Origin of the sequence: Inhella proteolytica (assembly GCF_016093275.1) — a bacterium.
Lineage (GTDB): Bacteria > Pseudomonadota > Gammaproteobacteria > Burkholderiales > Burkholderiaceae_C > Inhella > Inhella proteolytica.
The window spans coordinates 111845-224648 of the sequence record NZ_JAEDAK010000004.1 but is presented as its reverse complement, the minus strand read 5'-3'; the positions used below and the strand labels follow the sequence as shown (position 1 = coordinate 224648).

General features: G+C 70.8%; 98 protein-coding genes (2 of these 98 cut by a window edge). 28 read left to right on the top strand and 70 right to left on the bottom strand.

Translation table 11 applies throughout. The features are described from left to right. The 4 genes in view from I7X39_RS07895 to I7X39_RS07880 are tightly spaced (at most 17 nt apart) and all read right to left on the bottom strand, a layout consistent with a single transcriptional unit that may run on beyond the window. Positions 1-120, bottom strand: partial view of a nucleotidyltransferase family protein gene (locus tag I7X39_RS07895; RefSeq protein ID WP_310739895.1) — the 5' end (the start) only. The gene continues 471 nt to the left of window position 1, outside the view; the window shows 120 of its 591 coding nt (coding positions 1-120); the start codon lies at positions 118-120; its stop codon lies off the left edge, out of view. Continuing rightward, positions 117-716, bottom strand: a complete 600-nt coding sequence (locus tag I7X39_RS07890) for an HD domain-containing protein (protein ID WP_310739894.1) — start codon at positions 714-716, stop codon at positions 117-119. Before I7X39_RS07890 ends, I7X39_RS07895 begins: the two co-directional genes overlap by 4 nt. Before the next feature lie 7 nt (positions 717-723). After that, positions 724-1161, bottom strand: coding sequence for an NUDIX domain-containing protein (locus I7X39_RS07885; protein ID WP_198110430.1), 438 nt, complete (start codon positions 1159-1161; stop codon positions 724-726). 17 nt (positions 1162-1178) lie between these two features. After that, entirely contained in the window at positions 1179-1661 is a 483-nt protein-coding gene (locus tag I7X39_RS07880) for an Lrp/AsnC ligand binding domain-containing protein (RefSeq protein ID WP_198110429.1), read from the bottom strand. Between the two features lie 90 nt (positions 1662-1751). On the opposite strand from I7X39_RS07880, the gene I7X39_RS07875 reads away from it, so the two are divergent. Further along, entirely contained in the window at positions 1752-5261 is a 3510-nt protein-coding gene (locus tag I7X39_RS07875; RefSeq protein WP_445666931.1) for an L-glutamate gamma-semialdehyde dehydrogenase, read from the top strand. Here the strand turns inward: I7X39_RS07875 and I7X39_RS07870 are convergent, their stop codons facing one another. Further along, positions 5262-6188, bottom strand: coding sequence for an MBL fold metallo-hydrolase (locus I7X39_RS07870; protein WP_198110428.1), 927 nt, complete (start codon positions 6186-6188; stop codon positions 5262-5264). It abuts the gene before it with no gap. Between the two features lie 105 nt (positions 6189-6293). Here I7X39_RS07870 and gshA point away from each other — a divergent pair, with 105 nt between their 5' ends. The 3 genes from gshA (at position 6294) to I7X39_RS07855 (ending at position 11323) form a co-directional block, all read left to right on the top strand. After that, a complete protein-coding gene (gene gshA / locus I7X39_RS07865) occupies positions 6294-7802 on the top strand; it encodes a glutamate--cysteine ligase (RefSeq protein ID WP_198110427.1) in 1509 nt (502 codons plus the stop codon). Between the two features lie 103 nt (positions 7803-7905). Beyond that, positions 7906-9930 (top strand): DUF1800 domain-containing protein, encoded by a 2025-nt coding sequence (locus tag I7X39_RS07860; RefSeq protein WP_232351809.1) that lies wholly within the window; start codon positions 7906-7908, stop codon positions 9928-9930. Positions 9931-9940: 10 nt separating this feature from the next. Beyond that, on the top strand, positions 9941-11323 hold the full coding sequence (locus I7X39_RS07855) for a DUF1501 domain-containing protein (RefSeq protein ID WP_198110426.1): 1383 nt from the start codon (positions 9941-9943) through the stop codon (positions 11321-11323). On the opposite strand, the gene I7X39_RS07850 is transcribed toward I7X39_RS07855, so the two are convergent. After that, on the bottom strand, positions 11311-11952 hold the full coding sequence (locus tag I7X39_RS07850) for a DUF4254 domain-containing protein (protein WP_198110425.1): 642 nt from the start codon (positions 11950-11952) through the stop codon (positions 11311-11313). The genes I7X39_RS07855 and I7X39_RS07850 overlap by 13 nt on opposite strands. Before the next feature lie 74 nt (positions 11953-12026). Here I7X39_RS07850 and I7X39_RS07845 point away from each other — a divergent pair, with 74 nt between their 5' ends. Then, positions 12027-12983 (top strand): glycosyltransferase family 9 protein, encoded by a 957-nt coding sequence (locus tag I7X39_RS07845; protein ID WP_198110424.1) that lies wholly within the window; start codon positions 12027-12029, stop codon positions 12981-12983. Here I7X39_RS07845 and I7X39_RS07840 read toward each other — a convergent pair whose 3' ends face one another. The 4 genes from I7X39_RS07840 to bufA2 all read right to left on the bottom strand — a co-directional run bounded on the left by I7X39_RS07840 (position 12984) and on the right by bufA2 (position 15484). Continuing rightward, positions 12984-13364, bottom strand: a complete 381-nt coding sequence (locus I7X39_RS07840; protein ID WP_198110423.1) for a hypothetical protein — start codon at positions 13362-13364, stop codon at positions 12984-12986. It lies immediately after the preceding gene. A gap of 96 nt (positions 13365-13460) precedes the next feature. Then, positions 13461-14213 carry an HvfC/BufC N-terminal domain-containing protein gene (locus I7X39_RS07835; RefSeq protein ID WP_198110422.1) on the bottom strand — a complete coding sequence of 251 codons (753 nt, stop codon included), beginning with the start codon at positions 14211-14213 and terminating at the stop codon, positions 13461-13463. After that, positions 14210-15046, bottom strand: a complete 837-nt coding sequence (gene bufB / locus I7X39_RS07830; RefSeq protein WP_198110421.1) for an MNIO family bufferin maturase — start codon at positions 15044-15046, stop codon at positions 14210-14212. The genes I7X39_RS07835 and bufB overlap by 4 nt, the downstream gene beginning before the upstream one ends. 177 nt (positions 15047-15223) lie before the next feature. Then, entirely contained in the window at positions 15224-15484 is a 261-nt protein-coding gene (gene bufA2, locus I7X39_RS07825; RefSeq protein ID WP_198110420.1) for a BufA2 family periplasmic bufferin-type metallophore, read from the bottom strand. Between the two features lie 229 nt (positions 15485-15713). Here bufA2 and I7X39_RS07820 point away from each other — a divergent pair, with 229 nt between their 5' ends. Then, positions 15714-16742 (top strand): zinc-dependent alcohol dehydrogenase family protein, encoded by a 1029-nt coding sequence (locus tag I7X39_RS07820; protein WP_198110419.1) that lies wholly within the window; start codon positions 15714-15716, stop codon positions 16740-16742. Here I7X39_RS07820 and I7X39_RS07815 read toward each other — a convergent pair. The 3 genes from I7X39_RS07815 to I7X39_RS07805 form a co-directional block, all read right to left on the bottom strand. Beyond that, a complete protein-coding gene (locus I7X39_RS07815; RefSeq protein WP_198110418.1) occupies positions 16739-17620 on the bottom strand; it encodes a LysR family transcriptional regulator in 882 nt (293 codons plus the stop codon). The two genes, I7X39_RS07820 and I7X39_RS07815, sit on opposite strands and share 4 nt — an antisense overlap. A gap of 40 nt (positions 17621-17660) precedes the next feature. Continuing rightward, entirely contained in the window at positions 17661-18845 is a 1185-nt protein-coding gene (locus tag I7X39_RS07810; RefSeq protein ID WP_198110417.1) for an amino acid aminotransferase, read from the bottom strand. A 130-nt stretch (positions 18846-18975) separates the two neighbouring features. Further along, positions 18976-20034, bottom strand: a complete 1059-nt coding sequence (locus I7X39_RS07805) for a DUF2332 domain-containing protein (RefSeq protein WP_198110416.1) — start codon at positions 20032-20034, stop codon at positions 18976-18978. Positions 20035-20075: 41 nt separating this feature from the next. On the opposite strand from I7X39_RS07805, the gene I7X39_RS07800 reads away from it, so the two are divergent. Beyond that, positions 20076-20726: a Crp/Fnr family transcriptional regulator gene (locus I7X39_RS07800; RefSeq protein ID WP_198110415.1), complete on the top strand. Its 651-nt coding sequence runs from the start codon at positions 20076-20078 to the stop codon at positions 20724-20726. On the opposite strand, the gene I7X39_RS07795 is transcribed toward I7X39_RS07800, so the two are convergent. The 3 genes from I7X39_RS07795 to I7X39_RS07785 form a co-directional block, all read right to left on the bottom strand. Beyond that, positions 20720-21634 carry a 2-hydroxyacid dehydrogenase gene (locus tag I7X39_RS07795; RefSeq protein WP_198110414.1) on the bottom strand — a complete coding sequence of 305 codons (915 nt, stop codon included), beginning with the start codon at positions 21632-21634 and terminating at the stop codon, positions 20720-20722. The two genes, I7X39_RS07800 and I7X39_RS07795, sit on opposite strands and share 7 nt — an antisense overlap. Next, positions 21634-22119: a glutathione peroxidase gene (locus I7X39_RS07790; protein WP_198110413.1), complete on the bottom strand. Its 486-nt coding sequence runs from the start codon at positions 22117-22119 to the stop codon at positions 21634-21636. Before I7X39_RS07790 ends, I7X39_RS07795 begins: the two co-directional genes overlap by 1 nt. Positions 22120-22413: 294 nt before the next feature. Further along, positions 22414-23154 carry a substrate-binding periplasmic protein gene (locus tag I7X39_RS07785; RefSeq protein WP_198110412.1) on the bottom strand — a complete coding sequence of 247 codons (741 nt, stop codon included), beginning with the start codon at positions 23152-23154 and terminating at the stop codon, positions 22414-22416. Between the two features lie 130 nt (positions 23155-23284). Here I7X39_RS07785 and I7X39_RS07780 point away from each other — a divergent pair, with 130 nt between their 5' ends. After that, positions 23285-24223, top strand: a complete 939-nt coding sequence (locus tag I7X39_RS07780; RefSeq protein ID WP_198110411.1) for a hypothetical protein — start codon at positions 23285-23287, stop codon at positions 24221-24223. A 123-nt stretch (positions 24224-24346) separates the two neighbouring features. Here I7X39_RS07780 and I7X39_RS07775 read toward each other — a convergent pair whose 3' ends face one another. Then, positions 24347-24997 (bottom strand): hypothetical protein, encoded by a 651-nt coding sequence (locus tag I7X39_RS07775; RefSeq protein ID WP_198110410.1) that lies wholly within the window; start codon positions 24995-24997, stop codon positions 24347-24349. 107 nt (positions 24998-25104) lie between these two features. Between I7X39_RS07775 and I7X39_RS07770 the strand changes: the two genes are divergently transcribed. Then, the gene (locus tag I7X39_RS07770) at positions 25105-25845 is read left to right on the top strand and encodes an NUDIX hydrolase (protein ID WP_232351808.1); all 741 of its coding nucleotides are present in this window, start codon (positions 25105-25107) and stop codon (positions 25843-25845) included. A gap of 8 nt (positions 25846-25853) precedes the next feature. Here I7X39_RS07770 and lplT read toward each other — a convergent pair whose 3' ends face one another. After that, entirely contained in the window at positions 25854-27119 is a 1266-nt protein-coding gene (gene lplT / locus I7X39_RS07765; RefSeq protein ID WP_198110409.1) for a lysophospholipid transporter LplT, read from the bottom strand. A gap of 111 nt (positions 27120-27230) precedes the next feature. Between lplT and alr the strand changes: the two genes are divergently transcribed. From alr to arfB, 3 genes are read left to right on the top strand one after another with little or no spacing between them, the layout of a single operon-like run. After that, complete coding sequence (gene alr, locus I7X39_RS07760) at positions 27231-28361, top strand: alanine racemase (RefSeq protein WP_198110408.1); 1131 nt, start codon at positions 27231-27233, stop codon at positions 28359-28361. After that, positions 28358-28774 carry a hypothetical protein gene (locus I7X39_RS07755; protein WP_198110407.1) on the top strand — a complete coding sequence of 139 codons (417 nt, stop codon included), beginning with the start codon at positions 28358-28360 and terminating at the stop codon, positions 28772-28774. Before alr ends, I7X39_RS07755 begins: the two co-directional genes overlap by 4 nt. Then, positions 28774-29184 carry an alternative ribosome rescue aminoacyl-tRNA hydrolase ArfB gene (gene arfB, locus I7X39_RS07750; RefSeq protein WP_198110406.1) on the top strand — a complete coding sequence of 137 codons (411 nt, stop codon included), beginning with the start codon at positions 28774-28776 and terminating at the stop codon, positions 29182-29184. Before I7X39_RS07755 ends, arfB begins: the two co-directional genes overlap by 1 nt. A 67-nt stretch (positions 29185-29251) precedes the next feature. On the opposite strand, the gene I7X39_RS07745 is transcribed toward arfB, so the two are convergent. From I7X39_RS07745 to I7X39_RS07700, 10 genes are all read right to left on the bottom strand, one after another. Then, on the bottom strand, positions 29252-30805 hold the full coding sequence (locus tag I7X39_RS07745; protein WP_198110405.1) for a methyl-accepting chemotaxis protein: 1554 nt from the start codon (positions 30803-30805) through the stop codon (positions 29252-29254). Positions 30806-30989: 184 nt separating this feature from the next. Continuing rightward, positions 30990-34010 (bottom strand): EAL domain-containing protein, encoded by a 3021-nt coding sequence (locus tag I7X39_RS07740; RefSeq protein ID WP_198110404.1) that lies wholly within the window; start codon positions 34008-34010, stop codon positions 30990-30992. A 405-nt stretch (positions 34011-34415) separates the two neighbouring features. Continuing rightward, positions 34416-35558 carry a sterol desaturase family protein gene (locus tag I7X39_RS07735; RefSeq protein WP_198110403.1) on the bottom strand — a complete coding sequence of 381 codons (1143 nt, stop codon included), beginning with the start codon at positions 35556-35558 and terminating at the stop codon, positions 34416-34418. 91 nt (positions 35559-35649) lie between these two features. After that, complete coding sequence (locus tag I7X39_RS07730) at positions 35650-37266, bottom strand: methyl-accepting chemotaxis protein (protein WP_198110402.1); 1617 nt, start codon at positions 37264-37266, stop codon at positions 35650-35652. 41 nt (positions 37267-37307) lie between these two features. Then, entirely contained in the window at positions 37308-40391 is a 3084-nt protein-coding gene (locus I7X39_RS07725) for an EAL domain-containing protein (protein WP_198110401.1), read from the bottom strand. Between the two features lie 60 nt (positions 40392-40451). Continuing rightward, the gene (locus tag I7X39_RS23500) at positions 40452-42389 is read right to left on the bottom strand and encodes a methyl-accepting chemotaxis protein (RefSeq protein WP_310739893.1); all 1938 of its coding nucleotides are present in this window, start codon (positions 42387-42389) and stop codon (positions 40452-40454) included. 158 nt (positions 42390-42547) lie between these two features. Continuing rightward, on the bottom strand, positions 42548-44815 hold the full coding sequence (locus I7X39_RS07715) for a PhoX family protein (protein WP_198110400.1): 2268 nt from the start codon (positions 44813-44815) through the stop codon (positions 42548-42550). A gap of 117 nt (positions 44816-44932) precedes the next feature. Next, entirely contained in the window at positions 44933-46012 is a 1080-nt protein-coding gene (locus I7X39_RS07710; RefSeq protein WP_198110399.1) for a cyanophycinase, read from the bottom strand. Positions 46013-46047: 35 nt separating this feature from the next. Then, positions 46048-46926: a DMT family transporter gene (locus I7X39_RS07705; protein WP_198110398.1), complete on the bottom strand. Its 879-nt coding sequence runs from the start codon at positions 46924-46926 to the stop codon at positions 46048-46050. Between the two features lie 10 nt (positions 46927-46936). Next, positions 46937-47572 carry a LysE family transporter gene (locus tag I7X39_RS07700; protein ID WP_198110397.1) on the bottom strand — a complete coding sequence of 212 codons (636 nt, stop codon included), beginning with the start codon at positions 47570-47572 and terminating at the stop codon, positions 46937-46939. 129 nt (positions 47573-47701) lie between these two features. Between I7X39_RS07700 and I7X39_RS07695 the strand changes: the two genes are divergently transcribed. Together I7X39_RS07695 and radA are read left to right on the top strand one after the other, a co-directional pair. Beyond that, positions 47702-48331, top strand: a complete 630-nt coding sequence (locus tag I7X39_RS07695; RefSeq protein WP_198110396.1) for a cation efflux transmembrane domain-containing protein — start codon at positions 47702-47704, stop codon at positions 48329-48331. Positions 48332-48341: 10 nt separating this feature from the next. Next, positions 48342-49700: a DNA repair protein RadA gene (gene radA, locus I7X39_RS07690; RefSeq protein WP_198110395.1), complete on the top strand. Its 1359-nt coding sequence runs from the start codon at positions 48342-48344 to the stop codon at positions 49698-49700. Positions 49701-50006: 306 nt separating this feature from the next. Here radA and tgt read toward each other — a convergent pair whose 3' ends face one another. Next, on the bottom strand, positions 50007-51134 hold the full coding sequence (tgt, locus tag I7X39_RS07685; RefSeq protein ID WP_198110394.1) for a tRNA guanosine(34) transglycosylase Tgt: 1128 nt from the start codon (positions 51132-51134) through the stop codon (positions 50007-50009). Between the two features lie 41 nt (positions 51135-51175). On the opposite strand from tgt, the gene I7X39_RS07680 reads away from it, so the two are divergent. Next, positions 51176-51952: a substrate-binding periplasmic protein gene (locus tag I7X39_RS07680; RefSeq protein WP_198110393.1), complete on the top strand. Its 777-nt coding sequence runs from the start codon at positions 51176-51178 to the stop codon at positions 51950-51952. 13 nt (positions 51953-51965) lie between these two features. On the opposite strand, the gene I7X39_RS07675 is transcribed toward I7X39_RS07680, so the two are convergent. From I7X39_RS07675 to I7X39_RS07665, 3 genes are read right to left on the bottom strand one after another with little or no spacing between them, the layout of a single operon-like run. Continuing rightward, a complete protein-coding gene (locus I7X39_RS07675; protein WP_198110392.1) occupies positions 51966-52328 on the bottom strand; it encodes a hypothetical protein in 363 nt (120 codons plus the stop codon). Then, complete coding sequence (locus I7X39_RS07670) at positions 52325-52876, bottom strand: RNA polymerase sigma factor (protein ID WP_198110391.1); 552 nt, start codon at positions 52874-52876, stop codon at positions 52325-52327. The genes I7X39_RS07675 and I7X39_RS07670 overlap by 4 nt, the downstream gene beginning before the upstream one ends. Positions 52877-52896: 20 nt before the next feature. Continuing rightward, a complete protein-coding gene (locus I7X39_RS07665; protein ID WP_198110390.1) occupies positions 52897-53304 on the bottom strand; it encodes a DUF6249 domain-containing protein in 408 nt (135 codons plus the stop codon). Positions 53305-53389: 85 nt separating this feature from the next. Between I7X39_RS07665 and I7X39_RS07660 the strand changes: the two genes are divergently transcribed. Next, positions 53390-53980, top strand: coding sequence for an IMPACT family protein (locus I7X39_RS07660; protein WP_198110389.1), 591 nt, complete (start codon positions 53390-53392; stop codon positions 53978-53980). Between the two features lie 4 nt (positions 53981-53984). On the opposite strand, the gene I7X39_RS07655 is transcribed toward I7X39_RS07660, so the two are convergent. Continuing rightward, a complete protein-coding gene (locus tag I7X39_RS07655) occupies positions 53985-54398 on the bottom strand; it encodes a hypothetical protein (RefSeq protein ID WP_198110388.1) in 414 nt (137 codons plus the stop codon). Between the two features lie 139 nt (positions 54399-54537). On the opposite strand from I7X39_RS07655, the gene argG reads away from it, so the two are divergent. Next, positions 54538-55881: an argininosuccinate synthase gene (argG, locus tag I7X39_RS07650; RefSeq protein ID WP_198110387.1), complete on the top strand. Its 1344-nt coding sequence runs from the start codon at positions 54538-54540 to the stop codon at positions 55879-55881. Here the strand turns inward: argG and I7X39_RS07645 are convergent, their stop codons facing one another. The 5 genes from I7X39_RS07645 to panB form a co-directional block, all read right to left on the bottom strand. Next, positions 55882-56325 carry a hypothetical protein gene (locus I7X39_RS07645; protein WP_198110386.1) on the bottom strand — a complete coding sequence of 148 codons (444 nt, stop codon included), beginning with the start codon at positions 56323-56325 and terminating at the stop codon, positions 55882-55884. A 35-nt stretch (positions 56326-56360) separates the two neighbouring features. Beyond that, a complete protein-coding gene (queA, locus tag I7X39_RS07640; RefSeq protein WP_310739892.1) occupies positions 56361-57389 on the bottom strand; it encodes a tRNA preQ1(34) S-adenosylmethionine ribosyltransferase-isomerase QueA in 1029 nt (342 codons plus the stop codon). Between the two features lie 23 nt (positions 57390-57412). After that, positions 57413-58096 (bottom strand): peptidylprolyl isomerase, encoded by a 684-nt coding sequence (locus I7X39_RS07635; protein WP_198110384.1) that lies wholly within the window; start codon positions 58094-58096, stop codon positions 57413-57415. A 69-nt stretch (positions 58097-58165) separates the two neighbouring features. Next, positions 58166-58999, bottom strand: coding sequence for a pantoate--beta-alanine ligase (panC, locus tag I7X39_RS07630; protein ID WP_198110383.1), 834 nt, complete (start codon positions 58997-58999; stop codon positions 58166-58168). Next, on the bottom strand, positions 58999-59805 hold the full coding sequence (gene panB / locus I7X39_RS07625) for a 3-methyl-2-oxobutanoate hydroxymethyltransferase (RefSeq protein ID WP_375140756.1): 807 nt from the start codon (positions 59803-59805) through the stop codon (positions 58999-59001). The genes panC and panB overlap by 1 nt, the downstream gene beginning before the upstream one ends. 74 nt (positions 59806-59879) lie before the next feature. On the opposite strand from panB, the gene I7X39_RS07620 reads away from it, so the two are divergent. Continuing rightward, positions 59880-60803, top strand: a complete 924-nt coding sequence (locus I7X39_RS07620; protein WP_198110381.1) for a LysR substrate-binding domain-containing protein — start codon at positions 59880-59882, stop codon at positions 60801-60803. A gap of 180 nt (positions 60804-60983) precedes the next feature. Here the strand turns inward: I7X39_RS07620 and I7X39_RS07615 are convergent, their stop codons facing one another. The 7 genes from I7X39_RS07615 to I7X39_RS07585 all read right to left on the bottom strand — a co-directional run bounded on the left by I7X39_RS07615 (position 60984) and on the right by I7X39_RS07585 (position 71606). Beyond that, positions 60984-61790: a diguanylate cyclase gene (locus tag I7X39_RS07615; protein ID WP_198110380.1), complete on the bottom strand. Its 807-nt coding sequence runs from the start codon at positions 61788-61790 to the stop codon at positions 60984-60986. A gap of 5 nt (positions 61791-61795) precedes the next feature. Next, positions 61796-62176: a biofilm regulation phosphoprotein SiaC gene (gene siaC / locus I7X39_RS07610; protein ID WP_198110379.1), complete on the bottom strand. Its 381-nt coding sequence runs from the start codon at positions 62174-62176 to the stop codon at positions 61796-61798. Positions 62177-62183: 7 nt separating this feature from the next. Next, positions 62184-62735: a biofilm regulation protein kinase SiaB gene (gene siaB, locus I7X39_RS07605; RefSeq protein ID WP_198110378.1), complete on the bottom strand. Its 552-nt coding sequence runs from the start codon at positions 62733-62735 to the stop codon at positions 62184-62186. Between the two features lie 2 nt (positions 62736-62737). Then, entirely contained in the window at positions 62738-64804 is a 2067-nt protein-coding gene (gene siaA / locus I7X39_RS07600) for a biofilm regulation protein phosphatase SiaA (RefSeq protein ID WP_310739891.1), read from the bottom strand. 139 nt (positions 64805-64943) lie between these two features. Further along, positions 64944-67700, bottom strand: coding sequence for a TonB-dependent receptor (locus I7X39_RS07595; RefSeq protein ID WP_198110377.1), 2757 nt, complete (start codon positions 67698-67700; stop codon positions 64944-64946). Between the two features lie 224 nt (positions 67701-67924). Then, entirely contained in the window at positions 67925-70981 is a 3057-nt protein-coding gene (locus tag I7X39_RS07590; protein WP_198110376.1) for an ATP-binding protein, read from the bottom strand. Positions 70982-71063: 82 nt separating this feature from the next. Further along, positions 71064-71606, bottom strand: coding sequence for an SRPBCC family protein (locus I7X39_RS07585; RefSeq protein WP_198110375.1), 543 nt, complete (start codon positions 71604-71606; stop codon positions 71064-71066). A 220-nt stretch (positions 71607-71826) separates the two neighbouring features. On the opposite strand from I7X39_RS07585, the gene I7X39_RS07580 reads away from it, so the two are divergent. Continuing rightward, a complete protein-coding gene (locus I7X39_RS07580) occupies positions 71827-72792 on the top strand; it encodes an NADPH:quinone oxidoreductase family protein (RefSeq protein ID WP_198110374.1) in 966 nt (321 codons plus the stop codon). Positions 72793-72803: 11 nt separating this feature from the next. On the opposite strand, the gene I7X39_RS07575 is transcribed toward I7X39_RS07580, so the two are convergent. The 7 genes from I7X39_RS07575 to I7X39_RS07545 form a co-directional block, all read right to left on the bottom strand. After that, the gene (locus tag I7X39_RS07575; RefSeq protein WP_198110373.1) at positions 72804-74123 is read right to left on the bottom strand and encodes a putative bifunctional diguanylate cyclase/phosphodiesterase; all 1320 of its coding nucleotides are present in this window, start codon (positions 74121-74123) and stop codon (positions 72804-72806) included. After that, positions 74120-75526 carry an EAL domain-containing protein gene (locus I7X39_RS07570; RefSeq protein WP_198110372.1) on the bottom strand — a complete coding sequence of 469 codons (1407 nt, stop codon included), beginning with the start codon at positions 75524-75526 and terminating at the stop codon, positions 74120-74122. Before I7X39_RS07570 ends, I7X39_RS07575 begins: the two co-directional genes overlap by 4 nt. A gap of 80 nt (positions 75527-75606) precedes the next feature. Continuing rightward, positions 75607-76986, bottom strand: a complete 1380-nt coding sequence (locus I7X39_RS23670) for a putative bifunctional diguanylate cyclase/phosphodiesterase (protein ID WP_198110371.1) — start codon at positions 76984-76986, stop codon at positions 75607-75609. Continuing rightward, a complete protein-coding gene (locus I7X39_RS23665; protein ID WP_198110370.1) occupies positions 76983-78374 on the bottom strand; it encodes an EAL domain-containing protein in 1392 nt (463 codons plus the stop codon). The genes I7X39_RS23670 and I7X39_RS23665 overlap by 4 nt, the downstream gene beginning before the upstream one ends. A gap of 15 nt (positions 78375-78389) precedes the next feature. Then, positions 78390-79187: an FAD binding domain-containing protein gene (locus I7X39_RS07555; protein WP_198110369.1), complete on the bottom strand. Its 798-nt coding sequence runs from the start codon at positions 79185-79187 to the stop codon at positions 78390-78392. After that, on the bottom strand, positions 79184-81526 hold the full coding sequence (locus I7X39_RS07550; protein ID WP_198110368.1) for a xanthine dehydrogenase family protein molybdopterin-binding subunit: 2343 nt from the start codon (positions 81524-81526) through the stop codon (positions 79184-79186). Before I7X39_RS07550 ends, I7X39_RS07555 begins: the two co-directional genes overlap by 4 nt. Before the next feature lie 79 nt (positions 81527-81605). After that, positions 81606-82082: a (2Fe-2S)-binding protein gene (locus tag I7X39_RS07545; protein WP_198110367.1), complete on the bottom strand. Its 477-nt coding sequence runs from the start codon at positions 82080-82082 to the stop codon at positions 81606-81608. 115 nt (positions 82083-82197) lie between these two features. On the opposite strand from I7X39_RS07545, the gene I7X39_RS07540 reads away from it, so the two are divergent. After that, positions 82198-83145, top strand: a complete 948-nt coding sequence (locus I7X39_RS07540; RefSeq protein ID WP_232351806.1) for an XdhC family protein — start codon at positions 82198-82200, stop codon at positions 83143-83145. Beyond that, positions 83142-83774, top strand: a complete 633-nt coding sequence (locus tag I7X39_RS07535; protein ID WP_198110365.1) for a glutathione S-transferase family protein — start codon at positions 83142-83144, stop codon at positions 83772-83774. Before I7X39_RS07540 ends, I7X39_RS07535 begins: the two co-directional genes overlap by 4 nt. Positions 83775-84427: 653 nt before the next feature. Here the strand turns inward: I7X39_RS07535 and I7X39_RS07530 are convergent. Genes I7X39_RS07530 through I7X39_RS07490 form a run of 9 tightly spaced genes read right to left on the bottom strand, consistent with a single transcriptional unit; the run spans position 84428 to position 94433 of the window. Next, the gene (locus I7X39_RS07530; RefSeq protein WP_198110364.1) at positions 84428-85225 is read right to left on the bottom strand and encodes a response regulator; all 798 of its coding nucleotides are present in this window, start codon (positions 85223-85225) and stop codon (positions 84428-84430) included. Positions 85226-85257: 32 nt separating this feature from the next. Then, entirely contained in the window at positions 85258-86958 is a 1701-nt protein-coding gene (locus tag I7X39_RS07525; protein ID WP_198110363.1) for an alkaline phosphatase family protein, read from the bottom strand. A 49-nt stretch (positions 86959-87007) separates the two neighbouring features. Continuing rightward, positions 87008-87859 (bottom strand): glycoside hydrolase family 16 protein, encoded by an 852-nt coding sequence (locus tag I7X39_RS07520; protein ID WP_198110362.1) that lies wholly within the window; start codon positions 87857-87859, stop codon positions 87008-87010. After that, complete coding sequence (locus I7X39_RS07515; RefSeq protein WP_310739890.1) at positions 87856-89112, bottom strand: MFS transporter; 1257 nt, start codon at positions 89110-89112, stop codon at positions 87856-87858. The genes I7X39_RS07520 and I7X39_RS07515 overlap by 4 nt, the downstream gene beginning before the upstream one ends. A gap of 1 nt (position 89113) precedes the next feature. Then, the gene (gene nagZ, locus I7X39_RS07510) at positions 89114-90607 is read right to left on the bottom strand and encodes a beta-N-acetylhexosaminidase (protein WP_232351805.1); all 1494 of its coding nucleotides are present in this window, start codon (positions 90605-90607) and stop codon (positions 89114-89116) included. Further along, on the bottom strand, positions 90604-91644 hold the full coding sequence (locus tag I7X39_RS07505) for an SIS domain-containing protein (protein WP_232351804.1): 1041 nt from the start codon (positions 91642-91644) through the stop codon (positions 90604-90606). Before I7X39_RS07505 ends, nagZ begins: the two co-directional genes overlap by 4 nt. Then, positions 91634-92761: an N-acetylglucosamine-6-phosphate deacetylase gene (nagA, locus tag I7X39_RS07500; RefSeq protein ID WP_198110361.1), complete on the bottom strand. Its 1128-nt coding sequence runs from the start codon at positions 92759-92761 to the stop codon at positions 91634-91636. The genes I7X39_RS07505 and nagA overlap by 11 nt, the downstream gene beginning before the upstream one ends. Next, the gene (locus I7X39_RS07495) at positions 92758-93501 is read right to left on the bottom strand and encodes a GntR family transcriptional regulator (protein WP_198110360.1); all 744 of its coding nucleotides are present in this window, start codon (positions 93499-93501) and stop codon (positions 92758-92760) included. The genes nagA and I7X39_RS07495 overlap by 4 nt, the downstream gene beginning before the upstream one ends. A gap of 11 nt (positions 93502-93512) precedes the next feature. Next, positions 93513-94433, bottom strand: coding sequence for a glucosamine kinase nucleotide-binding domain-containing protein (locus I7X39_RS07490; protein WP_198110359.1), 921 nt, complete (start codon positions 94431-94433; stop codon positions 93513-93515). Positions 94434-94596: 163 nt separating this feature from the next. On the opposite strand from I7X39_RS07490, the gene I7X39_RS07485 reads away from it, so the two are divergent. Beyond that, positions 94597-95640, top strand: a complete 1044-nt coding sequence (locus tag I7X39_RS07485) for a tetratricopeptide repeat protein (RefSeq protein ID WP_198110358.1) — start codon at positions 94597-94599, stop codon at positions 95638-95640. Between the two features lie 1076 nt (positions 95641-96716). On the opposite strand, the gene I7X39_RS07480 is transcribed toward I7X39_RS07485, so the two are convergent. Both I7X39_RS07480 and I7X39_RS07475 read right to left on the bottom strand, forming a co-directional pair. Beyond that, entirely contained in the window at positions 96717-97229 is a 513-nt protein-coding gene (locus I7X39_RS07480) for a hypothetical protein (protein ID WP_198110357.1), read from the bottom strand. A gap of 182 nt (positions 97230-97411) precedes the next feature. Then, on the bottom strand, positions 97412-98329 hold the full coding sequence (locus tag I7X39_RS07475) for a hypothetical protein (RefSeq protein WP_198110356.1): 918 nt from the start codon (positions 98327-98329) through the stop codon (positions 97412-97414). A gap of 160 nt (positions 98330-98489) precedes the next feature. Between I7X39_RS07475 and I7X39_RS07470 the strand changes: the two genes are divergently transcribed. Together I7X39_RS07470 and nadC are read left to right on the top strand one after the other, a co-directional pair. Next, on the top strand, positions 98490-99191 hold the full coding sequence (locus I7X39_RS07470) for a fumarylacetoacetate hydrolase family protein (RefSeq protein ID WP_198110355.1): 702 nt from the start codon (positions 98490-98492) through the stop codon (positions 99189-99191). After that, on the top strand, positions 99184-100050 hold the full coding sequence (nadC, locus tag I7X39_RS07465; RefSeq protein ID WP_198110354.1) for a carboxylating nicotinate-nucleotide diphosphorylase: 867 nt from the start codon (positions 99184-99186) through the stop codon (positions 100048-100050). Before I7X39_RS07470 ends, nadC begins: the two co-directional genes overlap by 8 nt. 29 nt (positions 100051-100079) lie before the next feature. On the opposite strand, the gene I7X39_RS07460 is transcribed toward nadC, so the two are convergent. The 3 genes from I7X39_RS07460 to I7X39_RS07450 are packed head-to-tail and all read right to left on the bottom strand — an operon-like array spanning position 100080 to position 103845. Then, a complete protein-coding gene (locus I7X39_RS07460; RefSeq protein ID WP_232351803.1) occupies positions 100080-100799 on the bottom strand; it encodes a LytR/AlgR family response regulator transcription factor in 720 nt (239 codons plus the stop codon). Then, complete coding sequence (locus I7X39_RS07455; protein WP_198110353.1) at positions 100796-101881, bottom strand: sensor histidine kinase; 1086 nt, start codon at positions 101879-101881, stop codon at positions 100796-100798. Before I7X39_RS07455 ends, I7X39_RS07460 begins: the two co-directional genes overlap by 4 nt. Then, positions 101881-103845, bottom strand: coding sequence for a M13 family metallopeptidase (locus tag I7X39_RS07450; protein ID WP_198110352.1), 1965 nt, complete (start codon positions 103843-103845; stop codon positions 101881-101883). Before I7X39_RS07450 ends, I7X39_RS07455 begins: the two co-directional genes overlap by 1 nt. A 157-nt stretch (positions 103846-104002) precedes the next feature. Between I7X39_RS07450 and I7X39_RS07445 the strand changes: the two genes are divergently transcribed. The 4 genes from I7X39_RS07445 (at position 104003) to I7X39_RS07430 (ending at position 108163) form a co-directional block, all read left to right on the top strand. Next, on the top strand, positions 104003-104857 hold the full coding sequence (locus I7X39_RS07445; protein ID WP_198110351.1) for a DUF6279 family lipoprotein: 855 nt from the start codon (positions 104003-104005) through the stop codon (positions 104855-104857). Between the two features lie 104 nt (positions 104858-104961). Beyond that, positions 104962-106245, top strand: a complete 1284-nt coding sequence (locus I7X39_RS07440) for an efflux RND transporter periplasmic adaptor subunit (protein ID WP_198110350.1) — start codon at positions 104962-104964, stop codon at positions 106243-106245. Next, positions 106242-106958, top strand: coding sequence for an ABC transporter ATP-binding protein (locus tag I7X39_RS07435; RefSeq protein ID WP_198110349.1), 717 nt, complete (start codon positions 106242-106244; stop codon positions 106956-106958). Before I7X39_RS07440 ends, I7X39_RS07435 begins: the two co-directional genes overlap by 4 nt. Next, entirely contained in the window at positions 106955-108163 is a 1209-nt protein-coding gene (locus I7X39_RS07430; protein WP_198110348.1) for an ABC transporter permease, read from the top strand. The genes I7X39_RS07435 and I7X39_RS07430 overlap by 4 nt, the downstream gene beginning before the upstream one ends. A 78-nt stretch (positions 108164-108241) precedes the next feature. Here I7X39_RS07430 and I7X39_RS07425 read toward each other — a convergent pair whose 3' ends face one another. The 4 genes from I7X39_RS07425 to I7X39_RS07410 all read right to left on the bottom strand — a co-directional run. Beyond that, entirely contained in the window at positions 108242-109636 is a 1395-nt protein-coding gene (locus I7X39_RS07425; protein ID WP_198110347.1) for a DUF723 domain-containing protein, read from the bottom strand. Between the two features lie 345 nt (positions 109637-109981). Beyond that, entirely contained in the window at positions 109982-111181 is a 1200-nt protein-coding gene (locus I7X39_RS07420) for an MFS transporter (protein WP_310739889.1), read from the bottom strand. Then, the gene (locus I7X39_RS07415) at positions 111174-112607 is read right to left on the bottom strand and encodes an NAD(P)-binding domain-containing protein (protein WP_198110345.1); all 1434 of its coding nucleotides are present in this window, start codon (positions 112605-112607) and stop codon (positions 111174-111176) included. Before I7X39_RS07415 ends, I7X39_RS07420 begins: the two co-directional genes overlap by 8 nt. 58 nt (positions 112608-112665) lie before the next feature. Beyond that, positions 112666-112804, bottom strand: the 3' portion of a protein-coding gene (locus I7X39_RS07410) for an ArsR/SmtB family transcription factor (protein WP_198110344.1). It continues 182 nt past the right edge of the window; only the last 139 of its 321 coding nucleotides appear in the window; the start codon falls outside the window, past its right edge — the gene reads right to left on this strand; its stop codon occupies positions 112666-112668.

The window sequence follows — 112804 nt, the reverse complement described above, 5'->3', positions numbered from 1 at the left end:
CGCGCCGGCGGCAATGCACCAGTTCTGCAGGCCCAGCTGGCGCGCCGCATGCAGGGCGCGCATCAGGTTTGGCTCGGCCCGCGCCAGGGCGCGCAGGCGTTCGGCCAGGGCGGCGCTCACGCCAGCGCCTGGCCCAGATTGGCGCGCGCCCGCGCTTCCAGCTCGGTGCGGAAGTGCGCCGTGCTGAAGAGGAAGGGGCGCGCCAGAAAGCCGCGCAAGACCTCGGCGCGCTTGGTCTTGAATAGCGCTTCGGGCACGAAGGCGTACTCGGCGCGGATTTGCGCCTCGTACTCGGCAAAGCGCGCCGGTGCGGCGCCCAGGATGGCGAGATCGATGTCCACCAGCCAGGCCTCGTCCTCGGCCTGCGGGCTGGCCTGGTGGCGGGTGGCCAGCACCAGGCGCCGCACCTGCTCGGCACGGTCGCTGGGCGCGCCGGCATCGCGCAGCGCCTGCGCGGCCCAGGCAGCACTGCGCGCTTCGTTGTCCTTGCCTTGCAGTTCGTAGATGGCGTCGTGGAACCAGAGCGCGATCTCGACGGCCGCGGCCTCGGGCACCTGTTCGCGCACCGTGTCCAGCGTGTGCAGGCATTCGAGCAGGTGCTGCTGGGTGTGATAGCGGCGCTGGGGTTCAGCGTAGGCGGCCCAGAGTTGCGCGCGCAGCGCTGTGCCGTCGCCTTGGGCGCCGAGGGCCTGCCAGGCGCTTTGCCAGGCGGTCACCAACCGCTCATTCATGTGGCCGCCCCTGGACCTGGTGCCAGAACGCCGAGTGCCCACCCCAGTCCTTCAAGGCCAAGGGGCGCAGATCGGGCAGTTCAGCCAGCGGCCACCAGGCGAACTCCAGCTGGGGCTCGCGGCTCAATGCTTCGCAGTCTGCGGGCCATGCGGCGCGCATCAGCCACCGCCACTCATGCATCGCCTGCCCCCGCCAGTCGAAGAAGTTCTCGACCAGACCGCACAGCTGCAAAGGGCCGAAGCTCAGGCCGATCTCTTCCTGCAGTTCGCGGCGCAGCCCCTGCTCCAAGGTCTCGCCAAAGCGCAGCCGCCCACCGGGCACGGTCCAGAAGCTGTCGCCGTGCTCGCGCTGCAGCAGCAGGGCGCCATCTCGCTCGGTCCACAGGCCGACCCGCAGGTTCAATCGGCCGCCAGGCAGTCTCAGGCTCAAGTCATGGGGATCGGCGCTCACACCCGCACCCCCAACTCGCACTTCACCTCCTCCATCACCACATAGGTGCGCGTCTCCCGCACCCCCGGCAGGCTCCAGATGCCGGTGCCGATGAAGCTGCGGTAGGCCGCCATGTCGGCCACGCGGGTCTTCAGCAGGTAGTCGAAGCCACCGGCCACGAGGTGGCACTCCAGGATCTCGGGCCGGGCCTGCACGGCGGCCTTGAAGGTGTCCATCACGTCGTGCACGGTGCGGTCGAGCAGCACCTCCACGAACACCATCAGCGCGGCTCCCAGCTTCTCGGGGTTCAGCTGGGCGCGGTAGCCGAGGATGAAGCCCTCGCGCTGCAGGCGCTTGACGCGCTCATGCACGCTGCTGGCGCTCAGGTGCACGGCCTCGGCCAGCTTCTGGTGGGTGATGCGGGCGTCTTCCTGCAGCACGCGCAGGATGCGCAGGTCGATGCGGTCGAGGCCTTCGGGCGGGGTGGCGTCCAGGTCCATGGTCGGGTTCCATTCGGCGGATGGCGCGATTCTCCGCAACCTTTCCGGAACTCGCCGGCCTACAGTGCCAGGATCTTCAGGAGACACCCCATGAGCACCCTGCCCGAGATCCAGCGCCTGCCCGAGCCCTATCGCGATGAGAACGCCGCCGTGGCTGCCCTGGTGGCCGAGCTGGCCGGCACCCAGGCCGGCTGGGCCCAGGTGATTGCGCAGGCCGGCCCCTGGGTCGAGCAGGTGCGCGACAACCCCGCGCCCTTCTGGGCGATGGAATCGCTGCTGCGCGAGTACCCGATCACCCGCCCCGAGGGCCTGGCCCTGATGCGCCTGGCCGAGGCCCTGCTGCGCGTGCCCGATGCCGAGACGGCCATCGCACTGACGGCCGACCAGCTCGGCCGCGCCGACTTCGACGCCGCCGGCGATGGCCCGCACAAGATGCTCAGCAGCCTGAGCGCCGCCGCCATCAGCCTGTCGAAGAAGTTCCTGCCCGGTGAGGACAGCGGTGGTCTGCTGGGCCGCATGGGCAGCAAGACGGTGGTGGCCGCCACGGTGCGCGCCATCCAGCTGCTGGGCCGGCAGTTCGTGCTGGGCCGCAACATCGACGAGGCCCAGGGCGAGGCGGCCTCGGCCCGCAAGGAGCTGCCGCAGCTGACCTTCAGCTACGACATGCTGGGCGAGGGCGCGCGCACCGAACACGATGCCGAGCGCTACCTGGCCAGCTACCGCAATGCCATCGCGCGCATCGCCGCGCGCTTCCCTGGCGGCCGCGCGCCCAGCCCGATGGGCAGCGACGGCATCTCGATCAAGCTCAGCGCCCTGTTCACCCGCTACGAGGTGCTGCAGCGCGAACGCGTGTTCGCCACCCTGGTGCCGCGCGTGCGCGGCCTGGTGGACGCTGCGGCGGCCGCGAACATGAACCTGACCATCGACGCCGAGGAGGTGGACCGCCTGGAGCTGAGCCTGGACGTGTTCGAGGCCCTGGCCCAGCACATCGCCGCCCAGCATCCGCAGTGGCAGGGCTTTGGCCTGGCCGTGCAGGCCTACCAGACACGCGCCCGCGCCGTCATCGACGCGGTGGCCGCCGTCGCCCGCAAGTACGGCCTGAAGTTCATGGTGCGCCTGGTCAAGGGCGCCTACTGGGACGGCGAGATCAAGCGCGCGCAGGAACTGGGCCTGGAGCATTACCCGGTGTTCACGCACAAGGCGCACACCGATGTGTCCTACCTCGCCTGCGCCCAGGCCCTGCTGGCCTGCAAGGATGTGATCTACCCGCAGTTCGCCAGCCACAACGCCGGCACCATCGCCGCCATCCTGCAGATGGCCAAGGCCGCTGGTGCGCCCTACGAGATGCAGCGCCTGCACGGCATGGGCGAGGGCATCTACCGCGAGGTGCTGAAGGACAAGAACACGCCCTGCCGCGTCTACGCCCCGGTGGGCGAGCACCGCGACCTGCTGGCCTACCTGGTGCGCCGCCTGCTGGAGAACGGCGCCAATTCCAGCTTCGTGCACCAGCTGGCCGACCCGCAGGTGGCCGTGCCCGAACTGCTGGGCTGCCCGCTGGACGATGTGCGCCCCGCGCCCACGCAGCCGCTGCCGCTGAACCTCTACAAGGCCGCCGGCGAGAGCCGCGCCAACAGCCGCGGCGCGGACCTGGCCTCGCCCACCCAGCGTGCGCCCTTCACGGCCGCCGTGCAGGCCTGCCAGGTGCCCGCGGTGCCCGTGGCCACGGGTGAAGACGTGCAGGCCGCGATGGCGCGCCTGCAGGCCGGCTTTGCAGGTTGGTCCGCCACGCCGGTGGCGCAGCGCGCCGCCGTGCTGCGCCGCGCCGCCGATGCGATGGAAGCCGAGCTGGTGCCGCTGTGCGCCCTGCTGGTGAAGGAGGCCCACAAGACCCTGGCCGACTGCATTGCCGAGGTGCGCGAGGCCGTGGACTTCCTGCGCTACTACGCCGACGAGGCCGAGCTGGCGGGGGACGCCGCCATGCAGGGCCGCGGCGTGTTCGTCTGCATCTCGCCCTGGAACTTCCCACTCGCCATCTTTGCCGGCCAGGTGGTGGCCGCGCTGGTGGCGGGCAACAGCGTGGCCGCCAAGCCGGCCGAGCAGACCCCGGCGGTGGCCGTGGAAGCGGTGCGCATCCTGCACGCCGCCGGCGTGCCGGCGGATGCGCTGCAGCTGCTGAACGGCACCGGTGAGACCGTGGGCGCCGCGCTGGTGGCCCACCCGGCCACGGCGGGCGTGTGCTTCACCGGCAGCACGCAAGTCGCCAAGATCATCCAGAAGACCCTGGCCGCGTCCAGCGAGCCCAAGGTGCTGATCGCCGAGACCGGCGGCCTGAACGCCATGCTGGTCGATTCGACCGCGCTGCCCGAGCAGGTGGTGGACGCCGTGGTGCAGAGCGCCTTCCGCTCCGCCGGCCAGCGCTGCTCGGCATTGAGATTGCTGTGCGTGCATGAATCGGTGGCCGATGGCGTGATCGAGATGATCAAGGGCGCACTCTCCGAGCTGCGCGTGGGCGACCCGAGCAAGCTCGAAACCGATGTCGGCCCGCTGATCGACGCCGAGGCCTTTGCCGGCATCAGCGCCAATGTGGAGCGCCTGCGCCGCGAGGCCCAGCTGATTGCCGAAGGCGGCAAGCACGACCCACAGGTGGCCAATCTGGTGGCCCCCATCGCCTTCGAGGTGAAGGACATCGCCGAGCTCAAGACCGAGATCTTCGGCCCCGTGCTGCATGTGCTGCGCTGGGGCGGCGCGCCCGAGGCCGTCATCGAAAAGATCAACGGCCTGGGCTATGGCCTGACGATGGGCATCCAGACCCGCATCGACACCCGCGCCGAGAAGCTGGCCGAGGCCGCGCGCATCGGCAACGTCTACGTGAACCGCAACATCATTGGCGCGGTGGTCGGCGTGCAGCCCTTTGGTGGCGAAGGCCTCAGCGGTACCGGCCCCAAAGCCGGCGGCCCGAACTACCTGTGGCGCTTCGTGCGCCCGAGCTTCGTGCCCACGCGTGCCGCGGCCGCCTCGGCCCTGCCCGAGGCCCTGGCGCAGCGCCTGCGCACCCTGCAGGCCGCGCTGCCCGACCAGGCCGCCCTGCTGGCCCAGGCCGCGCCGCGCCTGCTCACCCTGGCCCTGCCCGGCCCCACCGGCGAGCGCAACGAGCTGCGCCTGCATGCGCGCGGCCATGTCGTCGGTTTCGTGAACGGCGACGGCTGGCGCCCCGCCCTGGCCCTGGCCCTGCTGGCCGGCAACGAGGTGACCCTGGTGGGCGCCGCCGCCCAACTGAAGAGCGCCTGCGCGCTGCGCCAGCAGCTGCAAAGCCAGGGCGTGGGCGACTGGCTGGCCTGCCAGGAGCACGAGCCCACCGAGTGGGCGCAATGGGCCAAGACGGCCGCCTTCGACGCCACCTTCACCGCCGGTCTGGACAGCGCCCAGACCGCCGCGCTGCTGGCGGCGCTGGCCGCGCGCCACGGCGCCATCGTGCCCCTGGTGACACCGGACGAGGCCCAGCAGGCCCAGCAGGTCTACCGCTTCGCGGCGGAGCAGACGCTGACCGTCAACACCGCGGCGGCGGGCGGCAATGCGGCGCTGCTGGCGGGCCTGAGCTGATCAGGGGCGGGGCGCGGGCACCCGCTTGCGTCCTTCGCGCTCGGCCAGGGCGTCGCGCACATTGGGCGCGGCCAGGCCCTTGAAGTAGGCCCAGGCGGCGTACCGCGCGCGCAGTGCCTCCAGGGCCGCGGCGCTGCGCGTCTCTTCGGGCCCCTGGGCATCGGCCACGGCCTGGTCCAGCGCGTCCAGGTAGCCGGCGAACTCGCGCAGGTCCTGCGCGCTGGCCACGCCGCCATGGCCGGGCACGAAGCGAGTCTGCTCGCCCATCACGCCCAGGGTCTCCAGTGTGGCGCGCCACTGCACCAGGTTGGCGTCGATCAGGTTCGGGATGGAGCGCCGCCACAGCAGGTCGCCCAGGAACATCACCTGGGCGTCGGGCACCCAGACCACGGTGTCCCCGCCGGTGTGGCCGAGGCGGTGCTGCAGTTCCACGCGCCGGCCGCCCAGGTCCAGGCTCATGCGTTCGTTGAAGGTGAGCTGCGGTTGCAGCAGCTGCGCCACCTGCTCCTTCTGCTCGGCGCTGGCCTGTTCTCCCCCCAGCAGGCGCAGGTTCTCCGGCTGCACCCAGCCGGGCACGTTGCGCTGCGCCAGCACGGTGGCGCCGGCCTCGGCGAACAGGCGGTTGCCGGCCACATGGTCGATGTGGTGGTGGGTGTTGACGAGGTAGCGGATCGGCAGATCGGTGAGCTTGCGCACCGCATCGAGCAGGGCGCGGCTGGCGGGCTCGCGGTACAGGGTGTCCACCACCAGCACGGTGCGGTTGCCGATGACGATGCCGGCGTTGGAGCCCGCGCGGCCGCCCTGGTCGATGGCGGCGTAGACGCCGGGCGCCAGCTGCTGCAGTTCGAACGCGGGCTGGGCGAGCTGGGCCCGAACCGCCAGGTGAGACAGCAGGAGGCCGAGGACGAGCAGCAATCGGTACGTCATCGGGCCAGCATAAAACCCAAGCACTTGTGCTGGCAGGGCCACCCACCCGGGTGGTAGAACCCCGCAATCAGCGGCTCGCTCCGCTCCCCGCTTCAGGATCCCCCCATGACGAACGACAACCTGCTCGCGCCCGAGCGCCTGCGTGGCATGCGCCGCGGCATCGAGAAAGAAAGCCTGCGCGTGCTGGCCGGCAACGGCCTGGCACTGACGCCGCACCCGATTGCGCTGGGCTCGGCGCTGACGCACCCGCACATCACCACCGACTTCAGCGAGTCGCAGTTGGAACTCATCACCGGCGTGCATGCTGATGCCGAGTCCTGTCTGCGCGAGCTGACCGAACTGCACCAGTTCGTCTACCGCGCCATCGGCGAGGAGCGCCTGTGGGTCTCCAGCATGCCCTGCGGCCTGCCCACCGATGAAACCATCCCGATCGGCCGCTACGGCACCTCGAACATCGGGCGCGCCAAATCGGTCTACCGCGCCGGCCTGGGCCACCGCTATGGCAAGCGCATGCAGACGATCTCGGGCATCCACTACAACTGGTCGCTGCCCGGCCTCAGCAGCGCCGAGTACTTCGCGCTGATCCGCAACTTCCGCCGCGAGAGCTTCGTGCTGCTGCTGCTGTTTGGGGCCTCGCCCGCGGTGTGCGGCAGTTTCGTGGAGGGGCGTGACCATGGCCTGCAGCCGCTCTCGGCCGAGCATCCGCATACCCTGCACCTGCCGCATGCCACCTCGCTGCGCATGGGGCGCCTGGGTTACCAGAGCGATGCCCAGGCCAGCCTGGCGGTCAGCTACAACTGCCTGGACAGCTACGCCGCCTCGCTGCAAGGCGCGCTGACGCAGCCCTATGCGCCGTACGAGCGCATTGGCGTGCGCAATCTGGGCGGCGAGTACAACCAGCTCGGCACCAGCCTGCTGCAGATCGAGAACGAGTTCTACAGCTCGATCCGGCCCAAGCGCGTCATCCGCCCGGGCGAGCGCCCGCTGCATGCGCTGCGCGAGCGCGGGGTCGAGTACGTCGAGGTGCGCTTGATGGACCTGGACCCCTTCGAGGACGTGGGCATCGCCGCGGCCACGATGCGCGTCATCGACGTCTTCCTGCTGCACTGCCTGCAGAGCGACAGCCCCGCCGACACGCCCGAGGAGATCGCCGCGCTGGCGCGCAACCAACAGCTCACCGCCTCGCGCGGGCGCGAGCCCGGGCTGGAGTTGGAGCGCGCCGGTGGCCGCGTGAAGCTGACGGACTGGGCCGCCGAGATCCTGGAAGGCTGCGCGCCGATCGCCCGCCAGATGGACGCCGCGCTGGGTGGCAGCGCCTACGCCGAAGCGCTGGCCCAGGCGCAGGCTGCGCTGCAATCCCCCGACAGCCTGCCCTCGGCGCGCGCCCTGGCTGGTGCGCGCGAGCACGGCTCCTTCACCCGTTTCACCAGCGCCTGCAGCGAGCGCGCCCGCCAGCAGGTGCTGGACCTGCCGATGGACCCGGCGGTGCAGCAGCGCCTGCTGCAGCAGGCGGCCGATTCGGTGGCCGAGCAGTGCCGCATCGAAGTAGCCGACCAGGAGCCCTTCGAGGCGTTCCGCCAGCGCTATCTGGACCCAGCGACGCTCGGCGTGTAAGCAGGCGTTTGTAAAGCCGCGTGAAGGGCGGCAAAGCTACGCCAAGCGTGGCTGCGCTCGATGACATCCTCGTCATACTGAGGTCTCCTCGCCCGGAGGCCTCATGGACCACAACCTGCTCACGGACGCCCCACCGTCCGCCCCCCAAACCCTTGTGCCCCAAGCCCCGGTGGCGCCCACGCCCTGGCTGGGCGCCGCCACAGCGGCCGCCCTGCTGAGCGCTTGCGGCGGCGGCAGCGAGACCGAGCCCCCCGCCGAACTGCTGAACACCGCGCAGGCGCAAGACCGCCGCCAGATCCTGGGCGCCCCCGTCACCGGCGAGGGCAGCTTCAGCGGCGGTGGGGCGGCCGCGGCCAGCACCCCGCCCACCCCCACGGCCACCCAGCTGATGGACTGGGCCGAGCGCGTCTACGGTGGCTTCTTCCCGCCGCACCAGGCCGACCTAAGCTGGGACGGCTACACCTACCGCTACTACGCCAGCACGCAGAACTATTTGGGTGTGAAGGGCGGGCGCGTCTACATCCTCGGACCGGTGTCCGGTGGGGGGCTGGGTGATGTGGGCGCGCTGAGCGACTTTGGCGCCCGCGTGTTCGCCAGCACGGCACCCTATTCGGACTTCGACGCCGCGCGCTTTCTGGCCCAGGCCACGCTGGGCTACACGGAAGCCGACATCGCCACCCTGCGCGCCACCGGATACGCCGCCTGGCTGACGACCGAGATGGCCAAGGTGCCCTCCGCCAGCAACTGGAGCTGGCTCCTCGGCAAGGGCATCGACCAGGGCGACCGCAACATCGCCACTGGGGTGGACTCGCAGATCTGGCAGCGCCTGATGACCGCCCCCGATGGCTTGCGCCAGCGCATGGCGCTGGCGCTTTCCGAGATCCTGGTGGTGGGCTTTGACGGCGTCACCGGCCCCTGGAAGCAGTTCCAGCTCGCCGCCTGGTGGGACCTGCTGGCCACGAACGCCTTTGGCAACTACCGCAGCCTGCTGGAGGCGGTGACGCTGAACGCCGCGATGGGCCGCTACCTCAACACCGCCGGCAACCAGAAGGAGAACGCCGCCACCGGCCGACTGCCCGACGAGAACTACGCCCGCGAGGTGCTGCAGCTGTTCTCCATCGGCCTGTACGAGCTGAACCTGGACGGCACGCCCAAGCTCAATGCCCAGGGCCAGCCCATCGAGACCTACACGCAGGACATGGTGACCCAGCTGGCGCGCGTGTTCACCGGCTGGAACCTGGACCTGCCGCGCGGCGACACCAGCCCAGAGTTCGCGCGCAAGCCCATGGTGCTGACGGAATCGTTGCACAGCACGCTCGCTGCCAGCTTCTTGGGCACCACCGTGGCCGCCGGCACCCCGGGCCGCACGGCGCTCACGCAGGCGCTGGATGCCATCGCCGCGCATCCCAACGTCGGCCCCTTCCTGGCCAAGCAGCTGATCCAGCGCTTCGTCACGAGCAACCCCAGCCCCGCCTATGTGGCGCGAGTGGCGGCCGTGTTCAACAACAACGGCAGCGGCGTGCGCGGCGATCTGGGTGCCACCCTGCGCGCCCTGCTGCTGGACGACGAGGCGCGCGACCCCGCCAAGCTCATCGACCCCGGCTGGGGCAAGCAGCGCGAGCCCATGCTGCGTGCCATCCAATGGGCGCGCAGCTTCAAGGCCAGCTCCACCAGCGGCAACTGGGATCTGGGCAACACCTCGGACCCTTCGCGTTCGCTCGGCCAGAGCCCCCTGCGCAGCCCCTCGGTCTTCAACTACTTCCGCCCCGGCTATGTGCCGGCCGGCACGGCGGTGGCCACGGCCGGCCTGGTGGCGCCGGAGTTCCAGCTCACCAACGAAACCAGCGTGGCCGGTTATCTGAATGCGCTGCAGACCATGGTGGGCAGCGGCCACCGAGATGTGAAGCCCAACTATGTGAGCGAGCTCGCGCTGGCCAGCGATGCCAATGCCCTGCTGGACCGGCTGAACCTGCTGCTCTGCGCCGGCCAACTCACCGCCGGTACGCGCAGCACCATCCTGAACGCGGTGAACAGCATCTCGGCCAGCACCGACACCGGCAAGGCCAACCGCGTCTACGCCGCCGTCATGCTCGTCATGGCCAGCCTCGACTATCTGATTCAGAAATAAGGAGCCGGCCATGAGCAACTCCATCGACCTGGCGCGCCGCGCCTTCCTGCGCCGTGCCGCCCTCACCGGCGTGGCCGGCGCCGCCGCCCCTTGGGCGCTGAACCTCTCGCTGATCGGCGAGGCCGCCGCGGCCACCAACCCGAACGACTACAAGGCCTTGGTCTGCGTGTTCCTGTACGGCGGCAACGACCATGGCAACACCCTGATCCCGGCCGACAGCACGAACTACGCCAAGTACGCCGGCATCCGCAGCAACCTGGCCGTGCCGCAGGCCGAGCTGGCCCCCACCACCTTGACGCCGGCCAGCGCCCTACCCGGCGGCATGCAGCTGGCCCTGCACCCCTCGCTCGCGCCGCTCAAAACCCTGTGGGACCAGGGCCGCCTGGCCGCGCAGCTGAACGTCGGCCCGCTGCTGCAGCCCACCACCCTGGCGCAGTACAACGCCCGCTCGGTGCCGCTGCCGCCCAAGCTGTTTTCGCACAACGACCAGCAGTCGATCTGGCAATCCGACCTGCCCGAGGGCGCGCTCTCCGGCTGGGGCGGGCGCATCGGCGACCTGATGCTCAGCGGCAATGGCGGCTCGGTGTTCAGCTGCATCTCCGTCACCGGCAACTCGGTCTTCCTGAGCGGTCAGCAGGCGGTGCAGTACCAGATGGGCACGAATGGCGCGGTGGCCATCAACGGCATCGCGCGCAGCCTGTTCGGCTCCAGCACCGCGCAGTCCGCCCTGCGCAGCCTGATCACCGCGCAGAGCAGCCATCTCTTCGAGGCCGAGTACAGCAAGGTCACCAAGCGCTCGATCGACGCCGAGGCCCAAGTGACGAGCGCGCTGGCCGGCCTGCCCGAGTTGGCCACGCAGTTCGATGCCAACAGCTCGCTCTCGAACCAGCTGAAGATGGTGGCGCGCATGATTGCCGCACGCTCCAGCTTCGGGGTCTCGCGCCAGGTCTTCATGGTTTCGCTGGGCGGCTTCGACCTGCACGACAACCTGAGCGAGAACCACCCCGGCCTGCTCGCCCAGGTGGCCAATGGCCTGGTGAGCTTCCAGGCGGCGATGCAGGAGCTCGGTGTGGCCAACCAGGTCACGGCCTTCACCGCTTCGGACTTCGGCCGCACGCTTTCCATCAACGGCGATGGCTCCGACCACGGCTGGGGCGGCCACCACTTCGTGCTCGGCGGCGCCGTCAAGGGCGGGCGCTACTTCGGTACGGCCCCGGCGGTGGCGGTGAACGGGCCGGACGACGTGGGCCAGGGCCGACTGCTGCCCTCGACCTCGGTCGATCAGCTGGCCGGCACGCTGGCGAGCTGGCTGGGCGTCAGTGCCAGCGACCTGCCGCTGGTGGTGCCGAACATCGCCGCGTTCAGCCAGCGGGACCTCGGCTATTTCGTCTGAGCTTCCGCCACGAGCGCCGGGTTGAAGCGCGCGTCGTTGTACATCTTGAACTGGCGGTAGACCTTGAAGTAGGCGCGGCCGGCCTGGGCGTCGGCCAGCAGGGCGTCGAAGCAAGCGGCCAGGTCCTGGCGCTGTTCTTCCAGGCGCGCCAGGCGGGCGCTGCAGCTGGCGCGGTGGGCCGCGTCCACGTCCTGGCGCTCGGTCTGCTGGCGCATGGCGCGGCACTTCAGGGCCATGATGGACAGCCGGTCCAGCATGCTGCCGGCGGTCTCGCTGTTCAGGCGTGCGCCCGCGGGTACCTGGCTGCGCGGGGTGTCGCTGCCCACCGTGGCCGGGTCCACCAGGCCCAGGGCCAAGAGCAGCAGTTCGTCCACGCGCTCGGTGGCGTCGTTGCGGGCCTGGTTGAAGCCGTCGATGGCGCGCTTGTTGGCGGCGATCTCGGCCTCCGCCACCTGGGTGCGGCGCGCCAGGTCTTCTTCGGCCCAGAGCAGGCAGTTGAAGCGGTGGTTGGTGCGGATCCAGTGCAGCAGCGGGTCCGTCAGCTCGGGGCCTGCATGGGCGGGCCAGTCGGCGCGGGCCAGGGCCTCGTCGTGTAGGGTCAGGATCTCGGCGGAGGTCGGGAGCGTCATCAGAGGAAGTCTTTCAGGGGCGGGGTGCCAGAATCGCGCGCCTTGCATTGTCTCGAACCGCGGTACTGGCCTGAATGTCGACTCCCCGCCCCTTGATCGTGCGCCTGCGCAACTGGGTGGGCGATGTGCTGCTGGGCCTGCCCGCGCTGGAGCGCCTGCAGGCGGCCGGCTACGAGCTGCATCTGGTGGGCAAGCCCTGGGCCGCCGAGCTGCTGGCAGGCCATGGCTGGCCGGTGCACAAGCAGCCCAAGAGCCTGCGCGAGCGTGTGGCCCTGCTGCGCCGCCTGCGCCACGAGCTGCGCCAGCGCGACCCGGGCTTTGACGGCCGCATCAACGCCGTCGCCTTCCCCTATTCCTTCGGCAGCGCACTGGACATGCGCCTGGCCGGTCTGCGCGCCATCGGCCACAACCGTGAGGCGCGCGGCTGGCTGCTCGGCCGTTCGGTGCCGCGGCCCGATCGGCACGAGCTGGAGGTGTACTGGCACCTGGCCAGCGCCCTGCTGGGCCAGGACGCGCCGCTGCCCGAACGCCTGGGCCTGCAGGTGGCGCCGCGCCACCACGAGGCCGCCGAGGCCCTGTGCGCGCAGCATGGGCTGCCGGCCGGCGGCTTCATCGTCATCTGCCCCTTTGCCGGTGGCACCTTCGCGGGCCAGAACAAGGTCTGGCCGGACTTCCCGGCCTTTGCGGCCGATGAGCTGCAGGGCCTGGGCCTGCCGGTGTTGATCTGCCCCGGCCCGGGCGAGGAAGAGGAAGCGCGCACGCAGTACCCCCAGGCCCTGTGCCTGGAGCGCGTGAACCTGGGTGTGCTGGCGGCGCTGCTGCAGCGCGCGGCGCTGCTGGTCAGCAACGACACCGGCCCCGGCCATCTGGCCGCGGCGGTGGAAGCACCGCTGCTGTCGGTGCTAGGCCCTACCGACCCCGCGCTGTGGCGCGCCTGGGGCCCCACGGTGCACATCGTGCAGGGGCCCGGCCAGGTGTGGCCGGCGCGCGCCGCGGTGCGCGCCCAGGCCGTGGAACTGCTCGCGCGCTGATCAGGTGGGAGTGGGCACGCCGTTCATGCGGTCGTGCTTGACGAAGTACTGGCGCGCCAGCGCCACCAGCTGCTTGTCGCTGAGCTGGTCCACCGACTCATAGCCCACCACCTGCCCCACCTGCTGCGGGCGGTGCTTTTCCAGGTAATGGCGGAAGTCCGACTGCGCGGTGCGCGAGCCGGTCACCAGCACCTCGGTGATGCCCTGCAGGGCGGCGCAGACCTCGGCAAAGAACTCGTGCTCGCTGCGCACCGCGCTGCCATGCTGCTTGGTGTGGTGGCTGTGCGCGCGCAGGCGCTCGGCCTCGACATGGTCGGCATCGAACTGCAGCAGCTTGGCTTCGTGGTGGTCGAGCCAAAGAACGGCGTGGAACAGGGACATGAAAGCCTCCGGGTTGGAATGCCTCCATGCTCGGCCCGTGCGGCCGCGCCGGGTTTGCGCGCCATCAAGTCCGCCGCAGCGCCGGTTTGACCCCGCTCAAGCCACGGCGAGCAAGCCTTCCGCGCTCCAGGCCTGCAGCCAGCCCACGGCCTGCGGCAGTGCGGCTTCGCCCTGGGCGGCCAGCCAATCGGCCAGCGCCGGTTCCTGGAGCAGGGCCTGCAGCGCCGCGGCTTCGTCCTCGGCCAGGCTGCGCCAGTGCGGCTGCAGGCCGCTGCGCCACACCAGCAGGCTGTGAGCCCGGGCCTGCGGCTCAGACAGTTCGGCCTCCTGGCCGGCCGCGCGTGCCGCGTTCAATGCATGCCAGGCCGGGCCCACGGCCCAATGCAGATCCAGCCGCTGGACCGAGGGCTGCAGGCGCAGCCGCAGGTCGGCCCATTCATCGGGGCGCAGCGCGGCCAGCTCGGACGGGCCCAGCAGCGGGTGCGCGGCGGCGTCAAAGGCCTGGCGCAAGGCCCAGTCCAAGCGCGCCAGATCGGCCAGCGCCGGGTGCGGCAGCTCGGCCCAGCCGTCCATGAAGGCCGCCAGCCGGTGGCCGTACCAGCGGATCGAGGGTTCGGTCGGCGGCTCGGCCTCCAGATAGGCCGCGGCCAGCGCGGCGAAGCCTTTGTCGCCCACAGCCTGGGCCAGGGCCGGGTGGTTGTCGGCCAGGGCCTCGCGCAGGCGGGCGCGGTAGGCGTGCTGGTAGATGGCCAGGCCCTGCGCGCTGCCGCGCAGCAGGCCGTCCGGGGCCGGCTCGCCGGCGCGCACCGCGTGCTGCAGCGTGGCCTGGATCTGCGCCAGCGTCTTCATGCCAGCACCGCCCGCGCCACGGCGCGCGCCTGGTCCAGCTCGGCCAGCAGCTCGGGCAGCGGGGGGATGTGGTCGTCGCGCTCGATCATCGTGGGCCGCGCGCCCAGGCGCTGCAGCGCGTAGGCGTACAGCGCCCAGACCTCGGCGCGGATCGGGTGGTCGTGCGTGTCGATCACCAAGCCGCCCTCGTCCTCATGCCCGGCCAGATGGATCTGCACCACCGCGGCGGCCGGAATCGCGTCGATGAAGCCGCGCGCATCAAAGCCGTGGTTGCGGTGGCTGACATAGATGTTGTTCACGTCCAGCAGCAGCTGGCAGCCGCTGCGCCGCACCAGCGCGGCGATGAACTCGGCCTCGCCCATTTCATCGGCCGCGAACTGCACATAGCTGCTGACGTTCTCGATCACCAGCGGCCGGCGCAGGCGCTCCTGCACCTGCTGGATGCGCCCGCACAGATGGGCCAGCGTGGCCTGCGCATAGGGCAGCGGCAGCAGGTCGTGCAACTGGCCGTGGGCCGTGCCGGTCCAGCACAGGTGGTCGCTGACCCAGGCCGGCTGCACGCGCTCGACCAGGGCGGCCAGTGCGCCGAGATAGTCGGCGCGCAGCGGGTCGGTCGAACCCAGGTTCAGGCTGACGCCATGCAGCACCGCCGGGTAGCGCGCGCGCAGCGCGTCCAGATGCACCAGCGGCGCCCCGCCCCCGACCATGAAGTTCTCGCTGATGAACTCCAGCCATTCCGGCCGGTTCCCCCAGCCCTCATCGGCCGCGCGCTTCAGATCCTCGTAATGCTCGACGCGCGCACCAAGGCCGAAGCCGTTCACAGGGACGTTCATTCAATCTTTCGGCAAATGCTCGAAACCCAAGCGGCCGCGGTGGAACCGGCTTCGCCGGGCCACTCGCGGCGCCCCCTGGGGGGCTGAGGTCGGACACAGACAGCCCTGTGGGCTGGCTGTGCCTACCAAAGGCCAAGGCCTCTGGCCTTGGCTGGCCCATTGGGCCGCTTCGGGGGGTTACTTCTCCACTTTCCCGCCGGCCTTGGTGCACTCCTCGGCGCTCTTCTTGTGCACCCAGCCCTGGCCCTTGCAGCTGTTCTGGCCCTTGCAGCCGCTCTTGGCCGTCTTGCATTCGCTCGAGCCCTTGCAGCTGTTGACGCCCGAACACTTGACCTTGGCGTCCTCGGCCGCGCTGGCGGCGGTGCTGAAGGTACCGGCGGCAAACAGGGCGGCTGCGGCGGCGGCCAGGGCAACGCCCGACTTCATCTTGGTTTGCATCTCTCGCACTCCTTGTGGGTAGAAGAAACGCCGTAGCGGGAGGCTCCCACCAGGCGGCGCCACCTGTGGTCGAAGAGGCGGCGGCGAACTTACTACGCAGGCTGCCGAATGCCGGGATTCACGGGTTTATCCCTAGGCGTGCCTGCAACTGCCGCCGGCGCGCACGCCCATTCCGCCGCCGAGCTGCCGCTGCAACAGTGGCGCATCGCCGCTTGCACAGGAGACCACCATGACGCCCCATTTCCCGCTGACCGTGAACGCCTGGGAGCTGCCACGCGGCCTGGGCCTGGCCGGCCTGCGCCAGGTGGCGCGCGAAGTCCACGCCCCCGGCCGGGGCGAGGTGCTGCTGCGCCCGCGCGTGGCCGCCCTGAATGCCCGCGACGCCTGGATGGCCGATGCACCCGGCGAGGGCGCGGCCCAGCCGGGTTCGGACGGCGCCGGCGAGGTGCTGGCCGTGGGCGAAGGCGTGAGCACGCTGCGCCCGGGCGACCGCGTGCTGGCCAGCTTCTTCCCGCATTGGCAGGACGGCCCGCCCAACCCGACGGCCACCCGCCTGGCCCTGGGTGGCCGTGGCCCTGGCCTGCTGGCTCAAGCCGTGCTCCTGCCCGCCGAAGGCCTGCTGCACCTGCCCGAGGACATGGACTTTGAAACGGCCGCCAGCCTGCCCACCGCGGGCGTTACCGCCTGGCACGCGCTGTTCGAGGTCGGCCCCTGGCGGCCGGGCGAGGCGGTGCTGATCCTCGGCACCGGCGGCGTGGCCACCTGGGCGCTGCAGCTGGCCGTGGCGGCCGGGCTGCGCGCCATCGTCAGCTCCAGCCGGCCCGAGCGCCTGGCGCAGGCCCAGGCCCTGGGCGCGGCGGCGACGCTGCGGATCGGCCGCGACGAAGCCGGCTGGGCCGCCAAGGTGCGCGAGCTCAACGGCGGCCAGGGTGTCGACCGCGTCATCGAGACCAGCGGCCAGGCCACGCTGGCCGAATCGATGCGCGCGACCCGCCCCGCCGGCACGGTGGCGGTGGTGGGCGGCACCAGCGGCTGGGGCGGCGCGGTGGATGCCGACGCCCTGATCGACGGCGCGCTGCGCCTGCAGGGCGTGCTGGTGGGCAGCCGGCGCATGCTGGCCGATCTGCTGCGCTTCGTGCAGCAGCGCGGCCTGCGCCCCACCATTGCCGCCCGCTACGGTTTCGCCGAACTGCCGCAGGCCTTCGCCACCCTGGCCGCGGGCGAGCGCCTGGGCAAGGTGCTGGTGACGCTCGACTAGGCGCCCGCCGCCAGCCGCGCGGGCGCTTTCTCACGCAGGAAGGCGAACAGAGCCTGCACACGGCGGCGCGCGCGCAGGTCGGGGTGGGTCAGCAGCCAGCAGTCCGAGCCGGCCTCGTCCACCCGCCCGCTCAGGTTCACCCACTGCGGCGGCGCCAGCAGATAGGGTGCCACGGCGACAGCCGCGCCCTGGGCCACGGCGCCCAGGGTGGCCAGCAGGCTGTCGCAGCGCAGCTGCGGCCGCAGGCCGGGCCAGCGCGCTTGGCGCCAGCGCTTGGAGGGGTAGTCGGCCAGCTCGGGGTCGGCGTCCGGCGTGGCCCATTGCATCGCCTCGATGGGCGTGCCGGTGGGCAGGCGGGCCAGGTAATCCGGGTGGGCCCAGAGCGCCACGTGCAGGCGCCCCAGCCGCGCGCCCACCAGGTGCTCGGGCGGCCGGTCGGTGCCGCGCAGGGCCACGTCGGCCTCGCGGCGGTCCAGGCGCACCAGGCCGGCCCCGCTCAGCAGCTCGATCTCCAGCCGCGGGTGCAGGGCCTGAAAGGCCGGCAGCAGGGGCAGCAGCAGGCCGTGCAGCAGCAGCTCGTTGGTGGCGATGCGCAGCGTGCCGGTGAGGGCCGCGCCTTCCGCTTGGAGCAGCTCGGCGGCGGCCTGCAGCTCGGCCTCGATGGCGGCAGCGCGCTCGGCCAGCTGCAGCGCCAGCTCGCCCGGTGCCATGCCTTGGGCGCTGCGCTCGAACAGCGTGCGGCCCAGGTTCTTTTCAATGCGCTTGAGCCCGCGGTAGACGGAGGAGGGGTCCATGCCGAGGCGTTGCGCCGCCTCGGGCAGGCTGCGCCCGCGCACCAGCGCGAGCACCAGGTTCAGGTCCTTGCCATCCAGCGCCATCACAACCCTCCCGGGGGATGACGCTGGATTCTGGGGCTGCTCAGGCCAGCACCGCGGCCATGGCGTTGGCCACCACTTCGACGTTCTTGCTGTTCAGGCCCGCCACGCACATGCGGCCGCTGCGCACCAGGTACACGCCGTGCGTGTCCTTCAGCGCATCCACCTGCTCGCCACTCAGGCCGGTGTAGCTGAACATGCCGCGCTGGGTCAGGAAGTAGTCGAAGTTGCGGCCCGGCACCTTGGCGCTCAGCACCTCGTGCAAGGCCTTGCGCATGGCTTTGATGCGGGTGCGCATGGCATCCACCTCGTTGCGCCACATCTGGTTCAGCTCGGGGGTGTTCAGCACCGTGGCCACCACTTGGCCGCCGAACGTGGGCGGGTTGCTGTAGTTGCGGCGGATCATGAACTTGAGCTGGCCCAGCACCTTCTCGGCCTGCTCGGCGGTGGGACAGACGACGCTGAGCGCGCCGCAGCGCTCGCCGTACACGCTCATGTTCTTGCTGAAGCTGTTGGCCAGCAGGAAGGGGCCGCCGGCGTTCAGCAGCTCGCGCACCGCGAACAGGTCTTCATCGAGGCCGTCGCCATAGCCCTGATAGGCCAGGTCCAGGAAGGGCAGCAGCTCGCGCTCGTTGAGCAGCTTGACGAGTTCGGTCCATTGCGCAGCGCTCAGGTCCACGCCGGTGGGGTTGTGGCAGCAGGCGTGCAGCAGCACCACCGAGCGGGCCGGGGCCTGGCGCAGCGCGTCCAGCATGCCGGCGAAGTCGACCTGGCCGTCCTGGTAGTAGGGGTAGGTGGTGGTTTCGACGCCCGAGCCCTCGAACACCGCGCGGTGGTTGTCCCAGGTGGGGCTGCTCAGGTAGATCTTGGAGGCCGGGAAATGGGCCTTGATGAAATCGGCCGCGACCTTCAGGCCGCCCGAGCTGCCGACGCCCTGGATGGTGGCGATGCGACCGGCCTTCAGCGCGGGGTGATCGCCGAACAGCAAGGTCTGCACGGCGCTGCGGAAATTGGCCGCGCCCTCCATCGGCAGGTAGGGGCGGGCGCCGGCGGCGTTGACCACCAGATGCTCGGCCTTGCGCACCGATTCCAGCGCCGGAATCTTGCCGTTCTCGTCGAAGTAGATGCCGATCGAGAGGTTGACCTTGCCTTGACGGGGGTCCTTCTGGAAGGCCTCGTTCAGGCTGAGGATGGGGTCGCCGGCGTAGGGAGGGATGTGCGCAAACATGGCGGTAGCAGGGCTGGAAGGAGTCCGGGATTATCCCGATGTCCGGCCGCTCCGCGCTTCGTGCCTGCCCAAGCGCGCTATGCCGGTTTGGCAGCGGGTCGGCTGGCGGCAGCATCGCCCCGCCCGGGCTTCAGGCTGCGCGTGCCCAGTTGCCGTGTGGATGGCTCCACAGCAGGGGCCGGCTGCCGGCGTGGGTGTGCAAGCTCAGCAGCATGGGGGACTGGCCGTCGGGGCTGGGCGGGGCAGTCGGAGCCGGCATCGGGTGGTGGGCCGGGGCTTCGGCGCAGATCCAGGCCAGGCCCTGCTCGCGCACGCGGCGCAGGGTCTCGGCATGGAAGCGCTGGCGCGCTTCGGGCTGCAGATAGCCCAGCACCCAGCTGGTCAGCAGCACCGGCTGCACGCCGGTCGGCAACGCGGCGCGCCAGTCGTCCAGGGCCTGCAGGCCGTCCGCATGGGCCTGGATGCGCGGCCCGCGCGCTTGCGCCCAGGCCAGGGCCTGGCGCAGGCGCTGCAGGCGTGCCACGTCGTCTGCCCACACGCAGGCTTCGAGCCAGCGGCGGGCCACCGGGTCGTGCGCGTCCACGGGCGCCAGGTCCATGCCGGCGCGCGCCACCAGCTGCCAGGGGCTGGCGGGTGGGGGTGTGCCGTCCAGCCACTCGCAGCGCAGTTGCAGGCGCGTTCCCGGGCCGCGCTGGAAGGCGCCGTAGTCGATGCGGTCCTCGTCCACCCCCAGGTTCAGGCCGGCGCTGGCGCCCACCTCGAACAGGGCCAGGCGCGGCTGCTCGTCGCCGAGGGCATCCAGGGCCAGGCGCAGCATGGCGCTGCGGCCGGCCTCGTTGGTCTGCGTGGCGCGCTGGCGCAGATGGGCCTCGATGCGCGGCCGCTCGGGGCCGAGCACGAAGTCGCGCAGCAACGCGGGCAGCTCGGCGTCGGGCGCGCGCCGGCCGCCCAGGCTGGGGAAGTAGGCCGCCAGCGGGTGCGCCACACCGGCCAGCAGGCGTTCGTGCACGGCGGCCAGAAAGAGATTGGCGCGCGCCTGCTCGGGCGGAATGGGCGCGTGCAGGGCGAGCAGTTCGGGGTCCGCCGCCACCGCGTGGCAGATCGCCACATAGCTGGGCTGGTTGGGGCAATCGACGGCGGCGAACTGGCGGTAGTGCGCGGCCCAGGCTTCGGGGGTCAGCAGGTGCATGGCCGCAGTGTGCGCGGCGGCCGGCACCCGAAAATGTCGGCATGCCGACACAGATCGACGTGCTGGAGGCCTTGCAGCAGGTGCTGCAGGGCAACTTCCCCCGCCTGCAGCTGCAGCCCCAGGCGCAGCTGGCGCCACTGCTGGCGCTGCGCAGCCTGCGCGCGGGCCGCACCCTGTTCGCGCAGGGCACGCCGGTGCAGGCCTTCTATGCGCTGCTGAGCGGCGAGATCGAGAGCCGCTTCACCGCGCCGGACGGCCAGGTTTCGGTGCTGGAGCATGTGCAGCCGCCGCTGCTGTTCGGCCTGGGCGCCTTCGTGGCCGGGCTGCCCAGCCGCTACGAGGCGGTGGCCGCACGCCCCAGCCGGGTGCTGGTGATCGGTGCGGCGGCCTACCGGCTCTTGATGGACGAGCACCCTGGCTTTGCCCGTGCGCTGCTGGCCGAGTTCGCACGCCGCTTCGACGGCACCCTGCACCAGCTGGAAGCCGCCCGCCACCGCCGCGCGCCCGAGCGCCTGAGGCTGGCGCTGGAGCAGCTGCAGCGCGAACGCGGCGAACCCTGTGCCGAGGGCCTGCGGGTGCGCGCCACGCAGGCCGAACTGGCGGCGCTGGCGGGGGTGACGCGGCAGACGGCCAATGAGTGGCTGCGTGCGCAGGGCCTGCGCAGCCGCTACGGCTGCCTGTTGATTCAGTAACCGTCCGCGCCCACCACGCCGCTGATGGGCTGGCCCGCTTCGAGCGCGCGGATCTTGGCGGCGATCTGCGCCACCGCTTCCTCGCGCAAGGTGGCCGCCGCGATGTGAGGCGTGAGCTGGATGCGCGGGTGGCGCCAGAAGGGGTGGTTGGGCGGGGCGGGCTCGGGCGTGCACACGTCCAGCGCCGCGCCGGCCAGATGGCCGCTGTCCAGCGCGGCCAGCAGGTCGGCCTCCACCACCAGGCCACCACGCGCCACGTTGATCAGATAGGCCTGATCGGGCAATTGGTTCAGCAGCTCGGTGTTGATCAAGCCGCGCGTGGCCTCCGTCAGCGGCAGCAGGGCCACCAGCACGCGGCTGCTGCGCAGGAAGGGCGCCAGGCCCTCCGGGCCGGCGAACAGGGGCAGGTCGGCCGCGCGCGCGCTGCGCGCCCAGGCCTGCACCGGAAAGCCCAGGCCGCGCAGCGCCTGCGCCACCGGCTGCGCCAGCTGGCCGTAGCCGAGCAAGCCCACGGTCCAGTCGGCCTTGCGCTGCGGCGGCTGCGGCCACCAGGCGGCCGCAGCGGCCTGGTTGGCGTAGCGGTCAAAACCGCGGTACCAGCGCAAGAGCGCGTGCAGCACGTACTCGGCCATCTGCACGCCCATGCCGGCGTCTTCCAGGCGCACCAGGGGCACGCCGGCGGGCAGGGGCAGGGTGCGCAGGGCGTCCACCCCGGCACCGGCGGCGAACAGGGCCTTGAGCCGCGGCTGTGCGGACAGGAACTCGGCCGGCGGCTTCCACAGCACGGCGTAATCGGCCGGGGCCTGGCCGGCTTGCCAGGGCTCGACCGTGGCGCCCGGCCCCAGCGCCTGCTGCAGCTCGGCAGCCCAGCGGCTGGTCCCTTCGGGCAGGCAGACGGTGACGCGCATCAGGCGGCGAGGGCCTTTTCGATGTCGGCGCGCAGCTTCTCGGGGGTGTCGGTGGGGGCGTAGCGCTCCAGCACCGTGCCGTCACGGCCGATCAGGAACTTCGTGAAGTTCCACTTGATGCCCTCGGTGCCCAGCAGGCCTTTCTTTTCCTTCTTCAGCCATTGCCAGAGCGGGTGGGCGTTGCCGCCGTTCACCTCCACCTTGGCCATCATCGGGAAGCTGACGCCGTAGTTCATCTGGCAGAAGCTGGCGATCTCGTCGTTCGAACCCGGGTCCTGGCCGCCGAACTCGTTGCTGGGGAAGCCCAGCACCACCAGGCCACGCGCCTCGTAGTCCTTCCAGAGCTGTTCCAGCCCGCCGAACTGGGGCGTGAATCCGCAGGCGCTGGCGGTGTTGACGATCAGCAGCACGCGGCCCTTGTAGTCCTTCAGCGCCACCGGCTTGCCCTGGATGGAGGTGGCCTGGAATTCGTAGATGCTGCTCATGGTGGGCTCCGGTTGGGGGCATTGATGCTAGGGCCTGTTCACACTACGCGAGGCCCCGCGAATGGGGCGATCCGGCCGCCAGGTTAGGCGCAGTGCGATGCCCAGACTCGCGTCTGGGCAAGCGCTGCAACGACGCATGGCGGCCGGATAGCCCCATTCCCTCCGGGTTGCCACCAGAAAGGGTGCCCACTTCGTTGCGAAGCCTCGCCGGGGGCCTACCCCGGCTTCGTTTCGCGCCTCGTTGGCGCCCTTTCTGGATGGCAACGCGGTGGCTTCGTGTAGTGTGAACAGGCCCTAGTACCGCTGCAGGATCTCGGCCCAGCTGCCGTCGCGGTGCAGCTGGTCGAAGGCGCGCTCCAGTTCGGGCAGGCGGCTCACCCAGCGCGACTGGCGCGACAGCACCAGGTAGGGCGTCTCGCCGGGCAGGCGCAGCGGCTGCTTGACGAGCTTGAGGCCCAGCGTGCCGACGATGCGGTCACCCTGGCGTTCCGGCACCACGGCCACGTCCAGGCGGTTCAGCTCCACCATGGTGAGCGCGCTGCGGTACTCGGAGACCTCGACGCGGCGCAGCTGGCGGTCCTCGTCGAAGCTGCGGCCGTAGCGCTTGCCGCGCTGCACGCCGATCAGGAGGCCCTGCAGGTCGTCCAGGCTGTCCAGCGGCGCGGCATTGCGGCGTGTGTAGAAGGCCTTGTCCTCGGGCGGCAGGGTGATGCGGCTGTAGTGCAGGAAGCGTTCGCGCTCGGGCGTGCGCAGCGGGCCCACCATGGCGTCGGCAGCGCCGCGCTCCAGCATCTGCAGGGCGCGCGCCGGCGGCACGGCCTCGATCGTCAGCACCCAGCCGGCGCGTTCCGCGGCGGCGCGCAGCAGGTCGAAATACAGGCCGCGGGCCCGGCCGCCTTCGAAGATGCGAAAGGGTGGGTCCTCGCTGCCCACCACGTGCAGCTGCACCGGGGGCTCGGTGGAAGCGCTCAGGGCACGGCCCGCCAGGCCCCATGAGGCGGCGCAGCCCAGCCAGTAGCGGCGCGGTGCGTGCATCGTGTCTCTTCTCCCTTGTGGGCTGGGATGGTAGCCACTACGGGAAGCCCCGCACCCGGGTGATCTTTACCCCCCTTCTTTTGGCCCCACAATCGCGCCGCCCTGCCTGGGGTCAATGGGGGAGCGCCCGATGGAGTCTCGGTTCGAACACCTGGTCTGCCTGACGCCCGACGAGTTCAAGCGTCGCAGCGAGCTGTCCAACTTCCGCTGGAAGCTGCTGGCGCATGGAGATTCCTGGTTCTCCTTCGCCGCCCAGCGCGTCGATGCCCACGCCAATCTGCTCGAGGAGCTGGTGTTCAGCCAGCCCACGCTGGCGGTGAGCTGCGCGGGCCACCACAACGCACTGCGCCGCATGGTGGATCTGGAAGGTGCGCCCGACTTCGTGCGCCTGCTCGACGGCGAGGTGGTTTGGGATGGCGTGCTGCTCAGCGTGGGCGGCAACGACCTGGTGGCTGCGGCCCAGGTGCCGGCCAGCCTGCCCAGCGGCGAGATCACCCCGCTGACGCTGCGCCTGCTGCGCAAGCAGACCGAATGGGGCCCCCCCAGCGCCGGCGTGAGCCGCTACTTCTCGGAAGAGGGCTGGGCCACCTACTGCGAGTACCTGCGCGCCAATCTCAAGCATGTGCTGAGCCTGCGCGACGACGGCCCGAACAAGGGCAAGCCCATCTTCATGCACTGCTATGCCGTGCCCACGCCCCGCCCCGCGGGAGCCGAGGACGCGTCCGGCCCCTGGCTCTACCCGGCATTGAAGGCCTATGCCATTCCGCAGGCGGATTGGGCCGCCATGAGCCGCTTGATGCTCTCCAAGCTGGCCACCCTGCTGAAGGCCTGCGCGGCCGACAAGGACGGCTACCCGCAGCTGCATGTGTTCGATTCGACCCAGGTGCCGATCGCCCCGGCGGCCTTGGGAAGCAGCGGCATCAGCGGCGACTGGCACAACGAGATCCATCTGAACCACAGCGGCTGCTTCAAGATCGCGCGGGCCTGGAGCCTGCACATCGAGGCGGTGCTGAGCGGCAAGCCGCTGGTGGCGGCGGCGCCGACGGGTGGGCGCGGGCGACGCGGCTGAGATCGGACCGAAGGACGGGTCCCGTCATGCGGGACCCGGCTGGGTGTGCCGCCCTGAACCCACCGCGTCTGCAAGCAAAAGGGCCACCCCAAGGTGGCCCTTTTGCTGGGTCTGCGTGCCCCGTCAGTCGATGCGGAAATCGAAGTCCTGCGTGAACTGACCGTTGCTGCTGCCGCACTGGTAGGTCTCGCGCACCGTGCGCTCCAGCACCTGGGCCAGCTGGCGCATGGCACGGCGGTCGCTCAGGGCGCGCAGCGCCGTCAGCTCCACCGCCACCACCCGGCCGTTGCGCACCGTGCCCAGCACGCGGAAGCTGGCCAGACCCTCGACGCCCAGCGCCGGCAGCTCGGGGCGGCCCATCTGCGGGCAGAGCATGCTGGCGGATTGGGCGACCGGCGCGGTGGCCGGCAGGGTAGGTTCGGCCGCCGCCTGCGTGGTGCCCGTCGTCGGCCCGCTGGGGGCGGGCGGTTCGGCGGCGGGGTTGGTGCTGATCGCCTTGTCCTGTGGGGCGGAGACTTCGAAGGGCTCGGTCGGCGGCATCCAGGGCAGGGGCGCCTTGGGCGGCTCGAACTCGCGCACCACCGGCTTGGGCAGTTCCTTGGGGAGCTCCTTCTGCGGCACCACGGTGACCTCGGTTTCGTGCGGAGCCGGCTTGACGATCCTCTGCACCAGGCCGTTGGCCAAGGCCCAGATCATCAGCAGGTGCAGCACGATGACGAAACCCAGGCCGCTCAGGCGCGAGCTGCTGGCGTGCGGTTTGGAAGCGAATTGCATGGTGGGTCCTCCCAAGGTGATGACGCGCCCAGCATGAACCATGGCTTTCGTCATGGCTGCTGGTGGCAACCCGCAGAGGCTGCGCCGTGGCGGCGAAGATGCACGCCATGCTGAAGGAACTCGATGCCCGCGCCGACCAGGCGCCCGCCCAGGCGCGCAGCCCGCTGCACTGGGCCGGCGCCGAAACCCCCTGGGGCAGCGCTCCGCCTGTGGTGCTGGAGCAGCTGGCTGCCAGCGGCCTGGTGCTGCAGCCCGCCGCGCCCGACCCCGCCGCCCATCTGACCGAGCTGGCCGCACGCCTGCGCGCCCTGGGCCTGTCCGGGCGCTGGCGCGACGAGGCCGTGCGCGTGGCCCATCCGGCCGGCCCCGTGGCCATCGAGCGCGGCTGCGCGCGCGTGCTGGGCGTGCCCACGCTGGCCGTGCACCTGATCGGCTGGAGCCCCGACGGCCGACTGTGGCTGCAGCAGCGCGCCGCCAGCAAGGCCGAGGACCCCAACCTGTGGGACACCCTGGTGGGCGGCATGGTCAGCGCCGCCGAGCGCCCGCGCGAGGCGCTGGTGCGCGAGACCTGGGAAGAAGCCGGCCTGCAACTGGCCGAGCTGGGCCCCGTGCGCGTCGGCCCCGAACTGTTCAGCCGCCGCCCGGTGTCCGACGCGCAGGGCCTGGGCTATCTGCAGGAGCGCCTGCTGACGGCCCAAGTCACCGTGCCGCCGGGCCGGGTGCCGCAGAACCAGGACGGCGAGGTCAGGGCCTTCGCCCTGTGGACGCCCGACGAGGTGCGCGCCGGCATTGCGCGCGGCGAGTTCACGCTGGATGCCGCGCGGCTGCTGCTGCGGGTGATCGACTGATCAAACGCTCAGTGGCAGTCGTCGCAGCGCGCGATCTCCAGCAGCCGCTCCAGCTCCTGCGGGTGGCGACGCAGATTGCGCAGATGCCAGCGGCGGATCAGCTCCATCACCCCGGCCACCAGCAGGCCGAAGGCGGTGATGGCGGCAAAGGCATGCAGGCCGATGCCGGTCAGCCCCACGTACAGGAAGCCCAGCACCAGGATGCAGGCCTGCTCGTTGAAGTTCTGCACGGCGATGGAGCGGCCGGCGCCCATCAGGTTGTGGCCGCGGTGCTGCAGCAGGGCGTTCATCGGCACCACCAGGAAGCCGCCCAGCGCGCCCAGCAGGGTCAGGAAGGGCGCGGCGAGCTTCACGTCTCGAATGCCGACGAGCAGGATCACGGTCAGGCCCAGCGCGATGCCGAGCGGAATGACCTTGACCGCGCGGTCCAGCTTCATCGTCCAGGAGGCCACCAGCGCCCCCAGCGCCGTGCCGATGGCCACCACGCCCACTAGGCTGGAGGCCTGCGTGGTGGTGTAGCCCAAAGCCGCGCCGGCCCAGGCCAGCACGATGTAGCGCAGATTGCCGCTGACGCCCCAGAACAGCGTGGTGGTGGCCAGCGAGATCTGGCCCAGCTTGTCCTGCCACAGGCGGCGGTTGCACTGCATGAAGTCCGTCACCAGGTCCAGCGGGCCGCCCATTGGCCGCAGCGGCGCCTCGGTGCGCGGGATCTTCAGGTTGAACAGCGCAGCCAGCACGTACAGGCCCACCATGGCGGTGATGGCGGCCTCGGCCGCGCTGGCGATGCCGGGCAGGCCCAGGCCCATCAGGTGCGGGGCAATGTGCGGGCCGATCAGCTGCCCGCCCAGCACCACGCCCAGGATGATGGAAGCGATCGTCAGGCCCTCAATCCAGCCATTGGCCTTGACCAGCTGCGAGGGCGGCAGCAGCTCGGTGAGGATGCCGTACTTGGCCGGCGAGTAGGCCGCCGCGCCCAGGCCCACCACCGCGAAGGCCAGCAGCGGGTGCACGCCCACCAGCATCATCAAACAGCCCGCCACCTTGATGCCGTTGGCGATGAACATCACGCGGCCCTTGGGCAGGGCATCGGCAAAAGCGCCCACAAAAGGCGCCAAGAGCACGTAAAAGAGCGCAAACATCGGCACCAGCGCGGCGCGCTGGGCGCCGCTTGGGTCCAGGGGTTTGAGCAGTTCGACGGCGGCGATGAACAGCGCGTTGTCAGCCAGCGAGCTGAAGAACTGCGCCGACATGATGGTGTAGAAGCCTTTTTTCATCGCGCCGGGTTGGATGCCGCCTGTACAACAAGAACGGCCGCCCCTTGGCGGCCAAAAACGCGCGAAGCGTAACCGACGCGCTTGACAGAGCCTTACGCCAGAATCGCCGGCATGCCCCGCCCGATTGAAGCCCTCATCCATACCGCTGCGCTCTCTCACAACCTGGGTCGGGCGCGCGAGTTGGCCGGTGGGGCGCGGGTCTGGGCGGTGGTCAAGGCCAATGCCTACGGCCACGGCATCGAGCGATGCTTCGAGGCCCAGCGCCTGGTGGCCGACGGCTTCGCCTGCATCGATCTGAACGAGGCCGAACGCGTGCGTGCCTTGGGCTGGCGCGGCCCGGTGCTGCTGCTCGAAGGCGTGTTCGAGCCGCGCGATCTGGAGCTGTGCTCGCGCCTGCACCTCTGGCACGCCATCCACTGCGAAGAGCAGCTGGAGTGGTTGGCCGCGCACAAGGTGCTGTGGCCGCAGCGCGTGTTCCTCAAGCTCAACAGCGGCATGAACCGCCTGGGTTTCAAGCCCCTGGCCTTTCGCGCCGCCTGGCAGCGCCTGGCCAGCCTGCCGCAGGTGGAGGACGTGGTGCTGATGACCCACTTCTCCGACGCCGATGCGCTGCGCCTGGGGCAGGACGGCATTGCCGCCCAGCTGGCCGCCTTCGAGGCCGCGACGGCCGACCTGCCGGGCGAGCGCAGCCTGGCCAACAGTGCCGCCACGTTGCGCCATGCGCAGCGGCCGCTGGGCGAGGGCATGAGCGTCGCTGCCGACTGGGTACGCCCCGGCGTGATGGGCTATGGCGGCGTGCCCGACTACCCCGAGCACGACGCCGCGTACTGGGGCCTGCAACCCGCCATGAGCCTGCGCGCCAAAGTGCTGAGCGTTCAAGAGGTGCAGCCCGGCGAGAGCGTGGGCTACGGCAGCGCCTTCGTGGCCGAGCGCCCGATGCGCGTGGGCAATGTGGCCTGCGGCTACGCCGACGGCTATCCGCGCCACGCCCCCACCGGCACGCCCGTGCTGGTGGACGGCCAGCGCAGCCGCACGCTCGGCCGCGTCTCGATGGACATGCTGGCGGTGGACCTGACGGAACTTCCGCACGCCGGCTTCGGCAGCGAGGTCACGCTCTGGGGCCGCAGCGGCGTCACTGGGGCGCTGCTGGACATCGACGAGGTGGCCCGCAGTGCGGGCACGATCGGCTACGAGCTGATGTGCGCGCTGGCGCCGCGCGTGCCGGTGCGGGTGGAGCCATGAAGCGCCTGGCTTGGCTGGGCGTGCTGGGGATGGGTGTGGCCGCGCAGGCCCAGGATGCCTGCACCCGGCGCTACGAGGCGGAGAAGGACCGCCTGGTGCGCGAGCTGGCCGCCAAGCAGCCGGCGCAACTGCCCCAGGCGCAACAGCAGACGGCCATGCGGGCCCTGCATGAGGGCCTAGCGCGCGCTGCCGCCGAGGCCGACCGTTGCGAGCGCGCCGCCAAGGCCCCGGCCGAAGCAGCCCGCCGCCCTGCGCTGGAGACCTGCCTGGCCGAGGTGCACAAGCGCGGCGATGCGCTGGAAGCGCGCTGGAAGGGCCGCACGATGAGCGTCGCCGAGCAGACCCAACGCCGCGCCGAAGAGCAAGCGTTGCTGGACGCCCGCATGGCCTGTCAGCGCCAGCCCAAGCCCTGATGCACCTGCTCTGGCAGCCGCGTGAGGACGAGATCGAGCTCAGCTTCGTGCGCGCCCAGGGCGCCGGCGGTCAGGCCGTCAACAAGGTCTCCAGCGCCGTGCACCTGCGCTTTGACGTGCGCGCCTCCAGCCTGCCCGCGGCCATCAAGGAGCGCCTGCTGGCGCTGAACGACCAACGTCTGACCAACGAGGGCGTGATCGTCATCAAGGCCCAGGAACACCGCAGCCAGGAGCAGAACCGCGCCGAGGCGATCGCGCGCCTGGTAGCGCTGGTACAGAGCGTGGCCCATGTGCCCAAGGCGCGCCGTGCCACCCGGCCGACTTGGGGTTCGCAGCAGCGCCGGCTGCAGGGCAAGGCGCAGCGAGCCGGTATCAAGGCCGGTCGCGGGCGGGTCGGTTCAGGCGATTGATGCCCGAAAGCCTGCCGTGAACCGGGTCGGAAACGCCAACTGAGCCCTGGGGAACGGCGCTGCGGGCTCAGAGCACGGTCTTGAAGACGCCGACCGCTTCGGCCAGCCGAGTGGCTCGCCCGCGCAGGCTTTCGGCGGCGGCCGAACTCTGCTCGACCAGTGCGGCGTTCTGCTGGGTCATCTGGTCGAGCTGACCGACCGCGGTGTTCACCATCGAAATGCCTCCACTCTGTTCGGAAGTGGTGTTGCTGATTTCGCTGATCAAGTCTGCGACGCGGCGGACCTGGGTCACGATGTCCTCCATCGTGCGTCCGGCCTCATCCACCAGTTCGCTACCGCTCTCGACTTTGCCGACGCTGTCGCCGATCAGCGACTTGATCTCCTTGGCCGCTTCGGCGCTGCGCTGCGCCAGCAGGCGCACCTCTCCGGCCACGACGGCAAAGCCTCGCCCTTGTTCACCAGCACGCGCAGCTTCCACGGCGGCATTGAGCGCCAGGATGTTGGTCTGGAAGGCAATGCCATCAATCACGCCGATGATGTCAGCGATGCGCTTGCTGCTGGCGCTGATGGTCTGCATAGTCCGGATCACATCGCCCATCACCGTGCCGCCACGCGTGGCTGCCTGGCTGGCAGTGCTCACCAGGTTGGTGGCCTCGCGAGCGGTGTCGGCGTTCTGGTTCAGTGACGAGGTCATCTGGTCCATCGAGGCGGCCGTCTGCTGCAGGCTTGCGGCGGCCTTCTCGGTGCGCGTGCTCAGGTCGTTGTTGCCCTGCGCAATCTCACCGCTGGCGATATGCACGCCGGAGACCTGATCACTCACGTCGTCCACCAGTGAGCGCAGATTGAGGCCCGACTGGTTGATGGCGCGCAGGATCATGCCGATCTCATCGACGCGATTCAGGTGCACGTTCTCAGCCGGTTGACCGGCGGCCACGGCCAGGGCCTGCTTCAGCAGGATCTGCAGTGGCTGTGTCAGCTGGGCGTTCAACCAGCTGCCGACCAGGCTCAAGGCCAAGCCGAAGCTGGCAATGAAGCCCAGCCAGGCCATGCCGCTGAGGCCCATTGCCGCGCCCAGGGCCGCCGCCGCCAGCCAGGCCACGAACAGACCGCCGCGCAATCGCCAGCGCGTCGGCAGGGTCTGCAGCAGGGAGAGCCATGCCATCGCCCCGGTATGCACGACGAGACCCTTGTGAAAGCGCAGCCCGCCGGCTTGGTTGTCGCGGAACTTGCGGTACAGCGACTCGGCCCCCTGCACCTCCTCCCTCGACGGCTTGGTGCGCACGGACATGTAGCCGATGACGCGCCCATCACGCCGCACCGGGGTGGCGTTGGCACGCACCCAGTAGTGGTCGCCGTTCTTGCGCCGGTTCTTGACCAGGGCCGTCCAAGACTCGCCGGCCTTCAGGGTTGCCCACATGTCGGCGAAGGCCTGGGTGGGCATGTCCGGGTGGCGTACCAGGTTGTGCGCCTGCCCCATCAGTTCGTCGCGCTCGAAGCCGCTGACGTTGATGAAGGCCTGATTGGCGTAGGTGATGTAGCTGTCGGTGTCGGTCGTCGACATCAAGGTCATGTCCGCGTCGATCTCGTATTCGCGCTGGCTGACGGGCAGGTTGTTGCGCATGCAGATCTCCTTGGGGTGGCAGCGGCAGGTACTGCGCACCGATGTGATGGGACGGGGTCGTCAGGGTTGTTGCCCGGGTCTCAGGGCGGACGCGGCAAGCTCTTGGCGGTCGGCTGGGTCGTCCGGCGCTTGCGCTTGCGCAGGTGTGCTGATTGGCGCGGGTGTCCGGCGCGGCTGGCGCGATTCATGGTGCCGCCTCGCTCTCCAGGGGGCATGTCAGGCAACGGCCTTCCGCATCCAGGGTTTCGATGGCATCGGCCGGCAGGGGCTTTGAGAACAGATAGCCCTGAATCAGGTCGCAGCCATGGCGTTTCAGAAAACGGCACTGTTCGACCGTCTCGACCCCCTCGGCAACGACGGCGATGCCCAGGTCGTGCGCCATGGAAATGATGGAGCGCACCAGCGCAGCGTCGCCTGGGTCGACAGCCAGATCGCGAACGAAGGAACGGTCGATCTTGACCTTGTCGAAGGGCAAGCGCTTCAGGTAGGAGAGGGAGGAGTAGCCGGTCCCGAAGTCGTCCATCGCGAGCGACACCCCGAGCTCCTTGAGCCGTCGCAAGGTGGTTTCGTTGGCCTGGGTGTCTTGCAGCATCACGGACTCGGTGATCTCCAGACAGAGCAGTTCCGGTGGCAGCTGGGCCAGTTCCAGCGCCGCCGACACCTGCTCGATCAGATCGGCCTCGCGAAACTGGCGCACCGAGACATTCACCGAAATCTGCATCGCGGTACGACCGGCGGCCAGCCAGTGACTCAAGTCGCGACAGGCCAGTTGCAGGATCCTGCGCCCCAGGTCGGAGATCAGGCCGCATTCCTCGGCTACGCGAATGAAGCGATCCGGGGTTACCACTCCTAGGTGCCTGTCGGTCCAGCGCGCCAACGCCTCCACACCAACGGCTCGACCCGTGCAGAGGTCCACGATGGGTTGGTACTCGACCCGGATGCCATCCGAGCGCAGCGCGCAGCGCAACGCAGCTTCCAGGGCCATGCGCTCCTGCAGCCGTGCATTCAGCTCGGACGAGAAGAACTGGAAGTTCGCTCGGCCCAGGTCCTTGGCGCGGTACAGGGCCATGTCGGCATAGCGGTAGAGCGCGGTGGGGTCTGCGGTATCCAGGGGCAGGATGGCCACCCCGATGCTGGCCGTTGGATTGACCTCCTGCCCGCTGAGCACGAAGGGCTGGGAAATGACTTGCAGCAGCGCGCTGCAGATGCACTTGACGCGTGAGGTGTCCGTCAGATCGCCCAGCACCACCACGAATTCATCGCCGCCGTAGCGCGCTACCGTGTCTTCCGCCCGCAGTGCGCTGCTGATGCGTTGGGCAATCTCGACCAGCAGGCAGTCTCCGGCCTCGTGTCCATAGCCGTCGTTGATCACTTTGAATTGATCGATGTCGATGAACAGGAGGGCCATCAGGCCACCGTGTCGGTGGGCGTGCAGTGCGGCTTGATGCAAGCGATCCGCCAGCAGGGTGCGGTTGGGCAGGCCGGTCAAGGCATCGTGGGTGGCGCTGAAGGCCAATTGCTCCTGGGCTTGCTTGGTCTGGGTGATGTCGGTCTGAATGACGACAAAGTGGGTCACCAACCCGGTCTCGTCGGGAACCGGCGACAGCAGGGTGTCGGTCCAATAGAAGGATCCGTCCTTGCGGATTTGATGCAGCTCGGCGCGGGCCTCGCGGCGCTCACTGATGGCCAAGCGGAACTCTTCGACGCGATCCTGGTCCTCGGCCAGGCTGTAGAGCAGCCCCGCGTCGCAGGCCAGCAGCTCGGCCTCCGAGTACCCGCTCATGCTCTGCAGGGCCTGGTTGACATAGACGACCGGACGCTGCGGCCGTCCGGCATCGATGATCAGGACACCGGATGGGCTGTTGTCGAGCGCCCGGCGGTGCAGGCGTCGGGCTTCTTCGAGTCGGCGGCGCGCGCTGATGTCGTCCAGTACCAGTTGGAAGTAATGGCAGTTGCCGGCATGCCGCACCAGGGACACCGAAATCTGCAGCAGGCAGTCCGCTTTGCGGCAGTTCGGGGCGACCGGTTCCAGCGCCAGGGGTTCATCGGATTGCCTCAGTTGCGCAAGCATCTGAGCCAGGCCGGACAGTGGCAGGTACACCTCGATGTTGCGGCCGGCCAGGTCGGTGGGATCGGCCCCGAGCAGGCGTGCGGCGCGGGCATTGGCGCGCAGGACGGTGCCATCGGTGCTCACATGCAACATGCCGACGCCGGCTTGCGCAAAGGCGGACCGGAACTGCGCCATGCTGTCCGCCGCGTCGGCTTCGATGCGCATGTGTTCGAGTTCGGTCTCGGCGCGCAGCGAGAAGATTTCCAGCATGCGCGCGGCCCGTGCCGGATCGGCCAGTGGGCGGTTCCCGAAGACCGCCAGCACGCCGATGGGCATGCCCGTGCGGGTGTGCAGCGGGATGCCGGCGTAGCACTCCAGCTGCATTTGCCTGAGCGCGGCATCCATGGGGAAGAGCGCCTGTACTCCGCTGGGGTAGACACACACCCCCTTCCTGAGGACGGATGCACAGGGCGAACCCTCCAGGTCGTACTGGAAGTTCGGTTCGGACTGACCGCAATGGACGACGGTCAAGGTGCTCGCTTGGCTGAACTCGGCGTCATCCAGGGTCGACACCATGGCGTACTCCACCCCCAGCACGTCCGCGAGTTCCTTGGCCAGACTGCTGAGGAACTCACTGCCCACCGCCAGGGAGGTCGCGCGAAAGATCTTGACGACTTGATCTGAGCGCTCCCGCTCGGCGACGATCGCCTTCTTGTCGGCCTCGAAGTAGGCATCGAGGGTCAGACCGACGTCGAGAAAGAGCGCCTTCAGCAAGGCCTCAAGCGCGCGCTGAAAGCGGGCTGGCTGGGCGCTGTAGGTTTCCCACAGGGCGGGCAGCAGGGCGGCGAGGTACTTGCGGTAGGCGCCAAGAAACCATTCCGGCGCGAGACCGATGCGTTGGTGCGCCGAGCCGACCCGCTGGCGGCTCTCGGCATACGCGCGGTCATAGGTGCCGGCGGTCAAGCTGGAAAAGTGCGCGGCCTGACTTCTGTGCAGACGTTCCACGTCGTGCGCCTGAATCAGCCGGTCCAGATCTGGAAAGCGGCGCAGGTGTGCGTAAAACTGTTGCGTCAGCGTGTCGGGCGCCCGCTCCAACTCGGCATGCAATTCACGCAGCGCCTTGATGTCGTCGGCATTCAGCTCCAGAAATGCCATGCGCTGTAGCAAGGGGTCGGTCTGCTCCGAGGGAGCACCCTGCAGCTCTGCTGTCGGCAGTTGAGTTGACACGCACATCGAAGGCCTGCTCCCAAAAGACAACCCTATGAATAAGGGATTTCTTTTTCTGCTAGGAACTCTGCCCTGTGTTTACAAAGCTTTACATGGGGTTTGCACCGGCTCCGCTTGTGGGTGTCTGCTTGGTAGGTTCGGGGCACCGCAATGCGGCGCATGGGCGCATCCACGACCGCCTCGTTGGCCGCGTTTCGGCGGCAACTTGCGGTGCGGGGCGCAGCCGTCTGCGGGCGCGCACAGGGCCCCTGGATGGCGCTGCCGAAAGGGCTCCTGTGGCCGGAATCGAACGGACCTCAGGATCCCTGCGCCCGCTTCAGGCGCCGCCGCTTCTCAGTCTTTGTTCGCCCAAACGAAGGGGAACTTAAGCTGCTGCCAGAAGCCGTCGGGCACGTAGTCGCCGACCACGCCGTACTCGTTCGGCCACTTGCGGTCCGCCTGCACGGCGGTGCCGAACAGATGGTCCAGAAAGGCGAAGTGCGCGGCGTAGTTCTTGTCGATTGCTTCGTCGTCCTGGCTGTGGTGCCAGTGGTGGAAGTTGGGCGTGACGATGAGGTAGCGCAGCGGCCCCAGGCGCACGTCGACATTGGCGTGGTTGAACACCGCCTGGAAGCCGACGATGACGATGTAGGCATCGATCACCTCCTTGCTGAAGCCCAGCACGAAGATCGGCGCCAGCACGAGCGTCCGGGTGATCAAGAGCTCCAGGATGTGCTGGCGTGAGCCGGCCAGCCAGTCCATGCTCTTGACGCTGTGGTGCACCGCGTGCAGGCGCCACAGCATCGGCACCTCGTGGTAGGCGCGGTGGGTCCAGTACTGCACCAGATCGGCCACCAGGATGATGAGGAACAGTGCCACCGGGAAGGGCAGGCCCTGCACCCAGGCCTGCACGCCGTCCTTGGCGGCCCAGCCGAACAGCTTGTGCACCAGCAGGTTGGTGGCCAGCAGCACGAAACCCACCACCATGTGGTTGACGATGAAGTGGTGGAAGTCGGTCTGCCACTCGGGCCGGAACACGGGCTGGTGCTTGCGCAGCGGCCAGAGTTTTTCCACGAACACGAAGATCAGCGTAGAGCCCAGCAGATCGAGGATGAACCAGTCCAGGCCGATGTAGGGCGTGTGGTCGGGGAAGTTCGGGTCCACCTCGACCTTGCTGCCGCCCAAGGCCAGCGAGAGGCCCACCAGCACGAAGGTGCCCAGGCTCAACCAGCTCACGCGGCCGCGCAGGATGTTGAAAAGCGCGATGGCGCCGCTCAGCACCAGGGAGCCGAACAGCAGCTGGCGCAGCACCGGCACGCTGTAGCTCTTGCGCAGCTGCGGCGTCGTCAGGTACTCGGGGAAGTGGAAGGCCAGCACGCCCAGGAAGCACAGGATGGCCAGGCTGAATGCGATGACCCCCGAGGCCAGACCCTTGCCGGGCTGGATGGCGCCGTGCGATTCGGTCAGGCGGTTGAGCTTTTCGAGGGAGTCGTTCATGGCGCGGGGCAGGGGCGGGGCAAGCCCCGCATTCTGTGCGTCCACAGAGCGCCCGCCACGCTCGTAGCCTTGCGCTCCCGCATCTGCGGGATCAGGCCGGAACCAGCCCCTCGCCCTTCATGCCGCGTCTCAGGGCCACGGCATCCAGCTCCGCAAGCGAGTGCTCATGCTCGCGCAAGCGGAACAGGCGCATGCTGTTCTCCACGGCCTCCAGTTGCTCACGAGCTGACTGGGCCGAGGCCGCAAGCTGCTCGACCATGGCGGCGTTCTGCTGCGTCAGGCCATCGAGGTGCGAGACGGCGCTGTTGATCTGCGTGATGCCGCTGCGCTGCTCCTGGCTGGATTCGCTGATGGCTTGCAAGGCCTGCGAGACCTGTCCGACGGCATCCAGTGCCTCGCGCATGCGCTGCTGGGCGGTCTCGGTCTGTTGCGAGCCCTCATCCACGCGCTCGGTGGCCTCACCGATCAGGCGGCGCACCTCCTTGGCGGCCTCCGCACTGCGGTGCGCCAGGGCCCGCACCTCGCTGGCCACCACCGCAAAGCCGCGCCCGGAGTCGCCCGCGCGCGCCGCTTCCACCGCGGCGTTCAGCGCCAGGATGTTGGTCTGGAAGGCCACGCCCTCTATGACGTGGATGATTTCGCCGATGCGGCGCGAGGAGTGCTGGATCTGCGACATCGCGCGGCCGACGTCCTGCACGCAGGCATCGGTGCGGGCGGCCACGTTGGCGGTGTCCTGGGCCAACTTGGCACCCTGCAGGGCCGAGCTGGCGCTCTGCTGCACGTTGCCGGTGATCTGCTCCATCGTGGCCGCGGTCTGCTGCAGGCTGCTGGACTGCGATTCGGTGCGGCTGGAAAGGTCCTGGTTGCCGGTGGCGATCTCGGCCACCGCCTCGCGCAGGCGCTCGATCTCGGTGCGGCAGTCCAGCACCACGGTGCGGATGTTGACGCCGAGCTGGTTCAGCGCGCCCTGCAAGTCTTTCCAATCGCCATCGTTGAGGCTGCCGGGCGGGGCACAGAGATCGCCGGCGGCCAGGCGCAGCGCCTGCTGGGTGATCTGTTGGATGCAGGCGCGCTGGCTCTGGCGGATCACCCAGGCCAGGGCCAGCGCCGCGGCCAGGGCCGCAGGCAACCAGGCCAGCAGCGGGGCGCCGGCCGACACCAAGGCGCCCATCCCGATCAGGCTGGCCAGCCCGACCAGCGCGCTCAGGCCCTGGCAGCGCAGCCAGGCCCGGCTCGCACCGAGCAGCCGTCCGAGCGGATCGCGCCGCACCACCTGGCCTGCGTCCAGGCCGAGGCGGTCGCTCCCGCGCATCTGGGCGTACAGGGCCTCGGCCGCGCGCACCTGCTCGCGGCTGGGCGCGGTGCGTACCGACATGTAGCCCACCGTCCGTTCCCCCATGCGCACCGGCGTGGCATTGGCCATGACCCAGTAGTGGTCACCGTCCTTGCGGCGGTTCTTCACCAGGCCCGACCAAGGACGGCCGGCGGCGATGGTGGCCCAGAGGTCGCGGAAGGCCTCGGCCGGCATGTCGGGGTGGCGCACCAGGTTGTGGGGCTGGCCCAGCAGCTCTTCGCGGGTGTAGCCGCTGACCTCGATGAAGGCCTGGTTGCAGTAGGTGATACGGCCCTTGTCATCCGTGACCGACACCAGCGTGGCGCCAGGCGGAAAAAAGTGCTCGTGCTGGGTGACCGGACCGGTGTTCCGCATGGAGAGCTCCCTGAGCCGTCGCATGCGGCCTTGGAGCCCGACTATGAAACCGCGACCCCCACCCTGCCAAGCGCCTGCTGCGCGCTTCCTTCTTCATGAGGGCACAGGGGTCGCCAGCTGGCGACAAATCCGCGCACCCAGGCCGGCACCTGCTCGGGCGGCAGCGGCCGCGCGAAGCCATAGCCCTGGCCCTGGCGGCAGCCCAGGGCGAGCAGCAAGGCGGCGAGTTCGCGGTCCTCCACGCCTTCGGCGATGACCTCGCGGTCGAAGGCCTGGGCCAGGCCGATGACGGCCTGCACGATGGCGCGGTCGCCAGGGTCCTGCGCCATGCCGCGCACAAAGCCTTGGTCGATCTTGAGCGTGCGCACCGGCAGGTTCTTCAGGTAGGCGAGCGAGGAGTAGCCGGTGCCGAAGTCGTCGAGGGCGAACTGCAGGCCCAGGTCCTGGGCTGCCGTCAGCACCTGACGCACCGCCTGCAGGTCCTGCAGCGCGCCGGTCTCCAGGATCTCCAGCTCCAGCAGCGCCGGCGGCACCTGCGGGTGCTGGCGCAGCAGCTCGGCGAGGCGCTCGACGAAGCCGGGTGCCTGCAGATGGCGCGCGGCGATGTTGACCGAGACCGGCAGCGCACAGCCGGCCGCGGCCCACTCGGTCAGCTGGCGCAGGGCCTGGGCCAGCACCCAGTCGCCCACGTCGAGGCCGAGCGCGTCGTCCTCGATGACGGGCAGGAACTCGGCCGGCGGCACCAGGCCGCGCTGCGGGTGCTGCCAGCGGATCAGCGCCTCCAGGCCGATGACCTGGCCGCTGCCCATGTCCACCTTGGGCTGGTAGTGCAGGCGGAACTGGCCCTGTTGCAGGGCCTCGCGCAGCGCGTGCAGCAGCTGGTGGCGCGCTTGCAGGGCGGCGTCGTGCGCGGCATCGAAGTAGCACAGGCTGTTGCGGCCCTGTTGCTTGGCGCGGTAGGAGGCCTGCTCGGCGCCGCGCAGCACGCGCTCGGGGTTCTCGCTGTCGTGCGGGTAGAGGGCCACGCCCAGGCTGCTGGTCAGGCGGATGGTGTGCTGCTGCAGGCTGAAGGGTTCGGCCACGATGGCCTGCAGGCGCTCCAGCACCTCGCGGCTGGCTTCGGGGCTGCCCATGTCGCACAGCAGCAGCATGAACTCGTCCCCGCCCACGCGCGCCACGGTGTCGTCCTCGCGCAGGGTGAGCTGCAGGCGCCGCGCCAGCAGGCGCAGCAGCTCGTCGCCCAGGCTCTGGCCCAGGCGTTCGTTGATCTGTGTGAACTGGTCGATGTCCAGATGCGCCACCGCCACGCAGCGCTGGTGGCGGTGCGCGTAGGCGGCGGCCTGGCTCAGGCGGTCGCCCAGCAGGGTGCGGTTGGGCAGGCCGGTCAGGCTGTCGAAGTGCGCCACCTGCTCCAGGCGCTGCTGCTGGCTCTTGAGTTCGCTGATGTCGCTGAACAGCGCGACGTAATGCTGCAGCGTGCCCTGCGGGTCGCGCACCGCGCTGATGCTCAGCATCTCGGGGTAGACCTCGCCGCTCTTGCGGCGGTTCCAGATCTCGCCGCTCCAGTGGCCGCGGCGCAGCAGGGTCTCCCACATGGTGCGGTAGAAGCCCGGGCTCTGGCGGCCGGACTGCAGCAGGCGCGGGTTGCGCCCCAGCGCTTCCTCGCGGCGGTAGCCGGTGACCTGGCAGAAGGCCTCGTTCACTTCCAGGATGGTGCCCTGCGGGTCGGTGATGGTGATGCCCTCACGCGCGTGGGTGAACACGCTGGCCAGCAGGCGGGTGCGCAGCTGATGCTCGCGCTCGGGGCGCAAGTCGCGCACGAAGGCCAGCATGGCGGTGTGGTGGGCGCGCTGGCTGCCGGCCACCGGCTGCAGGGTCAGTTCGGCCGGGAAGGGCTGACCGGCGGCGTCCAGCGCCACCAGCTCGGTGCGCAGCTCGGCGGGCTGCGGCCCCTGCAGGTGCGCCAGGCCTTGGCGCCAGCCGTCCTGCGAGCCCGGCGCCAGCAGCGTGGCGAAGCCTTGTCCCGGGCGCAGCGCGGGTCCGAACAGCCGGGTGGCGGCGCGGCCCCAAAAGCGCAGGCGGCCGCTGCGGTCCAGGCTGAACACCGCATCGCGCGAGGCATCGGCCAGCATGCCCACGCGGCGCACGCTGCGCGCCAGGCGGCGGCGTTCCCACAGCACGGCCAGGGCACACAGGCCCAGCGCGCCCAGACCCAAGCCCAGGCCCAGCCGGTGGCGCAGCCACAGCTCCTGCAGCAGGGCCCGGCTGGTGTCGTCGAAGGGCGGCTCGCCATGGGCGCGCAGCACGGCCACGACGTCTCGGTAGTCGGCCGGGATGGTGAAGCCCGCCAGTGCCTGGCCGGGCGCCGCTGGCATCGACAGCAGCGCCGCGGCCACGCGTGCGCCCGCGGCGGGGCTGAGCTGCGGGCTCAGCAGGGCCGGCCATTCCGGGTAGAGCCGGGTGGAGACGCGCAGCGGAAAGCGTGACCACTGCTTGGCGCCCAGCACGCGGATCTGCCGCAGATCCAGCTGGCCGGCCGCGGCCAGGTCTTCCAGCACGCCGGTGCGCACGAAGCCGGCCGCCGCCTGGCCCTTCAGCACGGCCTCCACCACCGCCCACTGGCTCGGGCCCACCGGGTGCAGCTGCTGGGCCTGCGGCGCCGGCAGGCCCTGGTCGATGAGCTCCTGCGCCTGCATTTGGTAGGCCCCCAGCCAGTGCCGGTCCGGCGCAGCGATACGGGCCAGCGCCAGTTCCGGCAGGGCCTGCGGGTGGCTGGCCCGCTCGAGCGTGAAGATCACGCCACCAAAGCTGCCCAGGCCCTCGGCGGCCTGGGGGTGCGGCCGCATCAGCCGGGTGGCGATGGGGCTGCCCACGCGCTGCTGGTGCAGCAGGCTCACGGCATGGCCGGGGTGGGTGAGCACCAGGTCGAGCCGGCCTTCGTGCAAGGCGGCGTCGAGCTGCTCGCGGGTGTGAACCGCCAGCGCCACGCGCTGCCCCAGGCTTTGCGCCAGGTGCTGCTGCAGCGGCTGCCACAGGCCCTGCTCCTGCGCAGGTTCGCCCACCGCCAGCACGCCCACGCGCAGATGCGGTGCCGGCGGCTCCGCCTGCGCGACTGGGGTGGGCATCCCCAGCAGCGCAAGCGCCAGGGCCAAGGCCCTGGCCGGAAGTGGCCGGTGGCGCACGGCTCAGCGCAGCCGCAGCCGGAACACCGCCACGGCGTCCACCAGCTGCTGGGCCTGCTGCTGCAGGCTCTCGGCCGCCGCCGCGCTCTGCTCCACCAGGGCGGCGTTCTGCTGCGTCACGCGGTCCATCTCACTGACGGCCTGGCCGACCTGCTGTACCCCGCTGCTTTGCTCGGCGGAGGCGGTGCTGATCTGCGCCATCAGCACGCGCAAGCGCTCGGCCTGCTGCACCACCTCGGCAATCGTCTGGCCAGCCTCGTCCACTAGCCGGTTGCCGTGCTCCACGCGCGTCACGCTGGTGTCGATTAGGCCCTTGATCTCGCGCGCGGCATCGGCGCTGCGCTGCGCCAGCGCGCGCACCTCGCTGGCCACCACGGCAAAGCCGCGGCCCTGCTCGCCGGCGCGCGCGGCCTCCACGGCGGCATTGAGCGCCAGGATGTTGGTCTGGAAGGCAATGCCGTCGATGACGCCAATGATGGCCTCGATGCGGCGCGAACTCTCCTGGATGCCGTGCATGGTCTGCACCACCTGCTGCATCACGCTGCCGCCGCGCTGCGCCATGTCGGCCGTGCCCAGCGCCAGCTGGTTGGCCTGCTGCGCGTGCGCGGCGTTCTGGCGCACGGTGGCGCCCAGCTGCTCCATCGAGGCGGCGGTCTGTTCGAGCGCGCTGGCCTGCTGCTCGGTGCGGTTGGAAAGGTCCTGGTTGCCCTGGGCGATCTGCGTGGCGGCGGTGGCCACGCCGTCGGCGTTCTGGCGCACGCCGGCCACCACGCCGGTGAGCTGCTCGTTCATGCGTTGCAGGGCGCCGAGCAGCTGGCCGGTTTCGTCGCGGCTGTCCACGTCGACCTGGCCGCGCAGATCGCCCTGGGCCACGGCACGCGCCAGGTCCACCGCCTGCCCGATGGCGGCGCTGGTGTGGGCCGCCACGCGCCACAGGATCCAGCCGGCCAGGCCGGACAGCAGCAGCAGGCTGCCGAGCAGCACCGCGATGGCCTGGCGCGCGGCGCGGGCCTGCGCCAGCACCTGCTCGCGCAGCAGCTCCAGTGCCCGGTCCATCAGCGCGAACTGGCGGTCGATCTGCTGCGTCTGCTGGGCGTAGAAGGTGGCCGGCTTGAGGCTGGGCTGCTGGCCTTCCACCAGCTGCGCGTGGCTGAGCGCGAGCGCGGCCAGCGCGGCCTGGCGGGCTTCGGCCAGCGGGATGGCCAGGGGCGCAAGTTCGCGCGGGCGGGCGGCGATGGCCAGGTCGAACGCGCGCTGACCTTGTGCCAGCAGCTGCTGCGCCTGTTCGATCTGGGCCTCGATGCGCGCGCGATCCTCGGGGCCGATGCTGGCGCTGCCCAGGGCCCGTGTGCCGCGCGCGCGCAGCTGCCCGAGTTGTTCGGTCAGGCGCGGCAGCTGGGTCAGCACACCGGCCTGCAGGTTCAGCAGTGCGGGCTGGGCGTCCTGCGCCAGGCCACTGGTCTGGGCCAGGTCCTGCAGCAGGCGCAGCTGCTGGTCGATGAGTGTGCTGTGGCGCCGCAGGCTCTGGCTGCCGTCCAGCTGGCGCTGTGCCACCGCCTGCATCAGGCTCTGGGCCTGCTGCTGCAGCTCGGCGCCCCGCTGCGGCAGGCCGGCGGGCTCGAAGGGGGCCAGCGCGGCCAGCACGCGTTCGGCGCTGGCCTGGACCTGGGCCTGCTTGGCGCTGCGCGCATCTGCCTGGCTGCCATCACCGGCCAGCAGGCCGGCCGAGAGCCCCCGGTGCTGCTGCGTCAGGCGCACCCATTGCAGCAGCTCGGTGGCAGGGGCGATGCCGGCGGCCTCGCGTTCGGCCACCTGCCAGGTCCGCCAGTCCCCTTGCAGCAGCCGCGCGCTGGGCAGGGCCAGCATCAGCAGCGCCAAGGCCGACAGCAGGGCGAACTTGCCGCGCAAGGACAGGTTCTTCAGCCAGTTCGACACCGCCATCACGCACTCCGCTTTCAAAGAATGCGGCGATGCTGGGTGCAGGGCGGTTTGGCCACCTTATTGCAGGTCAAGCCCCGGGGGGCTGAGCCCCTCGGAATCGTGCGGTCTGTGGCGCCCGTACCGCGGCCCTCCTTCGAAGGAAGGAGGGCTTGCCGGGCTCAGCGTCCGATCACATCCCCGTCGTTCTTGGTGATGACGATGGTGGCCGAGCGCGGTCGCTTGCCGGCGCCGTAGCCGGCGTTGCTGGGCCACTGGCTGGTGTACTTCGTCGGGTCGGCGACATTCGCCATCGCCGTGCCTTCGCCCGGGTGCTGGATGTTGATGAACAGGGCCTTGCCGTCCGGGGTTTCGGCGATGCCGGTGATCTCCGAGTCGCGCGGGCCCACCAGGAAGCGCTTGAGCTCGTTGGCCGCCGGCGTCTTGCCCACAAAGGTGTCGACGTTCAGCGCGCCGCCGCTGCTGCGGCTGTAGCTCAGGGTCTTCTTGCTGCCGTCGCCCACTTGGCCGGGGATGGCGGCCAGCATCATGCAGTTGGTCACATCCGTGTAGGCACCGTCATCGGTCTGGATCCAGCAGATGCCGGTGGCGGGGCTGAAGGCCAGGCCGTCGGGGCTGCTCATGTCCTGGTCGGCCGTGAGGTTGCTCAGGTTCACCATGCCGGGCGCGGCGCTGGCCTCGGCGGCGAACAGGTAGACGTCCCAGGTGAAGCTGCTGGCGCCGGCGCCGCCCGTGCCTTCCTTGATGCGCAGGATGTGACCGTTGGGGTTGCCGGCCTGGCTGGTGCCGGCGCCCTTGATGTCGGTGTAGGCGCGCGGGTTGGCGCTGTCCGGGGCCAGCTGGCTGCCGCCGGCGGCGGGCTCGGCGCGGCGGTTGCTGTTGTTGGTCAGGGTGAAGTAGATCTCGCCGTTCTTCGGGTTCACCGAGCACCACTCGGGGCGGTCCATCTTGGTGGCGCCCACGGCATCGGCGGCCAGGCGGGTGTTGACGCAGATGTCGGCCTGGTCGGTGAAGGTATAGCCGGCGTAGTCGCGCACGGTGGTGTTGGCCAGGCTCAGCTCGACCCACTGGCCGCTGCCGTCGGCGTTGAACTTGGCGACGAAGAGCTTGCCCTGGTCCAGGTACTTGGCGCCGGCGGCGAGGCGGTCGGCCGGGTTGGCATCGGCCTCGCTCCACAGCGCGGTGGAGACGAACTTGTAGATGTACTCGTTGCGCGAGTCGTCGCCCATGTAGGCGGCAATCGGCTGCCCGGCCACAGGCTTGCCGAAGGCCGCGCTCTCGTGCGCGAAGCGGCCCAGGGCGGTGCGCTTCACCGCCTTCTTGCTCTTGCTGTACGGGTCCACTTCGAGGATGTAGCCCTGGCCGTTCATCTCGTTGCGGTAGTCGTCGCTGCCGTCCACCGAGACGCCGCTCTTGCTGATGTTCCAGCGCTGGTAGCGGTCGTCGGCGCCGCCGGTTTCCCAGCCGTGGCGCGAGGCCGCACCGGCCGCGCGGCCGTAGCGCTTGAGCGCGGTGACGCTCTTGTCGTTGTTGCGCACGGTGTCGTCATTGCCGGCGCGGAAGAAGTAGCCGGCCCAGTTTTCTTCGCCCGAGACATAGCTGCCCCAGGGCGTCTTGCCGGCGCCGCAGTTGTTCAGCGTGCCGCGCGTGGTGGTGCCGGTGGGCGAGAACTTGGTGATGACCTGCAGGCTGCCGCGCACCGGCCCGGCAATGTCCACCTCGGTGTTCTGGTGGATGCGGAAATTGAAGGCCGAGTCCTTCACCGTGGCCCAGCTGCTGCCGTTCTTCTTCACTTCCACCACCGAGATGCCGTGGATGGCAAGTTCCTTGTCCACCTCGGCGGCCGGGCGCGGCAGGGTCTTGGTGCCGCCGTTGGCGTGGATGAAGAAGGAGCTGACCTCGTCCGTGGTGGCCTCGTGGTTGATGGCCAGCAGGCCGCGGTCCACCGCGGTGGTCGAGGGCGCGCCGCTGCTGCTCAGGCCGAACCACTCCATGCCGTCGTGGTGGTCACCGGCGCGGTTCTCCCAGTCGGTGTCGGTGCCGTCGTTCTTGAAGTCGGCGGTGGCGGCGCGCAGCGGGTCGCCCAGCGCGTAGAGGATGCTGACGCTGTAGCCGGCCGGCACGGTGACCTTGTCGTCCAGGTTCTTGGCCACGGCGGCAAAGCCCAGGCTGGTGACGATGGGGGACGGTGCGGGTGCGGGGGCCGGTGCCGGGGCGGGAGCCGGCGCGGGGGCCGGTGCCGGGTCATCGCTGCCGCAGGCGCTCAGCAGCACGCTGCCCAGCGCTGCGCTGCTGGCACCCAGGCTGCCGCGCAGGATGCTGCGGCGGCTCAGGCGCGCGCTCAGCACCTGGTCGAAATGCGGGTTGTCGCTGCGGTTCGAGTCTTCGTCGTTGAAGTCGATGCGGGGGGCGTCGGTGCGCTGGTTCATGGTGTGCGTGGGTGGGGTTTTCAGACCCACGCACTGTGGTCAGCGACGATGAAAGCCGCGTGTAAACGGCGTGACAGCTTCGTGACGCCGCCCCGGCTTGGCTGCGTAACCCAGCCCTCAGTAGGGCGAACCGCCGGCCTGGCTGCTGAACAGCGCCCCGCCGCTCGCGCTCAGGAAGTAGGGGCTGCCCTGGATCGTGCCGCTGCCCCACAGGCGCAGGTCGAACGGGCCTTCGCCGGCGCGCAGGCGGTTCACCTGCACGCTGCTGAACTCCAGGGCCTGCTTGGCCTGCACCTTGCTGGGCGCTACTGTGGGCAGCAGGAAGTAGGCGCTGCTGGCGCCGTGCACGCTGGCGCGGCCGTCGTCCACCACCAGGGCGGTGCCTTCGTCCACACCGATGCCGCGCGCCCGGCCCAGTGGTTGCAGGCCGTCCTGCACCATGCGGGCCAAGAAGGTGACGAGCCGGCCCATGCGGTCGCGCGTCACCAGGTGGCTGTCCATGATGGAGCCGGCGAGCCCGTCCAGGCCGGTGATGAAGCCGGTGTCCAGCGTGAGCTTGCGGTCGTAGGGGTTGGCCAGCGCGGTGGCCGAGGTGATCGAGCCGTTCACGCCCGTGTAGTCCACATCGCCCAGCACCGCCAGGCCCGCGCTGGTGCCGCCGAAGGGCACGCGGCGCGCGCGCAGCTGGCTCAGCGTGGTGTCCAGCGCGGTGCCCTTCCACAGGCTGATGTAGGTGCTCTGGTCGCCGCCGGCGATGAAGAGCACGTCCGCCTTGGCCACCACCGCATTCAGCTCGGGGTCGTTGGCGCCGGTGCGGCTCTTGATGACGTAGGTTTCGACCGAATCCACCCCCGCCATGGCCATCAGGTAGGGGTTGTAGCCGTCGGCGCCCGAGGTGCGGATCACCACCACATCCACCTTGGTGCCGCTGCCGCCGCGCGCCTTGTCGATCATGGCTTGGTAGGCGGAATCGACATCGTTGCCGCCGCCGGCCAGCACCCACAGCGGCGTGGCGGGCTGCGGGGGCTGGGCATCGCCGGCGTTGCCGCTCAGGTAGTAGTCGTAGTGCTTGCTGCTGCGCGTGGCCGCCTGGCCGGTGGCCTTGCCGTTGTCCGAGGCCCAGGCCGCACCGGCCAGGTTGACGAACAGCAGGCCGGCCAGCAAGAAGCGGCGGGAGAGTCGGGGCGTTGGGTTCATGGCGAGCTCCATTGGAGCCGCCCAGTGTGCGCCCTTCAGCTGGCGGCGGCCTGACGCTGCGCCAGCCACACGCTGCCCACGCACATCAGCATGCCGGCCAGCGCCATCGGTGTGGGCTGCCAGCCCTCGAACAGGGCCGAGATCGTCAGCGCGATGACGGGGATCACCACCCCCATCAAGGCCGCGCGCGCCGGGCCCTGGCGCTGCGCCAGCTTGAAGTACAGGACAAAGGCGATCACCGTGCCGAACAGGCTCAGGTAGAGCCAGCTCAGCACATAGGGCCAGCGCCAATCGAACTGCAGGCCCACGCCGCTGACCACCGAGAGCAGCAGCAGAAAGGCCGCGCCATAGCCCATGCTCCAAGCCAGGATGGGCAGCAGCGAAAGCCCGCGGCGCGTGAGCGTGAGCGTGAGCACATTGCCGATGCAGGCGGCCAGCACCGCGCCCAGACCGATGGCCAGCCCGTAGCCGGCCTGCGGGCGCGCGCCGCTGGCGGCGATCTCAGGCCAGAACACCAACGCCACACCGGCCACGCCCCCCAGCGCCGCGAGCAGGAAGCCGCGGCTGCTCTTCTGGCCGAAGGCCCACCAGGCGCCCAGCGCGTTGCCGAACACCATCAGCGCGAACAGCACCGCCACCAGGCCCGAGGGGATGTAGCGCTCGCTTTCGTACACCGCCCAGTAATTGCCGCTGTACTGCACGACGCCGGCGGCCAGCATCAGGCCGTGCGCGCTCTTGGGCAGCTTCAGGCTCTGGCCCTGCCAGCGCGCCAGCCCGGCCAGCACGGCCGCGGCCAGCGCGAAGCGCCAGCCAACCGAATTGAGCACCGGCACCTGCCCCAGCTGGTACAGGATGACATGCCAGGTGCTGGCCCAGATCAGCGTCGGGCCCAGGAACAGCAGCCAGGTCGGCATCCGCGGCTGCTCAGCTCTTCTTGATCGTGGCCAGCAGCAGGCCGGCGGCCACGAACAGGCCGCCAAAGGCGCGGTTCATCAGCTTGATCAGGCGCAGGTCCTTCAGCGCGCCCAGCACCTTGGCGGCCAGTGCGGTGTAGCCGCCCATCACCACCAGGTCGGTGAAGCCCAGCGTGGCGGCGATGACGAGGTACTGCGGCGCCAGCGGCTGCTCCAGGTGCAGGAACTGCGGCACCACGGCGAGCAGGAACACCGTGCCCTTGGGGTTGATGGTGTTGACCAGCCAGCCGCGCAGCACCAGGTCGCGCCGGCGCGCCTTCGCGCCGCCCGTCACGCCGTCGTCCTGTGCGCGCAGCGCCACCACCGGCGCGCGCCATTGCTGCACGCCCAGGTAGATCAGGTAGGCCACGCCGGCCCATTTGATGACGCTGAACAGGGTGGTGGAGGTGGCCACCAGCGCACCCAGGCCCACACCCACCAGCAGCACCTGGGTCCAGATGCCCAGGATCAGCCCGGCCGTCGTCCAGTAGCCGCGCTGGAAGCCATGGCTGAGCCCGCTGCTCATGGCGGCCACGGCACCGGCGCCGGGCGACAGGCTGATCGCCCAGGAGGCGGCAAAAAAGGCGAGCCAGGTGCTCAGTTCCATGGGGGTCTCCAACAGCGGGGCGCCGATTGAAACATGAAACCCCTGGTTAACCCGGGGTCATGGTGCTTGACCTTGCAGGGGCTTCAGGCTTTGCAATGGCGCCCGTTTCTATTCCACACTCTGCACGCCATGGGCGCTCACTGCTGCCACACCCCCACCACCCCCGCCGAAGACCCGCGCCTGCGCCGTGCGCTCTGGTTCGCACTGGCCGTCAACGGCACCATGTTCGGGCTGGAGATCCTGGCCGGCCTGCAGGCCGGTTCGCTCGCCCTGTGGGCCGACGCGATCGACTTCCTGGGCGACACCCTGAGCTATGCGATGACCCTGGCCGTGCTGGGCGCCGGCCTGGCCGCGCGCCTGCGCGTGGCGCGCATCAAGGCCGCCATGATGGGCAGCCTGGGCCTGGCGGTGCTGGCACAAGCCGTCTGGCGCCTGGGCCAGGGCGAGGTGCCGCAGGCGCCGGTGATGGGGGCCGTGGGCCTGCTGGCCTTGATCGCCAACCTGGCCGTGGCTTGGGCGCTGTACCGCTACCGCACCGGCGACGCGAACCTGCAATCCGTCTGGCTGTGCTCGCGCAACGACGCCATCGGCAACCTGGCGGTGATGGCGGCGGCGCTGGGCGTGTTCGGCACCGGCACGGCCTGGCCGGATTTGGGCGTGGCGGCCCTGATGGCCGGCCTGGGCCTGAGTGCGGCCTTCAGCGTGTGGCGGCAGGCGGCCAGCGAGCAGGGTGAAGCGGGCCATTCCCACGCCCACTGAGAATGGCCGCATGGCCAAAGAGAAATCCGTCTACACCTGCAATGAATGCGGCGCCAGCAGCCCGCGCTGGCTCGGCAAGTGCCCCGGCTGCAATGCCTGGAACACCCTGGTGGAAGGCCCGGCCGAGCCGGCCGGCGGTGGCAAGGGCCACCGCTTTCAGGCCTTGGCCAAGACCAGCGCCGTGGCCACGCTGTCGGAGATCGAAGCGGTGGACACCGCGCGCACGCCGACCGGCATCGAGGAGCTGGACCGCGTGCTGGGTGGCGGCATCGTGGCCGGCGGCGTCACGCTGATCGGCGGCGACCCCGGCGTGGGCAAGTCCACCCTGCTGCTGCAGGCGCTGGATGCGCTGAGCCGCAACATGAAGGTCCTGTACGTGACGGGCGAGGAGAGCGGTGCCCAGGTGGCCATGCGCGCCCGACGGCTCGGCCTGCCCGGGACCGCGGTGCGCGTGCTGGCCGAGATCAACCTGGAGCGCATCCTCGCCACGTTGGAGGCCGAGCAGCCGGCTTTCTGCGTCATCGACTCGATCCAGACCGTCTACACCGAGCAGCTCACCAGCGCCCCCGGCTCGGTGGCCCAGGTGCGCGAATGCGCCGCGCTGCTGACGCGCGCCGCCAAGGGCAGCGGCTGCAGCATGGTGCTGGTGGGCCATGTCACCAAGGAAGGCGCCCTGGCCGGCCCGCGCGTGCTGGAGCACATCGTCGACACGGTGCTCTACTTCGAGGGCGACACGCACTCCAGCTTCCGCCTGGTGCGGGCCATCAAGAACCGCTTCGGCGCGGTGAACGAAATCGGCGTGTTCGCCATGACGGAGAAGGGCCTCAAGGGCGTCAGCAACCCGAGCGCGATCTTTCTCTCGGCCCATGCCGAACCGGTGCCTGGCAGCTGCGTGCTGGTGACGCTGGAAGGCACGCGCCCGCTGCTGGTGGAGTTGCAGGCGCTCGTCGATGTGGGCGGCGCGCGCCGCCTCTCGGTGGGCCTGGACCGCGACCGTCTGGCCATGCTGCTGGCGGTGCTGCATCGCCATGCCGGTGTGGCGACAAATGATCAGGACGTGTTCGTCAACGCGGTCGGCGGCGTGCGCATCAGCGAGCCCGCGGCCGACCTGGCGGTGCTGCTGGCGATCCAGAGCTCGCTGCGCGGCCGTCCGCTGCCGCGCGGCTTCCTGGCGTTCGGTGAAGTCGGCCTGGCCGGCGAAGTGCGCCCCGCGCCGCGTGGTCAGGAGCGCTTGAAGGAGGCGGCGAAGCTCGGGTTCTCCGTGGCCGTCATCCCCAAGGCCAATGCGCCCAAGAAGCCGATCGAGGGGCTGACCGTGCATGCGGTGGAGCGCATCGAAGAGGCGATGGACTGCGTGCGGGGGCTGTGAGCCCTTTGGTCGACGACCGAGCGCGCCAAGGACACGGGGCGGGCACTTCCGCTCATGTCCTCCGTCAACAGCCTGCCGGCTGTTGACTTCCCCCTTTACTTCGCTGCAGTGCCCACCCCGCGCCCTCGGCCAATGGCACCGAGTGTTTCGTTGTGCATGCCACGGTCGTGCTGGAGCAGGACGGCAGGGTGCGGCTCGGAGCGAAGTAAAGGAGGAATCCGGTGCGCGGCAGCGCACCGGAGGGGGACATGAGCGGAGGGCCGCACCCTGGCGGCCTGATCGCGCTCGGTCAATGCAGGAACACGACTAAACCCCGCGCGCCCGATCCGCGTGGAACTGCGCCTTCCACTCCGCAAAGCGCCCACCATAGAGCGCCTCGCGGATCTCGCGCATCAGGTTCAGGTAGTAGTGCAGGTTGTGAATGCTGGTCAGCATCGGGCCCAGCATTTCGCCGCAGCGGTCCAGGTGGTGCAGGTAAGCGCGGCTGAAGCCGGTGCAGGCCTGGCAGGAGCAGGTCGGATCGATGGGCGACTCGTCGCTCTTGTAGCGGGCATTGCGCAGGCGCAGATCGCCGAAGCGGGTGAACAGGTGGCCGTTGCGCGCGTTGCGCGTGGGCATCACGCAGTCGAACAGGTCGATGCCGTTGGCCACGCCCTCCACCAGGTCTTCGGGCGTGCCCACGCCCATCAGGTAGCGCGGCTTGTGGGTGGGCAGCAGCGGGGCGGTGTGGGCCAGGATGCGCTGCATCTCGGCCTTGGGCTCGCCCACCGACAGGCCGCCGATGGCGTAGCCGGGGAAATCGAGATCGATCAGGCCGGCGGCGGAGACATCGCGCAGGCTCTCGAACATGCCGCCCTGCACGATGCCGAACAGCGCATTGGGGTTCTGCAGGCGCGCGAACTCGTCGGCGCAGCGCTTGGCCCAGCGCAGGCTCATCTCCATGCTGGCGCGGGCCTCGCGTTCGGTCGTCAGGCGGCCCTTGGTTTCGTAGGGCGTGCACTCGTCGAACTGCATCACGATGTCGCTGTTCAGCACGGTCTGGATCTGCATGCTGACCTCGGGGGTCAGAAACAGCTTGTCGCCGTTGATCGGGCTGGCGAACTTGACGCCTTCCTCGCTGATCTTGCGCATCGCCCCCAGGCTCCAGACCTGGAAGCCGCCGCTGTCGGTGAGGATGGGCTTGTTCCAGTTCTCGAAGCGGTGCAGGCCGCCGAACTGGGCCATCACGTCCAGCCCCGGGCGCAGCCAGAGGTGGAAGGTGTTGCCCAGGATGATCTGCGCGCCCATGGCCTCCAGGTCGCGCGGCATCACGCCCTTGACGGTGCCGTAGGTGCCCACGGGCATGAAGATGGGGGTTTCGACGACGCCGTGGTTCAGCGTCATGCGCCCACGGCGGGCGGCGCCTTCTTGGCGCAGGAGTTCGTAGCGAAGCATGGGAGCGATTGTCGGTGGCGCGGGGGCTGCATACTCGCCGCATGCGCCCGCTTCACGGTCCGGTGTCCGGCCTGCTCGCTGCCTTGCTGGGGTCTCAGTCCCTGGCCTGCGGGCCCCTGCGCATGGCGTACTACGAGTACCCCGGCCTTTACGAGCGTCAGCCTGGCGGGGCGGAGGTCGGTTTCGAGGTCGACCTGCGCAGCGCCATGGAAGAGCGCAGCGGCTGCCGCCTTGAGCCGGTGTACCTCAGCTCCAAGCGGGCGTGGCTCGACATGGCCGAGGCGCGGATGGACTTGATGGCGTCGGCCCTGCAGACCCCCGAGCGGGCGCGCAAATTCGATTTCTTGCTGTTCGCCCGCACGCGCGCGCTGCTGCTGATACCCAAGCCGGTGCCGGCCGGGCTGGGCTCCCGCGAAGCCTTCGAGGCATCGAAAGCGCGGGTGATGATCGTGCGCGGCACCTCGTACACCCCGCGCGTGTCGGCCTGGCTGGAGCGCCTGCGTGCCCAGGGGCGCGTCAGCGAGGCCGGCGACATGCCCTCCGCCCTGCGGGCCTTCGGCGTCGGGCGCGCCGAGGCGCTGCTGATCTACCCCATGGCCCTGGTGGGCCGCGAAACGGACTGGCTGGAGCGCCACCAGCTGCAGGACTGGTGGCCCGAGGAAACCGCCTACGGCGGCTGGGCGCTGAACCGCCAGACGGTCAGCGCGGCCGACCGCCAGCGCCTGCGCGAGGCGGCCGAATCCCTGCGTGCCGACGGCACCTTGCAGCGCCTGGGTCGCCGGCACTTCGGCCCGCTGGCTGTGCACATGCTCAAGTGAAGCGGCCGGCGCCTCAGCGCCAGGGCGAGGCCCAGGCCTGCGGCAGGCTCCACCAGGCCAGCAGGCCCAGGCCGCAGGCGCCCAGCAGGCCGGCCTCCAGTGCCGCCCCACCGCCGGCGGCCAGCGCCAGCGCCTGCTCGGGCCACAGCGCCAGCAGCAGGGCCAGCAGGCTGCCCAGGGCCAGGGCCTGCAGGTGCGGCAGCAGGCGCTGCAAACGCTGCAGCGCCCTCTGGCGGGTTGGCGCCGCTGGCGCCGGCAGGGCCGTCATCACCCGCTGCACGAAGGCATCGTCGTCCAGCAGTTCCGGGTCGGGGCGCAGCAGTTCGGCCTGCTGCAGCAAACGGTCCAGTTCGCGTTCGGTGGGGTGAGCACTCATGTGGGGCTCTCCTGTGGCAGCTGGCCCTCGGCCAGCCAGGCGCGCAGCTTGGCGCGGGCGCGCAGCACCTGGGTCTTGAGCGTGCCCAGCGGCCAGCCCAGGGCCTCGGCCGCTTCGGCGTGCGAGAGGTCGGCGTAGAAGCACATCAGCACGGCCTCGCGCTCGGGCTCGCGCAGGCGCGCCAGCGCGCGCTGCAGGTCCAGGCGTTCGCCGGTAGCGGGGGCGAAGTCGCTGTCCGCGGCATCCGGGGCCTCGTCGGGGAGGGCCTCGGGCCAGGCCTTGCGAGCCTGCTGGCGAAAGGCGTTGATGGCCAGGCGCGTGAGCCAGGTGCGGAAGCGCGCCTCGCCGCGAAAGCCCGGCAGCGCGCGCCAGGCGGCCACGAAGGCCTCCTGGGCGAGGTCATCAGCCAGCGCGTGGTCGCCCCGGCAGAGCCGGCGCAGCAGCTGGCGCAGATAGGCCTGGTGCGCGCGCACCAGGCGCTCAAAGCTGGGCCGGTCGCCGCCGCGGGCGGCGGCGATGGCTTGCGCTTCCAGCTGCTGTTCGGTCATGCCGTCACGCGCTCAGGTCGTCACGCGGGGTGCTTGCTCTCGTACTTCCAGAGCACGAGGAAGGCCGCACCCAGGCACAGCGGAATCAGGCCGATGGCCCACAACCAGGAGCTCGGGCGCATGACGAAGAACATGCCGGCCAGGCCCAGGCCGACGGCCAGGTTCACGGCGCCGGCGCGCAGGTGGTAGTGCGGGCTGCCCTTGCTGGCGCTGGGCGCCTCCTCGCTGCGAAAGGCCGAGCCATCGAGCAGCTGCGGCGGAATCGGCTGGCCGGCGGCGCTGAGCTGGCGCACGGTTTCATGGATGGCGCGCTCGCGGCTGGTCTTGCTGACGTAGTGGGCCACGATGGCCACGATCGGGATCAGCAGCGCCACGATGGGGATCATGAAAGGCAGGATGTGCTTCAGAACGAAAATGTCGCTTTCCATGGCCGTTGGGCTCCGAAAGGGTGGATGGTGATGCTTGGATGCACGCCGTGCCCGGTTTGGATTCAGGGCCGCGCAGAAATTTTTGATGTCCGACACCCTGGCCGCGCCGGCCCATGCTGAAACCCTGGTCAAGAAGAGCCGTTTCCTGGCTTGCGTGGAACCCTGCGCCGACCGCGAGCAGGCCCTGGGCCGCGTGGCGGCGTTGCGCGCCCAGCACCCGCAGGCCGCGCATGTCTGCTGGGCGCTGATGGCCGGGGGGCACAGCGCCGCCAATGACGATGGGGAACCCGGTGGCACCGCCGGGCGGCCGATGCTGGAGGTGCTGCGCCACCAGCAGCTCGAAGGGGTGCTGGCCACCGTGGTGCGCTACTTCGGCGGCGTGAAGCTGGGCGCGGGTGGCCTGGTGCGCGCCTACGGCGACGCCGTTTCTCAGGCCCTGCAGGGGGCAGAGCGCATCACGCTGGTGCGCCGCCAGGCCCTGGCCGCGGCGGTGCCCTACGCGCTGGAAGGCGTGCTGCGGCGCGAACTGGCCGCCGCCGGGCTGGAGGTGGAGGGCGCCGAGCATGGCGCCCTGGCTCTGCTGCGCTGGCAGGCCCCGACCGACCAGGTGGCCGCGCTGCGCCAGCGCCTGACCGACGCGACCCAGGGCCGAATCGACTGGCGCGAAGCGGACTGAGCCGCTACCAGACGTTACCGGCGCCTGGAGAGTAGGTGGCGGAAATCACCGAGTTCGCCTGCAGGGTTTGGCACTTCACGATGCCGCTCGCATCGGTCATCGCCGCATCCAGTTTGACCACGCCGGCCGCGAGCTCCACGGTCGCACCCTTCACCTGCGTCTGCGCGCCCAGCAGCTCCACGCGCGGCGCGTCCACCTTGACCGTGCCGGACGAGCGCACCGTCACCCCGCTGTTGTCGATCAGCAGCCGGCTGTTGCCCACCACCAGCTCGATGCGCCGGTGCGAGCTCAGCTCGATGCTGCCGTCGTTGCGCAGCAGGCCATTGAGGCGCTCTTCCAGCTGGCGAATGCGCTGCTCCAGCAGGTTCTTCATCTGCATGGGATCCAGGTTGTTGTTGCTCAGCGGGCTCGGGGGCATGGCGCTCTCCTGAAGGGGGAGGGCCATTCTGGGCAGCGTGGGCCCTTTGCGGGGCGCGAACATGCCCTGTCCGCCCGAACGGGTGGCAGCGCCTAAAGTACCGGGTTTTCCCGCTGACCCGCATTCAAGGAAGCTGCCCGTGTCCGCCACCATCCTGCAATCCATCCCCGCCGGCCAGCGCGTCGGCATCGCCTTCTCGGGCGGCCTGGACACCAGCGCGGCCGTGCACTGGATGCGCGCCAAGGGCGCCATCCCCTGCGCCTACACCGCCAACCTGGGCCAGCCGGACGAAAGCGACTACGAGGAGATCCCGCGCAAGGCCAAGGCCTATGGCGCCGAGATCGCCCGCCTGATCGACTGCCGCGCCCAGCTGGTGGCCGAGGGCATCGCCGCCATCCAGAGCGGCGCCTTCCACATCAGCACCGGCGGCGCGACCTACTTCAACACCACGCCGCTGGGCCGCGCCGTCACCGGCACCGCGCTGGTGGTGGCGATGAAGGAGGACGGCGTCAACGTCTGGGGTGACGGCAGCACCTACAAAGGCAATGACATCGAGCGCTTCTACCGCTACGGCCTGCTGGCCAACCCGGCGCTGAAGATCTACAAGCCCTGGCTGGACCAGCGCTTCATCGACGAGCTGGGCGGCCGCAAGGAGATGAGCGAGTACCTGATCGCCAACGGCTTCGACTACAAGATGTCGGTCGAGAAGGCCTACAGCACCGACTCCAACCTGCTTGGCGCCACGCACGAGGCCAAGGACCTGGAGTTCCTGAACGCCGGCATGCACATCGTCAAGCCCATCATGGGCGTGGCCTTCTGGAAGGAGGACGTGGCGGTGAAGGCCGAGACGGTCTCGGTGCGCTTCGAGGAAGGCGTGCCGGTGGCCCTGAACGGACGCGAGTTCGCCGATTCGGTCGAGCTCTTCCTGGAAGCCAACCGCATCGGCGGCCGCCACGGCCTGGGCATGTGCGACCAGATCGAGAACCGCATCATCGAAGCCAAGAGCCGCGGCATCTACGAGGCCCCGGGCATGGCGCTGCTGCACATCGCCTACGAGCGCCTGGTGACCGGCATCCACAACGAGGACACGATCGAGCAGTACCGCATCAACGGACGCCGCCTCGGCCGCCTGCTCTACCAGGGCCGCTGGTTCGACCCGCAATGCCTGATGCTGCGCGAGACCGCCCAGCGCTGGGTGGCCCGCGCCATCACCGGCGAGGTGACGCTGGAACTGCGCCGCGGCAACGACTACTCGATCCTGAACACCGAAAGCCCCAACCTGACCTACGCGCCCGAGCGCCTGAGCATGGAAAAGGTCGAGGACGCCGCCTTCACGCCGGCCGACCGCATCGGCCAGCTGACGATGCGCAACCTCGACATCGCCGACACGCGCGAGAAGCTGGGCGTGTACGTGCGCAGCGGCCTGTTGGGCCAGGATTCGGGCGGCAGCATCCCGCTGCTGACCGGCGACGACAAGGGCTGATCAGCCGAGCTGCGCCAGCAGCCAGGTGTGCGCTTCATCCGCGTGGGCGAAATGCGCGAAGTGCAGGCCGGCCTGCTCGAAGCATTGTTGGAAGGGGCGCGCCATCAGCGTGGCCCCTTCCACCTCCGGCGGCAGTTCGTAGGCGGTGGCATGGGGCGTCAGCCCCTGCGCGCGCAGGGCGCACAGGGTCAGCGTGAATTGCTCCAGCGTGTCGGGAGAGGCCAGCGCACTTTCATGGAAGCGCACCAACTGGCCCCAGGTCGGCCCAGCCGCCATCTCTCGGTAGATCTGGTGCACCAGGGCCTGCACGGCCAGCACCAGCTCGGCATTGAAGGGGCCGATGGCCTCGGTCCGCAGCAGACGGCCGTCGACGTGAAAGTCCACCCGGCCATGGGCGCGGAAGCGCGGTTGCGCAATGTCGTCGGTGCTGCGGAACGCGTTCATGGGCCAGGACACATTAGCACCGCGCGGCGCGGGGCTCAATCCGTCGTTCGGTCGAGCAGCATGGCGTCCCCATAGCTGAAGAAGCGGTAACGCTGCTCGACTGCGTGCCGGTACAGGGCACGGATGTGCTCGTAGCCGGCCAGGGCGCTCACCAGCATCATCAGCGTGCTCTTGGGCAGGTGGAAGTTGGTCAGCAGGCGGTCCACCACCTGGAACCGGTAGCCCGGGGTGATGAAAAGCTGGGTCTCGGCCGCGCCGGCTTGCAGCGCCCCGCCGGCCGCTGCACTTTCCAGCGCCCGCAGGGCGGTCGTGCCCACCGCCATCACTCGGCCGCCGCGCGCGCGGCAGACGGCGATGGCCTCCACCGTGGCCTGCGGCACCTCGAACCACTCGCTGTGCATCTGGTGCTCGGCCAGGTTCTCGCTGCGCACCGGTTGGAAGGTGCCGGCGCCCACATGCAGGGTCACTTGCGCGCGCGGGCAGGGCAGCTGGGCCAGCAGGGCTTCGTCGAAATGCAGCGAGGCCGTGGGCGCGGCCACCGCGCCGGGCTTGGCCGCGAACACGGTCTGGTAGCGCTGCACGTCCTCGGCGCCGTCCGCGTGTGTGATGTACGGCGGCAGCGGCACATGGCCATGCTGGTCCAGCAGGGCCAGCGGGTCGGCCGGGAAGCGCAGATGAAAGAGCGAGTTCTCGGGCCCGCAGCGGCCCAGCACCTCGGCGTCGAAGGCATCGGCAAAACGCACCCGGCTGCCCGGCTTGGGGCTCTTGCTGGCACGCAGATGCACCCAGACCTCCTGCGTGCCCGGCAGCAGGCGCTCCACCAGGGCCTCCACGCTGCCGCCGCTCGCCTTCTGGCCGTGCAGCCGCGCCTTGATGACCTGGGTGTCGTTGAACACCAGCAGGTCCTTGGCATCGAGCAGGCCTGGCAGTTCGCGGAAGGCGCGATCCACCGGCGCGGCCCCACGGCCATCCAGCAGGCGCGAACCGGTGCGCTCGGGCGCCGGATGCTGGGCGATCAGTTCGGGCGGGAGCTCGTAGTCGAAGTCGGACAGGGTGTAGGCCATGGGGCGCATTGTCCCCAGCCGGCTCAGCGCACGCGCTGCACCCAGTAGGTCAGGATCTCGGTGCGGGGGCGCAGGTCGGTGTCGGTGTAGCGGTAGACGGGCACGATGTTCATGGCGTCCAGCACCGGCAGGCCCGAGATGATCTTGCCGAAGATGGCATAGCCGCGCTTGGCGCTGGTGCCATCCAGCCCGGTGTTGTCGCGCACGTTCAGGAACCACTCGGAGGTGGCGCTGTTCGGGTCGCTGGAGCGCGCCATGGCGATGGTGCCGCGCAGGTTGGAGAGGATGGTGTTGTCCTCCAACAAGATGGGCGCGAAGGGGCTGGGCTTGCGCACCATGCCTGGGCTGTAGCCGCCGCCCTGCACGACGAAGTCGCGATCCACCCGGTGCACCAGGGTGTTGCGGTAGTAGTTGGTGTTCACGTGCGCCAGGAAGTTGGCCACTGTGATGGGGGCGTATTCGTCGTAGAGCTCAATCACCAGCTCGCCGCTGCTGGTCAGCATGCAGACCACCGGCCAGCGGCTCTTGGCGGCCTCGGCCAGGCCGGCCGGGCTGCAGTTCTGGGTGGGCGCGTTGGGCTGCGGGTTGGGTTGCGGAATCGGGGGCAGGGGCGGGGCGGGGTCGCCCACCTCGACGTAGATGCCGCCACCGCAGGCGCTCAGCAACAGGGCCAGCAGGCTGGCGGAGAGAAGGCGTGTTGTGCGCATGGATGCACCCGATTCAGGCAGAGCGCCTGGCAACGGTGCAGTGTGCGCCGGCGTTGACCGTCCCGGGGCTCAGCCCTCGAAGTTGTCGATCAGCCGAGTGCTGCCCAGCTTTGCCGCGCCCAGCGCCACCAGGGGTTCGCCGGCACGCGCCGGGCTGAGGTCGTGGCGGCAGCGCAGCGTCAGGTAGTCGGGCTGCCAGCCCTGTGCGGCCAGGCGGTCCATGGCCTCGCCTTCCATGCGCTCGCGGTCGCGCAGGCCCGCCTGCCATTCGGTGATCAGCGCGCGCAGCGCGGCACTCAGCTGCAGGGCCTGCGTCTTCTGCTCGGCACTGAGGTACTGGTTGCGGCTGGAAAGCGCCAGGCCCTCGGGGCTGCGCAGGGTCTCGCCGCCGTGGATCTGGATCGGCAGGCCCATCTGCGCCACCATGCGGCGCAGCACCATCAGCTGCTGGTAGTCCTTCTTGCCGAACACGGCATGCGCGGGCTGCACCAGGTTGAAGAGCTTGTGCACCACCGTGCACACGCCGGTGAAGAAGCCGGGGCGGAACTGGCCTTCCAGGATGTCCGCCAGCGCCGCCGGCGGCACCACCTTGTAGCCCTGCGGCTCGGGGTAGAGCTCCTGCTCGCTGGGGGCAAACACGAGGTCGCAATGGCCTTGGGCCTGCAACTGCGCGCAGTCGGCTTCGAGTGTGCGCGGGTAGCGGTCGAAGTCTTCGTGTGGCAGGAATTGCAGGCGATTGACGAATAACGACACCACCACCGGCGCCTGCGGCCCTGCCACGGCACGCGCCTGCGCCACCAGGGCCAGATGGCCGGCATGCAGATTGCCCATGGTGGGCACGAACGCCGCCTGACCGGGGCCGAGCGCGTTGCGCAGCTCGGCAATGGTGTGGATCAGTTTCATCAGGTGAAGGCGTGCACCGCCTCGTCGGGGAACTGGCCGGATTTGACCTCGGCCACATAGCGCCGGATGGCGGCGGCGATGGAGTCGGACCCCGACATGAAGTTCTTGACAAAGCGCGGCCGGCGGCCGGGGGTGATGTCCAGCATGTCGTGCAGCACCAGCACCTGGCCGGAGGTGCCCAAGCCCGCGCCGATGCCGATCACCGGCACCGGGCTCCAGGCGGTGATCTCGCGCGCCAGCGCGGCGGGGATCATCTCGAACAGCAGCATTTGCGCGCCGGCCTCGACCATGGCCTTGGCCTGCGCCTTGACGCGCTCGGCCGCCTCGCCACGCCCCTGCACCTTGAAGCCGCCCAGGGCCGACACCGTTTGCGGCGTGAAGCCCAGGTGCGCGCACACGGGCACGCCGCGCTGCGTCAGGAAGCGCACGGTGTCCGCCGTCCAGTCGCTGCATTCGAGCTTGACCATGTGGGCACCCGCCTGCATCAGCGCCAGGCTCGAATGCCAAGCCTGCTCGGGGCTGGCGTGGTAGCTGCCGAAGGGCAGGTCGCCGAGCAGCCAGGCGGTCTTGTTGCCACGCGCCACGCAGCGCGTGTGATAGACCATGTCGGCCAGTTGCACCGGCGTGGTGGTTGGTTCGGCCTGCAGCACGGTGCCGAGCGAATCGCCCACCAGCAGGATGTCCACCCCCGCCTCGTCCAGCACGCTGGCGAAGGCGGCGTCATAGCAGGTCAGCATGGCGATCTTTTCGCCGCTGGCATGCATCTCCTGCAGCTTGTGCAGGGTCACAGCTTTGCGTTCGGGCATGGGGGTTTCCCGAGCTTCCGAGAGGGGGCGCAGTGTAGCCATGCGCGCGCCTCGGCGCCCTACGATCACCCCCCATGACCCTGACCGAACTGCGCTACCTGGTGGCTGTGGCGCGCGAGCGCCACTTCGGCCGCGCCGCCGAGGCCTGCCATGTCTCCCAGCCCACGCTCTCCGTGGCGATCAAGAAGCTGGAAGAGGAGCTGGACGTCAAGATCTTCGAGCGCAGCAGCAACGAGATCGCCGTCACCCCGCTGGGCCAGGAGATCGTGCGCCAGGCCCAGGTGGTGATCGAGCAGGCGCAGCTGATCAAGGAGATCGCCAAGCGCGGCCGCGACCCGCTGGCTGGACCCTTGCGCCTGGGGGTGATCTACACCATCGGGCCCTACCTGCTGCCGGACCTGGTGCGCCAGGTCATCGAGCGCACGCCGCAGATGCCCCTGCTGCTGCAGGAGAACTTCACCGTCAAGCTCTTGGACATGCTGCGCAGCGGCGAACTGGATTGCGCCATCCTGGCCGAACCCTTCCCCGACGCCGGCCTGGCGATCGCGCCGCTGTACGACGAGCCCTTCCGCATCGCCGTGCCGGCCAGCCACCCGCTGGCGCAGCGCGAGTCCCTGAGCGCCGAGGAACTCAAGCAGGAGACCCTGCTGCTGCTCGGCAACGGCCATTGCTTCCGCGACCATGTGCTCGAGGTCTGCCCCGAGTTCGCCCGCTTCGCCAGCGGGGCCGAGGGCATCCAGCGCAGCTTCGAGGGCTCGTCGCTGGAGACCATCAAGCACATGGTGGCCTCGGGCATGGGCATCACCGTGGTGCCCGAACTCTCGGTGCCGGCCGAGCCGCCCCCGCATCTGAAGTTCCTGCACTTCACCGAGCCGGTGCCGAGCCGCCGCGTGGTGCTGGCCTGGCGGCGCAGCTTCACGCGCTACGAGGCGATTGCCGCGCTGCGCAATGCGGTGATGGCCTGTCGCCTGGCCGGCGTGCAGCGCATCAACGCCTGAGAGGCTGAGAGTCTTCCGCCCATGCCCGCCTTGCACATCCAAACACCCCGGCTCGTCGTTGCAAATGCTCGCCATAGCCCGAGCTATGGCTGCGCTTTGCGCCTAGATCCGGGGTGTTTGGGTGCGCCTTTCGGGCACGTCCGAAAAACTCTCAGCCTCTGAGCCGGCGGCAGGGCCGGCTCAGGCGCCGCTGGCCGCGGCCGCTTCCGGTGCCAGTTCGATGCGGTCGCGCCCGTTGCGCTTGGCCATGAGCAGGGCAATGTCGGCGCGGCGCACCAGATCCTGGGCCGCTTCAGCCGGCAGGCGCTGGGCCAGGCCAGCGCTGGCGGTCATGCGCACCAGGCCTTGGCCCGTGTCGACTTCCAGCTGCCGGATGGCGCTCAGCACGCGCTCCAGGGTGGTGCGGGCGCCCGCCGTCGTGCTGCCGGGCAGCACCAGAACGAACTCTTCGCCACCCCAGCGCCCGCAGAAGTCCTGCTCGCGCAGGCTGGCCTTGAGCACCTGCGCCAGGCTGGTGAGCGCGCGGTCGCCCACGGCGTGGCCGAAGCTGTCATTGATCTGCTTGAAATGGTCCACGTCCAGCATGGCCACACACAGGGCCTGGCCGCGGCGGTGGGCGCGCGCCAGTTCGTCCCCCAGCACGGCATCGATCTGGCGCCGGTTGGCGAGACCGGTCAGCGGGTCGACGCTGGAGGCCTGCGAGAGATGCAGGTTCTGCTCGTGCATCAGCTCCTGGTAACGGTCGGCGATGCGGGCCACCTTTTCGAGGCGCGAGCGTTGGCGGCGCAAGGCGGAGGTCGAGTGGCCCAGCGCGGCCGCATTGAAGCCATCGGCGATGCGCAGCATGCGTTCGATGCGGTGCTGCTGCTCGCGGCACAGCTGGAGCGCCTGACGCAGCGGCTCTTGCAGGGGGTTGCCGTCGTGCTCGGCCAGGTCGGCCAGGGCTTCCAGCTTGACCAGCAGCTCATCCCCATGGACCTTGGACATGGCCCTTACTCCGCCAGGGCCTGGATCTGGAAGGGGAAGCTGCAATCCTCCTTGAACTCCTCGGCCAGTTCGGCCACGCGTTCGTTGCGGGCGTCATAGAGCCACAGCACGCCCACCTCGCGGCCGCTGCGGTGCTGGTCTTCCAGCAGGTCGAAGATGTCCATCATGATCTTGACGCTGCTGGTGTTGAGGTAGCGCAGCTTCAGGCGCAGCTGCAAGGGCTTGTCGTCGGCGCGGAAGTAGGCCTCGATCCAGTCGATCAGCGGGCCGAAGAGCTCGAACGAATTCTCCGGATAGGAGTCGCCGGCCATCTCCAGCGTGCCGCGCTCGGCGTCGGCATGGATGGAGGGCGAGGACACAGAACCTTCGATGTGCAAGGAGTTCATATACAGCTCAGGCATTGGCAAAGACGGCGCGCAGGCAGAAGAAGCTGCGGCCGTCGGGCATCGGTTGGAGGCTGGCCTGCAGCGGCTCGGACGAGCGGCGGGCCATGTCGAGCAGGCCCAGGCCGGCACCCGACGGCGAGTCGGCGTCGCGCGGGCGGCGCAGCTGCTCCTTGTAGGCGGCCTTGAGCTGGGCCTTGTCCAGCGCGGCCAGCTGCTGGATGCGCTGCAGCAGGCGCTCGGCATCCGGCGCTTCGACCAGATTGCCGACCGAGATCATGTAGCGGCCCTGCTCATCGCGCGAGACCACCACCGTGGCGGCGCCATCGGCCTCCGAGTAGTTCATCTTGCTGGCGTAGTGGCGGATGTTCTGCGTCATCTCCACATAGACGGCGAACACGTCCATGGCACCACCGGGCGAGGCTTCGGCGTCTTCCAGGTACTTGCGCAGAGCATGCCCGATCTCCTCGATCAGGCTGCGCGAAATGGGGCCGTTGAAACACAGCATGACGCGCTGCCGAATGCAGTTGGCGCGCATCTCGAACAAATCCAATGTCTCCATGCTCACTCCTGAGGTTGGCTTGCCTTGGGGCCCTGGTCGACCCGGAAGCACATGACAGTGATGTCATCGCGCTGCGCGAAGCCGCCCTGGTAGCGGCGCAGTGCGCTGACGAAGGCCTCGCGCTGCTGGCCGGGCGGCAGTGCCGCGTGCTCGCGCACCAGTTCGGCGAAACGCTGGTTGCCAAAGCCGAAGCCATGCTCGCCGCCGGCCTGATCGAGGAAGCCGTCGGTGACGAGGTAGTAGCTGGTGCCGGCGCTCAGCTCGAACTCGACGTTCTCGTACTGACCGCGGCGCGTCTCGTTGAGCGCGCGCCGTCCGGGTTTGATTTCCTCTACCGTCCGGCCATCGCTGCGGAACAGCGAGACCTTGGCGCCGGCAAAGCGGGCGCGCAGCGCCTGGCGGTCGATGTGCACCAGGCCGACATCCATGGTGGTGGCGATCGTGCGTGGGATGTCCGCCGCCACCAGCATGCTGCGAATCGAGGCGTCGATGCGATGCAGCAGCGTGGCGGGGTCGGTCAGGCCGACCTCTTCCAGCGCGTGGTCGATGGCGGAACGCGCCAGCATGGTCATCAGGGCGCCCGGCACGCCATGGCCGGCACAGTCCACCACGCCGAGCAGCTCGCCCTCGGCGCTGGTGCGGAACACATAGAAGTCCCCACCGACGACATCGCGCGGCTGCCAGAGCACGAAGTGCTCGCTGCCAAGCTGCTCTTCGAGCTGGCGGTCCGGCAGGATGGCGCGCTGGATCAAGCGGGCGTAATCGATCGAGTCGCTGATGGCGCGGTGCGCCTGCGCCATGTCCCGGTTGGCCTGCTCCAGCTCGCGGGTGCGGGCCTGCACCTCGCGTTCAAGTGATTCGGTATGCCCCCGCACCTGGCTGGCCATGGTGCCGAAGGCGCGCGTCAGGTCACCAATCTCATCGGCCCGCGGGGCCGGCAGCGTCACCTCGTAGTGCCCGTCCGCAATCGCCTGGGCCGAGCGCTTCAGCTGGCGCAGCGGCGCCAGGATCAGGCGCTCCACCGACAGGGCGATGCCCAGGAACAGGCCCAGGCCCAGCAGGCCGATGGCGATCAGCGGCCCGACCAGGGTATCCAACCGCAGCAGCGGCGCCACGCGCAGGTCCAAGGTGGACACCACATGCCAGTCCAGATCGGGGATGTAGGCGCTGGCCAGCAGCTCGGGCACACCGCGAATGTTGACGTTGACCACCTGCGCGCTGCCAGGCTCGGCCTCGGCGCGGGCCAGTGCCGTGCGGACCGCCTGGATGTCGGCGGGGGAATCCAGCAGAGCCTCGATGGTGTGGTCGCGCGCGGCCTGGCTCTGGGTGCCGGAATTCAGCGCAATGCGCGCCAGGTCCCGGTCGATCTGGATCGCGCCGCTGCGGTTGACGATCAGCACCTGCTGACCCGGCGCCACATCGCTGACGAGGCGGCGCGTCAGCTCCCCCAGGTCCAGGCTGGCGCCGACCGAGCCGAGCGCGCGGCCGGCGTCGCGCACCAGCACATTGATCCAGACCCGCGTGGCGCCCACCTGGTGGTTGACGTCCACATTGATGTTGTAGGGGCGCTCCGATTTCAGGGTGTTGAAGAACCAGCTGTCCTTCTCGGCGTCCGGGCGCAGGCGCTCCAGTGGTTCGGTGCCGGGCTTGTCGTCCGACTGAAAGTAGTAGTTCAGGCTCTGGGCCGGGGTGATGGAGAAGGCCCGAGAGGCGAAGTCCTGCCGAAAGCTGGCAGCCTCGCGCCAGAAGGTGGCCCGCGCCTGGGGATCGTCCTCGGCCAGCAGCCATTGGCGGGTGGCCTCCGAGCGCGCCTGCCGCAGCGAAAGCGCCAACTCGCGCGACAGCAAGCCGGCCACCTGCTCGCGCTTGAGCAGCACCGTGTCGCGGGCATAGGCGCTGCCGAGTTGGGCGCGCACGCTGTCGACCACCTGCCAGCCCAGCCAGAAAGCGGGGCCCAAGGCCAGCAAGCTGCTGAAGAAGAGCGCCAGCAGGGACTTGCCGCGCAAGCCCAGACGCTGGGCTGGAGGTGACTGGGCGGTGTGCGGGGGTTCGGGCGAGAGAGCGGGCACGGTGGGGAGCTGGGGGTGAGCGGAGACTGGCAAAAGGAGGGGCGCAACAGTTTCCTTCAATCCAGGACCGCAGGTGGAAGCGTGCGGAAAGCAAAAAGGCCCCGCCGAAGCGGGGCCTTGTCGGTCAAGCGAGGGGTGCTTACTTGAACTCGTACGAGACCGTGCCGTACCAGTAGCGGCCGCGCGGATCGGCGAAGGAGCCGGCGTAGCCCGCGGCGTGCGAGCCGTAGCTCGACACGGCGGTGAACGGCGGTTCCTTGTCGGTCACGTTCTTCACGCCCAGGCGCAGGTTCAGACCCTTGAAGCCGGTGTAGCCGGCGGCCAGGTTGAAGCGGTTGGTGTCCTTGACCTTGTGGGCCACGTTCACACCGACGTTGGCATCGACCAGGCCGGCGGACTCGGTCCAGCCCTTCACGAAGGTGTTTTCCACCGTGAAGTTGAAGCTGCCCAGAGCCCAGTCCAGCGACAGGGTGTGCTGCCAGGTCGGCACCGGCTGCACGCCGGAACCGTCGCCCGCCGTGCCCTCGAAGTCGGTGAAGGCGCCGCCCTTCTCGCTCTGACGCTTCCACTTCGCGATGTGGGTGGCGTTCAGCGCGGGACGCAGGGTGCCCATGTCGCCCATCGGGATCGAACCGCGCAGGTCGATGTCGATGCCCGAGGTCTTCAGCTCACCCAGGTTCTCCACCGGGGTCTCGATGTAGAGGATGAAGCCCTGAGCATTGCGCTTCACGCGGCTCTTGAAGCGCTGGTACAGGCTGGGGCTGGACATCAGCGCGTCGCCACCGATCTGGCCGATCAGGTCACGCTTGGTGATGGTCCACAGGTCCACCGCCGCCGTGAAGTGACGATTCGGCTCGAACACCACGCCCATGCTGGCCTGGCGCGACTTTTCCGGCTTCAGGTCGGGCGACGAGAAGTTGCGCACATTGAACTGGATCTCGCAGCGCGGATCGCCGGAGAAGCCGGCCGGGCAGTCCGGGTCGACCAGGGAGTTGGCGGTGTTGGTCGAGGAGACCGGCGAGTTCACGTCCCACAGCGTGGGGGCGCGGAAGCCCGTACCGACGGCGCCACGGAACAGGAATTCCTTGCTCGGGTTCCAGCGGATGGTGGCGCGCGGGTTGAAGGTGCCGCCGAAGTCGCTGTAGCGGTCGTAGCGGGCCGACAGACCGGCCTCGACGCCCTTGGCGAAGGGCATGCTCAGCTCGCCGAACACGGCCGAGATGTTGCGCGCGGCGACGGTGGCGGGCACCGAGCCTTCGCCGCCGATGTGCTTGCCGGCCGAGTAGTCGGCGTTGACCGGACGGTCCTCGGCCTTCTCGCGGCGGAAGTCCACGCCCATGGCCACGGCCATGTTGCCGCCGGCCATCGCGCCCAGCTCGCGGCTGACCTTGAAGTCGACTTCCATAGTGGTGCTGTCGGACTTGCGCATCGGGCCGGTCATGGCGGCACGCGCCCAGGCCGCATCACCGCCGGCACCGCTGGAGCCGAAGGGGTTGATGTTGCCGGCGGCCAGTTCGGCCAGGAAGCGGCCTTCGTGGATGTAGCCGCGGTACTCCAGGTCGCCCTTGGCCTTGGCGTAGTTGAAGGCGGTGTCGTAGTCCCAGCCGGCCAGCACACCGGTGGAGCCGAGCACGAAGCGGGCCTGGGTGTTGGTGTTGTCGTTGATGCGGTTGCCGGCGGGAATCGCGCGCATGGCGATCTCGGTCAGGCCATTGGCATCGCCGGCGAGTTGCGCATCCGTCCAGCCCAAGCTCTTGAGCAGGGCGCGCGGGAAGAACGGGCTGTTGACCGGCATCATCGGGTGCGCGTAGTCGCCCTTGACCGGATCCAGGCTGGTGGCGCCCCAGAAGATCGGGGTCGGGGCGATGCGGCCGATCGACGCGCTGCGCGCGAACGAGACCTCGGCAAACATCTGCGCGTCCTTGTTCAGGTTCCAGGTGGCGCGGCCGAACACATCGGCCTTGTCCTGGTCGGGCAGGTTGTCCAGCGTCGCGGCGTAGATGAAGCGGCAGATGAAGCGCTCGGTGCCGTTGGGCGAGGGACCGCGCGAAACGCGCGTGGTGAAGTTCGGGTCGCAGGCCTCGAAGTTGGCGCCGGCATTGGAATAGGCGCCCGGGCTGATGCCGAAATCGACCAGACGGCCGGGGAAGGCACCACCCGAGGTCGGGGGCGCGGAGCCGGGGATCTCGTCGACGCCGCGGTTGTAGAACTTCTGCTCGATCGCCTTCAGGCGGGTGTTCTTCTGCACATTGCCGGTGACGAGCAGGTTGAAGCCGTCACTGCTGATGTCGCCGAAGCCCAGCGCCAGGCTGGCGCCGGTTTCCTTGCCACCGATGTTGTCTTCGGTGTTGCCGGCGCGCAGGCTGATGTTGCCGCCGCCGTAGTCCTTGCGGGTGATGAAGTTGATCACGCCGCCGACGGCGTCGGTGCCGTACACGGCCGAGGCGCCGTCACGCAGCACTTCCACGCGCTCCAGCGCGGCGAAGGGGATGCTGTTCAGGTCGACTGCGACGGTGCCGCCGATATTGCCGAAGGGGTGGTTGGCCAGGCGGCGGCCGTTCAGCAGCACCAGGGTGGAGTTGGCACCCAGGCCGCGCAGGTTGGCGTTGCTGGTGGCGTAGCCGGCGCCCTGCGTGGTGTCGGAGAAGGCGGCGGTGGCGGCCGAGACGCGGCGCAGCAGGTCTTCGACGTTGGTGGCGCCGGTCTTCTCGATCTGGGCGCGGGTGATGGTGGTGACCGGCAGGGCGGTCTCACTCTCCAGGCGCTTGATCGACGAGCCGGTGACGACCACGCGCTCAAGTTGTTGGCTGTTTTGGTCTTGGGCCTGGACCTGGCCGGCGGCGAGGCCGCCGAATGCCACGGCCAGCGCAGCGCAAAGACGGGTGGGATGACGCATCAGAACTCCTCCAGATACGAATCGAAACAATTAGGCTGCTCGTGGCAGCACGGACCAGGGGCGAATGTCCCTTTGGGTGGGGCGGGATTGTTGAACCCCGGCCAAGGGGTGCCATCAGTGGGTAAACCCCTGCTGTGGCGTCTTGGCTGCACCTTGCTTGCGGGTGACTTTTGCAGTCCCCCTGAGGGAGGCGTAAACGCCGAAGCCCTCAGGCTGTCTCTTGTTCAGCCCTGCAGCTCCAGCCAGGCCTGCAGCTGGGTGAGTTGCAGGTCCAGCGCGGCTTGCAAGCGCTGCAGCGAGCGCTGGGCGGCGGCGGGCTCGCTGCGCAGCTCGGCCTCGCAGGCCGCGGCCAGGCGGGACAGGCCCATCAGGCCCAGATTGGCCGCCGTGCCCTTGAGCCGGTGCACCCAGGCCAGCTGGGCCGCCGTCTCGCTGGGCAGGCCCTCCTGGCGGTATTGGCTGACGAAGCCGCCGAGCAGCCGGCACAGCAGTTCCAGCTTGCCGGCGCAGCGCGCCAGCGCGGCCTCATGGTCCCAGTCCAGCGGCAGGTCCTCGCGCGGCGGCGGCGGGGGCGGCGGACGGTTGGGCGCAGGCGCCGCCACCGCGGCGGCCGGCTGCTCCGGCTCGGCCCCGAGCCACAGCCCGAGGGCCTGCGCCTGCTCGCGCAGGGTGCTGACGAGCTCGGCCAGCTCCACCGGCTTGGTGATGTGGCCGCGCATGCCGGCGGCGGCCGATTCGGCGCGCTGCTCGGGCAGGGCGTTGGCGGTGAGCGCCAGAACCGGCAGCTGCGGGTGCACCTGGTGCAGCCGGCGCGTGGCCTCGTAGCCATCCATGCCGGGCATCTGGATGTCCATCAGCACCAGGTCGATGCGGGCCACGCCATGCTGGGCGATCCAGGCCAGCGCCTCGGCGCCGCCACCCACCTGCTCGAACTGGGCGCCCAGCTGCAGCAGCATCTCGCCCAGGATCTCGCGGTTGATCGCCACGTCGTCGACGATCAGCACGCGCAGGCCCTGCAGCGCGGCGCGGCTGAAGCGGCCGCCCTCGGCGGGCGGGGGCACGGGGGCCACCGCGGGTGCCGGCAGCGCGGCCGCCGCCGCGCGCCAGGGCAGGTGCAGGCTGAATTGCGAGCCCAGGCCGGGCTGGCTGTGCAGACGGATCTCGCCGCCCATGGCGCGCGCCAGCCGCCGGCTGATGCCCAGGCCCAGGCCGGTGCCGGGCTCGGCGGCCGCGCCCTCGGCCTGTTCGAAGTCCTGGAACACCCGTTCGCGCTCGGCGGCGGCAATGCCGGGGCCGGTGTCGTGCACGGTGAACACCAGCTCCTGGCCCTCGGTATGCAGCTGCAGGCAGACCTCGCCCTGACTGGTGAACTTGATGGCGTTGCCGAGCAGGTTGACGAGCACCTGGCGCACGCGCTGGCGGTCCAGCCGGGCCGCCGCGGGCAGCGGCGGGTCGAGCTGCAGGCGCAGCGGCAGCTGTTTCTCGCGCGCCCGCGGCTCCACCAGGGCGAGCGCGTCGCGCGCCAGCTCGGCGGGGTCCAGGGCTTCGAGCGCCGGGCTGAACTTGTCGGCCTCCAGCTTGGCCAGGTCCAGCACCTCATTCACCACGCCCAGCAGGTGCTGGCCGGCGGTGTGGATGCGCTCGAATACCTGGCGGGCTTCGGCGGGTCGGACCTCGCCCTCGGGGGAGGACATCAGGGCCATCTGGGCTAGGCCGAGCACGGCATTGAGCGGGGTGCGCAGCTCGTGGCTCATGCGTGCCAGCAGCTCGTGCTTGGCCTGCGCCAGGCGCTGCGCCTCGTCGCGCGCCTGCGCCAGCTGCTCCTGCTGGCGCTTGAGCGCCGTGATGTCCACCCCCAGGCTCAGCACCTGGGTGCCGCCCTCGGCGTCGGGCAGTGGCACGGTGCTCACCAGCAGCGTGCGCGGGCCTTCCTTGGGGTGCAGCACGGCCTGTTCGAACTGCTGCAGCCCGCCGCCGGCGAGCAGCTCGGCATCGCGCCGGTCCTGCTGCGCGCCCAGTTCGGCGCCCAGCCACAGGCGGCTGTGCTGGCTCAGCGCCTGCTCACGCCGCCAGCCGGTGGCCAGCTCGAACTGGCGATTGATGAGCTGGTGGCGGCCGCCCGCATCGCGGATGGCCAGGGTGGCGGGCAAAGCGTCCAGCACGGCCTGCAGGCGCTGCTGCTGCTGCTGCAACTCGCGCGTGCGGCTGCGCACCTGCTGTTCCAGTTCCTCGCGCGCATGGGCCAGGGCGGAGCGGGCCGCCACCTGGTCGCTGATGTCGTGGCCGAACACCACCACGGCGTCGCGGCCGTCGAGCTGAAGGCGCTGGGTCTTGATGTCCCACCACAGCAGGCCGCCGTCGCGCCGGCGCGAGCACCACCACTGCTCTTGCGGGCCCTTTTCGAGCGTGCGCTGGATGAGGGCGCGCGCCTCCTCGGGGCCGTAGCCATCCCCCGGGGCCAGCCAGGTCGGGTCCAGCTCGGCCACGGTGCCGACGCCGTAGCGCCCCAGCGCCTGCGGGTTGGCGTAGAGCAGGCTGCCGTCGCGCGCGTCGTAGATCAGGATGGCGGTGAGCGAGGCGTCGAGCAGCTCGCGCTGGCGCCGCTCGGCTGCGTCCAGCCGTGCTGCCGAGGCCTGCTGCTCCTGCTGGGCGCGGCTCAGCAGCCCCTGCGCCTCGTCCAGCGAGCGCGTGGCGCTCCAGAACAGGCGGCCGTAATGCACCACCAAGCAGCCGCTCAGCAGCAGGGGCAGCAGATGACCCAGCGCCACCACCGGCAGGGGGGCGCGGCGCAGGTCGCTGGGCCCCTCGATCCAGCCGAGCGCCTGCGCCAGCGTGACCAGCAGCAGCCCGGCCACGCCCAGCCACAGCGCCTGCCAGGCCGCCTTCGGCGACACCAGCAGGCCCATGCAGACCACCACCACGCCCAGCGCCGGCAGGCTGGGGTCGGAGAGCCCGTCGCCGGTGATCCAGGGCAGTACCAGCAGCACCGCCAGCGCGGCCCAGCTGAAGAGCGCGGCGGCCACCGCCACGCCCCGACGGCGCAGGCTGCGCTGCGCCAGCAGTGCCACGCCGCTCATGCCCACGCCGATGGTGCTCAGCAGCACCAGGCGCCAGGTGGCGATGGGCTGGCTGCCCGCGCCCCACCAAGTGGCCAGGGCCTGGGCCAGGCCGGCGGCAAAGACGAGCCAGAGCGCGACGCGCAGCCCCCGCCGGGTGCTTTCGTCCAGGCGCTGGCGCTGTTCGTCCAGCGCGGCTTCGATCTGCGGCTCGGTGGCGCTCATGCGTCAAGGCGCGGGTGCTGTGGCGGTGGCTTCAGCCCCCTTCCGACCCGCGCCGCTCCCTTGGTGCTTTTGTGCGTGTGAACTACTGTAACGAGGCCCGCCGTCCGCACAGCCAGTCCCAGCAGCGGCGCCACCAGGGGCGTACCGCTGGCGGCAGAGGCGACGGCGCCGGTGCTGCTGCGGCGGCCAGTTGGCTGGCCAGGGCCTCGAAGAAGGTCTGGCTGAGTTGCCGGGCCGCCGGTTCGATCAGGCGCGCGCCCAGCTGGGCCAGGCGCCCGCCCACCTGCACCTGGGCGCGGTACTGCAGGCGCGTGCCCTGACCGGCCTCGGGCAAAAGTTCCACCTCGGCCTCGCCCTTGCCATGGCCGGCCGCGCCGCCCTGGGCCTGGGCGCGCAGGCGGTAGCGCTGCGGGGGCTGCAGGTCGTAGAGCTCCAGCCGGGTCTGGAAGCGCGCCTTCAACGGGCCCACGCTGAGCAGCAGCTCGGCGCGGTAATGGCCGGGCGGCCCGTCGGCCTGCAGGGTTTCGCAGCCCGGCAGCGCGGCGCGCAGGCGCTCGGGGTCGTGCAGCAGCGCCCAGGCCTGCTCGGGCGTGCCGGGCAACAGGGTCTGGCCGCTCAGTTCCATCGGGCATCGAGGTGCATGCACACTCCGTTCGCATCGTGGGCGGATGCTGCCGCCGCTCTTTCGCCCGCCCAAGCGGGCAGACCCTGCTTTGTCCCCCCCGAAGCGCCTGCGGCGCCTCCCCCCAGGGGGCGCCACCAGCGGCCCGGCGGAGCCGGTTCCGCGGTGGCACTTGGGGGCTGACCCGCATGAAAGGCGCAACTTAGCCAAACGGAGAACTGCAATGCACGCCTGGATCTGTGAACAAGCGACGGGGCTGGACGGCCTGCGCTGGGCCGAGCTGCCCGACCCCCAGCCCGGCCCCGGCCAGGTGCGCGTGGCCATCGAGGCCGCCAGTCTGAACTTTCCCGACTGGCTGATCGTCAACGGCCAGTACCAGATGAAGCCGCCGCTGCCCTTCGTGCCCGGGGCCGAGTTCTGCGGCCGGGTGGTGGCGCTGGGTGCTGGCGTGGACGCCGCCCTGCTGGGCCGGCGCGTGGCCGGCTTTGCGGGCCTGGGCGGTTTTGCCACGCAGACGGTGGCCCCCGCCGCCGCGCTGCTGCCCTTGCCCGAGAGCCTGCCGCCCGAGGCCGGGGCGGCCTTGCTGCTGACCTACGGCACCGTCGCCCATGCACTGCAGCGCGCCGCGCTGCGGGCCGGCGAGACCTTGCTGGTGCTGGGCGCGGCCGGCGGCGTGGGTACGGCGGCCATCCAGCTGGCCAAGGCGGCCGGCGCGCGGGTGCTGGCCGTGGCCTCCACGCCGGAAAAGCGTCAGGCCTGCCTGGACATCGGCGCCGACCAGGCCCTGCCCACCGAGGGCCTGCGCGAAGCGCTCAAGGCCGCCGCGTCGCAGGGCGTGGATGCGGTGCTGGACCCGGTGGGCGGCCCGCTGGCCGAGGCCGCGCTGCGCGCTCTGGCCTGGCGCGGGCGCTACCTGGTGGTGGGCTTTGCGCAGGGGCAGATCCCGGCCCTGCCCTGGAACCTGCTGCTGCTGAAGGAAGCCGCGCTGCTGGGCGTGTGGTGGGGCGAGTTCGCCAAGCGTGAGCCGGCCGCCAATGCCGCCCTGCTGGCCGGCCTGCTGCCGCTGTGGGAGCAGGGCAGCGTGCGGCCGGTGCTCGATCAGGTGCTGCCGATGCGTGAGCTGCCGGCCGCCTTTGCGCGCATGACGGCGCGGGCCGTGGTGGGCAAGCTGGTGCTGCGCAACGAATGAACGGCGCCTGATCAGGCGTGCGCCTGCAGCCAGGCCCGGCATTCACCGGTCGGCAGCGGGCGCGCGAACAGATAGCCCTGGAAGCGCGTGCAGCCCATCGCCAGCAGCTGCTCGCGCTGGGCCTCGGTCTCGACGCCCTCGGCGATCACCTCCATGCCCAGGCGCTGGCCCAGCTGGACCACGGTGCGCGCCACTTCCAGGGCCCGCTCGCTGCTGCCCAGGGCGCGCACGAAGCTCTGGTCGATCTTCAGCTGGTCGAACGGCAGCTGGCTCAGGTAGGCCAGCGAGGCGTAGCCGGTGCCGAAGTCGTCCAGCGAGGTGCACACGCCCTGCTCGCGGCAGCGCGCCAGCAGGCGGCGCAGGCGCTCGGGTTGGTCGGCCAGCACGGATTCGGTGAGCTCGAACTTGATGCTCTGCGGCGGCAGGCGGTGCTGGCGCACCAGCTCCAGCAGGCGCTCCAGGCCGGCGTCCTCGGCCAGCTGCAGCGCGCTCACGTTGACGGCCACCTGCAGCGGCTGCGCGCCGGGCTGGGCCTGCCAGTCCTGCGCGAAGCGGCAGGCCTGGCGCAGCACCAGCTCGCCCAGCGGCACGATCAGACCGTTGCGCTCGGCCAGCGGCACGAAGCGGGCCGGCGAGATCGGCCCCTGCACCGGGTGGCGCCAGCGCACCAGGGCCTCGACGCCGAGCGCGCGGCCCCATGCATCGCATTGCGGCTGGTAGTGCAGCTCCAGCTGCTCCTCGACGATGGCCCGCGCCAGGTCCAGCTCGAGGCGCGACTGATCGTCCAGCCCCGCGCTGCGCAGGTGCACGATGCCGGCCAGCAGCAGCGCGCTCAAGAGCGGTGCCGCCACCACCAGACGGGCGCGCTCGGCCTCGGCCAGGGCCGGCGTGATGCCGAGCGGGTTGGGCTGCAGGGCCAGCCAGGCCAGCAAGCCCAGCAGGCCGGCGCAGCAGGACAGGCGCAGCAGGGCGGGCTCGCGCACCAGCAGCAGGTAGGCCATCAGCGTGAGCGGCAGCAGGTAGAGGTGCACGCTGCGCGGGGTGTGCTCGGGTGCGTCGGCCAGCGGCACATCCACCCACAGGCCCAGCACCACCACGCACAGCGCCAGCGCCAGGATGCAGACCCAGGCCGCCGCACGGCCATGGCCCCGTTGCAGCAGGGCCAGCACGGCCAGGGCGCCCAGGGCGCCGAGGCCGGGCCCGAGCAGGCGCTCGGGCTGGCCCAGCGCCAGCAGGCTGAGCACGAAGCCCAGGCTGGCCAGCAGGGCCAGCCAGGCGCTGAGCTGCAGGGTCCAGCGGCGCCGCTGGCCGAAGATGGCTTCCTGCGTCATGCCGCGGCCCGCGGCTCTGAGCACTGCGCCTGTCGTGCCAGCCAGACCGGCAGCTCGGCGGCCGGCATCGGCGCGGCCAGCCAGCGGCCTTGGAAGGCCGTGCAGCCCAGGGCCAGCAGCTGCTGGCGTTGCGCCGGGGTCTCGACCCCCTCGGCCACCACCTGCATGCCCAGGCGCTGGCCGAGCGAGAGCACGGTTTCGGCGATGCGCAGGCAGCGCGCATCGCGCCCCAGGCCGCGCACGAAGCTGGCGTCGAGCTTGAGCTGGTCGAAGGGCAGTTCGGTCAGGTAGGCGAGCGAGGAGTAGCCGGTGCCGAAATCGTCCAGCGCGGTGGCGATGCCGAGCTTGCGGCAGCGCAGCAGGCGCTCGCGCACGCGCTCGGCCTGCTCGGCAAAGACGGCCTCGGTGACCTCGAACACCAGGCGGCCGGGGGCGAGCCCGGCGCGTTCCACCTGGGCCAGCAGGCGCTCGAAGGCGGCGCCGTCGTGCAGCTGGGCGGGGCTGAGGTTCAGCGCCAGTGGCAGCTCGCGCAGGCCGAGCTGCAGCTGCCAGGCCTGCAGCAGGCGGCAGGCCTCGCGCAGGGCCCAGTCGCCCAGCGGCAGCAGCAGGCCTTCGGCACGCGCCAGCGGCAGGATCTCGGCGGGGCTCAGCTCACCGCGGCGCGGGTGCGACCAGCGCAGCAGCGCCTCCACCCCCAGCACGCGGCCTTGCGCATCGCATTGCGGCTGCAGCGCCAGGCGCAGCTGGCCGCCGGCAATGGCGCGCGCCAGCTCCAGCGCCAGGCCCTTGTGCTCGCGCAGCTCGGCCTCTTCCAGATGCAGCACCCAGGCGCTCAGCAGCGCGGCGGCGGCGACATTGAAGATCGCGCCCCCGCGCTGCAGCTCCGGCCCCAGGGGCGGTGCGCCGGGGGCCAGATCGGGCAGGCTGGCCCACAGCACCAGCAGGCCCAGGCTGACGCCCTGCACGCCGTCGCGCAACCAGCGCGGCTGTTCCTGCAGCAGGAAGCGCTGCACCAGGAAGAGTGGCAGGCAGAACAGCAGCACCGAGCGCGGCGTGCCGGCGCTGGGCTGGTCGATCCACAGGGCGACCAGGGAGATCGCCAGCCAGCCCGTCAGGCTGAGCACCAGGCTGGCCGCGAGCGCGTAGCCTTGGCGGATCAGCAGGGCCTGCAGGGCCACCAGGCTCAGCCCGATGGCGTACAGCCCGGCCGCGCCCCAGTCGGCGCGCCAGCTGAAGAACAGGAACCAGGGCAGCAGAGACAGGCCCAGACCGAGTGCCGATGCCCAGAGCATGCGCTGCTGGCGACGCGCGTAGCCGGCCTCGGCTGCGCGCAGCCAGGGCCGGGCACGAAAGCGCTCCAGCAGCAAGGCCGCCATGAACAGGCGCGAGCTCGGCAACTCCACGGCCCTCTCCCTGATCCCGGTTGATCCGGTGTGAACCCAGTGTGTTCATCCCGCCCCCCGGAGTGGCTCTGGTGGAAACCCTAGGCCGGTGTGGATTCAGTCGCGCGGCGGCGCTGCAGCCAGGCCAGCGCCTCATCCTCTTGAAGGGGGCGGGCGAACCAGTAGCCCTGGAAGCGGCTGCAGCCCATGCCCTGCAGCAGGGCCAGGTGCTCGGCGGTCTCGACGCCTTCGGCCACCACTTCCAGCCCGAGTTCGCGGCCGAGCTGGATGACGGACTGCGCCAACGCCTCGGCGCGTGCGTGGCGGCCGAGGTTCTTCACGAAGCCCTGGTCGATCTTGAGCTGGTCGAACGGCAGGCCGCGCAGGCTGGCCAGCGAGGCATGCCCGGTGCCGAAGTCGTCCAGCGCGGTGCGGATGCCGGCGGCCTGGCAGCGTGCCAGGCGCGCGCGCAGGCTGGCCAGGTCCTGCACGATCAAGGACTCGGTGAGCTCGAACTTGATGCTGCCGGCCGGCAGCTGCGCCGCCTGCACGGTCTGCAGCAGGCGCTCGAAGGCCGCCTCGTCCTGGAACTGTGCGGCGCTGACGTTGATGGCGATGCTCAGATCCCGCAGGCCGGGCTGCCGCTGGCAGCGCGCCGCAAAGGCGCAGGCCTTGCGCGCCACCTGCTCGCCCAGCGCCAGGATCAGGCCGCTGCGCTCGGCCAGCGCCACGAAGCGTGCGGGCGACACCGCGCCCAGCCGCGGGTGCTCCCAGCGCACCAGCGCCTCGGCGCCAAAGGGGCGGCCGGCGGCATCGCACTGCGGCTGGAAGTGCAAGCTCAGTTCGTCCTCGGCCAGCGCGGTGGCGAGGTCCAGCTCCAGGCGCAGCTGGTCGTGCAGGTCCAGCTCCTGCAGGCGCGTGAGCAGCGCGAACAGCACGGCGGCGAGCACCGGCACGGCCCAGGCCAGGCGGCGGTGCTCGCCGGGCGGCAGAACCAGCGGCTGGACAAAAGGGTTGTCCAGCACACACAGCAGGCCCAGCAGCAGCAGCAGGCTGGCGCTGGTGGCGCTGCGCAGCAGGCGGGGCTCGCGCGAGAGCCAGAAGCGCGCCAGCAGCAGCAGCGGAATCAGGTAGAGATGCAGGGTGCGCGGCGTGCCGTGCTGCGGCAGATCGGCCCACCAGGCGTTGACGGCGATGCCCAGCGCGCTGGCCAGCACCAGGAAGAGCGCGGCGTCGCGCACCAGGCCGGCGTGCAGCAGCCAGGCGGCGCCCAGGGCCACGCCCAGGTAGCCCAGCTGCAGCTGCGCCAGGCGCTGCTGGCCCTGCAGACCGAAGCGCAGCGCGAAGCTCAGCGAGAGCAGGCCGATCAGTGCGATCGCCACCCACAGCAGCAGCTGGCGGCGGCGCTCGAACTGCGGGTCGGGTGGCGCCTCGGGCGGGCTCCAGGCGCGCCCGGCGCCCTTGACGAGGGCCGGGCTCACCGCGCCGCCTCCGCCCACTGCTGCAGCGCCACCGGGGTCATCGGCAGGCCGATCCAGTGGCCCTGGAAGCGTGTGCAGCCCAGCTGGCGCAGTGCCTCCTGCTGGGCCGCGGTCTCCACCCCCGCGGCCACCACCGCCAGGCCCAGGCGCTGGCCCAGCTGCACCACGGCCTGGGCAATGCTGTCGCGCTGCGCCGCGCCGGGGTCCAGGGTCTGCACGAACTGGCGGTCGATCTTCAGCTGCTCCAGCGGCAGATGGGCCAAGCTGGTCAGCGCCGACCAGCCGGCGCCGAAGTGCTCCAGCGCCCCGCCCACGCCCAGCGCCTGTGCGCCTTCCAGCACTGCTTCCAGGGTCTGCGGGTGGGCGGCGAACACGGGCTCGGCCAGCTCCAGGCGCAGGCGCCCGGGCGGCAGCTCCAAGGCGGCCAGCTGCTCCAGCAGGCGCTGGCGGGCCGTGGCGTCCTGCACCTGCAGCAGCGAGAGGTTGATGGCGATGGGCACCGTGCCGAGCTGCGGGTGGCCCTGCCACTGCCGCGCCAGCGTGGCCGCCTGGCGCAGCACCCACAGGCCCAGCGGCACCATCAGGCCCTCGCGCTCGGCCAGCGACAGGAATTGCGCCGGCCGCAGCAGACCCCGCTGCGGGTGGGGCCAGCGCAGCAGGGCCTCCAGGCCGACGAGGCGGCCGTTCTCGTCGCACTGCGGCTGCAGGTGCAGGCTGAGCTGGTCCTGCGCGATCGCCTGCGCCAGCTCCAGCGCCAGGCCCTGGCGCACGCGCGCCTGCGCCGCGCCGGCACGCGCCAGGTTCTGCGTCAACAGCGCGGCGCCGACCAAGCTCAACCCCAGGCCGACCAGGCGTTCGCCGTGGCTGAGCGGGGGGGCGCCGGTGCCGACATCGGGCAAGGCACACAGCAGCACGAACAGCGCCAGCGTCAGCAGCCCGGCCAGCGCGCGCCACAGCGGGCGCAGGCCGGCCAGCAGCACCGGCCGCGCCAGGTAGAGCGGCAGCAGCACGAACTGCACGCCACGCGGCAGCGCGTCGACCGGCCGGTCCACCCAAATCCCGAAAGCGGCCACGGTGGCCCAGACGCCACCAAAGAGCAGCAGCGCCCCCAGGCGGAAGCGCCCCCGCTGCGCGCACAGCACCAGGGCCAGGCCCAGCAGCACGCCCAGCCCGCACAGCAGCGCCGGCAGCCACACGCCCCGCCAGGCGAAGTACAGCAGCCAGGGGGCACAGGCCAGCAGCAGGCCCAGCGCGCCCAGATCGAGCTGGCGCCGGCGCCGCTCCGGCGCCGCGACCGCGCTTTCGCGCCGCTCCTGCGCCAGCAGCAACAGCCGGGCCGTGCCCAGCCAGCGCCGCCAGCGCAAGGGGTTGCCGGGGGCGGTGTGCACCTCCGGCCGCCCGCTTCAGCGCCCCAGGCTGGCCCGGGCTACGGCCCGTGCGCAGAGCTCGGGTATCAGCGCCGCGCGGTAGGCCGCGCTGCCGTGCAAATCGCTCAGCAAGCCCTCAGCGCCCAGCGCCACCGCACGCGCCGCCTCGGGCCGCCAGTCGGCCTGCAGCGCGGCCTCCAGCGCCTTGGCGCGAAAGGCGCAGGGCCCCGCACCGGTGACGCCCACGCGCACGCCCAGCGGCCCGCGGCTGACGAACACCCCCACCAGGGCGAAGCGCGAGGCCGGCTGGCGGAACTTCTCGTAGGCGCTCTGCTCGGGCACCGGGAAGCTGACGCGCTGGATCAGCTCGCCCTCTTCCAGCGCGGTGTGGAACAGGCCCTGGAAGAAGGAATCGGCCGGCAGCACGCGCCGGTCGGTCTGGATCAGCGCGCCCAGGCCCAGCAGCGCGGCCGGGTAGCAGGCGGCCGGGTCGGCATTGGCGATGCTGCCGCCCAGCGTGCCCATCTCGCGCACCTGGCGGTCGCCGATCTGCCCGGCCAGCTCGGCCAGGCCGGGGATCAGGCCCTGCACGTCGCGCGAGTCGGCCACTTCGGCATGGCGGCTCAGCGCCCCGATGTGCAAGGTGTGCTCGCCCTCGGCGCGGATGCCGCGCAGCGCATGCAGACGGCCCAGGTCGATCAGGGCGCCCGGCGTGGCCAGGCCCAGGCGCAGCGCCGGCAGCAGGCTCTGGCCGCCGGCCAGGTAGCGCGCTTCCGGGTGGGCCTGGAAGGCCTCGACCGCCTGCTCGACCGATTCGGCACGGGTGTAGTTCATGGGTCAATTTCCTGGAGCACCTGCCAGACCTGGAAGGGCGTGGCCGGCATCGGCATCTCCTTCACGCCCAGGGCGTCGCAAATGGCGTTGATGACGGCCGCTGGCGCGCCGATGGTGCCGGCCTCGCCGCAGCCCTTGGCGCCGATGGGGTTGTGCGGGCAGGGCGTGCCGGGCAGGGTGTGCACGGCGATGTCGGGGATGTCGTCGGCGCGCGGCAGCGCGTAGTCCATGTAGCTGCCGGTCAGCAGCTGGCCGCTGTCGGGGTCGTAGACGCCGTGCTCCAGCAGCGCCTGGCCGATGCCCTGGGCCACGCCGCCCTGCACCTGGCCTTCGACGATCAAGGGGTTCATCACGGTGCCGAAGTCGTCCACCGCGCTGAAGCGATCCACCTTCACATGGCCGGTGCGCGGGTCGATCTCGACCTCGCAGACATGGCTGCCGGCCGGGAAGGTGAAGTTGGCGGGGTCATAGAAGGCCAACTCCTCCAGCCCGGGCTCCAGCTCACCGAGCGGGTAGTGGTGGGGCACGTAGGCGGCCAGCGCGATGTCGGTGAAGCGGCGCTGGCGCTCGCCGTGGCGGAACAGGCCGTTCTCGAACTGCACCTGCTCGGGTGCACAGTCCAGCAGGTAGGCGGCGATGCGGCGCGCCTTGTTCAGCACCTTGTCGAGTGCCTTGACGATGGCCGAGCCGCCCACCGCCAGCGAGCGGCTGCCGTAGGTGCCCATGCCGAAAGGGATGCGGCCGGTGTCGCCATGCACGATGTCGACATCCTCCACCGGGATGCCCAGCCGCCCGGCCACCAGCTGCGCAAAGCTGGTTTCATGCCCCTGTCCATGGCTGTGGCTGCCGGTGAAGACGCTGACCTTGCCGGTGGGGTGCACGCGCACCAGGGCCGACTCGAACAGGCCTGCGCGGGCGCCCAGCTGCCCCGCCAGGTGCGAGGGCGCCAGGCCGCAGGCCTCGATGTAGCAGCTGTAGCCGATGCCGCGCTTGAGGCCCCGCGCCTCGCTCACCGCCTTGCGGGCCGGGTAGCCGGCCAGGTCGGCCAGCTCCAGCACGCCGTTCAGCGTGGCGTCGTAATCGCCCACGTCATAGGTCAGCCCCACCGGCGTGGCGTAGGGGAACTGGCGGATGAAGTTGCGGCGGCGCAGTTCCACCGGGTCCATGCCCAGCTCACGCGCCGCGGTTTCCACCAGGCGTTCCACCACATAGGTGGCCTCGGGCCGGCCGGCGCCGCGGTAGGCGTCCACCGGCGCCGTGTGGGTGAAGACGGCCGTCACCTCGGCATGGATGGCCGGCGTGCGGTACTGGCCGGCCAGCAGGGTGGCGTAGAGGATGGTGGGCACGCAGGAGGCGAAGGTGCTCAGGTAGGCGCCCAGGTTGGCCGTGGTGCGCACGCGCAGACCGGTGAACTGCCCCTGGGCATCCAGCGCCAGCTCGGCCTCGGTGACGTGGTCGCGGCCATGGGCGTCACTCAGGAAGCTCTCGCTGCGCTCGGCCGTCCACTTCACCGGCCGGCCGATCTGGCGGCTGGCGTGCACCAGCGCGGTCTCCTCGCTGTACAGAAAGATCTTGCTGCCGAAGCCGCCGCCCACATCGGGCGCGATGACGCGCAGCTTGTGCTCGGGAATGCCGAGCACGAAGGCGCACATCAGCAGGCGCTCCAGGTGCGGGTTCTGGTTGGCCACATAGAGCGTGGTGTGGTCGTCGGCCGGGTTGTGGCTGGCATTGGCGGCGCGCGGCTCGATGGCGTTGGGGATCAGCCGGTTGTTGCGGAAGGCCAGGCGGGTGACGTGCGCGGCCTGCTCGAAGGCGCGCGTGGTGGCGGCCTCGTCGCCCACCTCCCAGCGGTAGCAGACGTTGTCCGGCGCCTCCGGGTGCACGGCGGTGCCGTGCGTGCTGGCGTGCGCGGTGTCGGCCACCGCGGGCAGCTCCTCGGCCTCCAGCACGATCAGCGCCGCGGCCGCCTTGGCCTGCGCCAGCGTGTCGGCCACCACCAGCGCATAGGGCTCGCCCACATGGCGCAGCACGCCGTCGGCCAGGATGGGGTGGCGCGGCTCCTTCATCGGGCTGTTGTCGGCCGAGTGGATCAGCCAGCCGCAGGGCAGGCCGCCGAAGGCGCGAAAGTCGGCCCCGGTGAGCACCAGGCGCACGCCGGGCGCCTCGCGCGCCTCGCTGGTGTCCAGGCGCTGGATGCGCGCATGCGCGTAGGGGCTGCGCAGGAAAAAGCCGTAGGTCTGGTGGGGCAGCACCAGGTCGTCGGTGTAGCGGCCGCGGCCCACCAGGAAGCGGTGGTCCTCGCGGCGCGGCAGGGCCTGGCCGATCGGGTTCGTGTTCATTGGACTGCCCTCCGGTCACTGCGTGACCACCTCCCCAAGGGAGGAACGCGCTCACTTCGGAGCGGCCGTGCGTGAGCGCTCATCGACGCACCAACTGGTCAGCGGCCTTCTGCACGGCGCGCACGATGTTGTGATACCCGGTGCAGCGGCAGAAATTGCCGTCCAGGCCGTTGCGGATGTCGGCCTCGGTCTCGCAGCGGGTGTTGGTCACCAGATCGAGCGCGGCCATCACCATGCCCGGGGTGCAGAAGCCGCATTGCAGGCCATGGCAATCTTGAAAGGCCTGCTGCATCACGTGCAACGAGCTGTCGGGCGGCGACAGGCCCTCGATGGTGCGCACCTCGCAGCCTTCGGCCTGCAGGGCCAGCACATTGCAGGCCTTCACGGCGTGGCCATTCAGATGCACCGTGCAGGCGCCGCATTGCGCGGTGTCGCAGCCCACATGGGTGCCGGTGAGGTCCAGGTCCTCGCGCAGCAGCTGCACCAGCGTGCGCGTGGCCGGCACCTCGCGCGTCACGGCCTCGCCGTTGACCATCAATTCCACCCGGTATCGCATCCCAGCCCCCTCATGGTTTCGGGCCATCGTCGCGCCCGGGGTGCGGGCTTCCAATGGGCCTTACCCGGAGCATGACGCCTGGATGCCGCGCGCGGCTCTGCGATGCTGCGCGCCCATGACGCCCGTCGATCTTTCCGTTCTGCGCCAGGCCCAGGCCTGGCTGGAGGCCGGCCATGCCGTCTGGCTGGCCACCGTGGTGCGCACCTGGGGCTCGGCACCGCGCCCGCCCGGCTCCCTGGCCGCCTGGCGCGACGATGGCGCCTGGGTCGGCTCGGTCAGCGGCGGCTGCGTCGAGGACGACGTGCTGGACAAGGTGCGCCGCGGCCAGCTGGGCGAGGCCGCCGTGCAGTTGCTGCGCTACGGCGTCAGTGCCGACGAGGCGCAGCGCTTCGGCCTGCCCTGCGGCGGCACGCTGGAACTGCACCTGGAGCGCCTGGGCCCGCACAGCGCGCTGCCGGCGCTCATCGCCCGGCTGGAGCAGGGCCAGGCCAGCCTGCGCCGGGTGGCCCGGCCCGACGGCGCCACGCAGATCAGCCTCCCGAGCCCGGACACCCCGCGCCTGCAGTGCGACGACGCCATGCTGCAGCAGGTCTTCGGCCCGCCCTGGCGGCTGCTGCTGATCGGTGCCGGCCCGATCGCCGCCGTCCTGGCCCCGCTGGCGCGCAGCCTGGATTTCGAGGTGACGGTTTGCGAGCCGCGCGAGGAAGCCCTGGCCGCCTTCGAACCCGGCGGTGCGCGCCTCAGCCGCGCCATGCCCGACGACGCCGTGCAGGCCTTCGCCCCCGACGCCGCCAGCGCCGTGGTGGCCCTCACCCACGACCCCAAGCTCGACGACCTGGCCCTGCTCGAAGCCCTGCGCAGCCCGGCCTATTACGTCGGCGCCATCGGCTCGCGCGCCAACCAGAGCAAACGGCGCGAGCGCCTGCGCGAACACTTCGGCCTCGAAGAGGAGCGGCTCGCGCGCCTGCACGGCCCGGTGGGCCTGCCCATAGCCGCCCACACCCCCGCCGAGATCGCCGTGGCGATCGCGGCCCATCTTGTCCAAGTCCGGAGACCCCAGTGATCCAGTTGCACTTCAGCCCCAGCAGCGCCGCCATGGCGCCCCATTTCCTGCTGCGCGAACTCGACCTGCCGCATGAGCTGGTGCGGGTGGACGTGGCCGGCGGCGAACACCGCCGCGAGCCCTACCTGAAGCTCAACCCGAACGGCCAGATCCCGGTGCTGGTGGACGGTGACCTGGTGCTGCACCAGACGGCGGCCATCCTGCTGCACCTGAGCGACCAGGCCGGCCGCCTGCTGCCCGCCGTGGGCAGCCGCGAGCGCGCGCTGGCCTACCAGTGGCTGATCTGGCTGACCAACACCCTGCAGCCCGCGCTGATCAACTACTTCTACCCCGAGCGCTGGGACGCCGAGCGCCCGGCCCAGATCAAGGCGCAGGCCGAGGCCAAGGTGCTGGAGATGCTGCAGCAGCTCGACGATCAACTCGCACGCCACGGTCAGCCCTGGCTGCTGGGGTCGGAGTTCACGGCGGTGGACTGCCTGGCCTTCACCCTGTGCCGCTGGACGCGCAATTTCGCCGGCAAGAAGGCGCGCGACTTCCCACATATCGGGCCGTATCTGCAGCGGGTCGTGGCGCGGCCGGCTTTGCAGAAGGTGTTTGAGGTGGAGGGCTTGGTGGCGCCGTTCTGCTGAGTCTTGAGATTTGAGTGAGAGCCCGTGGGGTCTTCAACCCCACACCCCGACCCGCATTTCTTTGCTGCGCCAAAGAAACGCGGGGCAAAGAAAGGCGCTGAATGCACGCAGCCGACCTAGGGTCGGCCGCGACTGCACGGCTGGTTCACATGGCTCCCACACCCCTTCTCTGCCTGCGAAAACCTGCCCGCTAAGCTGGCCGGAGTACCGGCCGTCTAGACCACCGCAAACCATCTCGGGCTCTCTGCGATGAACGGACCCCCAAGGAGCCTCTTGGCTTAGCTTGGTGCTGGTTGGGGATGTGGTCTTCGGAGCTCGGAGGCCATGGTCCTCGCTGCCCGGGACGACCGGTACTCCGGGCGCCTTCGTCGTCCTGACCGTCGGAGTCAGATGAGGGCTCGTGTCAGTGTGAGCCCAAGCACCGCCATCACAGTTCGCTCCTAGGGCGACTGTGTGGGTTGGCGCCGCTCGATGCCCCGCGTTTCTTTGGCGCAGCAAAGAAATGCGGGGAGGGGCTGAACCCGGAGCGAGCAGGGCCCACTGCGGGCCCTGCGACCCCGGGCGAAGGACAGTCCGCTTGCAAGCGGACTGGCTGGCACGCGGGTGAAGCCCCCGAGGGCTCTCACGCAGTCAATCAGCGCTTGATCAAGCGCTCAAGCGCGAGGACGCAGCTGCGTCAGCACCCCCACCCGCGCCAGCAACTCCCGGTCATTCCAAGGCTTCTTGAAGATGCCGTAGAGCCCCTTCACGTCGGCCACCCGGGCGCCCAGTTCCTCGTGGCCGGTGATGGCGACGATGGGCAGGTTCTCGGTGCGGATGTCGTTGCTGACATGCTGGATCAGCTCGAAGCCGTCCATCTCCGGCATTTCGAGGTCGGTGATCATCATTGCGAACCAGTGCTGGTTCAGCTGCTCCAGCGCCTCCTGGCCGTGGCGGGCCACGGTGACGGCAAAGCCGGCGCCGGCCAGCAGCTTGCTGAGCTTGGCGCGCACCACGGCGGAGTCGTCCACGATCAGCACCGGGGCCGGGCCGGCCTGGGCGGCGGGGCCGGGCAGGGCGTCGCTGGCGCGACGGCGCTGCACCGTGGGGGTGGCGGCAGGCTGCAGCGGGGTGCTGACCTCGTGCAGGGACGAGGCCGGTGCCTCGGCCGTGGTGCCGCCGTCCATCGGGCTCAGGAAGGGCGTGATCGCCGGGGCGGCGGGCTCGGCCGTGCGTACCGCCGGGGCTTCGGGCGTGGCGACGGCGATGCTGGCGGGCGCCTCGTTGCGCGGGGCCGGCGCGGCGCGCGGCGTGGGCGCGAAGCTCGGGGGCAGCGGATCGTTGCGGCTGTGCGACCAGTGCTCATCCTTCTGGTTGCGCATGGCGAGCAGCATCACCACGATGGCCAGCGGCACCAGGATCAAGAGGGGCAACAGGTACTCGCCCAGCATCGAGGGCAGGTCGAAGGACATCGGCAGCTCCAGCGTTCGGGGCGGATTCTCGATCAGCGCGCGGTATCGGCGGCGGGCGTGCGCGGACGACGCTTCTGCGGGCCGTCCTGCGCCCCCTCCTTCGGCAGCGGCAGGGGGCTGCCCTGGGCCTGGGCCAGCGGGGGCAGACCCAGGGCGCGGGCCAGGGTCGGGGCCAGGTCGGCCGGCTGCACGCGGGTCTTGACCTCGCCTTGGCCGAACCAGGCCGGGCCCCAGAGCAGGATGGGCACCTGCTGGTCATAGGTCCAGGAGCTGCCATGGCTGCTGCCGGTGGGGCGGCTGCTGTACATCCAGCCCTCCAGCGGCACCAGCGCCAGCTGGCCGGTGCGCGGCGGGTACCAGCTCAGGCGCAGCGCCTGCAGATGCGCTTGGTCGGCGCGCGGTGCGGCGCTGCTGGCCAGGTCGGCCTCGCCATAGCTGGTGGCAATGCCGTCCAGCTGCTGCAGGAAACCGGCGGCCGAGCGCGTCACCGCGGCCATGGCCACGCCCTTGGCGGCCAGGGCCGCTTCGTCGAACAGCACGGTGCCGGCGGAGAGCCCGCGCGCCAGCTTGGGCAGGCCGAACTCGGCGGCCAGGTGGTTGTTCAAGGCGGTGAGCGCCGGCCCCACGGGCAGGCGGCCGCCGGGCAGACCCTTGCTGCGGCGGTACTCGGGGGTGTCCAGGAAGCCGTGGTCGGCGCTCAGGGCCAGCGCGTAACGGCCGGCGCCCACCTCGCGGTCCAGCTCGCGGAAGAAGCCCTGCAGCAGGCGGTCCACCTGCAACAGGTGGTCGTGCGAGAGCCGCGACTCGGGGCCGAACACGTGGTTGATGTAGTCGTGGCTGGAGAGGCTGACGGTCAGCACATCGGGGATGTCGTCCTGGCCCAGGCCTTCGTTGCGCAGCGCGGCGAGCGCGAATTCGAGCGTGAGCTGGTCGCCGAAGGGCGAGGTCAGCACATCGGTGAAGAAGCGCTCGCCCGGGGCCTCCATGCCGGCGCCCAGGGTGGCGGGCAGGCGGTTGCCAAAGCCGGCCTGGCCCTGCCAGGGCTGGCCGTCGGGGCTGGAGCCGGCGTAGTCGGCCTCGGGGCGCAGCGGCCTCCATTCGGCATGCCAGAAGCGCTCGGCGTTGCGCTTGGCATTGAAGGCGTTCACCCAGGCCGGGTGCTGTGGCATGTAGTAGGTGGTGGAGGTGAAGCGCCCGGTCTCGCTGCGGTACATGTAAGCCACGCCCTTGTGGCCGGCGGGCAGGATGGCGCCGCGGTCCTTGCCCGAGACGCCGATGACCTTGGCGGCCGGCTCGTGCGTGCGCAGTGCGTCACCAAAGGTTTCCACCAGCAGGTTCTTCGGGCTGGTGCCGGCATCGGGGGCGGTGCGGCCCTCCAGGTAGCGGTGCGCGCGGTCCTCCGTGTTGTAGACCGGGGCGCCGGTGGCGCGGTCCAGCCATTCGTTGCCGACGATGCCGTGCCGCGCCGGGTGCGCGCCGGTGGCCAAGGTGGCGTGGCCCGCGGCGGTGACGGTGTGAGCGTGCGCGTAGAAGGCCTGGCTGTAGCTCACCCCATGGTCCAGGAAGCGGCGCAGGCCGTCCGGGCCGAACTGGGGCTTGAAGGCCTGCACCTGGCGCATCGGCAGGCCGTCGATCACCAGCAGCACGACCAGGCGCGGACGCTCGGCGGCGCTGGCGGCGGCTTGGGCAAACAGGGACAGGGCGGCAAGGGCCGTGGCGGCAATTCGGCGCATGGCGGCGGGGGGAGCGGGCGGAAGGCGCGATTGTGGCCGCGCCGCCTCCTCAAAAGTCGCAGCGCGGAGGCCTGTTCGCGGGGGGCAGCGTGTCCTGCTGGCTCAGGCCCTGGGCGCGCAGGGCCGCCACGGTGGCGGCCAGCTCGGCCGGGCTGCGCGTGGCGTCGGCCTCATGGATCACCCAATCCACCTCGAAGGCCTCGCCCTGTAGCGGCCCGCTGCTGCGCAGGCCGCCGGGCGAGACCCAGTGGCTGAGCGCCAGCGCCATGGGCTGGCGCGGAATGGTGCGGCCGGCGTGGCGGGCCAGCTCCTGCCCGTCCACGAACCAGCGGCTGCCTGCGGGCGTGTTCTGCACGGTGAGCTGCAGCCAGCGCCCGCCCAACTGCTCGGCGCGCTCGGCCATTGCGTTGTGCGCATCCCAGGGTTCCAGGCGCACGGTCTGCCAGGCAATCGCGTAAAGGCGCGTGCTGGCACTGCCCCAGCCCCCATTCGGCAGGTACTCCCAGTCCAGCTCGCTGAACAGCGGGTCGTAATCGAAGCGCAGCGGGCTGAGCTGGAACACCGCCTGCACCACCGGGTCGCCGCCCTCGCGGCGCGGGCTGAAGCGCACGCGCGCGCTGGTGCTGCCCCACAGGAACTGCAGCGGGCGGCAGAGCTGGCTCTGCACCGTGCCCGTGGGCGTGCCATCGGTGCGGGCGTGCAGGCGCAGCAGGCGGTTGCCGGGCTGTTCAGGGTCGTCCAGCAGCTCCAGCGCGGCCGGGTCCCAGCGCGCGCCGGGCACGCCGGGGTGGCCGGCCTGCGTGCGCAGCAGCCAGCCTTGCGCGGCCAGCTGCTCGCGGTTGGCCTGGCTGAAGTCGTCGAAGAACAGCGCGCCGGCGGCCAGGGCCAGGGGGGCGATCACGCCGCCACCGGCGTGGGCGCGGGCACGCGGCGGCGCACCCAGGCCCAGAGCAGCAGCACGGGCAGGCCGGCCAGCAGGGTCCAGGCGAAGAAGGCCTGGTAGCCCAGCGCCTGCTCGATGTCGCCGCTGAGGGTCTTGCTGAAGATGAAGCCCAGCTGCATCACGCCGCTGCCCAGCGCGTAGTGGGCGGTGGTGAAGCGGCCCGGGGCCACCACCTGCATGATGTAAAGAATCATGCCGACGAAGCCGAAGCCGTAGCCGGCCATCTCCACCGTGATGGCGGCGCTGATGGTGAACAGATCGGTGGGCAGCGCGCGCGCCAGGCCGAAGAAGACGGCGTTGGGCACCATCATGGCCAGGATCAGTGCCGGCATGGCGCGCTTCAGGCCCAGCGCGGCGGTGAAGGTGCCGCCCAGGATGGAGCCGACCAGAAAGGCCGCCGTGCCGGCCGTGCCGTAGATGCCGCCGACCTGCTCGGTCGTCAGCCCCAGCCCGCCCTGGGCGCGGGCCTCGATGAGAAACAGCGGGCCGATGGTCTGCACCTGCCCTTCCGCAAAGCGGAACAGGATGATGAAGAGGAAGGCGATGCCGATGCCGGGCTTCTTCAGGAAGTCCGCCACCACCTCGACGAAGTTGGCCCACAGCTCGGCGCGCGCTGGCGGCGTACCGACGGCGGGCGGCAGCACCTTGGCGTTCCAGGCCGCCAGCCCGGCCAGCAGCGCGGCCAGGCCCACGAAGATGATCGACCAGGCGTTCATCACGCCGTGGCGGCGCTCCAGCCAGCCGGCCAGCACCAGCAGGCCGCCCAGGGTCAGGAATTTGCTGGCGTTGAAGAAGGCACCCTGCCAGCCCGCATAGGCGGCCTGCTGCTTGGCGTCCAGCTCGGCCATGTAGAGGCCGTCGCAGGCGATGTCGTGCGTGGCGCTGGCGTAGGCCAGCACGAAGAACACGGCGATGCTGAGCGCGAACCAGGCCGGCGCCTGCAGCGCCAGCGCCAGCAGGGCCAGGCCCACGGCGCCGGTGAACTGCGCGATGACGACCACGCGCTTCTTGCTCGCCACCAGCTCGATCAGCGGGCTCCACAGGGGCTTGAGCGCCCAGGCCAGGCCGAGCAGGCCCGTCCAGCGCGCAATGGTGGCGTTGTCCACGCCCATGTTCTTGAACATCAGGCCGGCGATCAGCATGACGACGAAGAACTGCAGGCCCTGCACAAAGTACAGGCTGGGCACCCAGCGGATCGGGCTGGCTTTCACATCACGCTCCCAAAGCTGCGACGGGCGCCTTGCCCTGTGCCGCCAGCTCGCCCGCCAGCCAGCGCCGCAGCGCCGCCAGCATGGGCCGCTGGTAGCCCCAGCTCAAGAGCGTGGGCACGGGCAGGTCCAGGGCCTGGAAGGGATTCCAGAGGGCGATGTGCAGGTCGATGGGCCAATTCGCCGCCTCGGCATAGCGGCCGCGGCGGTTGCTCACCAGCACGTTGACGCGGCCGTCGCGCGGGATGTCGGCGGCGCGCAGCTGGCCGAGGTCGGGCACATGCAGCCACTCGATGTCGGTGCCGGCCGGCCACAGCGTCGCCACCTCCTCGGCGCTCAGGCCGGCCTCGCTCACGCCATCGCTGACCACGGCCTTCTGCGTGATGACGCGCAAGGCCCCGCGCGGCGGCTGGGCGCCGCGCAGGGCGGTCAGCGCGGCGGCGCAGGTGGCGTGCATCAGGGCCTCGTCGGCCCCGCGTTGTTCGTCCGGGTAGTCGCGCAGCGTGGCCGGGTAGCGCGCGGCCAGCGCGTCCACGCGGGCCACGGCCTGCTGGGCGGCGGGCACGGCGATGCGGCCGTCCTGCAGCGCGTCGGCCACCGCTTCCAGCGTGGCCACCTGCTCGTCCACCGTGCCTTGGGCCAGCACCAGGTCGGCACCGGCCTGCAGGGCCAGCACGGCGGCCTTGGCATGGCCCCAGCGGTCGGCGATGGCGCGCATCATCAAGGCGTCGGTGATGACCACACCTGCGAAGCCGATGCGTTGGCGCAGCAGCTCGGTAAGAAAGAAGCGCGAGAGCGTGGCGGGCAACTCGGCATCCAGCTGCGGATAGACGATGTGGGCCGTCATCAGCGCCGGCGCCTGATCCTTCAGTGCGCGGAAAGGGCGCAGCTCCAGCGCCTCCAGCTCGGCCAGGCTCTTGTCCACCTGGGGCAGCGCGTGGTGCGAGTCCTCGTGCGTGTCGCCATGGCCGGGGAAATGCTTGACGCAGCAGGCCACGCCCTCGCGCAGGCTGCCGGCCATCCAGGCGCTGGCCAGGCGCGCCACCTCGTCGGGATTCTCGGAAAAGCTGCGCTCGCCGATGACCGGGTTCGCCGGGTTGTTGTTGACGTCCAGCACCGGCGCGAAGTTCCAGTTCACGCCCAGGTGGGCGAGGCCGCGCGCCACCGCTGCACCGATGGCCTCGGCGCGCTCGCTGCTGCCAATCGCACCCAAGGCCATCGCCGACGGCGCGACCGGAATGAAGGTGGCACGCGACACCGCGCCGCCCTCCTGGTCGATGGCGATCAGCGCCTTCGCGCCCAGGCGCTGCTGCAGCGCCGCGCACAGCGCGCGCGTGCCCTCCACGCCGCTGAGGTTGCGGCGGAACAGGCAGACCGCGCGCAGCGGGTAGCGCGCCAGCAGGCCTTCGGTGGCGGCATCCAGCGCGGTGCCGGGCACGTCGATCATCACCAGCTGCGCGGCCAGGCGCAGGGCGTCTTCGCGGGTCAGCGGGCTCATTGGGTTTTGGTGACCTTGGAGAGGTGACGGGGGCGGTCGGGGTCGAAGCCGCGCGCACGCGCCAGCTGCTCCACCATCGGGTAGAAGCTCTGCACCGCGGCAATCGGGTCCAGGTGCTCGTGGCCGGTGGTCACCAGCGGCAGGTCCGCGCCCGGCGTGCCGGCCGGGGCGGCCAGCAGCACGGTGGCGCCGCGCTCGCGCAATCGGCCGGCCAGCTCCACCAGCTGCGCCTGGGCCGGGCCGCGCGGCGCGAACACCAGGGCCGCGAAGCCGCTGCCCACCAGGGCCATGGGGCCATGCTGCACCTCGGCGCCCGAGAAAGCCTCGGCCGAGACCGAGCAGGTCTCCTTGAACTTCAGCGCCGCCTCCTCGGCAATCGCCAACGCCGGGCCGCGGCCGATGACGAACAGGCGGTCCACGCTGCGCAGCGGCTCGATGGCGGCGCTCCAGTCCAGCGCGGCGGCTTCGCGCAGGCGTGCCGGCAGGTCCTGCAGGGCCTGCTTGAGCACGGCGTCGTCCTGCCAGTGCGCCACCAGGCGGGCGCCGGCCACCAGCTGGGCGATGTAGCTCTTGGTGGCGGCCACGCTCTTTTCCGGGCCGGCGCGCAGCGGCAGCACGAACTCGGCGGCGCGGGCCAGCGGCGATTCGGCGTCGTTCACGAAGGCGGCCGTGCGGGCGCCACCGGCGCGCAGGTACTCGATCGGCGCAATCAGGTCCGGGCTCTGGCCCGACTGGCTGAACGACAGGCCGGCCACGCCCTTGCATTGCAGCGGGCTGTTGTAGAGCGTGACCAGCGACATCGGCAGCGAGGACACCAGCACGCCCAGACGCGCCATCACCAGGTAGGCGAGGTAATGCGCGGCGTGGTCCGAGCTGCCGCGGGCGATGGTGGCCAGCGCGGCGGGCGGCAGTTCGCGCAGGCTCGCACCCAGGGCGGCGTAGACCTCGGCGTCATGCGCCAGCAGCTCGGCCACGCGCTCGGGGGCGCTGCGGCATTCCTGCGCCATCAGCGTGGGGGTGTTGTGTTCAGCCGGCATCGCGCTCAATCCGTTCTCCTTCGACATAAGTGGCCTGCAGCTGCAGGTCGGCGTCCAGTTCCACCAGGTCGGCCCAGTGGCCGATCTGCAGCGCGCCGCGGTCCGTCAGGCCCAGGTAGCGCGCCGCCTGCGAGCTGCAGCGGCTGCTCGCCTCGCTCAGGCTCAGGCCCAGGGTCTCGACGAGGTTGCGCAGCGCCTGGTCCATCGTCAGCGTGCTGCCGGCCAGGGTGCCGTCGGGCAGGCGCACGCCGCCCAGGCACTTGGTGACGAGGTGGCGGCCCAGGCGGTACTCGCCATCGGGCATGCCGGCCGCGGCGGTGGAATCGGTGACGCAGAACAGACCGGGAATCGCGCGCAGCGCGGCGCGGATGGCGCCGGGGTGCACATGGATCAGATCCGGAATGAGCTCGGCATGCTGGGCATGCGCCAGCGCCGCGCCCACCATGCCGGGCTCGCGGTGGTGCAGGCCCGTCATGGCGTTGAACAGATGCGTGAAGCCCTGCGCGCCGGCCTGCAGCGCGGCCACGCCGTCTTCGTAGCGGCCGTTGCTGTGGCCGATCTGCACGCGCATGCCGGCCTCGACCAGCTGCGGGATCAGCTCCAGATGACCGGGCAGCTCGGGTGCCAGCGTGATGAGGCGGATGGGTGCGAGCGCATGCAGGGCCTGCAGCTCGGCCAGGGCCAGGGGTTTTGCGTAATCGGGCTGCGCGCCCAGGCGGCCGGGGCTGATGTAGGGCCCTTCCAGGTGCACGCCCAGCACGCGCGCCTCGCCCGCGCCGCGCTGCGTGCAGGCCGGGGCCAGCGCGGCCAGCGCGCTGCGGATCTCCTCCAGCGGCGCCGTCATCGTGGTGGCCAGCAGGGCGGTGGTGCCGTGGCGCACATGGGTGCGCGCCAGCTGACGCACGGCCGCGCCGCCTTCCATCGTGTCCGCGCCGCCGCCACCGTGCACATGGGTGTCGATGAAGCCGGGCAGGAAGAGCGGCAGGCCGGATTCGCGTGCCTGCACCTCCGTCTGCGCCTGGCCGTCGAGCACGGCGATGCGGCCGTCCGCGCCGATGGCGAGCTGGCCGTGCACGAAGCCGGCCGGCGTCAGGAACTGACCCTGCAGATTGGTCATGCCGGGTCGCGCCGCATCTCAGCGACGAAGTCGTAGTAATCGCTGCGGCAATACGAGTGCGTCAGCTCCACCGCCTTTCCCGAGGCCACATAGCCCACGCGGGTGATGAAGAGCACGGCCGCACCGGGCGGCACTTCCAGCAGGCCGGCCAACTTGGCGTCGGCATTGATGGCGCGGATGTGCTGCAGCGCGCGCACCGGCGCCTGGCCGGTGTGCGAAAGGTGGGTGTAGAGCGAGGCGCTGACAGCCTCCGGCTCGGGCAGCACCGACTCGGGCAGCACGCTGACCTCGAAGGCCATCACCACGCCATCGGCCAGGCGCTGGCGCTCCAGGCGCGCCACGCGCTCGCCGCTCTTCAGTTCCAGCGCAATCTGCTCGTCCGGCCCGGCGGCCACGAAGCCGCGGCTGAGCCAGCGCGATTGCGGCACGAAGCCGCGCTGGTGCAGCTCTTCCGAAAAGCTGGACAGGCGCGTGAGCGGCTGCTCCAGGCGCGGCGCGATGTAGTTGCCCGAACCGCGCTTGCGTACGATCAGGCCCTGCTCCACCAGGCGCTCGATGGCCTTGCGCGCGGTGACGCGCGAGAGGTTCAGTTCCTCGGCCAGCACGCGCTCGCTCGGCAGCGCCTCGTTGGCCTGGTAGCGGCCTTCATTGATGGCCTTGGCCAGCGCCACCGCCAGCTGCAGGTAGAGCGGCGAGGAGGACTGTTCGTCGGCTTGGAATTCCAGCACCTGCTTGGGCATGGGTGGGTCCTTCAGTTGAATGCGGTTTGCAGCAGGCGCAGTGCGCCGTCCATGGCGTCGCCCTGCGCGGCCACCAGGCGTTCGCGCAGCGGCGCGCTGAAGCGCGGCGCCAGGCGCTGGGCCACGCTGCCGCTCAGCACCAGGGGCAATTCACCGGCGGGGTCCACCGCGTGCACCATGTCTTCCAGCTGCTGCACGGCGGCGCTCAAGAGCTGCTGCGCCTTGGCGTCGGAGTCGGCGTGTTCAAACACCAGCGGGGCCAGGCTGGCGAAGCGCGCCTGGCCGGCCTGCGCCTGCCAGGCCAGCAGGTCTTCGGCGCTGGGGCCCAGCAGGGCCCAGACGGCGCGCGCCAGCGTACCGGTGGCGTCGCGGCCATCCAGCGCGCGCTGGGCGTGGCGCAGCGCGGCCTTGCCCAGCCAGGCACCGCTGCCCTCGTCGCCATTCAGCCAGCCCCAGCCACCGGCCTGGCGGCGGCTGCCGCCGGCGCCGTGTGCCAGGGCGATCGAGCCGGTGCCGGCGATCAAGAGAGCGCCCGGGCGGCCGCCATGGGCGCCGAGCACGCCGGTCACGGCATCGCCCTCCAGTGCCACGCGTGCAAAACCCGGGTTGCCGGCCACGAAGGCGGCGGCGAGGGCGGGGTTGTTGGCGCCGGACAGGCCCAGGCCCAGCGCACAGTCGGCGGGCTTGATCGTGCCGAGTCCGGCGGCCTGGGCGGCGGCCTGCACCGCCTGCTGGATATGTTCCCAGGCCTGCTCCAGCCCCTGGCCCAGCGCCGAGGGGCCGGCCTGGCCCTCGCCCAGCGCATGGGCGCCGGCATCGAACAGGCGCGCCCGGGTGTGGGTGCCGCCACCGTCCACGCCGATCCAGAAGCGGACCGGCGCAGCGGCCGAACCGGCCAGGAAAGGGGAGGAAGGGGGCGTGGAGGGCTGCATTTCGGATACCACTCTAATACCAACCAAAAGCATGGTCAATTGGTACTTAAGTGGAATCTTGAAACGCGCCTAGACTGCAGCTTGGCGCTGGAGCGGTCCGATTCTGGCTTGCATCGCTATCCTGCGCTCCGGTTCCGCCCATCACTTTTTGTCTGCGTCCGCCTTGCTGCCCGAACTCAGCCCCTCTTCCGAGCTTGCGACCGCCCTGCGTGGGCGCCTTTCCAAGGTGGCACAGCGCCACCCGGACAGCGCCCTGCGCCGCCTGCAGGCGCTGGAGGAGCGCCTGCGCGGCCGCGGCGAGCAGGCGGCGGCGCTGGACGCGCTGTATCTGCGCTTCTACCTGCTGGAGCACCGCGGCCGTGCGCTGGAACTGGCCGAGGCCCTGCAGGCCGGCGCCCGCGAGGCCCAGGCCCTGGGCCTGCGCCACCAGGCCGCCCGCCTGGCCGAGGCGCTGGGCCGCGTGGCCTACCAGCAGGGCCATTACCTGCAGGCCACCGAGCAGTGGTCGCAGGCGCTCGACCAGGCCGAGGCCGTCAAGGACCTGCGCGCGGCCGTGGCGGCGCGCATCGGCCTGGGCCAGATCCACTACGCCATGGGCGCCTGGAGCAGCGGCCTGCGCTTCCACCGCGACGCCGCCCAGCAGCTCAAGCCCCTGAACGACAGCTACCTGGCCGCCAAGGTGGCGCTGAACCTCGGTGTGGGCCATCTGGAGCTGGGCCAGCTGGAAGACGCCGAGCGCCAGTTCAGCCACGGCCTGGCCGCCGCGCGCCGCGGCGAGCACCGCGAGTTCGAGGCCGAGGCCCATTGGTACCTGGCCCGTGCCGCCCTGGCGCGCGGCGAACTGGCCTGGGCCACGGCCGACTGCCGCCTGGCCCTGCGCATCGCCGGCCAGCTGCAGCACCATTGGCTGGAAGCCGCCGCCAGCCGCACCTGGACGGAGATCGCCCTGGCCCGCGGCGACGAGGCCGCGGCCATCCGCAGCAGCGAGCACGGGCTGGAACTGGCCGAGCGCATCCAGAGCAAGCCGCAGCAGCGCCAGGCCCATCTGCAGCTGGCGCGCCTGCTGGAGAAGCAGGGCGACCTGGCCGGCGCGCTGCGGCATTTGTGGCGGCATGTGGAGCTCTCGGCCGAACTGGAGCGGCAAGCGCCGAATGCCGGCCTGCTGGCGGCGGCGGAGCCGGCGCCGAGTACGCCGAGTAGTCGGTAGTCTGGGCATCGCAGGTCTGGCTTACTCCGCAAGACCCCGCCGGGATTTCGACCCTGCAGGCCGCACTCGCGCTTGCAAGCGCGAGTCCTTCGCAAGCCGTCGCAAGGCCCATCTGGACCTCGCTCGGTGCCTGCTCAGCCCGGCAGGCGAGTTCCTTTTGGCTTGACCCAAAAGGAACCAAAAGGTCAAGCCCCGATGCGCAGCCCCAGCCTGCGGCTGGGGTCCCCTGCGATGCTCGCTTGGCTGGGCCGGCCCAAAACTCACTGCGTTCGCTTCGCTCACTCCGTTCAGACAGTTGGGCCGAGTCAGTCTTGAACGCGTGCTTTGCACGCTGCCCAGCCAAGCTGCGCTTCTCGGCAGCGCATAGGGGCAGCAGCCCGAACAGCCAACAGCCAGGAAACGGCGCGCTGGTTGAAGTGCGGGCTGTTCGGTATTTGGCTGTTGGCTGTTTGGGGCCTCCCCTATGCCAAGCCGAGGAGCACAGAAGAGCGGGCCCGCGCGCGTGAGCGCGCCTCGTGCTCTGACTTGGCCCAACTGTCTGAACGGAGCGAACGCAGTGAGCGAAGTGAGTTTTGGGCCTGGGCCCGCTCTTCGCGCACCGCAGGGCACCCCCGGCGCAGCCGGGGGCGCAGGCATCGGGGTCGCCTTTCTTGGCCTACCTTCTTTGGCGAAGCAAAGAAGGTAGGTCGGGTGCCGGGCCGAGACCCGGCGGGGTCTTTCGAAGCGCCTGCACCAGGGCCTAGGAAGCGGTCGGAAACTGAAACGTGGCAGCCACTCCTCACCAGAGGACGGGCCCGCCCTTCTCGCGGGCAGATCCGGGCAGGGCGCCGAGCCGATAGGCGAGTAGCACGCCCATCCCAACGCCCCCTGGCAAGCCGAGAAACCAAAGGGTCGCCCCCGTGCGCTCCCAACCCAGCCAGGCGATCAGGCCGCCGAGGGCCACACTGCCGCACAGCAATGCCATTCGAAGGGCGCGGCTGGGCCAGCGCGGTGCGAGCGACATCGGATCTTCAGGCCCTGGGGGCTCGGAGCTTGGCAGCTGCGAAGGTGGGAAGAAGCGCATGGCGCGTGGGCGCTCAGCCGACTGCGCGGCGAAGTTCAGACCGCACCAAGGCTAATCCGGCGCGCAGAATCTTGCGAACTCTTTTGCGCTCCCAAGCTGACAAGGACGGCTCGTAGTGGTGCCCCGCAGGCGTGACGGCCGGTAGGTTGTTGGCAACGAAAGTCATCAAGTACTCGCGGTCGGCCAAGGCGTTCAGGCGGCCAAAGCGTGTCGCGCGGTCCGGCAGGCTTGCAGCCACGTCCGCGAACAGATTCCATGCCTGCAAAGCCTTGATGCAATCCAGGCGGCGGTTGCGACGGGAATGAAGCGAGCGGGCGATAGAGCTGAGATCGTGCAGCACGGCATCGCCGTCTTCAATCGCCAAGCCGAGTTGACTCGCCTTGGACCGAAGGGTGGCCTCGCTAGCAAAGCGCATCAGCGTCCCAGTGGCTTCGAGCAGCACGCCATCCGTCACGTCGGAGTACCAGATCAGAAATTGCCGTCGCGAGTCCAGGTAGATCGGTAGTGGGTAATAGAGGCGGCTCATGGGCGAGGGATGGAGCGGCAGACGCTTGAGGCAAGATAAGTCGCCGCGTACAGAAGGGCCGCTTGATGGCGTCGGTCGGGCGGAGGTGGCGGCTTGCTGCCTCGCCCCAGCCGCCCCATGCGAGACATGGGCCGTCCTTCGGCAGGCGTCGTGGGCCCCTCAGGAGCCCACTCGGTCCTGCCTCAGCCCATCGCCTCGATCGCCGCTGCAATCTTCTGCAACCTCGGCTTCACCGCCGCCGCGTTCCGCACCGCCTCCCGCACGATCTCCTTCGCGCGGTCCTCGCGCATCGCCACGCGGCTGACCTTGTTGATCATCGGCACCACATGGTGCACGGCCAGCAGGCGGATCTGGTCTTCGCTGAGGGCAGGCTTCTTGGCCAGCACATGGTCGATGGTCTTGATCAGCACCTCGTTGATCAGGTCCTTGACGGTCTTCAGCAGGCTGGTGAGCGCGTCCTCGCCCACCTTGCCGAGGAACACGCCGATCAGGCCTTTGACGGCCTTGGGCGCAGGGATGGCGCCGGCGGCCATCTCCTTGGCCTTGCCAGTCAGGTCCGATTCGATGCGGCCCAGGAACAGGCCGACGTAGACCTGCTCGTGGAAGGTCGGCATCAGGCGGCGCAGCTCCATGTCGTTGCCGACAAAGGCCTCCAGCGCGTCGCAGTACAGGCTGTAGTTGCGCTTGATCTTGCCGCCCGCCACCACCAGGTTCATGCCGGTGATGGCCATGGCGGTGGGGCCGCCGGCCACGGCCATGCAGCCCAGATAGATGTCGAGGAAGTCCGACAGCACCGACTTGGTGGCCGCCAGCTTGACGTTCAGGATGCGCGAGGTGCCGCTGAAGCCGCCCACGTCGGCGCCGAAGTAGAAGGCGCTCTGCTTGAAGAGGCGCCCTTCCTTCCAGCGCTCGCTGGGCAGGGCCTCGACCTGGATGAAATAGGCCTCGCCACCACCCACGGTGGCCAGGAAGCGGCGGCCGTCGCAAGCCGGGTAGATCGAGCCGGCCTCGGCCAGGCCGTGCGGGCGCAGCTGCACGCTGCCGGTGTTGGGGATGCCCCAGATGACGGCGGGATCGACTTCCTGCGGGGTCTGCAACATGCGGGCCTCCGGTTGCGGCGAGGCGCGCAGTCTCGCCATGCACAGGCTTGCGCGCGCCTGCCCGTTCAGGGGGCGGGCGCGTGGATGCGGGGGGCGTTGACAAGGGCTTACCGGCTGCGCCGCCGCAGCAGCTAAAAGCCTCGTCCTACCATCGCGCCCCATGAGCGCCACCTACCTCTTTCCGCCCCCACCCCCGCCCAGCGTGGCCGTGCAGGGCCGCACCGAACGCTTCCCCGTGCACCGCATCTACTGCGTGGGCCGCAATTACGCCGAGCACGCGCGCGAGATGGGCCACGACCCGGACCGCGAGCCGCCCTTCTTCTTCAGCAAGCCGGCTGATGCCGTCTTTGAGCCAGCCGCGCAGGGCGCCTTGCCCTGGCCGCTGGCCACGCAGGATTTGCACCACGAGGTGGAGTGGGTGATCGCCCTGGGTGCGCCGCTCAAGCAGGCCACGCCCGCGCAGGCGGCGGCCGCGATCTGGGGCCATGGCGTGGGCATCGACCTGACCAAGCGCGACCTGCAGGCCGTGGCCAAGGCCGGCGGCAAGCCCTGGGACGTGGCCAAGGGCTTCGACCATGCGGCGGTCATCGGCGCGCTGCTGCCGCTGCAAGGCGAACTGCCCACACGCGGCGCCATCACGCTGAGCGTCAACGGCCAGTCGCGCCAGCAGGGCGATCTGGCCCAGCTGATCTGGTCCGTGCCCGAGCTGCTGGCGCGCCTGAGCGAGTTCTATGCGCTGCAGCCGGGCGATCTGGTCTACACCGGCACGCCCGCCGGCGTGGCCGCGCTGAAGCCGGGCGATGTGGTGGACTGCGCGATCGACGGCCTGCCGTCGCTGCGCCTGGAGCTGGCCCATGTTTGACCACAACGAGACCCTGGGCGAGGCGCGCGCCCGCAACATCCGCGACGCCCTGTTCGAAGACATCGGCGTGGCCGACTGGACCGCGCGGCTCACGCCCGCCAACCAGCGCGTGCGCGCCCAGGTGCGCTGCCGCGAGGCCGCGGTGTGCTGCGGCCAGCCCTGGTTCGAGGGCGTGTTCAAGACCCTGGACCCGAGCTGCCAGCTGACCTGGCATGTGGCCGAAGGGGCCGCCATGCAGCCCGATCAGGTGATCCTCGACATCGAGGCCGATGGCCGCGCCCTGCTCAGCGCCGAGCGCCCGGCGCTGAACTTCCTGCAGACGCTCTCGGCCGTGGCCACGCGCACGCGCCTGCATGTGCAGGCGATCGAAGGCGCCAGCCCCAACCCCAGGGGCTGTGTGGTGCTGGACACGCGCAAGACCCTGCCGGGCCTGCGGCTGGCGCAGAAGTACGCGGTGCGCGTGGGCGGCGGCGCGAACCAGCGCCTGGCCCTGTACGACGGCATCCTGATCAAGGAGAACCACATCGCCGCGGCCGGCGGCGTGGCCGCTGCGCTGCGTGCCGCGCAGGCGCTGAACAGCGGCGTGGGCATCCAGATCGAGGTGGAGAACCTGGACCAGTTGCACGAGGCGCTGGAGGCCGGCGCCACCAGCGTGCTGCTGGACAACTTCACGCTCGAAGGCATGCGCGAGGCGGTGGCGCTGACGCAGGGCCGCGCGCTGCTGGAGGCCAGCGGCGGCGTCACCCTGGAGCAGCTGCGCGGCATTGCCGAAACCGGCGTGGACCGCATCAGCCTCGGCACCCTGACCAAGGACCTGAAGGCGACCGACTACTCGATGCGGGTGCTCGGCCCGCTCTGAGCCAGGGCCTGGCGTCGTATGAACAGGCCCTACAGACTGAGCAGCGCCTTGAGCTCGGCCGCGTTGCGGCGCGAGAGCTCGATGCGCTGGCCGTCGTCCAGGCTCAGCAGATAGCCCTCGCCCAGGGCCTCGCGGATCTCGCGCACGGCCTTCAGGTTCACCAGCATCTGGCGGTTGGCGCGGAAGAACTGGCCGCGCGGCAGGCGCTCCTCCACGGCGTTGAGCGAGCGCTTCACGTAGGCCTGCTGGCTGCCCCAGTGCACGCGCACATAGTTCTTGCAGCTCTCGATGCAGCGGATCTCCGCCAGGCTCACCAGGTGGCAGCGCTCGCCGTCCTTGATGAAGATTCGGCTGTCGCGTTCCAGCGGCGGGCGCACAGCGGCCCCGCCCGGCTCACCCAGGCGTGCCACGGCCTGGGCCAGGCGCTCGGGGGCGATGGGCTTGAGCAGGTAGTCGACGGTGCGGTGGTCGAAGGAGCGGATGGCGTGCTCGGCGTAGGCGGTGGTGAAGATCACGCGCGGCGCCTCGTCCAGCTGCGCCAGCAGCTCGAAGCCGCTGCCGCCGGGCAGCTGGATGTCCAGGAACAGCAGCTCGGGCTGCAGGGTGCGCGTCAGCGCCAGCGCCTGCTCCAGGTCGGCCGCCTGGCCCACCAGCTCCAGCTCGGGGAAGGCGCCGAGCATGCGCACCAGGCCCTCGCGGGCCAGGCGCGAGTCCTCGACGATCAGGGTGCGGATGCGGGGGCTTGTCATGCGGTCTCCAGGGGCAGCTGCACGCACACCTCGAAGCTGCCCGTGCCGGCCTGCACCTCCAGCTGGGCGCGGGGGCCGTAGAGCAGCAGCAGGCGCTGGCGCAGATTGTTCAGCCCCAGGCCCAGGCCGGGCGCGCCACCGGGCTGCGGGCCCTGCGGGGCCGGGCAGTCGTTGCGCACGCGGATCTGCAGCGGGCCGCCCTCGGCATGCAGGGCGATGAGCAATCGGCCGCCGCCGGGCAGGCGCTCCAGGCCGTGCTTGATGGCGTTCTCCACCAGCAGCTGCAGCAGCATCGGCGGCACGGCGGCCTGCTCCAGGCCGGGGGCGAGCTGCCAGTCCACGCGCAGGCGCTCTTCCAGCTGCACGCGCATCAGGGCCAGGTAGTCGCGCACGGCCTCCAGCTCCTCGGCCAGCGGCAGGGTGTCGCGCCGGCTGCCCTGCAACGAGTGGCGCAGCAGGCGGCTGAGCGCCAGCACCAGGGCGTCGGCGCGCGGCGGGTCCTCGTGCACCACGAAGCGCAGGTTGTTCAGCGCGTTGAAGAGGAAGTGCGGATTGAGCTGGCTGGCCAGCTGGGCCAGCTGCGCCTCGCGCAGGCTGTGGCTCAGGCGCAGGCCCACCAGTTCGGCGGCGCGGGCGCGGCGCTGGGTGTCGATGCCGATGTACACGAAGGCCCAGGCGCACAGGAAGAGCTGGGCCTGCAGGCCGCCGCTGACGACCCAGCGCAGCAGCAGCGGCCCCGGCGCGGTGCCGGGCGGCAGTTCGCGCAGCGTCAGCGGCAGCACCAGGGCCTGCACGGCCGCGGCCACGGCCAGGCCGGCCAGGCTGCAGGCCAGCAGCGTCCAGGCCACCAGGCGGCCGATGGGCAGGGCGCCGGCATCGCGGCGCAGGTAGAGCCAGCGCAGCAGCAGCAGGGCGGCGGTGAAGGGCAGGGGCCAGACCGTGGTGGCGGCCAGCAGGCTGGTGCTGATGGGGCCCCAGGCGCGGCCGCTGAGCAGGGTGAGCCCCACCACCGCGGCGCAGGCCCCGAGGTGGTAGAGCCAGAGCCCGCGCTCGCGCGGCCAGAAGGTGGGGGAGGCGCTCATCACCACAGACGGATGCGTTCGGATGCCGGCTTGTACATGCGATCGCCGGCGCGGGTGCCGAAGGCCTCGTGGAAGGCGTCCAGGTTCTGCGCGGCGCCGTTGGCGCGGAAGGCGTGCGGCGCATGGGTCTCCTCGGCCAGCTGGCGCTGCAGCGCCTCGGGGCGGAACTTGGCGCGCCAGCTGCGCGCGTAGCTCAGGAAGAAGCGCTGCGCGGCGGCCGGCTCGGCGTTGCCCGGCGCGGCGCGCCGGAAGGCCGTGAAGGCGGCCTGCAGGCCGCTGAGGTCGGCGGCGTTCTCGGCCAGGGTCTGGCGGCCGTTCAGGCGCTGGCCGGGCAGGGGCTCGAAGGCCTCGGCCTGCGCCACCAGCTGGGCGCAGCGGGCCTCGTAGGCGGCGCGGTCGGCCTCGGTCCACCAGGGGCGCAGGCGGCCGGTGGCGTCGAACTGCGCACCCAGCGGGTCGAAGGCGTGGCCGATCTCGTGCGCGATCAGCGCGCCCAGCGCGCCGTAGTGCTCGGCGTCGTCGCCCTCGGGCTCGAACCAGGGCGCCTGCAGGTGCGCGGCGGGCAGGTTGATCTCGTTTTGCATCGGGTCGTAGAAGGCATTGGCCTCCAGCGGGGACATCGCCCAGGCCGCGCGGTCCACCGGCTGGCCGTTGGCGCGCGCATGGCGCTCCCAGTCGAAGCGCTGGGCGCGCTGGCGGTTGCCCAGGGCGTCGCCGGCGCGCACCTGCAGCGCGGTGGTGTCGCGCCACTGCGCCGGGTGGCCCACCTTCGCGCGCAGGCCTTCCAGTTTGGCCAGGGCCTCGCGCCGGGCCGCGGGCGAGAGCCAGTCATTGGCCTGCAGCAGCTCGCGGTAGGCGGCCACGATCTGCCCCACCATGGCCTGCACCTGCTCGCGCTGCGCGGGCGGGAAGTGCTGCTGCACGTACAGGCGCGCCAGGGGCTCGGGCAGGGCCTTGCGCAGCGCCGCCAGCGCCTGCTGGGCCCGTGGCTGCGGCTGCTGCGCCCCGCCCAGGGCCTGGCCATGGAAGGCGAAGTGCGCGGCGCGGAAGGCGGCCGGCAGCACCGGGGCGGCTTCGTCCAGGCTGCGCAGGCTGAGGTAGTCGCGCCAGTCCTGCAGCGGCAGCTCGGCGTGCAGCCGGGCGATGGCCACGGCGGCGGGACGCTGGGTCACCATCAGGGCCTGGTCGGGCGGCAGGCCGGCGGCGGCGGCAAAGGCCGGCCAGTCAAAGCCCGGTGCGGCAGCCTGCAGCTCGGCCGGGGTCAGGGGGTTGAGCATGCGGGCGGGGTCGCGCGCCTGCTCGGCCGGTACGTGGGCGGCGGCCAGGCGGGTTTCCAGCGCCAGCACGCGGTCGGCACGCTGGGCCGGCTCGCGCATGCCGGCCAGGCGGGCCAGCTCGGTCAGGTAGCGGCGGTAGGCGGCGCGTTCGGGGGCGAAGCGTTGTTCGTCCAGGTAATGCGCCCGGTCGGGCAGGCCCAGGCCGCCCTGCCAGGCCATCACGCGCTGGGTGTCGGGGTCGCGGAAATCGGCAAAGCCGCCCCAGAGCCAGATCGGCGTCTGCAGCCGGCCCTGCGCGCGGCCCTGCCAGGCGGCCAGCTCGCGGACGTTGCGCAGGCCGGCGATCTCACGCAGCAGCGGGCGCAGCGGCGCCAGGCCGGCGCGCTCGATGGCGGCGGTGTCCAGCAGGGCGGCGTGGAAGTCGCGCAGCTGCTGCTCGGGGCTGCCGGGCTGCACCTGGCGGGCCGGCCGGCGCTGCAGGTCGTCCAGCAGGGCCTGCAGGCGGGCGTCCACGGCGGCGGGCAGGTCGGCGCCGAACACCGCGCTGCGCTCGGGCGGGATCTCGGTGCGGGCCAGCCAATCGCCGTTGGCGGCCAGGAAGAGGTCGTCCTGCGGGCGCACGGGTTCGGCGGCGTGCGCCCCCAGGTGCAGGGCGAGCAGGGCGGTCAGGAGCAGGAGGCGGGGCATGGCGTGTTCGGCTTTCGGGTGAGAGTGGCGCCATTCTTCGAAGCCGGCGCCCCGCGCGGGAACTTGGGTGCCGAGCGGCGCCAGGCGGGGATGAGCGGGGCGTGGGCGGTTCCCCCACGGCTTGGCGGGGCGGGCCGGGTGCTGGTGCAATCCGTCCATGTCGCACGCGCATCCCGGCCCCATCCCCCGCTGGCGGCGCCTGGCCCTGGTGCTGGGGGCCTGCCTGCTGCTGGCCAGCTGCTCCAGCCTGGAGCTGGCCTACAACCAGGCCGCGCGCCTGACGGCCTGGTGGCTGGACCGCCAGTTCGACCTCGACAGCCACCAGCGCGCGCAGCTGGACCAGGCCCTGGCCGAGCTGCACAGCTGGCACCGGCGCGAGGAACTGCCGCACTGGCAGGCGCTGCTACACGCCGCCGAACGCGGCCTGGAGGACGGCCGCGTGGACACCGCCGAGCTGCTGGCGCTGGAGCAGCGCCTGGATGAATCCCTGCAGCGCACCCTGCGCCGCACCGCCCCGCTGGCCGCCCCCTGGCTGGCCACGCTGCGGCCCGAGCAATGGCAGCACTACAGCGAGCGCCGCCGCGAGCACTTGCAGGAGTGGCGCCAGGACGAAGCCGATGCCGACCAGCGCGCCGATGCGCTGAAGGACAGCCTGGAGCGCTGGCTGGGCCGGCTGGAGCGGCCGCTGCGCACCGCCGCCGAGCGCCAGGCCCAGAGCTGGGGCCCGGCCCCGGTCGCGCTGTGGCAGGAGCGCGCACAGCGCCAGGCCTGGACGGAACAGGGCCTGCGCGCCTGGGCCGCGGGCGATCTGGAGGGCGGCACGCGCCTGCTGCTGATGGGCGGCGCCCGCCTGCCCGAGGCGCGCGGCCCCGCCACCCAGGCCCTGCGCGAGCGCACCTATGCCGACCTGCCGGCGCTGCTGCAGCAGGCCAGCCCGGCGCAGTGGCAGAAGGCGCGCGAGCGCTGGCGCGGCTGGCTGCTCGACCTGGAGCAGCTGCGCACGGGCGGCTGACGCCGGCTTGCCGCTGCCCCGGCGGCCGGCTTTGATTTGGCGCAGCCCGCGGCGGCCGCGCGGCCCGCAAGATCGCTCCTCTGCCCTCGTTGAGCTTTCGCGCCATGCCGCAGCCCGATTCCCCTCCGCCCCCGGCCGATCTGGACGCCCTGCTGGGCGCGCCCGCCCGCCGCGGGCCGCGTGCGCTCATCGGGCTGCTGCTCGTGCTGGCCCTGGGCGCGCTGGCCGCGTGGTGGCTGTGGCCGCGCAGCGCCCCCGCGCCGCGCTACCAGACGGCGCAAGTCACGCGCGGCTCGCTCACCGTCAGCGTCAGCGCCACCGGCACCGTGCAGCCCACCAAGAAGGTCAATGTGGGCAGCGAGCTTTCCGGCACCGTGGCGCGCGTGCTGGTGGACCTGAACGACCGCGTGCAGCGCGGCCAGCTGCTGGCCGAGCTGGACAGCACGCGCTTGCGCGAGCAGGTGGGCGGCGCCCGCGCCGCCCTGGCCGCGGCGCGCGCCAGCCTGCGCCAGGCCGAGGCCACGCAGGCCGAGACCCAGGCCGCGCTGCAGCGCCAGCTGGCCATCCAGAAGGCCTCGGGCGGGCAGCTGCCTTCTGCGCAGGAACTGGAGGCCGTGCGCGCCGCGCAGCTGCGCGCGCAGGCCCAGGCCGCGGCCGCCCAGGCCCAGGTGCTGCAGGCCGAGGCCGCGCTGCGGGCGGACGAAAGCAATCTGCGCAAGACCGCGCTGCGCGCGCCCATCGACGGCGTGGTGCTGGCGCGCGCCGTGGACCCCGGCAACGCCGTGGCCGCCTCGCTGCAGGCCGTCACCCTCTTCACCCTGGCCGAGGACCTGCGCTCGATGAAGCTCGACGTCGCCATCGACGAGGCCGACGTCGGCCAAGTGCGCGAAGGTCAGGTGGCGCGCTTCAGCGTCAGCGCCTACCCGCAGCGCGAGTACCCGGCCCAGGTGCGCCGCGTGGGCTACGGGCCCACCACCAAGGACAACGTCACCACCTACCTGGCCGAGCTGACGGTGGACAACGCCGACCTCAGCCTGCGCCCCGGCATGACGGCCACCGCCTGGGTGACCACCGCGCAGCGCCAGGACGTGCTGCTGGTGCCCAATGCCGCGCTGCGCTTCAACCCCGAGGCCGGCGCCGCGCCCAAGCCCAGCGCCGGCAGCGACGTGATGGCCCGCCTGATGCCGCGCCCGCCGCGCGCAGGGGCTTCACGCGCGGCCGGCACCGACACCCGCCAGGTGCGCCAGCTCTGGGTGCTGCAGGACGGCCAGCCGCGCGCCGTGCCGGTGCGCCCGGGGGTCAGCGACGGGCGCCAGACCGAGGTCGAAAGCGAGCAGCTGCAGCCCGGCATGGCCGTCATCACCGGCCTGGCGCAGGCCACGAAATGAACGCGCCGCTGCTGGAGCTGCAGGGCGTCACCAAGGTCTACGGCAGCGGCGCGGCGGCCTCGGTGGCGCTGGCCGGGGTGGACCTGCGCATCCAGGCCGGCGAGTTCGTGGCCATCATGGGCCCCAGCGGTTCGGGCAAGTCCACCGCCATGAACATCCTCGGCTGCCTGGACCGTCCCAGCCGCGGCAGCTACCGCTTCCAGGGCGTTGAGGTGCAGGGCCTCAGCCGCGACCAGCGCGCGCTGCTGCGGCGCCGCTGGTTCGGCTTCGTGTTCCAGGGCTTCAACCTGCTGGCGCGCACCAGCGCGCAGGAAAACGTCGAGCTGCCGCTGCTCTACCGCGGCGAAAGCGCGGCCGCACGCCGCCGTGCCGCACGCGAGGCCCTGGCGGCCGTGGGCCTGCAGGGCCTGGAGGCGCACACGCCGGCGGAGCTTTCCGGCGGGCAGCAGCAGCGCGTGGCAATTGCGCGCGCGCTGGTGAGCGCCCCCGCCGTGCTGCTGGCGGACGAGCCCACCGGCAACCTCGACAGCCAGCGCGGCGCCGAGATCATGGCCCTGCTGGAGGGCCTGAACCGCGAGCGCGGCATCACCGTGCTGATGGTGACGCACGAGCCCGACATGGCCGCCTGGGCGCAGCGCGTGCTGCACTTCCGCGACGGCCGCCTGGAACGCGACGAAGCCCAGAGCGCCCGCCGCAGCGAGGCCCCCGCATGATCGGCAACGCCCTGCTGCTGGCGCTGCGCGCCATCCGCCGCAACCTGGTGCGCTCGGGGCTCACCATCCTGGGCGTGGTGATCGGTGTGGCGGCGGTGGTCACCATGGTCACACTGGGGCGCGGCGCCACCCAGGCGGTGGCCGATCAGATCGCCAGCCTGGGCACGGACCTCTTGATGGTGCGCCCCGGCCAGCGCCTCGGCCCGGGGCGCGATGGCGGCGGCGCCCCGCCCTTCAAGCGCGCCGACGCCGAAGCCGTGGCCGCCCAGGTGGCCGGCCTGCGCGCGGTGGCGCCGCAGTCCAGCCTGGGCGTGGCCGCGGTGGCGGGGGCGCGCAACTGGTCCACCCAGGCGGTGGGCAGCAGCCTGGCCTACTTCGAGGCGCTGAACTGGCAGCTCGCCGGCGGGCGGCTCTTCAACGAGGCCGAGGAGCGCGCCGGCGCGGCGGTCTGCGTCATCGGCGCCACTGTGCGGCGCGAGCTCTTCGGCAGCGCCGACCCGATCGGCCAAGGCCTGCGCCTGCGTCAGCTCGGCTGCACCGTCATCGGCCTGCTGGCCGCCAAGGGCCAGGCGGCGATGGGGCAGGACCAGGACGACGTGGTGGTGCTGCCCCTGGCCACCCTGCAGCGCCGCCTGAGCGGCAACACCAATGTGGGCCTGCTGCTGGTGGCGCGCGAACCCGAGGCCGACAGCGCCAGCGTGCAGGCCAGCCTGCGCCAGCTGCTGCGCGAACGCCGCCGCCTCAGCCCCAGCGACGAGGACAACTTCAACATCCTCGACACCCGCCAGCTCGCCCAGACCCTGGCCGGCACCACCGAGGTGATGACCGCCCTGCTCGGCGCCGTGGCCGCCGTGAGCCTGCTGGTGGGCGGCATCGGCATCATGAACATCATGCTGGTCAGCGTGACCGAGCGCACGCGCGAGATCGGCATCCGCCTGGCCATCGGCGCGCTGGAGCGCGAGGTGCTGCTGCAGTTCCTCATCGAGGCCGTGGTGTTGAGCGCGCTCGGCGGCCTGGTGGGCTTGGCCCTGGCCCTCGCCGCCTCACTGGGCCTCACGCAGCTGATGGGCCTGCCCTACCGCTTCGACGCCGACATCCACCTGCTCGCCTTCGGCTTCGCGGCCCTGATCGGCGTGCTGTTCGGCTACGTACCGGCGCGCCGCGCCGCGCGGCTGGATCCGATCGAGGCGCTGCGGCACGAATAGGAAGTGGCCTGTGACAGCTTGCACGGCAGCCTGGTGGGTGCCGACTACCGCTCCAGCATGCGGGTCGTGCCCCTGGCCCTAGTCTTCGAACAGTTGCATAAGGCTTTCTGGCAACGGGGTGTCGAAACACTCCGTGCGTCCTCCGAACCGTCGCCCACTCTTGCTCAGGTTCCTCGGGGTGTATCGGTGGAGCGCGCCAAATTCACTCAGCACTCGCTGCTCGATTTCATAAGCTTTGCCAAGTGCGATTTGCCTTGCCTTCAGTACTTCAATCCGGTAGCCATAGCCCGTGCCATACCCGGCGAATCGCTTGCTTGCGCTGTTTTTGGAAATGCCAACCTTGAAGAATTGCTCGCTTTCGCTGCTGAGTTTTACGTAGTAAAGCGTTCCAACAGATGACTCGAGTGCACCGTCCGAACTAAACCGCCTCTCTGTGTACGCGCCAGGGAGAGCGTCGTCCGCACAGCGGCGGCAGCCAGACTTCAGGTGCATGTCGGGTGTCTGCTCAAACACCCCGTGCACCGGGCACACGATCCTCACGGGCTTCTTGGCGGTGCTGTAGTCGATCAGCGAGTAGTCGTACTTCTCACCGTGCACCTGTCGTGCACGATCGACAAAGCGTTCGACGGTCTGCCGCTGTCGGTTCCTAGCCGAATCGTTACCGCATTTCGGGCAACCCTTCCCCGCCAGATGGTCCGAAGGGCTCTGCCGGAACTCACCGTGAACGTGGCACGTGATCGTGACCTTGTGCTTGGAGTCGACAACCGAGATACCGCCGTAGCCGTAGCGATTGCCATGAACGGCGTGCGCCCTCAACAAAAAGTCCTCCGTTGGAAGCCTCGCTTTGGCGTGTGTCGCTTCCACTGCGCACTTCGGACAGCCGTACTTGGACAGCAAGTGTGTCACCGGTGCCTGCTTGAACTCGCCATGGACCGGACAGTCAATTGCGACTGGCGTCCATGCATCGGTGTACTCGACACCCGCGTAAGTGAATCGCTCTCCAAATCGTGTCCGAGCTTCCCGACAGAAGCGCTCGGTTGTCCAACGCATTCGTTCGCTGGCGAGTGTGTCGCGGCACTTCGGGCAGCCCTGGCCATGCAGGTGTGAGTCCGGTCTCTGGAAGTACGGCCCATGCAACCGACAGACGATCAAGACCTTCTTGAGCGCGCCCGCGTACTCGACGTGGCTGTAGTCGTACTTGCTCCCATGGATCGCTTGAGCCTGCTCAATGAATGCCGCGTCGGATTTGCGCAGTTTCAAGGCCTGAGCCGCACTTGCGCATTTCGCGCATCCCCTTCCTCTCAGGTGATTGGACGGCGTCTGCTCGAACGCGCCGTGCTGCTTGCACACGATCGTCACATTGGTGCGATTGCTCCGGTAATCGACCCGGCTGTAGTCATACGCATCGCCGTGCACTTTGTGTGCTGCGGCAGCGAACTCTTCATTCGAACGACGAGCGGGCTGAGTTGCCACTTGAGGTACGCAGAAGCTGAGGGTGGGTCAGTTGGATCCTAGGTGATAGGTGGCCTTCCTAGCTCTGGCTAGAACATCCTCTGGGGCACCTTCTCCTAGCCGAGTTCGGACAGCCGCGCGGCGGCTCCCGGACGGGAGCACATGGCTTGCAGCCCCCGTCTCGCCCAGGCGAGGAGATGCGAGGCCAAGCTTACGGATGTATCGCGCGCTTGGCCGAGTTGCACCGATGGTGTGAAAGTCGCCTGAGGGTCGAGAGCCGACGACGGCCAGGCCTCACTCGACCGGCCACTTCCAGCCTAAAGCCGCAGTCGGACTTGCAGAAGGAGGCGAAAAACTCTCAACCTCTCAGCCCCCCGGCGGCGGCCGGATCCACGCCAGCGCTGCCAGCGCCGCCCCGGCCAGACCGATGCACAACCACAGGCTGTGCACACCCCAGGCCTGCAGCGCCAGCCCGAAGGCCAGCGGCGCGGCGGCCTGGGCCAGGCGGGCGGGCAGCATCAGCCAGCCCTGGCGGCGCCCGTAGCCGGCCGGGCCGAACAGGGCCAGGGGCAGCGTGCCCTTGGCGATGGTGAGGATGCCGTTGCCCGCGCCATGCAGCAGCGCAAAGGCCGGGGCTGCCGCCGGCCCCAGCAGCAGCAGCGCCAGCGCGCCCAGCGGGTGCGCCGCGGCGGCCCAGCGCGCGGTGCGCAGCGGGTGCTGGCGGCGCAGGCCCAGGAACTCCAGCACGCGGCCGCCCACCTGCGCCGGCCCCACCAGCGCACCGGCCGCCACTGCCGCAGCCAGCGGGGCGCCGCTGGCCATCAGCAGCACGGGCAGGTGCACGGCAATGGCGGTGCTGATGAACCAGGTGGCGGCGAACACGAAGGCGAGGAGGGCGAGCATCAGCCGGCCGCCTTCCGCTGCGGGTTCGGGCGCTGCGGTCGGCTCCAGCGGCCGGGGGGGCGCGGCGGCCTGGGCAGCCACATCGGCCACACCGGCTGCATGGCCGCGCGGCAGGCTCAGGTTCAGTGGCAGGCCCAGCAGCAGGTGCAGCGCCGCCCAGCCGCCCACGGCGGCGCGCCAGCCCAGGGTCTGTTCCAGCGCGGCGCTGAGTGGCCAGCCCACGGTGCTGGCAAAGCCGGCAATCAGCGTGATGCCGGTGATGGCGCTGCGCGCCTGCGGGCCCTTCAGGTAGACGAGGGCGGCGAAGGCGGCCTCGTACAGGCCGCTGCCCATGGCCAGGCCCAGCAGCGCCCAGCCCAGCAGCAGCAGGGCGGCGTTCGGCGCCAGCGCCAGCACGGCCAGCGCCAGCGCGAACAGCAGGCTGCTGGTGGCCAGCACGGGGCGGCCGCCGTGGCGGTCGATCCAATGCCCGGCGCGCGGCCCCACCAGGGCCGAGACCACCAGAGCGAGCGAGAACGCGCCGTACACCCAGCCGGTGGCCAGGCCGAGCTCGCGCGCCATCGGCTGCGCCAGCATCGCCGGCAGGTAGTAGCTGGAAGCCCAGGCCAGGGTCTGTGCCGTGCCCAGGCGCAGCACCAGGCTGGTGTCGCGCGCTTCAGCCACAGCAGGCGCTGGTGGCCTTGGGCCGGGCCACGGCGGGGCCGCAGCCGCAGCCCGTGGCGCCGGCGGCCTTGGCGTCTTCATCCTTGACGCAGCAGGCGCTGGCGTTTTGCACCGGCGGGCCGCCGCAGCAGGCGCCGCCCGGGGCTTGGTCCGCTGCGGCAGCGAAGTCCACCGAGCACACGCCGGTTTCGGGCAGCTCCAGCTGCACGTCGTCGGCGGCGGCCCAGTCGCCCACCAATGCGGCGGCCACCGAGCGCGCCTGCTCGTAACCAGTGGCCATCAGGAAGTTGGGCGCGCGGCCATAGCTCTTGGCGCCGATGGCGTAGAAGCCCGCTTCGGGGTGCTGCAGCTCGCGGTGGCCATGCGGGCGCACGGTACCGCAGCTGTGCTCGTTGGGGTCGATCAGCGGGGCCAGGGCCTCGGTGCTTTCCAGCCAGGGGTCCAGGCGCATCCGCAGTTCGCGCGCCAGCTCCAGGTTCGGGCGCGCGCCGGTGGCGGCGACGATCTGCTCGATGCCCTCGATGCGGCGCGCATCGTGCGCGCTGTGCACCTGCAGGCGGCCGGCTTCGTCTGGGCTGATGCGCCCGATGGCGAAGCCGGTGTGCAGCTCCAGGCGGCCGGCCTCGGTGAGGGCGCGCAGGCGCTCGCCCAGCGCGCCGCGTGCCGGCAGGCCGTCCTTGCTGCCGCCGCCGAACAGGCGGCGCAGGTCCTGCCCGCGCACGGCCCAGACGATGGCGGTGCCGGGCACCTCCTCGGCCAGCTGGGCCAGGGCGATGAGGTTGCCGGCCGCCGAATGCCCGGCGCCCACCACCAGCACGCGCCGGCCGGCGTAGCGGCCGCGCTCGGCGCCCAGGATGTCGGGCATGCCGTACTGGATCTGCGCGGCCTGCTCGCGTTCACCCGGCACCGGCAGGCCGTGGGCGCCCAGCGGGTTGGGCTGGCCCCAGGTGCCGCTGGCGTCGATGACGGCGCGGGCCTCGAACTCCTGCACGCCCTCCGCGCCCTGCCACTGCAGCACGAAGGGCGCCTGCTCGCGGCCGCGGGTCTTGACCTTGTCGACGCCGCGGCGGCTGATGGCCAGCACGCGGGCGCCGTACTGCACCCGCTGGCGCAGCGCCTCGCTGTGCGCCAGCGGCAGCAGGTACTGCTCGCGCAGCTCGGCGGCGGTGGGCAGCGCGCCTTCATCCGCCGGGGGTTGCCAGCCCTCGCGCTGCAGCAGGGCGCGGGCGGCGCGGTCGATGTTGAAGCGCCAGGGCGAGAACAGGCGCACATGGCCGTAGCCCTGCAGGTGCGCGGCGGGGCTGCTGCCGGCTTCGAACACCTGCACGGGCAGGCCGCGCTGCAGCAGATGGGCGGCGGCAGCCAGCCCGACGGGGCCGGCGCCGATGACGGCGACCGGAAGGGCGGTAGAGGGCGTGGGGTGCATGGTGGGGCTCCTTAGTAATTCGTCGAATAACGAATATGAGGGTAAAAAAACAGGCCCCTCACAGGGCCTGGACCCAGCGCTTGAGCAGCGCCAGGCGTTCGGGGTTGACGCAGTAGCAGGTGCGTTGCTCTTCCGATGAACCAACGATCAGCCCCGCCTCCTTCAACACCTTGACGTGCTGCGAGGTGGTGGAGGGC

Coding starts and splice junctions, on each gene's coding strand:
- I7X39_RS07880 (WP_198110429.1), bottom strand. CDS start 1,661: ATGGACCTGGACGCCACCCCGCCCGAAGGCCTCGACCGCATCGACCTG.
- I7X39_RS07875 (WP_445666931.1), top strand. CDS start 1,752: ATGAGCACCCTGCCCGAGATCCAGCGCCTGCCCGAGCCCTATCGCGAT.
- I7X39_RS07870 (WP_198110428.1), bottom strand. CDS start 6,188: ATGACGTACCGATTGCTGCTCGTCCTCGGCCTCCTGCTGTCTCACCTG.
- gshA (WP_198110427.1), top strand. CDS start 6,294: ATGACGAACGACAACCTGCTCGCGCCCGAGCGCCTGCGTGGCATGCGC.
- I7X39_RS07860 (WP_232351809.1), top strand. CDS start 7,906: ATGGACCACAACCTGCTCACGGACGCCCCACCGTCCGCCCCCCAAACC.
- I7X39_RS07855 (WP_198110426.1), top strand. CDS start 9,941: ATGAGCAACTCCATCGACCTGGCGCGCCGCGCCTTCCTGCGCCGTGCC.
- I7X39_RS07850 (WP_198110425.1), bottom strand. CDS start 11,952: ATGACGCTCCCGACCTCCGCCGAGATCCTGACCCTACACGACGAGGCC.
- I7X39_RS07845 (WP_198110424.1), top strand. CDS start 12,027: ATGTCGACTCCCCGCCCCTTGATCGTGCGCCTGCGCAACTGGGTGGGC.
- I7X39_RS07840 (WP_198110423.1), bottom strand. CDS start 13,364: ATGTCCCTGTTCCACGCCGTTCTTTGGCTCGACCACCACGAAGCCAAG.
- I7X39_RS07835 (WP_198110422.1), bottom strand. CDS start 14,213: ATGAAGACGCTGGCGCAGATCCAGGCCACGCTGCAGCACGCGGTGCGC.
- bufB (WP_198110421.1), bottom strand. CDS start 15,046: ATGAACGTCCCTGTGAACGGCTTCGGCCTTGGTGCGCGCGTCGAGCAT.
- bufA2 (WP_198110420.1), bottom strand. CDS start 15,484: ATGCAAACCAAGATGAAGTCGGGCGTTGCCCTGGCCGCCGCCGCAGCC.
- I7X39_RS07820 (WP_198110419.1), top strand. CDS start 15,714: ATGACGCCCCATTTCCCGCTGACCGTGAACGCCTGGGAGCTGCCACGC.
- I7X39_RS07815 (WP_198110418.1), bottom strand. CDS start 17,620: ATGGCGCTGGATGGCAAGGACCTGAACCTGGTGCTCGCGCTGGTGCGC.
- I7X39_RS07810 (WP_198110417.1), bottom strand. CDS start 18,845: ATGTTTGCGCACATCCCTCCCTACGCCGGCGACCCCATCCTCAGCCTG.
- I7X39_RS07805 (WP_198110416.1), bottom strand. CDS start 20,034: ATGCACCTGCTGACCCCCGAAGCCTGGGCCGCGCACTACCGCCAGTTC.
- I7X39_RS07800 (WP_198110415.1), top strand. CDS start 20,076: ATGCCGACACAGATCGACGTGCTGGAGGCCTTGCAGCAGGTGCTGCAG.
- I7X39_RS07795 (WP_198110414.1), bottom strand. CDS start 21,634: ATGCGCGTCACCGTCTGCCTGCCCGAAGGGACCAGCCGCTGGGCTGCC.
- I7X39_RS07790 (WP_198110413.1), bottom strand. CDS start 22,119: ATGAGCAGCATCTACGAATTCCAGGCCACCTCCATCCAGGGCAAGCCG.
- I7X39_RS07785 (WP_198110412.1), bottom strand. CDS start 23,154: ATGCACGCACCGCGCCGCTACTGGCTGGGCTGCGCCGCCTCATGGGGC.
- I7X39_RS07780 (WP_198110411.1), top strand. CDS start 23,285: ATGGAGTCTCGGTTCGAACACCTGGTCTGCCTGACGCCCGACGAGTTC.
- I7X39_RS07775 (WP_198110410.1), bottom strand. CDS start 24,997: ATGCAATTCGCTTCCAAACCGCACGCCAGCAGCTCGCGCCTGAGCGGC.
- I7X39_RS07770 (WP_232351808.1), top strand. CDS start 25,105: ATGCTGAAGGAACTCGATGCCCGCGCCGACCAGGCGCCCGCCCAGGCG.
- lplT (WP_198110409.1), bottom strand. CDS start 27,119: ATGAAAAAAGGCTTCTACACCATCATGTCGGCGCAGTTCTTCAGCTCG.
- alr (WP_198110408.1), top strand. CDS start 27,231: ATGCCCCGCCCGATTGAAGCCCTCATCCATACCGCTGCGCTCTCTCAC.
- I7X39_RS07755 (WP_198110407.1), top strand. CDS start 28,358: ATGAAGCGCCTGGCTTGGCTGGGCGTGCTGGGGATGGGTGTGGCCGCG.
- arfB (WP_198110406.1), top strand. CDS start 28,774: ATGCACCTGCTCTGGCAGCCGCGTGAGGACGAGATCGAGCTCAGCTTC.
- I7X39_RS07745 (WP_198110405.1), bottom strand. CDS start 30,805: ATGCGCAACAACCTGCCCGTCAGCCAGCGCGAATACGAGATCGACGCG.
- I7X39_RS07740 (WP_198110404.1), bottom strand. CDS start 34,010: ATGGCATTTCTGGAGCTGAATGCCGACGACATCAAGGCGCTGCGTGAA.
- I7X39_RS07735 (WP_198110403.1), bottom strand. CDS start 35,558: ATGAACGACTCCCTCGAAAAGCTCAACCGCCTGACCGAATCGCACGGC.
- I7X39_RS07730 (WP_198110402.1), bottom strand. CDS start 37,266: ATGCGGAACACCGGTCCGGTCACCCAGCACGAGCACTTTTTTCCGCCT.
- I7X39_RS07725 (WP_198110401.1), bottom strand. CDS start 40,391: ATGCCCACCCCAGTCGCGCAGGCGGAGCCGCCGGCACCGCATCTGCGC.
- I7X39_RS23500 (WP_310739893.1), bottom strand. CDS start 42,389: ATGGCGGTGTCGAACTGGCTGAAGAACCTGTCCTTGCGCGGCAAGTTC.
- I7X39_RS07715 (WP_198110400.1), bottom strand. CDS start 44,815: ATGAACCAGCGCACCGACGCCCCCCGCATCGACTTCAACGACGAAGAC.
- I7X39_RS07710 (WP_198110399.1), bottom strand. CDS start 46,012: ATGAACCCAACGCCCCGACTCTCCCGCCGCTTCTTGCTGGCCGGCCTG.
- I7X39_RS07705 (WP_198110398.1), bottom strand. CDS start 46,926: ATGCCGACCTGGCTGCTGTTCCTGGGCCCGACGCTGATCTGGGCCAGC.
- I7X39_RS07700 (WP_198110397.1), bottom strand. CDS start 47,572: ATGGAACTGAGCACCTGGCTCGCCTTTTTTGCCGCCTCCTGGGCGATC.
- I7X39_RS07695 (WP_198110396.1), top strand. CDS start 47,702: ATGGGCGCTCACTGCTGCCACACCCCCACCACCCCCGCCGAAGACCCG.
- radA (WP_198110395.1), top strand. CDS start 48,342: ATGGCCAAAGAGAAATCCGTCTACACCTGCAATGAATGCGGCGCCAGC.
- tgt (WP_198110394.1), bottom strand. CDS start 51,134: ATGCTTCGCTACGAACTCCTGCGCCAAGAAGGCGCCGCCCGCCGTGGG.
- I7X39_RS07680 (WP_198110393.1), top strand. CDS start 51,176: ATGCGCCCGCTTCACGGTCCGGTGTCCGGCCTGCTCGCTGCCTTGCTG.
- I7X39_RS07675 (WP_198110392.1), bottom strand. CDS start 52,328: ATGAGTGCTCACCCCACCGAACGCGAACTGGACCGTTTGCTGCAGCAG.
- I7X39_RS07670 (WP_198110391.1), bottom strand. CDS start 52,876: ATGACCGAACAGCAGCTGGAAGCGCAAGCCATCGCCGCCGCCCGCGGC.
- I7X39_RS07665 (WP_198110390.1), bottom strand. CDS start 53,304: ATGGAAAGCGACATTTTCGTTCTGAAGCACATCCTGCCTTTCATGATC.
- I7X39_RS07660 (WP_198110389.1), top strand. CDS start 53,390: ATGTCCGACACCCTGGCCGCGCCGGCCCATGCTGAAACCCTGGTCAAG.
- I7X39_RS07655 (WP_198110388.1), bottom strand. CDS start 54,398: ATGCCCCCGAGCCCGCTGAGCAACAACAACCTGGATCCCATGCAGATG.
- I7X39_RS07645 (WP_198110386.1), bottom strand. CDS start 56,325: ATGAACGCGTTCCGCAGCACCGACGACATTGCGCAACCGCGCTTCCGC.
- queA (WP_310739892.1), bottom strand. CDS start 57,389: ATGGCCTACACCCTGTCCGACTTCGACTACGAGCTCCCGCCCGAACTG.
- I7X39_RS07635 (WP_198110384.1), bottom strand. CDS start 58,096: ATGCGCACAACACGCCTTCTCTCCGCCAGCCTGCTGGCCCTGTTGCTG.
- panC (WP_198110383.1), bottom strand. CDS start 58,999: ATGAAACTGATCCACACCATTGCCGAGCTGCGCAACGCGCTCGGCCCC.
- panB (WP_375140756.1), bottom strand. CDS start 59,805: ATGCCCGAACGCAAAGCTGTGACCCTGCACAAGCTGCAGGAGATGCAT.
- I7X39_RS07620 (WP_198110381.1), top strand. CDS start 59,880: ATGACCCTGACCGAACTGCGCTACCTGGTGGCTGTGGCGCGCGAGCGC.
- I7X39_RS07615 (WP_198110380.1), bottom strand. CDS start 61,790: ATGTCCAAGGTCCATGGGGATGAGCTGCTGGTCAAGCTGGAAGCCCTG.
- siaC (WP_198110379.1), bottom strand. CDS start 62,176: ATGAACTCCTTGCACATCGAAGGTTCTGTGTCCTCGCCCTCCATCCAT.
- siaB (WP_198110378.1), bottom strand. CDS start 62,735: ATGGAGACATTGGATTTGTTCGAGATGCGCGCCAACTGCATTCGGCAG.
- I7X39_RS07595 (WP_198110377.1), bottom strand. CDS start 67,700: ATGCGTCATCCCACCCGTCTTTGCGCTGCGCTGGCCGTGGCATTCGGC.
- I7X39_RS07590 (WP_198110376.1), bottom strand. CDS start 70,981: ATGAGCGCCACCGAGCCGCAGATCGAAGCCGCGCTGGACGAACAGCGC.
- I7X39_RS07585 (WP_198110375.1), bottom strand. CDS start 71,606: ATGGAACTGAGCGGCCAGACCCTGTTGCCCGGCACGCCCGAGCAGGCC.
- I7X39_RS07580 (WP_198110374.1), top strand. CDS start 71,827: ATGCACGCCTGGATCTGTGAACAAGCGACGGGGCTGGACGGCCTGCGC.
- I7X39_RS07575 (WP_198110373.1), bottom strand. CDS start 74,123: ATGACGCAGGAAGCCATCTTCGGCCAGCGGCGCCGCTGGACCCTGCAG.
- I7X39_RS07555 (WP_198110369.1), bottom strand. CDS start 79,187: ATGAACTACACCCGTGCCGAATCGGTCGAGCAGGCGGTCGAGGCCTTC.
- I7X39_RS07550 (WP_198110368.1), bottom strand. CDS start 81,526: ATGAACACGAACCCGATCGGCCAGGCCCTGCCGCGCCGCGAGGACCAC.
- I7X39_RS07545 (WP_198110367.1), bottom strand. CDS start 82,082: ATGCGATACCGGGTGGAATTGATGGTCAACGGCGAGGCCGTGACGCGC.
- I7X39_RS07540 (WP_232351806.1), top strand. CDS start 82,198: ATGACGCCCGTCGATCTTTCCGTTCTGCGCCAGGCCCAGGCCTGGCTG.
- I7X39_RS07530 (WP_198110364.1), bottom strand. CDS start 85,225: ATGTCCTTCGACCTGCCCTCGATGCTGGGCGAGTACCTGTTGCCCCTC.
- I7X39_RS07525 (WP_198110363.1), bottom strand. CDS start 86,958: ATGCGCCGAATTGCCGCCACGGCCCTTGCCGCCCTGTCCCTGTTTGCC.
- nagZ (WP_232351805.1), bottom strand. CDS start 90,607: ATGAGCCCGCTGACCCGCGAAGACGCCCTGCGCCTGGCCGCGCAGCTG.
- I7X39_RS07505 (WP_232351804.1), bottom strand. CDS start 91,644: ATGCCGGCTGAACACAACACCCCCACGCTGATGGCGCAGGAATGCCGC.
- nagA (WP_198110361.1), bottom strand. CDS start 92,761: ATGACCAATCTGCAGGGTCAGTTCCTGACGCCGGCCGGCTTCGTGCAC.
- I7X39_RS07495 (WP_198110360.1), bottom strand. CDS start 93,501: ATGCCCAAGCAGGTGCTGGAATTCCAAGCCGACGAACAGTCCTCCTCG.
- I7X39_RS07490 (WP_198110359.1), bottom strand. CDS start 94,433: ATGCAGCCCTCCACGCCCCCTTCCTCCCCTTTCCTGGCCGGTTCGGCC.
- I7X39_RS07480 (WP_198110357.1), bottom strand. CDS start 97,229: ATGAGCCGCCTCTATTACCCACTACCGATCTACCTGGACTCGCGACGG.
- I7X39_RS07475 (WP_198110356.1), bottom strand. CDS start 98,329: ATGTTGCAGACCCCGCAGGAAGTCGATCCCGCCGTCATCTGGGGCATC.
- I7X39_RS07470 (WP_198110355.1), top strand. CDS start 98,490: ATGAGCGCCACCTACCTCTTTCCGCCCCCACCCCCGCCCAGCGTGGCC.
- nadC (WP_198110354.1), top strand. CDS start 99,184: ATGTTTGACCACAACGAGACCCTGGGCGAGGCGCGCGCCCGCAACATC.
- I7X39_RS07460 (WP_232351803.1), bottom strand. CDS start 100,799: ATGACAAGCCCCCGCATCCGCACCCTGATCGTCGAGGACTCGCGCCTG.
- I7X39_RS07455 (WP_198110353.1), bottom strand. CDS start 101,881: ATGAGCGCCTCCCCCACCTTCTGGCCGCGCGAGCGCGGGCTCTGGCTC.
- I7X39_RS07450 (WP_198110352.1), bottom strand. CDS start 103,845: ATGCCCCGCCTCCTGCTCCTGACCGCCCTGCTCGCCCTGCACCTGGGG.
- I7X39_RS07445 (WP_198110351.1), top strand. CDS start 104,003: ATGTCGCACGCGCATCCCGGCCCCATCCCCCGCTGGCGGCGCCTGGCC.
- I7X39_RS07440 (WP_198110350.1), top strand. CDS start 104,962: ATGCCGCAGCCCGATTCCCCTCCGCCCCCGGCCGATCTGGACGCCCTG.
- I7X39_RS07435 (WP_198110349.1), top strand. CDS start 106,242: ATGAACGCGCCGCTGCTGGAGCTGCAGGGCGTCACCAAGGTCTACGGC.
- I7X39_RS07430 (WP_198110348.1), top strand. CDS start 106,955: ATGATCGGCAACGCCCTGCTGCTGGCGCTGCGCGCCATCCGCCGCAAC.
- I7X39_RS07415 (WP_198110345.1), bottom strand. CDS start 112,607: ATGCACCCCACGCCCTCTACCGCCCTTCCGGTCGCCGTCATCGGCGCC.